Annotated in this window: 94 protein-coding genes and 1 riboswitch (1 of these 95 running past the window's edge); of the genes, 51 read left to right on the forward strand and 43 right to left on the reverse strand. The window is 55.2% G+C overall.

Going from position 1 to position 115,343, the window contains the following annotated elements:
• Positions 1–269: 269 nt before the first annotated feature.
• The 4 genes from dnaA (at position 270) to gyrB (ending at position 6,418) form a co-directional block, all read left to right on the forward strand.
• Positions 270–1,658, forward strand: a complete 1,389-nt coding sequence (dnaA, locus tag DD586_RS00005; protein WP_012882753.1) for a chromosomal replication initiator protein DnaA — start codon at positions 270–272, stop codon at positions 1,656–1,658.
• Between the two features lie 4 nt (positions 1,659–1,662).
• The gene (gene dnaN / locus DD586_RS00010) at positions 1,663–2,763 is read left to right on the forward strand and encodes a DNA polymerase III subunit beta (RefSeq protein WP_012882754.1); all 1,101 of its coding nucleotides are present in this window, start codon (positions 1,663–1,665) and stop codon (positions 2,761–2,763) included.
• 140 nt (positions 2,764–2,903) lie between these two features.
• On the forward strand, positions 2,904–3,989 hold the full coding sequence (recF, locus tag DD586_RS00015) for a DNA replication/repair protein RecF (protein WP_012882755.1): 1,086 nt from the start codon (positions 2,904–2,906) through the stop codon (positions 3,987–3,989).
• 17 nt (positions 3,990–4,006) lie between these two features.
• Complete coding sequence (gene gyrB, locus DD586_RS00020) at positions 4,007–6,418, forward strand: DNA topoisomerase (ATP-hydrolyzing) subunit B (protein ID WP_012882756.1); 2,412 nt, start codon at positions 4,007–4,009, stop codon at positions 6,416–6,418.
• Positions 6,419–6,494: 76 nt separating this feature from the next.
• Here gyrB and DD586_RS00025 read toward each other — a convergent pair whose 3' ends face one another.
• From DD586_RS00025 to DD586_RS00040, 4 genes are all read right to left on the reverse strand, one after another.
• Positions 6,495–7,679 (reverse strand): MFS transporter, encoded by a 1,185-nt coding sequence (locus tag DD586_RS00025; RefSeq protein WP_012882757.1) that lies wholly within the window; start codon positions 7,677–7,679, stop codon positions 6,495–6,497.
• Between the two features lie 189 nt (positions 7,680–7,868).
• The gene (gene rsmJ / locus DD586_RS00030; RefSeq protein WP_012882758.1) at positions 7,869–8,621 is read right to left on the reverse strand and encodes a 16S rRNA (guanine(1516)-N(2))-methyltransferase RsmJ; all 753 of its coding nucleotides are present in this window, start codon (positions 8,619–8,621) and stop codon (positions 7,869–7,871) included.
• Complete coding sequence (prlC, locus tag DD586_RS00035) at positions 8,618–10,660, reverse strand: oligopeptidase A (RefSeq protein ID WP_012882759.1); 2,043 nt, start codon at positions 10,658–10,660, stop codon at positions 8,618–8,620. Before prlC ends, rsmJ begins: the two co-directional genes overlap by 4 nt.
• 124 nt (positions 10,661–10,784) lie before the next feature.
• On the reverse strand, positions 10,785–11,069 hold the full coding sequence (locus DD586_RS00040; RefSeq protein ID WP_012767792.1) for a DUF2623 family protein: 285 nt from the start codon (positions 11,067–11,069) through the stop codon (positions 10,785–10,787).
• A gap of 188 nt (positions 11,070–11,257) precedes the next feature.
• Here DD586_RS00040 and DD586_RS00045 point away from each other — a divergent pair, with 188 nt between their 5' ends.
• A complete protein-coding gene (locus tag DD586_RS00045) occupies positions 11,258–12,100 on the forward strand; it encodes a 23S rRNA (adenine(2030)-N(6))-methyltransferase RlmJ (protein WP_012882760.1) in 843 nt (280 codons plus the stop codon).
• Between the two features lie 35 nt (positions 12,101–12,135).
• Here the strand turns inward: DD586_RS00045 and rnz are convergent, their stop codons facing one another.
• Entirely contained in the window at positions 12,136–13,050 is a 915-nt protein-coding gene (gene rnz / locus DD586_RS00050; RefSeq protein WP_012882761.1) for a ribonuclease Z, read from the reverse strand.
• 10 nt (positions 13,051–13,060) lie between these two features.
• Positions 13,061–14,650 (reverse strand): RNA repair transcriptional activator RtcR, encoded by a 1,590-nt coding sequence (gene rtcR / locus DD586_RS00055; RefSeq protein ID WP_012882762.1) that lies wholly within the window; start codon positions 14,648–14,650, stop codon positions 13,061–13,063.
• A 231-nt stretch (positions 14,651–14,881) separates the two neighbouring features.
• On the opposite strand from rtcR, the gene DD586_RS00060 reads away from it, so the two are divergent.
• The 3 genes from DD586_RS00060 (at position 14,882) to gorA (ending at position 18,822) form a co-directional block, all read left to right on the forward strand.
• Positions 14,882–15,796 (forward strand): SPFH domain-containing protein, encoded by a 915-nt coding sequence (locus tag DD586_RS00060; protein ID WP_012882763.1) that lies wholly within the window; start codon positions 14,882–14,884, stop codon positions 15,794–15,796.
• 67 nt (positions 15,797–15,863) lie between these two features.
• The gene (locus DD586_RS00065; protein ID WP_012882764.1) at positions 15,864–17,087 is read left to right on the forward strand and encodes an RtcB family protein; all 1,224 of its coding nucleotides are present in this window, start codon (positions 15,864–15,866) and stop codon (positions 17,085–17,087) included.
• A gap of 382 nt (positions 17,088–17,469) precedes the next feature.
• Positions 17,470–18,822: a glutathione-disulfide reductase gene (gorA, locus tag DD586_RS00070; RefSeq protein ID WP_012882765.1), complete on the forward strand. Its 1,353-nt coding sequence runs from the start codon at positions 17,470–17,472 to the stop codon at positions 18,820–18,822.
• A 75-nt stretch (positions 18,823–18,897) separates the two neighbouring features.
• On the opposite strand, the gene DD586_RS00075 is transcribed toward gorA, so the two are convergent.
• A complete protein-coding gene (locus DD586_RS00075) occupies positions 18,898–20,319 on the reverse strand; it encodes a DASS family sodium-coupled anion symporter (protein WP_012882766.1) in 1,422 nt (473 codons plus the stop codon).
• A gap of 38 nt (positions 20,320–20,357) precedes the next feature.
• Entirely contained in the window at positions 20,358–21,710 is a 1,353-nt protein-coding gene (locus DD586_RS00080; RefSeq protein WP_012882767.1) for a class-II fumarase/aspartase family protein, read from the reverse strand.
• Between the two features lie 207 nt (positions 21,711–21,917).
• Between DD586_RS00080 and DD586_RS00085 the strand changes: the two genes are divergently transcribed.
• Positions 21,918–22,652, forward strand: coding sequence for a GntR family transcriptional regulator (locus DD586_RS00085; protein ID WP_012882768.1), 735 nt, complete (start codon positions 21,918–21,920; stop codon positions 22,650–22,652).
• A 156-nt stretch (positions 22,653–22,808) separates the two neighbouring features.
• On the opposite strand, the gene DD586_RS00090 is transcribed toward DD586_RS00085, so the two are convergent.
• Positions 22,809–23,843, reverse strand: coding sequence for an alpha/beta hydrolase (locus DD586_RS00090; protein ID WP_012882769.1), 1,035 nt, complete (start codon positions 23,841–23,843; stop codon positions 22,809–22,811).
• Positions 23,844–24,322: 479 nt separating this feature from the next.
• Here DD586_RS00090 and DD586_RS21905 point away from each other — a divergent pair, with 479 nt between their 5' ends.
• Complete coding sequence (locus DD586_RS21905; RefSeq protein ID WP_157668878.1) at positions 24,323–24,511, forward strand: hypothetical protein; 189 nt, start codon at positions 24,323–24,325, stop codon at positions 24,509–24,511.
• A gap of 155 nt (positions 24,512–24,666) precedes the next feature.
• On the opposite strand, the gene DD586_RS00095 is transcribed toward DD586_RS21905, so the two are convergent.
• Positions 24,667–25,314: a YitT family protein gene (locus tag DD586_RS00095; protein WP_012882770.1), complete on the reverse strand. Its 648-nt coding sequence runs from the start codon at positions 25,312–25,314 to the stop codon at positions 24,667–24,669.
• A 200-nt stretch (positions 25,315–25,514) separates the two neighbouring features.
• Between DD586_RS00095 and DD586_RS00100 the strand changes: the two genes are divergently transcribed.
• Complete coding sequence (locus DD586_RS00100; RefSeq protein WP_012882771.1) at positions 25,515–25,985, forward strand: Lrp/AsnC family transcriptional regulator; 471 nt, start codon at positions 25,515–25,517, stop codon at positions 25,983–25,985.
• A gap of 2 nt (positions 25,986–25,987) precedes the next feature.
• On the opposite strand, the gene DD586_RS00105 is transcribed toward DD586_RS00100, so the two are convergent.
• Complete coding sequence (locus tag DD586_RS00105; RefSeq protein WP_012882772.1) at positions 25,988–27,109, reverse strand: aminotransferase class V-fold PLP-dependent enzyme; 1,122 nt, start codon at positions 27,107–27,109, stop codon at positions 25,988–25,990.
• Between the two features lie 654 nt (positions 27,110–27,763).
• On the opposite strand from DD586_RS00105, the gene DD586_RS00110 reads away from it, so the two are divergent.
• From DD586_RS00110 to DD586_RS00130, 5 genes are all read left to right on the forward strand, one after another.
• A complete protein-coding gene (locus tag DD586_RS00110; RefSeq protein ID WP_012882773.1) occupies positions 27,764–28,924 on the forward strand; it encodes a KamA family radical SAM protein in 1,161 nt (386 codons plus the stop codon).
• 34 nt (positions 28,925–28,958) lie between these two features.
• Positions 28,959–30,365 (forward strand): ATP-grasp domain-containing protein, encoded by a 1,407-nt coding sequence (locus tag DD586_RS00115; RefSeq protein WP_012882774.1) that lies wholly within the window; start codon positions 28,959–28,961, stop codon positions 30,363–30,365.
• Positions 30,366–30,380: 15 nt separating this feature from the next.
• Positions 30,381–31,109: a 2OG-Fe dioxygenase family protein gene (locus tag DD586_RS00120; protein ID WP_012882775.1), complete on the forward strand. Its 729-nt coding sequence runs from the start codon at positions 30,381–30,383 to the stop codon at positions 31,107–31,109.
• A 97-nt stretch (positions 31,110–31,206) separates the two neighbouring features.
• Positions 31,207–32,481 (forward strand): MFS transporter, encoded by a 1,275-nt coding sequence (locus DD586_RS00125; protein ID WP_012882776.1) that lies wholly within the window; start codon positions 31,207–31,209, stop codon positions 32,479–32,481.
• 3 nt (positions 32,482–32,484) lie between these two features.
• Entirely contained in the window at positions 32,485–32,931 is a 447-nt protein-coding gene (locus tag DD586_RS00130; RefSeq protein ID WP_012882777.1) for a GNAT family N-acetyltransferase, read from the forward strand.
• A gap of 43 nt (positions 32,932–32,974) precedes the next feature.
• On the opposite strand, the gene DD586_RS00135 is transcribed toward DD586_RS00130, so the two are convergent.
• Complete coding sequence (locus DD586_RS00135) at positions 32,975–33,415, reverse strand: MarR family winged helix-turn-helix transcriptional regulator (RefSeq protein ID WP_012882778.1); 441 nt, start codon at positions 33,413–33,415, stop codon at positions 32,975–32,977.
• Positions 33,416–33,522: 107 nt separating this feature from the next.
• On the opposite strand from DD586_RS00135, the gene DD586_RS00140 reads away from it, so the two are divergent.
• Entirely contained in the window at positions 33,523–33,813 is a 291-nt protein-coding gene (locus DD586_RS00140) for a DUF3861 domain-containing protein (RefSeq protein WP_012882779.1), read from the forward strand.
• A gap of 161 nt (positions 33,814–33,974) precedes the next feature.
• Positions 33,975–34,943: a glucokinase gene (gene glk, locus DD586_RS00145; RefSeq protein WP_012882780.1), complete on the forward strand. Its 969-nt coding sequence runs from the start codon at positions 33,975–33,977 to the stop codon at positions 34,941–34,943.
• 99 nt (positions 34,944–35,042) lie between these two features.
• On the opposite strand, the gene DD586_RS00150 is transcribed toward glk, so the two are convergent.
• From DD586_RS00150 to DD586_RS00180, 7 genes are all read right to left on the reverse strand, one after another.
• A complete protein-coding gene (locus DD586_RS00150; RefSeq protein ID WP_012882781.1) occupies positions 35,043–35,360 on the reverse strand; it encodes an NIPSNAP family protein in 318 nt (105 codons plus the stop codon).
• A gap of 212 nt (positions 35,361–35,572) precedes the next feature.
• On the reverse strand, positions 35,573–36,697 hold the full coding sequence (locus DD586_RS00155; RefSeq protein ID WP_012882782.1) for an alkylhydroperoxidase domain protein: 1,125 nt from the start codon (positions 36,695–36,697) through the stop codon (positions 35,573–35,575).
• Entirely contained in the window at positions 36,694–37,734 is a 1,041-nt protein-coding gene (locus DD586_RS00160) for a putative FMN-dependent luciferase-like monooxygenase (protein WP_012882783.1), read from the reverse strand. Before DD586_RS00160 ends, DD586_RS00155 begins: the two co-directional genes overlap by 4 nt.
• Before the next feature lie 27 nt (positions 37,735–37,761).
• A complete protein-coding gene (locus DD586_RS00165) occupies positions 37,762–39,405 on the reverse strand; it encodes a dipeptide ABC transporter ATP-binding protein (RefSeq protein ID WP_012882784.1) in 1,644 nt (547 codons plus the stop codon).
• Positions 39,402–40,262, reverse strand: coding sequence for an ABC transporter permease (locus DD586_RS00170; protein ID WP_012882785.1), 861 nt, complete (start codon positions 40,260–40,262; stop codon positions 39,402–39,404). Before DD586_RS00170 ends, DD586_RS00165 begins: the two co-directional genes overlap by 4 nt.
• Before the next feature lies 1 nt (position 40,263).
• Positions 40,264–41,205, reverse strand: a complete 942-nt coding sequence (locus tag DD586_RS00175; protein ID WP_012882786.1) for an ABC transporter permease — start codon at positions 41,203–41,205, stop codon at positions 40,264–40,266.
• Positions 41,206–41,232: 27 nt separating this feature from the next.
• The gene (locus tag DD586_RS00180) at positions 41,233–42,792 is read right to left on the reverse strand and encodes a TIGR04028 family ABC transporter substrate-binding protein (RefSeq protein WP_228669803.1); all 1,560 of its coding nucleotides are present in this window, start codon (positions 42,790–42,792) and stop codon (positions 41,233–41,235) included.
• 413 nt (positions 42,793–43,205) lie between these two features.
• Here DD586_RS00180 and DD586_RS00185 point away from each other — a divergent pair, with 413 nt between their 5' ends.
• The gene (locus DD586_RS00185; RefSeq protein WP_012882788.1) at positions 43,206–43,457 is read left to right on the forward strand and encodes a YdgH/BhsA/McbA family protein; all 252 of its coding nucleotides are present in this window, start codon (positions 43,206–43,208) and stop codon (positions 43,455–43,457) included.
• Between the two features lie 200 nt (positions 43,458–43,657).
• On the opposite strand, the gene DD586_RS00190 is transcribed toward DD586_RS00185, so the two are convergent.
• Positions 43,658–44,914, reverse strand: coding sequence for a valine--pyruvate transaminase (locus tag DD586_RS00190; RefSeq protein ID WP_012882789.1), 1,257 nt, complete (start codon positions 44,912–44,914; stop codon positions 43,658–43,660).
• Positions 44,915–45,307: 393 nt separating this feature from the next.
• Between DD586_RS00190 and DD586_RS00195 the strand changes: the two genes are divergently transcribed.
• A complete protein-coding gene (locus DD586_RS00195) occupies positions 45,308–46,516 on the forward strand; it encodes an aldose 1-epimerase family protein (RefSeq protein ID WP_012882790.1) in 1,209 nt (402 codons plus the stop codon).
• A gap of 67 nt (positions 46,517–46,583) precedes the next feature.
• Here DD586_RS00195 and ghrB read toward each other — a convergent pair whose 3' ends face one another.
• The 3 genes from ghrB to DD586_RS00210 all read right to left on the reverse strand — a co-directional run bounded on the left by ghrB (position 46,584) and on the right by DD586_RS00210 (position 49,058).
• Positions 46,584–47,546, reverse strand: a complete 963-nt coding sequence (gene ghrB / locus DD586_RS00200; RefSeq protein WP_012882791.1) for a glyoxylate/hydroxypyruvate reductase GhrB — start codon at positions 47,544–47,546, stop codon at positions 46,584–46,586.
• 499 nt (positions 47,547–48,045) lie between these two features.
• Positions 48,046–48,501: an N-acetyltransferase gene (locus tag DD586_RS00205; protein WP_012882792.1), complete on the reverse strand. Its 456-nt coding sequence runs from the start codon at positions 48,499–48,501 to the stop codon at positions 48,046–48,048.
• Complete coding sequence (locus DD586_RS00210; RefSeq protein ID WP_012882793.1) at positions 48,498–49,058, reverse strand: DNA-3-methyladenine glycosylase I; 561 nt, start codon at positions 49,056–49,058, stop codon at positions 48,498–48,500. Before DD586_RS00210 ends, DD586_RS00205 begins: the two co-directional genes overlap by 4 nt.
• A 279-nt stretch (positions 49,059–49,337) precedes the next feature.
• On the opposite strand from DD586_RS00210, the gene DD586_RS00215 reads away from it, so the two are divergent.
• The 3 genes from DD586_RS00215 (at position 49,338) to glyS (ending at position 53,305) form a co-directional block, all read left to right on the forward strand.
• Positions 49,338–50,144, forward strand: coding sequence for a sulfite exporter TauE/SafE family protein (locus tag DD586_RS00215; RefSeq protein WP_012882794.1), 807 nt, complete (start codon positions 49,338–49,340; stop codon positions 50,142–50,144).
• Between the two features lie 167 nt (positions 50,145–50,311).
• Positions 50,312–51,226, forward strand: a complete 915-nt coding sequence (glyQ, locus tag DD586_RS00220; RefSeq protein ID WP_012882795.1) for a glycine--tRNA ligase subunit alpha — start codon at positions 50,312–50,314, stop codon at positions 51,224–51,226.
• A gap of 9 nt (positions 51,227–51,235) precedes the next feature.
• On the forward strand, positions 51,236–53,305 hold the full coding sequence (gene glyS / locus DD586_RS00225) for a glycine--tRNA ligase subunit beta (protein WP_012882796.1): 2,070 nt from the start codon (positions 51,236–51,238) through the stop codon (positions 53,303–53,305).
• 78 nt (positions 53,306–53,383) lie between these two features.
• On the opposite strand, the gene DD586_RS00230 is transcribed toward glyS, so the two are convergent.
• From DD586_RS00230 to DD586_RS00240, 3 genes are all read right to left on the reverse strand, one after another.
• Positions 53,384–54,379, reverse strand: coding sequence for a hypothetical protein (locus DD586_RS00230; RefSeq protein ID WP_012882797.1), 996 nt, complete (start codon positions 54,377–54,379; stop codon positions 53,384–53,386).
• 311 nt (positions 54,380–54,690) lie between these two features.
• Positions 54,691–55,800 (reverse strand): ABC transporter ATP-binding protein, encoded by a 1,110-nt coding sequence (locus tag DD586_RS00235; protein ID WP_012882798.1) that lies wholly within the window; start codon positions 55,798–55,800, stop codon positions 54,691–54,693.
• Positions 55,801–56,135: 335 nt separating this feature from the next.
• Entirely contained in the window at positions 56,136–57,335 is a 1,200-nt protein-coding gene (locus DD586_RS00240) for an ROK family transcriptional regulator (protein ID WP_012882799.1), read from the reverse strand.
• 249 nt (positions 57,336–57,584) lie between these two features.
• Between DD586_RS00240 and DD586_RS00245 the strand changes: the two genes are divergently transcribed.
• The 5 genes from DD586_RS00245 to DD586_RS00265 are packed head-to-tail and all read left to right on the forward strand — an operon-like array spanning position 57,585 to position 63,516.
• Positions 57,585–58,706, forward strand: coding sequence for an ROK family protein (locus DD586_RS00245; RefSeq protein ID WP_012882800.1), 1,122 nt, complete (start codon positions 57,585–57,587; stop codon positions 58,704–58,706).
• Positions 58,703–60,460 carry a glucosidase family protein gene (locus tag DD586_RS00250; protein WP_012882801.1) on the forward strand — a complete coding sequence of 586 codons (1,758 nt, stop codon included), beginning with the start codon at positions 58,703–58,705 and terminating at the stop codon, positions 60,458–60,460. Before DD586_RS00245 ends, DD586_RS00250 begins: the two co-directional genes overlap by 4 nt.
• A 52-nt stretch (positions 60,461–60,512) precedes the next feature.
• Positions 60,513–61,757, forward strand: coding sequence for an ABC transporter substrate-binding protein (locus tag DD586_RS00255; protein ID WP_012882802.1), 1,245 nt, complete (start codon positions 60,513–60,515; stop codon positions 61,755–61,757).
• On the forward strand, positions 61,754–62,701 hold the full coding sequence (locus DD586_RS00260) for a carbohydrate ABC transporter permease (protein ID WP_012882803.1): 948 nt from the start codon (positions 61,754–61,756) through the stop codon (positions 62,699–62,701). The genes DD586_RS00255 and DD586_RS00260 overlap by 4 nt, the downstream gene beginning before the upstream one ends.
• On the forward strand, positions 62,698–63,516 hold the full coding sequence (locus DD586_RS00265; protein ID WP_012882804.1) for a carbohydrate ABC transporter permease: 819 nt from the start codon (positions 62,698–62,700) through the stop codon (positions 63,514–63,516). Before DD586_RS00260 ends, DD586_RS00265 begins: the two co-directional genes overlap by 4 nt.
• Positions 63,517–63,706: 190 nt before the next feature.
• Here DD586_RS00265 and uca read toward each other — a convergent pair whose 3' ends face one another.
• From uca to DD586_RS00295, 6 genes are all read right to left on the reverse strand, one after another.
• On the reverse strand, positions 63,707–67,300 hold the full coding sequence (gene uca, locus DD586_RS00270) for an urea carboxylase (protein WP_012882805.1): 3,594 nt from the start codon (positions 67,298–67,300) through the stop codon (positions 63,707–63,709).
• 100 nt (positions 67,301–67,400) lie between these two features.
• Entirely contained in the window at positions 67,401–68,036 is a 636-nt protein-coding gene (locus DD586_RS00275; protein WP_012882806.1) for an urea amidolyase associated protein UAAP2, read from the reverse strand.
• A gap of 2 nt (positions 68,037–68,038) precedes the next feature.
• Entirely contained in the window at positions 68,039–68,779 is a 741-nt protein-coding gene (locus DD586_RS00280) for an urea amidolyase associated protein UAAP1 (RefSeq protein ID WP_012882807.1), read from the reverse strand.
• A gap of 16 nt (positions 68,780–68,795) precedes the next feature.
• Positions 68,796–69,575, reverse strand: coding sequence for an ABC transporter ATP-binding protein (locus tag DD586_RS00285; protein ID WP_012882808.1), 780 nt, complete (start codon positions 69,573–69,575; stop codon positions 68,796–68,798).
• A gap of 27 nt (positions 69,576–69,602) precedes the next feature.
• On the reverse strand, positions 69,603–70,415 hold the full coding sequence (locus DD586_RS00290; RefSeq protein ID WP_012882809.1) for an ABC transporter permease: 813 nt from the start codon (positions 70,413–70,415) through the stop codon (positions 69,603–69,605).
• 16 nt (positions 70,416–70,431) lie between these two features.
• The gene (locus DD586_RS00295; RefSeq protein ID WP_012882810.1) at positions 70,432–71,487 is read right to left on the reverse strand and encodes a putative urea ABC transporter substrate-binding protein; all 1,056 of its coding nucleotides are present in this window, start codon (positions 71,485–71,487) and stop codon (positions 70,432–70,434) included.
• A 78-nt stretch (positions 71,488–71,565) separates the two neighbouring features.
• Positions 71,566–71,660, reverse strand: a riboswitch (guanidine-I (ykkC/yxkD leader).
• 534 nt (positions 71,661–72,194) lie between these two features.
• Between DD586_RS00295 and DD586_RS00300 the strand changes: the two genes are divergently transcribed.
• The 4 genes from DD586_RS00300 (at position 72,195) to DD586_RS00315 (ending at position 77,229) form a co-directional block, all read left to right on the forward strand.
• A complete protein-coding gene (locus DD586_RS00300) occupies positions 72,195–72,905 on the forward strand; it encodes a DUF3053 domain-containing protein (RefSeq protein ID WP_028085539.1) in 711 nt (236 codons plus the stop codon).
• A 485-nt stretch (positions 72,906–73,390) separates the two neighbouring features.
• Entirely contained in the window at positions 73,391–75,298 is a 1,908-nt protein-coding gene (locus DD586_RS00305) for a PTS mannitol transporter subunit IICBA (protein ID WP_012882812.1), read from the forward strand.
• A gap of 93 nt (positions 75,299–75,391) precedes the next feature.
• Entirely contained in the window at positions 75,392–76,540 is a 1,149-nt protein-coding gene (locus tag DD586_RS00310; RefSeq protein ID WP_041164217.1) for a mannitol-1-phosphate 5-dehydrogenase, read from the forward strand.
• Between the two features lie 77 nt (positions 76,541–76,617).
• Positions 76,618–77,229, forward strand: a complete 612-nt coding sequence (locus DD586_RS00315; protein WP_012882814.1) for an MltR family transcriptional regulator — start codon at positions 76,618–76,620, stop codon at positions 77,227–77,229.
• 158 nt (positions 77,230–77,387) lie between these two features.
• Here DD586_RS00315 and DD586_RS00320 read toward each other — a convergent pair whose 3' ends face one another.
• The 3 genes from DD586_RS00320 to fdhD all read right to left on the reverse strand — a co-directional run bounded on the left by DD586_RS00320 (position 77,388) and on the right by fdhD (position 81,623).
• The gene (locus DD586_RS00320) at positions 77,388–79,274 is read right to left on the reverse strand and encodes a methyl-accepting chemotaxis protein (protein WP_012882815.1); all 1,887 of its coding nucleotides are present in this window, start codon (positions 79,272–79,274) and stop codon (positions 77,388–77,390) included.
• A gap of 631 nt (positions 79,275–79,905) precedes the next feature.
• Complete coding sequence (gene sodA / locus DD586_RS00325) at positions 79,906–80,532, reverse strand: superoxide dismutase [Mn] (RefSeq protein ID WP_012882816.1); 627 nt, start codon at positions 80,530–80,532, stop codon at positions 79,906–79,908.
• A 272-nt stretch (positions 80,533–80,804) separates the two neighbouring features.
• Positions 80,805–81,623 carry a formate dehydrogenase accessory sulfurtransferase FdhD gene (gene fdhD / locus DD586_RS00330; RefSeq protein ID WP_012882817.1) on the reverse strand — a complete coding sequence of 273 codons (819 nt, stop codon included), beginning with the start codon at positions 81,621–81,623 and terminating at the stop codon, positions 80,805–80,807.
• 362 nt (positions 81,624–81,985) lie between these two features.
• On the opposite strand from fdhD, the gene exaC reads away from it, so the two are divergent.
• On the forward strand, positions 81,986–83,521 hold the full coding sequence (gene exaC / locus DD586_RS00335; protein ID WP_012882818.1) for an acetaldehyde dehydrogenase ExaC: 1,536 nt from the start codon (positions 81,986–81,988) through the stop codon (positions 83,519–83,521).
• Positions 83,522–83,692: 171 nt separating this feature from the next.
• Here exaC and DD586_RS00340 read toward each other — a convergent pair whose 3' ends face one another.
• From DD586_RS00340 to xylA, 4 genes are all read right to left on the reverse strand, one after another.
• The gene (locus DD586_RS00340) at positions 83,693–84,610 is read right to left on the reverse strand and encodes a GlxA family transcriptional regulator (protein WP_012882819.1); all 918 of its coding nucleotides are present in this window, start codon (positions 84,608–84,610) and stop codon (positions 83,693–83,695) included.
• Positions 84,611–84,681: 71 nt separating this feature from the next.
• On the reverse strand, positions 84,682–85,242 hold the full coding sequence (locus tag DD586_RS00345) for an isochorismatase family protein (RefSeq protein ID WP_012882820.1): 561 nt from the start codon (positions 85,240–85,242) through the stop codon (positions 84,682–84,684).
• A gap of 134 nt (positions 85,243–85,376) precedes the next feature.
• On the reverse strand, positions 85,377–86,837 hold the full coding sequence (xylB, locus tag DD586_RS00350; RefSeq protein ID WP_012882821.1) for a xylulokinase: 1,461 nt from the start codon (positions 86,835–86,837) through the stop codon (positions 85,377–85,379).
• Between the two features lie 154 nt (positions 86,838–86,991).
• Positions 86,992–88,311: a xylose isomerase gene (gene xylA / locus DD586_RS00355; RefSeq protein WP_012882822.1), complete on the reverse strand. Its 1,320-nt coding sequence runs from the start codon at positions 88,309–88,311 to the stop codon at positions 86,992–86,994.
• A 366-nt stretch (positions 88,312–88,677) separates the two neighbouring features.
• Between xylA and xylF the strand changes: the two genes are divergently transcribed.
• From xylF to xylR, 4 genes are all read left to right on the forward strand, one after another.
• The gene (xylF, locus tag DD586_RS00360; RefSeq protein ID WP_012882823.1) at positions 88,678–89,673 is read left to right on the forward strand and encodes a D-xylose ABC transporter substrate-binding protein; all 996 of its coding nucleotides are present in this window, start codon (positions 88,678–88,680) and stop codon (positions 89,671–89,673) included.
• Between the two features lie 78 nt (positions 89,674–89,751).
• Positions 89,752–91,293, forward strand: a complete 1,542-nt coding sequence (locus tag DD586_RS00365; RefSeq protein ID WP_012882824.1) for a xylose ABC transporter ATP-binding protein — start codon at positions 89,752–89,754, stop codon at positions 91,291–91,293.
• The gene (gene xylH / locus DD586_RS00370) at positions 91,271–92,455 is read left to right on the forward strand and encodes a xylose ABC transporter permease XylH (RefSeq protein ID WP_012882825.1); all 1,185 of its coding nucleotides are present in this window, start codon (positions 91,271–91,273) and stop codon (positions 92,453–92,455) included. Before DD586_RS00365 ends, xylH begins: the two co-directional genes overlap by 23 nt.
• A 219-nt stretch (positions 92,456–92,674) precedes the next feature.
• Positions 92,675–93,949, forward strand: coding sequence for a D-xylose utilization transcriptional activator XylR (gene xylR, locus DD586_RS00375; protein WP_012882826.1), 1,275 nt, complete (start codon positions 92,675–92,677; stop codon positions 93,947–93,949).
• A gap of 37 nt (positions 93,950–93,986) precedes the next feature.
• Here the strand turns inward: xylR and DD586_RS00380 are convergent, their stop codons facing one another.
• Positions 93,987–94,559 (reverse strand): DJ-1/PfpI family protein, encoded by a 573-nt coding sequence (locus tag DD586_RS00380; RefSeq protein WP_012882827.1) that lies wholly within the window; start codon positions 94,557–94,559, stop codon positions 93,987–93,989.
• Between the two features lie 269 nt (positions 94,560–94,828).
• On the reverse strand, positions 94,829–95,107 hold the full coding sequence (locus tag DD586_RS00385; protein ID WP_012882828.1) for a metal/formaldehyde-sensitive transcriptional repressor: 279 nt from the start codon (positions 95,105–95,107) through the stop codon (positions 94,829–94,831).
• 99 nt (positions 95,108–95,206) lie between these two features.
• Here DD586_RS00385 and DD586_RS00390 point away from each other — a divergent pair, with 99 nt between their 5' ends.
• Together DD586_RS00390 and argG are read left to right on the forward strand one after the other, a co-directional pair.
• Positions 95,207–96,187 carry a nickel/cobalt efflux protein RcnA gene (locus tag DD586_RS00390; RefSeq protein ID WP_012882829.1) on the forward strand — a complete coding sequence of 327 codons (981 nt, stop codon included), beginning with the start codon at positions 95,207–95,209 and terminating at the stop codon, positions 96,185–96,187.
• 326 nt (positions 96,188–96,513) lie between these two features.
• Positions 96,514–97,863 carry an argininosuccinate synthase gene (argG, locus tag DD586_RS00395; RefSeq protein ID WP_012882830.1) on the forward strand — a complete coding sequence of 450 codons (1,350 nt, stop codon included), beginning with the start codon at positions 96,514–96,516 and terminating at the stop codon, positions 97,861–97,863.
• A 151-nt stretch (positions 97,864–98,014) separates the two neighbouring features.
• Here argG and DD586_RS00400 read toward each other — a convergent pair whose 3' ends face one another.
• A complete protein-coding gene (locus tag DD586_RS00400) occupies positions 98,015–98,515 on the reverse strand; it encodes a MarR family winged helix-turn-helix transcriptional regulator (RefSeq protein ID WP_012882831.1) in 501 nt (166 codons plus the stop codon).
• 353 nt (positions 98,516–98,868) lie between these two features.
• Between DD586_RS00400 and DD586_RS00405 the strand changes: the two genes are divergently transcribed.
• The 9 genes from DD586_RS00405 (at position 98,869) to DD586_RS00445 (ending at position 110,982) form a co-directional block, all read left to right on the forward strand.
• Entirely contained in the window at positions 98,869–99,762 is an 894-nt protein-coding gene (locus DD586_RS00405; RefSeq protein WP_012882832.1) for a carboxylate/amino acid/amine transporter, read from the forward strand.
• A 392-nt stretch (positions 99,763–100,154) separates the two neighbouring features.
• Entirely contained in the window at positions 100,155–101,105 is a 951-nt protein-coding gene (locus tag DD586_RS00410) for a pseudouridine-5'-phosphate glycosidase (protein ID WP_012882833.1), read from the forward strand.
• 11 nt (positions 101,106–101,116) lie between these two features.
• Positions 101,117–101,809 (forward strand): HAD family hydrolase, encoded by a 693-nt coding sequence (locus tag DD586_RS00415; protein WP_012882834.1) that lies wholly within the window; start codon positions 101,117–101,119, stop codon positions 101,807–101,809.
• Between the two features lie 148 nt (positions 101,810–101,957).
• Positions 101,958–106,424, forward strand: a complete 4,467-nt coding sequence (locus DD586_RS00420) for an amino acid adenylation domain-containing protein (RefSeq protein ID WP_012882835.1) — start codon at positions 101,958–101,960, stop codon at positions 106,422–106,424.
• A 348-nt stretch (positions 106,425–106,772) separates the two neighbouring features.
• Entirely contained in the window at positions 106,773–107,705 is a 933-nt protein-coding gene (locus DD586_RS00425) for a 3-oxoacyl-[acyl-carrier-protein] synthase III C-terminal domain-containing protein (protein WP_041164218.1), read from the forward strand.
• Between the two features lie 13 nt (positions 107,706–107,718).
• Complete coding sequence (locus DD586_RS00430) at positions 107,719–107,985, forward strand: acyl carrier protein (protein ID WP_012882837.1); 267 nt, start codon at positions 107,719–107,721, stop codon at positions 107,983–107,985.
• A complete protein-coding gene (locus DD586_RS00435; RefSeq protein WP_012882838.1) occupies positions 107,975–108,586 on the forward strand; it encodes a hypothetical protein in 612 nt (203 codons plus the stop codon). The genes DD586_RS00430 and DD586_RS00435 overlap by 11 nt, the downstream gene beginning before the upstream one ends.
• Before the next feature lie 22 nt (positions 108,587–108,608).
• Entirely contained in the window at positions 108,609–109,964 is a 1,356-nt protein-coding gene (locus DD586_RS00440) for an MATE family efflux transporter (protein ID WP_012882839.1), read from the forward strand.
• Positions 109,951–110,982: an alpha/beta hydrolase gene (locus DD586_RS00445; RefSeq protein ID WP_012882840.1), complete on the forward strand. Its 1,032-nt coding sequence runs from the start codon at positions 109,951–109,953 to the stop codon at positions 110,980–110,982. The genes DD586_RS00440 and DD586_RS00445 overlap by 14 nt, the downstream gene beginning before the upstream one ends.
• Positions 110,983–111,091: 109 nt before the next feature.
• Here the strand turns inward: DD586_RS00445 and vfmE are convergent, their stop codons facing one another.
• Entirely contained in the window at positions 111,092–111,655 is a 564-nt protein-coding gene (gene vfmE / locus DD586_RS00450) for an AraC family transcriptional regulator VfmE (protein ID WP_012882841.1), read from the reverse strand.
• A gap of 287 nt (positions 111,656–111,942) precedes the next feature.
• On the opposite strand from vfmE, the gene DD586_RS22345 reads away from it, so the two are divergent.
• From DD586_RS22345 to DD586_RS00460, 3 genes are all read left to right on the forward strand, one after another.
• Positions 111,943–112,074: a hypothetical protein gene (locus tag DD586_RS22345; protein ID WP_264183318.1), complete on the forward strand. Its 132-nt coding sequence runs from the start codon at positions 111,943–111,945 to the stop codon at positions 112,072–112,074.
• 147 nt (positions 112,075–112,221) lie between these two features.
• Entirely contained in the window at positions 112,222–112,929 is a 708-nt protein-coding gene (locus DD586_RS00455) for an ABC transporter ATP-binding protein (RefSeq protein ID WP_012882842.1), read from the forward strand.
• 4 nt (positions 112,930–112,933) lie between these two features.
• Positions 112,934–115,343, forward strand: partial view of an ABC transporter permease gene (locus DD586_RS00460; protein WP_012882843.1) — the 5' portion only. It continues 32 nt past the right edge of the window; 2,410 of the gene's 2,442 nt are visible here — the first part of the coding sequence; the start codon lies at positions 112,934–112,936; its stop codon lies beyond the right edge, outside the window.

The raw sequence follows: 115,343 nt of genomic DNA on the forward strand, positions 1-115,343 counted from the left end.
AAGCGGAATTTGACACAGACTATAAGAAGAGCCTGTGGATAAAAAGGATCGAAACTGTGTAGAAAGGGGAGATCTCTTTCGTGGTTTAGGTTATGATCCGCCGTCCCGCTAGCGATCTCTGGATCGGGATCGTCACGGTAAAGCCGCCTTATGCGCGGCGCACCCCGGCGTAGTCGTGTCCATGCGCAGCCGGGTGCCTGAAAAATCATGAGTTACATAACTAACGTCTGTTCCTTTTCTTGATTGACCTTGTTCGAGTGGAGTCCGCCGTGTCACTTTCGCTTTGGCAGCAGTGTCTTGCCCGTTTGCAGGATGAGTTACCTGCCACAGAATTCAGTATGTGGATACGCCCGTTGCAGGCGGAACTGAGTGACAACACTCTGGCGCTTTACGCCCCGAATCGCTTTGTGCTGGATTGGGTGCGCGATAAATACATCAATAATATCAATGGACTGTTGAATGATTTCTGCGGCATGGATGCGCCGTTGCTACGTTTTGAAGTCGGCAGTAAGCCGGCAACGCCAGTTGTCGCCCCAGTCGGCAACCATAATGCTACCGTAGCCGCTCCTCAGACGCGTGTGGCGTCACCGGTGCGCCCGAGTTGGGAAACCCCGTCGGCACCGGCTGAACACACCTATCGTTCCAACGTGAACCCCAAGCACACCTTCGACAATTTCGTGGAAGGTAAATCCAACCAGTTGGCCCGCGCGGCGGCGCGTCAGGTGGCGGATAACCCGGGTGGTGCGTATAACCCACTGTTTTTGTACGGCGGTACCGGTCTGGGTAAAACCCATCTGCTGCATGCGGTAGGTAATGGCATCATAGCCCGCAAGCCGAATGCCAAGGTGGTGTACATGCATTCCGAGCGTTTCGTGCAGGATATGGTTAAAGCGTTGCAGAATAATGCCATCGAAGAATTCAAACGCTATTACCGCTCTGTGGACGCGCTGCTGATCGATGACATTCAGTTTTTTGCCAATAAAGAGCGCTCGCAGGAAGAATTTTTCCACACATTTAATGCGTTGCTGGAAGGCAATCAACAGATCATCCTGACGTCGGATCGTTATCCCAAAGAGATCAACGGCGTGGAAGATCGCCTCAAGTCCCGCTTCGGCTGGGGGTTGACCGTGGCTATTGAACCGCCGGAGCTGGAAACCCGTGTGGCGATCCTGATGAAGAAAGCGGACGAGAATGATATCCGTCTGCCCGGTGAAGTGGCGTTTTTTATCGCCAAACGCCTGCGTTCTAATGTGCGTGAACTGGAAGGTGCACTGAATCGTGTCATCGCCAACGCCAATTTTACCGGTCGCTCGATCACCATCGATTTTGTACGCGAGGCGCTGCGCGACCTGCTGGCGTTGCAGGAAAAACTGGTCACCATCGACAATATTCAGAAGACGGTGGCGGAGTACTATAAGATTAAAGTGGCCGACCTGTTGTCTAAACGGCGTTCACGTTCGGTGGCCCGCCCGCGTCAGATGGCGATGGCGCTGGCCAAGGAACTGACCAACCATAGCCTGCCGGAGATCGGCGACGCGTTCGGTGGCCGTGACCATACTACTGTGCTGCATGCCTGCCGCAAAATAGAGCAGCTGCGGGAAGAAAGTCACGACATCAAAGAAGATTTTTCCAATTTAATCCGAACCTTATCGTCATAACATCATGAAATTTATCGTTGAGCGTGAGCATCTGTTAAAACCGTTGCAACAGGTCAGCAGCCCGCTGGGCGGGCGACCGACGTTGCCGATTCTGGGCAACCTGTTGTTGCAGGTCAGCGAAGGCCGGTTATCGTTGACCGGTACCGATCTGGAAATGGAGATGGTGGCGCATCTGGCGCTGACGCAGCCCCATGAACCGGGCGCTACCACCGTACCGGCGCGCAAGTTATTCGATATTTGCCGTGGCCTGCCGGATGGGGCGGAGATTTCCGTCACGCTGGAAGGCGATCGGATGTTGGTGCGTTCCGGGCGTAGCCGTTTCTCGTTGTCCACACTGCCAGCGGCGGATTTCCCCAACCTGGACGACTGGCAGAGCGAGGTGGAGTTTACCTTGCCGCAGGCGACGCTGAAACGCCTGATTGAAGCCACTCAGTTCTCGATGGCGCATCAGGATGTCCGTTACTACCTCAACGGTATGTTGTTTGAAACCGGCGGCGAGGAGTTGCGTACTGTTGCCACCGATGGTCACCGTCTGGCGGTTTGCGCCATGCCGGTCGGTCAGTCTCTGCCGTCGCATTCGGTCATCGTGCCGCGTAAAGGCGTGATGGAACTGGTGCGCCTGCTGGATGGCGGCGACACGCCGTTACAGTTACAGATTGGCAGCAATAATATTCGCGCCCATGTCGGCGATTTTATCTTTACCTCCAAGCTGGTGGATGGCCGCTTCCCGGATTATCGCCGCGTGTTGCCGAAAAACCCGGACAAAACGCTGGAAGCCAGTTGCGATCTACTGCGTCAGGCGTTTTCCCGTGCGGCCATTCTGTCGAACGAGAAATTCCGTGGTGTACGCTTGTACCTCAACCAGAACCAGTTGCGCATCACCGCCAATAACCCGGAACAGGAAGAGGCGGAAGAAATTCTGGATGTGGAATACGGTGGTACGGAGATGGAAATCGGCTTTAACGTCAGCTACGTGCTGGATGTGCTCAATGCGCTGAAGTGCGAAGAGGTGCGCATGTTGCTGACCGATTCGGTATCCAGCGTCCAGCTTGAGGATGCAGCCAGCCAGGCGGCGGCTTACGTGGTCATGCCGATGCGTCTGTAAATTATCTGTGCGTCTGCCTACCGCCACACGCCGCGCCATTGGGTGCGGCGTGTTGTTATCGGCGTTGTGGTGGGTTTTGTTATCGGTAAGGGCGCGACACGGTCTGGTATGGGCAACAAATCTGGCAAAATGGTTGTGATATGGCGCTGACCCGTCTTCTTATTCGCGATTTCCGCAATATCGAATCGGCCGATCTGGCACTGATTCCTGGCTTTAATTTTCTGGTGGGTGCTAACGGCAGCGGCAAGACCAGCGTACTGGAAGCCATTTACACACTGGGGCATGGCCGGGCGTTTCGCAGCATTCAGGCCGCGAGGGTGATTCGTCATGAGCAGGCGGAATTCATTTTGCATGGCCGCATTGAAGGGCTGGAGCGTGAGCGCGCTGTCGGGTTGAGCAAAAACCGCGACGGCGACAGCACGGTGCGTATCGACGGCAGCGACGGCCACAAAGTGGCTGAGCTGGCGCAACTGCTGCCTATCCAACTGATCACCCCGGAAGGTTTCACCCTGCTTAACGGCGGCCCTAAATACCGCCGCGCGTTTCTGGACTGGGGCTGTTTTCACAACGAACCTGGTTTTTTCAGCGCCTGGAGTAATCTGAAAAGGCTGTTGCGCCAGCGTAACGCCGCTTTGCGTCAGGTCAGCCACTACGGGCAACTGCGTGCCTGGGATCGGGAACTGGTGCCGTTAGCTGAGGGTATCAGCCGGTGGCGCGCCGAGTACAGCGCCGCTATCGCTGCGGATATCGCGTCCACCTGCGCCCAGTTTTTGCCGGAGTTTTCCTTAAGTTTTTCTTTTCAGCGCGGCTGGGATAAAGAGAGTGATTATGCCGACCTGCTGGAGCGCCATTTCGAGCGCGACAGGCAGTTGGGCTACACCGCGCTGGGGCCGCACAAGGCCGATTTTCGTATCCGCGCCGGCGGCGTGGCGGTGGAGGATATGCTATCCCGCGGCCAGCTCAAGCTGCTGATGTGCGCGCTTCGGCTGGCTCAGGGCGAGTTCCTGACCCGGCAAAACGGACTGAAGTGCCTGTACCTGATCGACGACTTCGCCTCCGAGCTGGACAGCACCCGCCGTCGGCTGTTGGCCGAGCGGCTGAAGGCGACGCAGGCGCAGGTGTTCGTCAGCGCCATCACCGCTGAGCAGATTAGCGACATGGTGGGCGAAAATGGCAAGATGTTCCGCGTGGAACAGGGTAAAATAACCGTTCAATCACAGGACTAAATGAGCGAGAAACGTTGATGTCGAATTCTTATGACTCCTCAAGTATCAAGGTATTAAAAGGGCTGGATGCGGTCCGTAAACGCCCGGGGATGTATATCGGTGATACGGATGACGGAACCGGTCTGCATCACATGGTATTCGAGGTGGTGGACAACGCTATCGACGAAGCGCTCGCAGGCTATTGTAAAGATATTGTCGTTACTATTCATGCGGATAACTCGGTATCGGTGCAGGATGACGGCCGTGGTATTCCCACCGGCATCCACGAAGAAGAGGGCGTATCCGCCGCCGAAGTGATCATGACCGTGCTGCATGCTGGCGGTAAGTTCGACGACAACTCCTACAAGGTATCCGGCGGTCTGCACGGGGTGGGGGTATCGGTCGTGAACGCCCTGTCCGAGAAGCTGGAACTGGTTATTCGCCGTGAAGGCAAACTTCATCGTCAGGAATATAAACATGGCGAACCGCAGGCGCCGCTGGGCGTGATCGGCGACGCTGACGCCACCGGCACCACGGTGCGTTTCTGGCCGAGTCTGGAAACTTTCACCAATGTGGTCGAATTTGAATACGACATTCTGGCTAAGCGCCTGCGCGAGTTGTCGTTCCTCAACTCCGGCGTATCGATTCGTCTGCGTGACGAGCGCGAAGCAAACAAAGCCGACCATTTCCACTACGAAGGCGGCATCAAGGCGTTTGTTGAATATCTGAACCGCAACAAGACGCCGATTCACCCGCAGGTGTTCTATTTCAGCGCCGAAAAAGACGACATCGGCGTGGAAATCGCGATGCAATGGAACGATGGTTTCCAGGAAAATATCTACTGCTTTACCAACAACATTCCGCAGCGTGACGGCGGTACCCATCTGGCGGGCTTCCGCGCCGCCATGACCCGTACGCTGAATAACTACATGGACAAGGAAGGCTACAGCAAGAAAGCCAAAGTCAGCGCCACCGGCGATGACGCGCGCGAAGGGCTGATTGCGGTGGTATCGGTGAAGGTGCCGGACCCGAAATTCTCTTCCCAGACCAAAGATAAGCTGGTGTCTTCAGAGGTGAAATCGGCGGTGGAATCGCTGATGAACGACCGTCTGGTGGACTACCTGATGGAAAACCCCAACGACGCTAAAATCGTGGTCGGTAAGATCATCGACGCCGCCCGCGCCCGTGAAGCTGCGCGCAAAGCGCGTGAGATGACCCGCCGCAAAGGCGCGCTGGATCTGGCCGGCCTGCCGGGCAAGCTGGCAGATTGTCAGGAGCGCGACCCGGCACTGTCCGAACTGTACCTGGTGGAGGGTGATTCCGCGGGCGGTTCCGCCAAGCAGGGCCGCAACCGTAAGAATCAGGCCATTCTGCCGTTGAAAGGTAAGATTCTGAACGTGGAAAAAGCGCGTTTCGACAAGATGCTGTCTTCGCAGGAAGTGGCGACGCTAATCACCGCGCTGGGTTGCGGTATCGGTCGCGACGAGTACAACCCGGACAAACTGCGTTACCACAACATCATCATCATGACCGATGCCGACGTCGACGGTTCTCATATTCGTACTCTGTTGCTGACCTTCTTCTATCGCCAGATGCCGGAAATCGTCGAACGTGGCCATGTGTTCATCGCCCAGCCGCCGTTGTACAAGGTGAAGAAAGGCAAACAGGAACAGTACATCAAAGACGACGAGGCGATGGATCAGTACCAGATCGCGCTGGCACTGGATGGGGCCACGCTGCACACCAACGCCCATGCGCCGGCACTGGCCGGTGAGCCGCTGGAGAAACTGGTGGCCGGGCACTACGGCGTACAGAAGCTGATCGATCGTATGGAGCGTCGTTACCCGCGTGCGCTGCTTAATGCATTGATTTATCAACCGTCTCTGACGGAAGCGATGCTGAACTCGCAGGCAGAGGCTCAGTCGTGGATGGAAGCACTGATTCAGTACCTCAGTGAAAAAGAACAGCACGGCAGCACGTACAGCTTCATCCTGCGTCATGTCAATGAGCGCCACGAGCCGGTATTACGTATACGCACTCACGGCGTAGACACCGACTATGCGCTGGACCTGATGTTTGCTCAGGGCAATGAATACCGCAAAATCAACCAGTTGGGTGAGAAACTGCGTGGTTTGATCGAAGACGGCGCGTTTGTTGAGCGTGGCGAGCGTAAACAGCCGGTCGCCAGCTTCGAGCAGGCGCTGGACTGGCTGGTGAAAGAGTCGCGCCGTGGTCTGGCGATTCAGCGCTATAAAGGTCTGGGTGAGATGAACCCGGAACAGCTGTGGGAAACCACTATGGACCCGGAAAGCCGCCGTATGCTGCGCGTGACGGTAAAAGACGCCATCGCCGCCGACGAGCTGTTTACCACTCTGATGGGGGACGCCGTTGAACCGCGCCGCGCCTTTATCGAAGAAAACGCCCTGAAAGCGGCGAATATTGATATTTGATCGGTATTTTTCTGATTTAGGGCTCACAGAAACCCGCGTTCGACGCGGGTTTCTGCTTTTTAAATCCTGATATATTTTATGCGGTTAGCGCCTGCTGCCGGTTGCTGTACCACTCCTGCGCCAACGCCATCACGGCGGTAATCACCATAAAGATAACCGCCGACCAGAAAATGGCGGAGGGATGCCCCTGATCCAACAACCAGCCAAACACCACCGGGCCGCCGGCACCACCGATATTAAAGCCGGTGGTGACCACGCCGAAGACCCGCCCTTCAGCGCCTGCTGGCGACGCGTTACGCACCAGCATATCCCGCGATGGGGCGATAATGCCGGAGAGAAAGCCGGCCACACCCAGAATCAGCGTGGTTGCCAGCGACGGCAGGGTAGATATCGCCACAATCGCGACCAGCACCGCCGTGACCACCAGCGAACCGGTGGCGACCAGCCCGTGATGCCGGGTTTTATCCGCCAGTGAGCCGCCCGCCAGCACGCCGAAGGCGCTGGTAAACAAAAACGCCGTCAGCGCCAGGTTGGCTTCGGTCAACGGCATGCCGTAACCGTTCACCAGCGCGGTCACCGAGAAGTTTTGAATCGAGTTGGTGCTCAGGTTGAGCAGCATAAACAGCACCAGCAGCGACAGGATGGGCAGGGTAAATACCGCCACCTTTGGCGCAGCGGCTTTCTTGTCGTGCGTGGCGGCGGCAGGCAATGCCTCTTGTTTGCCGAGCAACATCGGTACGGTCAGCAGTCCGAGCAGGCCGGATAAGATCAGCGCGAACTCGATGCTGGTGAAGGCGGCGGCCGTCAGCAGTATCGCCGGTGCGACGGCGGTGCCGAGAAAACCGGAAAAAGTATGCACCGAAAAGGCACGGCCCATGCGATTTTCGGCAATGCCGCGTGACAACAGGGCGTAGTCCGACGGGTGATATACCGCGTTGGCAAGCCCAGCCAGCGCCATGGCCGTCAGCATCCAACTGTAGCTGGTAAAGAAGCCGAGCGACAGAAAACACAGGCTACCTAGCGTCAGCCCGGCTATCAGCGTACGGCGTGGGCCGATGCGGTCAACCGCAAAGCCGATCGGCGTTTGCACCAGTGCCGAAACCACGTTGAATACGCCGAGTGCCACCCCGATTTCCACGTAACTGATGCCACGTTGTGCGGAGATGAGCGGCATCAACGCCGGTAGCACCATCATGTGAAAATGGCTCACCCAGTGAGCGGCGGAGACTTGTGCCAGCAGTGATAACTTATTTATTTTCATCATTATTTTAATAGATTAGCTGCGCGGGCGCGCAAGAGCGGATTCAGCAATAAGGTTAACATATCGCCATAGCAGTTAGCCGTCTATCTTTTGCGGGCACGATCTTAACCGAGCGGCGGGGGAATTGAGGGGCGATGGCGGAAACAGGATCTGACTGCTGCTGGTAAAGCCTGCAGTCAGAACAGCGGATTATTGTGGCATCGGCAGGTAAAAATCGAACCGGTGGCTTTTGGTTTCCAGCGCCGACTGGGCCGGTATGCCCGCCAGCGGCGGCGCGTAATCCGGGCGTTTGACCACGACCCGTTTTTTTGCCAGACGGCGGGCCGGTTCCAGCAAGGCGTCAGCGTCGTTGTCAGCACCCACCAGCGACTGAAACACCCGCATCTCCTTTTTCACCAGCGCGCTTTTCTGGCGGTGGGGAAACATCGGATCAAGGTAGACCACGTCCGGCGGTGGGGTAATGGCAGATAACGCAGCAATGCTGGAGGCGTGTAGTAGCGTCAGGCGCTGTTGCAGCCAATCACCGATCTCCGGGTCCTGATAGCCGCGTTGCAGGCCGTTGTCCAGCAACGCCGCCACTACCGGGTGGCGCTCCACCATCCGTACCCGGCAACCAAGTGCGGCCAGCACGAAGGCGTCACGACCGAGGCCGGCGGTGGCGTCCACCACATCCGGCAAATAGTCCTTTTTGATGCCGACCGCTTTGGCGACCGCTTCACCGCGCCCACCGCCGAAGCGGCGGCGATGCGCCATTGCGCCGGAAACGAAATCCACACAGATGGCGCCGAGCTTCGGCTCATCGCATTTGCGCAGTTCCAGCCGCTCGGGGGTGAGTACCAACGCCAGCATGGCGTCGGCGTCGTTTTCCAGCCCCCAGCGTTGGGCCAGTACCGCCAGCGCCTCGGGGTCGGCGCTGGCTTCGGTCAGTAACGCAATTTTCATCCCTGAATGCCGTAGTGTTTCAGCATCGCATCCAGTTGGGGTTCACGGCCACGGAAGCGTTTGAACAGTTCCATCGGTGCTTCAGAGCCGCCGCGGGACAGGATGTTTTCCAGGAATGACTGGCCGGTGTCGCGGTTGAAGATGCCTTCTTCTTCAAAACGGGAGAACGCGTCTGCCGCCAGCACATCGGCCCACAGGTAGCTGTAGTACCCGGCGGCGTAACCACCGGCGAAGATGTGGCTGAATGAGTGCGGGAAGCGGTTCCATTCCGGGCTTTTCACTACGGAAACCTGCGCTTTTATCTCCGCCAGCGTTTCCAGCACACGTGCGCCGGTAGCCGGGTTGTAACCGGAGTGCAGCCGGAAATCGAACAGGCCGAACTCCAACTGACGCAGGATGAACAGCGCTGCCTGATAGTTTTTCGCCGCCAGCATCTTGTCCAGCATGTCTTGCGGCAGCGGTTCGCCGGTTTCGTAGTGACCGGAAATGAACGCCAGCGCATCCGGCTCCCAGCACCAGTTTTCCATAAACTGACTCGGCAGTTCGACCGCATCCCACGGCACGCCGTTGATGCCGGAAACCCCGGCGGTGTCGATACGGGTCAGCATGTGGTGCAACCCGTGGCCGAATTCGTGGAACAGCGTGGTGACTTCATCGTGGGTAAACAGCGCGGGTTTGCCGTTAACCGGGCGGTTGAAGTTACAGGTCAGGTATGCCACCGGTTTTTGCAGCTCGCCGTTGGCTTTGCGCAGACGGCCGACGCAATCGTCCATCCAGGCACCGCCGCGTTTGTGTTCGCGGGCGTACAGATCAAGGTAGAAGCTCCCCAGCAGTTCGCCGCTTTCGTCAAACAGGTCGAAGAAACGCACTTCCGGATGCCAGACGTCAACGCCCTGACGCTCTTTGGCGGTGATGCCGTAAATACGTTTTACAACTTCGAACAACCCTTCCAGCACGCGCGGTTCGGGGAAGTACGGGCGTAGCTGTTCGTCGCTGATGGAATACAGGTGTTGTTTTTGCTGTTCGGCGTAGTAGGTAATGTCCCACGGGTTCAGTTCATCGACGCCAAACTGTGCTTTGGCGAAGGCGCGCAGTTGCGCCAGTTCCTGCTCTCCTTGCGGGCGAGCGCGTTTAGCCAGATCGGTCAGAAAATCCAGCACCTGCTGCGGGTTTTCCGCCATTTTGGTGGCCAGCGATTTGTCGGCGAAGCTCGCGAAGCCTAGCAGTTGCGCCAGTTCATGACGCAGCGCCAGCGTTTCGGCCATCACCTCGCCGTTATCCCACTTACCGGCGTTCGGGCCCTGTTCTGACGCACGGGTCACATAGGCGCGGTACATCTCTTCACGCAGCGCCTGATTGGCGCAGTATGTCATCACCGGCAGGTAGCTTGGGATATCCAGCGTCAGCAACCAGCCCTGTTGTTCCTTCGCCTCCGCCAGGGCTTTGGCCGCGGCCAGCGCGCTTTCCGGCAGACCTTCCAGCTCACTGACGTCGGTTATCAGTTTGGTCCAGCCCATGGTGGCGTCCAGCACGTTGTTGCTGAACTGCGAACCCAGTTCAGACAAGCGGGAAGCGATGTCGCCGTAGCGTTTTTGCTGTTCCGGCGGCAATGCAATCCCGGACAGTTCGAAGTCGCGCAGGGCGTTATCCACCGCTTTTTTCTGCGCGATGCTCAGGTTTGTGTAGTGCTCGCCGTCACGCAGCTCGCGGTAGGCGCGGTACAACCCGGCATGTTGGCCCACCCAGGTGCCGTATTCAGACAGCAGCGGCAGGCATTGTTCATAGGCGCTACGCAATTCCGGACTGTTTTTAACCGAATTCAGGTGGCTGATTGGGGAGAAAATTCGCCCCAGCCTGTCATCACTTTCCGCCAGCGGCTGACACAGGTTATCCCAGGTGAACGGCCCCGGCTGCGCCACCACACGTTCGACCGTCTGGCGACAATCGTTCAGTGCGGCTTGTACGGCGGGGAGGATGTGTTCAATCTGGATCTGGGAGAACGGCGGCAGAGTATAGGAGGAAAGCAATGGATTGGTCATGGCACAGTCCTGAATCTATTAATGATGACTTAACATGAGGGGTAATGAGGGGAAAATCAATGGCAGGGGGCACAACAGGCGAAGGCCGACGGTGAAAAGCGATGATCAGCGGTGATTCTGACGTTCAGGATGGTTGATCGTAACCGGCGTAAAACCACGCTATCAGCGACGGGTTGCTGACGTCGGAAAAGAACTCCGCCACGATATCGCGCATCAGCCCGTAACGGCGGCATAATTGCCCGGCTTCAAATGCGGCCTGTTGCCTTCCCCGCAGTGACGCGCGCTGGTGTGCGTAACCGCAGACGTAGCCGCGGCGGTAATCGTCGCAGTAATGACGGATGTCGCTCATCGATTGCGGCGTACTGGCGTGTAGCCCCGCCAGGATACCGTCGCCAAAGTGGTTTTTCATAAGCGTCGTTTCCGAATATTCGATGTATAAATTATTATATAACGAAAAAGGTCGGTTATTGTACTATTCCATGAGAGACAACGTCCGTGGTGGATTGCGGCGATTGTTGGGGTATTTTGCGGCGCTAACCGTTTATACTATGGCGATTAGCGGCAAACGCGCCCTCATTGACCGGAAATCCATTCGTTATGCTGAGTTATCGCCACAGTTTTCATGCCGGCAATCATGCCGACGTGCTGAAGCACACTGTCCAGAGCCTGATCATTAACGCGCTGAAAGAGAAGGACAAACCGTTCCTGTATCTGGATACGCATTCCGGCGCGGGTCGTTATCAGTTACAGAGCGAACACGCCGAGCGCACCGGTGAATACCTCGACGGCATTGGCCGCATCTGGCAGCGGGACGATATTCCGGCGGAGCTGGAACCGTATATGCAGGTGGTGCGCTCCTATAATTCCGGCGACAAGCTGCGTTATTACCCCGGTTCGCCGCTGATTGCCCGTCAGTTGTTGCGCGATCAGGACAAAATGCATCTGACCGAGCTGCACCCCAGTGATTTTCCGTTGTTGCGTCAGGAGTTTCTGCGTGACGACCGGGCGCGGGTGGTGCGTGAAGACGGCTACCAGCAGTTGAAGGCGCAGTTGCCGCCGCTGTCGCGTCGCGGATTGATTCTGATCGACCCGCCCTATGAACTGAAAACCGATTATCAGGCGGTGGTGAAAGGCATTCAGGAAGGGTATCGCCGCTTTGCCACCGGCGTGTATGCGCTGTGGTATCCGGTGGTGCTGCGTCAGCACATCAAACGTCTGCTGAAAGATCTGGAAGACACCGGCATTCGCCGTATTCTGCAAATTGAACTGGCGGTGCTGCCGGACAGCGATCGCCACGGTATGACCGCCTCCGGCATGATTGTCATCAACCCGCCGTGGAAACTGGAATCCCAGATGAAAAGCGTGCTGCCGTGGCTGCATCAGGCGCTGGTGCCGGCTGGCACCGGCCACGCGTTGGTTGAGTGGGTGGTGCCGGAGTAAGCGTGCGGCTTAACTGAGCGAGGCGCTGCCCGTCGTTATACCCGAAAGGTAGCCAAATCGGTGGCGACTTCGGTTGCCGGAAACAGCGTCTGACATTCCTGACGCAGCCGTTCCAGATCTTCCCGGCCATAGCGGGCGCTGAAGTGGGTGATGATCAACCGCTTCGCGCCAGCGTCTCGTGCGGTGGCGGCGGTTTGCAGGGTGGTGGAGTGCCCGCGTTCGTTGGCGCGCTCCGCCATTGCCCCTTCCACCGTGGCTTCATGCACCATGACGTCGACCCCCGCAGCCAGCTTGAGTGCTTCCGGCGTTGGGCGGGTATCGCCGAAAATCGCCAGCGATTTGCCCGGCAAGCCAGGGCCGAGGTAATCCCAGCCGTTGAGTACCCGCCCGTCATCGAGGGTGACTGTTTCCCCGCGTTTTAACTGCTGGAAATAAGCACCGGGTTTGACGCCCTGCGCCGCCAGTTTTTCCACATCCAGCGCGCCCGGTTTGGGGAGCTCCTCAATGCGGTATCCCACGCAATACAGGGTGTGCGACAGTTCATGCGCGGTCACCCTAAATTGATGATCCTCAAACACGGTGCCGGGAACGATTTCCACCACTTCCAGCGGATAGGTCAGCCAGGAGCCGCTCAGCGTCAGCGCGGTTTCGACGAAGGTTTTCAGCCCGGTCGGGCCGTAGAGCGTCAGCGGTGTTTCGACGCCGGCCATGGAGCGTGAACACAGTAAACCGGGCAGCCCGAACAGATGGTCACCGTGCAGATGGGTGATGAAAATCTTCTCCAGCTTGCCGGGTTTGATTGGGGTGCGCAAAATCTGGTGCTGAGTGCCTTCACCACAGTCAAACAGCCAGAACGCCGGGCGAATACCGTGCAAGTCGAGCGCGATGCCGGTGACGTTACGCTCTTTAGTGGGCACACCCGCGTTGGTGCCGAGAAAAATCAGTTCCATGTGACTCCCTTTATATCGATGCGGTGTTTTTCACGTCATCCCAGCTCAACCCAAAGCGAGCCAGATACTTACGTAGCCTGTCGGCGTCGTTGGGCTGTTTTTTTTGTCGGCGCGAAACGGCAAATAGTGTACGTCCGGCTTCCGACAAGCTGTGGGCTTGTCGGCATACCTCTAACACTCGCTCAAGCTGGCACTGCTCGAAGATATCCAGCTCACCGAGGTGGGCCGGCAATATCGTATTGGCGGTTGTGCTGCGCCATTGCTGTTTAAGACGTTGAATTTCTTCATCTACCAGCGCGGTATTAATGCGCCCTTGCTCGGATAGCGTCGCCATACGGTGTACGCTGGCACCCAGCTCGCGAAAGTTGCCCCGCCAACTGGCGTGCTCCGAACAGGCAAAGGCCAGAAAACGCTGGCGCGCTTCTTTATCGAACCGCACCTGGATTTGTTGCTGTTGGGCAAAACGGTGTAACTCGAAGTCCAGATTAGGTTCGATATCTTCACAACGTTGCGCCAGACCCGGTAGCGGAAAAGTCCACATATTGATGCGAGCGTACAGGTCTTCACGAAAATACCCGGCCTCCACCCAATGCGGCATATCCCGGTGAGTGCCGGCAATCAACTGAAAATCGCTGCTGACTTCTTTATCGGAACCAAACGGCAGAAAGCGTTTTTCTTCTATCGCTTTCAGCAGCATCGCCTGTTCGTCCGGCCCCAACTCACCGATTTCATCAAGAAACAGGATTCCACCGTCGGCTTCCCGCAACAGCCCTGCCCGTGATTGTTGTGCCCCGGTGAATGCGCCGCGAACGTGACCAAACAACGTCGACATCGCGTTATCGCCGCGCAGTGTGGCGCAATTGACGGCGACAAACTTTCCATTGACCTGATGGCGCGATGCCTTGAGCTGATAAATACGGTTGGCCAGAAAAGATTTGCCTGCGCCGGTGGGGCCGGTTAACAAAATGGGCGCGGAAGAACGCAGGGCAACCCGTTCAATTTGGTCGATGATGCGGTTAAACGTTGCATTACGGGTGGCGATACCCGCTTTCAGAAATGAGACGGATGCTTGTTGTTCCCGCAGGAATCGGCTGGTAATGGCGGTGTAACGGCTAAGATCGAGGTCAATAACGGTGTACTGCCCGGCGGGAGACGGTGTTGCGTCGTCATGGTCCGACGGGCTGGTTTGCAGCAGCCGGGCCGGCAGGTATCGCGCTTCCGTCAGCAGGAACCAGCAAATCTGTACCACATGCGTGCCGGTCGTAATATGTACCAGATATTCTTCGTTTTCCGTATCGAACGGGTAGTGCGCCGCGAAGTCGAGAAACGTGGTGTAGACCTCTTCGAAGTCCCAGGGGTCGGTCAGTTCAACCTCATGCAGATTCACCGTGGTGGCAGGCGATATCTGGCTTATATCTTCCTGAACCTGTTGTGCCAGCCCGAAACTGCGTGGCTGATAGAGCAATTCCAGTCGGTCAATCGGCAGATCCGGCTGCTGGCAGGCGGCGATGGTCGGCCGCCATCGATTCCAGCGATTTTGCCGTTTCCCGCGTTTATCCAACGCCGTGCCCAGCACGCCGATCATCACTCTGCGCTTCATGCTTATCCTTTTTTATAAGTCCTTATCTTTTCGGATATTACTTTACCGGGTTAATGATTAACAGGATAGAAGGGTTTTGAATAAAATCATTATAAATCATTGTCTTAAATTTATATTGTCAAATAAGAAAAGACTGGCACGGTTTTGGCAAAAATACCGGGGCTATACACAGGGAGGGAAGCATACCCGGTTACGGCTGGGGGAGCCGGTGATGTTGTTCCCGGATATTTTATGAAAGGGATTAAAAAGAAGATGTTCAAGAAAATAACAATAAGAAAAGGGCAACTCGGTTTACTCAGCCAAAACGGCAACGTGCGGCGAGTCCTGGAAACGGGTGCTCATATCGTATTGGGTTGGCCACGGAAACGGACGGTGGCGTTCATCGAGCAGGATGGTTCCAGGGTTGAAACCGCGCTTGCCGAACATCTACGTCGGTTTCATCCGGAGTGGGTTGCGCGCTACTGCCTGCCGGCGGATATGGCGGATGATGAAATTGGCTTGCGCTATGACCGCGAACACCTGTGTGAGATTTTGCCGCCGGGGACACGGCGTTTGTACTGGCGTCGGGATGAACGGCAGGCTATCGAGCGTATTTCCGTCAATGAGACTCAGGTGCCGGCAAGGCTGTTGCCGGCATTCATGCAGCCCGACTTACGTGGGCAGGTGGTCGCCGGTGATGCCGGCGTATTGGTCGCTGCGGTACCGACATGGCATGTTGGGATTTTGCATCTTAATGGGCAGCCTTCGGTACTGTTGCCGCCGGGTAATCATGGCTACTGGCGTTTCAATCGTAGTGTGAGTGTGACGATGGTGGACACGCGCTTACAGGCGCTGGATGTTGAAGATATCGAGGTGCTGACGGCAGATCGGATCAGCGTGCGTCTGACGTTATTGGCGAACTGGCGCTACAGCGATGTTCTGGCCGCGTTTACGCAGTTGGCGCAACCAGAAGCGCATCTATGCCGGGCTTTACAGGTTGTGCTGCGGGATGTGGTGGGAAGGCATACTTTTGATGAACTGCTGACCCGGAAACATACCGTTGGGGCGCAGGTCAGTGAGCAACTGGAGCAGCAATTGACGGGTTACGGAATAGCGCTGGTTTCGCTGGCCGTGATGGACACCGAAGGCTATAACGCCGCCTGGTAACCGGCACGGCGTTAACGTTAAATAAAAATAACTATTTGAATTAAAAATAAATTAAGGGATTTGCACCATGCATAACGATTATCAGGTGCTGGATGCGCCGCATGGCGTACCGGTAAAAATGTGGACGCACGGTGTTCCGGTCGAGCCTGAGGCCCGCGAACAATTACTGAATACGGCGAAGATGCCGTTTATTTTCAGTCATCTGGCGGTGATGCCGGATGTCCATCTCGGCAAGGGGTCTACGATCGGCAGTGTGATACCCACTCGCGGCGCCATTATTCCGGCCGCGGTGGGGGTGGATATCGGTTGCGGCATGATGGCGGTACGAACTTCGCTGGTTGCCGCCGATTTACCGGACACTCTGTTGGGTATTCGCAACGCCATTGAGCAGGCGGTTCCTCATGGGCGTAGCGTGAATCGTGGTGGACGGGATAAAGGTGCATGGCATCAACCGCCGCCGCGCGTTGATGCCCACTGGCGGCAACTGGATGCCGGGTTCAAACGTATTACCGAACACTATCCGTCGTTGCTGAAAACCAACAATTACCACCACCTGGGTACGCTCGGAACCGGTAACCATTTTATCGAATTGTGTCTCGATGAAGCGGATCGGGTGTGGGTGATGCTGCACAGCGGTTCCCGTGGTATCGGCAATGCCATCGGCAATGTGTTTATCACGTTGGCGCAGCAAGACATGCGGCAGCATATTGCGAATCTACCGGACCGTAATTTGGCGTATTTCGCCGAAGGTAGCCGTCATTTCGATGACTATATGCATGCGGTTGGCTGGGCACAGGGTTATGCGCGCCATAATCGCGAGGTGATGATGGAACAGGTGCTGCAGGCATTGGCACAGGTGGTTCCCAAGCCGTTTACCGCCCGGCAGGCGGCGGTGGATTGCCACCACAATTATGTACAACAGGAAACACATTTTGGCGAGCCGGTGCTGGTCACGCGTAAGGGCGCGGTATCGGCCCACCGTGGGCAGATGGGGATTATTCCCGGCTCGATGGGAGCAAAAAGTTTCATTGTGCGTGGTTTGGGCAATCAAGAGAGCTTTTGTTCCTGTAGCCATGGCGCCGGGCGCACCATGAGCCGAACGGCGGCAAAAAAGCAGTTTACGGTTGAAGACCACGTTCGGGCGACAGCCCACGTCGAATGTCGAAAGGACCATGACGTGATTGATGAAATTCCCATGGCGTACAAAGACATTGATGCCGTGATGGCGGCGCAGGCGTCGCTGGTCGAGATTGTTCACACGCTGCGGCAGGTGGTGTGTGTAAAAGGATAATGAGAGAAAAATATGGAAGATGAATCTGGTGTGAGTGCGCGAACGGCACGTACTGGATGCGACGCTGGCGGGCATGGACCAGACGTTGAACCGGTTGCTGTTTGACACGGTGATGGGGGGATGATTGACCTGTAAAGCCGACGATAGCCGGTTTTACCTATCGCACCGATTTTCAAAACCGTTGCGAACCGCTACGCATTTCTTCATACAATCCCGCTTTCTGTCTTTGCCGGATACCGATTGCTGGCGTTACACTTTTCGCCGGCGTAACGTTTTGCGCCCAGCCAGAGCATGAACTGTAAGGCGCCCGTCGCAGAGATGGCGGCGGGTACGGCCTATTTACTTTTATCGAACGTTTATCGAAAGCAAGCGTGGAGCCCTGATGACCAGACATTATGACTATCTCGCCATTGGTGGCGGCAGCGGCGGTATTGCCTCCATCAACCGTGCGGCCATGTACGGCAAGAAATGTGCGCTGATTGAAGCCAAACATCTGGGCGGCACCTGCGTCAACGTCGGGTGCGTGCCGAAGAAAGTGATGTGGCATGCGGCGCAGATCGCCGAAGCCATTCACCACTACGGGCCGGATTATGGCTTTGATGTCACCGTCAATCAGTTCAATTGGGATACGTTGCTGAAAAACCGCAGCGCTTACATCGACCGTATCCACCAGTCCTACAATAATGTGCTGGGGAAAAATCAGGTCGATGTGATTCAGGGCTTTGCCCGTTTTGTGGATGCGAAAACCGTGGAAGTGAACGGTGAGCGCATCACCGCCGACCATATTCTGATCGCCACCGGCGGCCGCCCGACGCGCCCGGACATTCCCGGTGCGGAATACGGCATTGATTCCGATGGCTTCTTTGAGCTGACCGCGCTGCCGCCGAGGGTTGCCGTCGTGGGCGCCGGTTACATCGCGGTGGAAATCGCCGGCGTGTTGAATGCGCTCGGCTCTGACGTTCACCTGTTCGTGCGCAAACACGCGCCGCTGCGCCAGTTCGACCCGCTGATTGTGGAAACGTTGGTGGAAGTGATGACCACCGAAGGCCCGGCGCTGCATACTGAGTCCATCCCGAAAGCGGTGGTGAAAAATGCCGACGGTAGCCTGACGCTGCAACTGGAAAGCGGGCATGAACACACCGTGGATTGCCTGATCTGGGCGATTGGTCGTGAACCGGCGAACGATAAGGTAAACCTGGAAGCGGCAGGTGTCGTACTGAACAACAAGGGCTACATCGTGGTGGATAAATTCCAGAACACCACTGTGCCGGGTATCTACGCGGTGGGTGACAATACCGGTGCCGTTGAGCTGACGCCGGTCGCCGTGGCGGCGGGTCGCCGTTTGTCTGAGCGCTTGTTTAACAACAAGCCGGACGAGCATCTGGATTACAGCAATATCCCGACTGTCGTATTCAGCCACCCGCCGATCGGCACTATCGGATTAACCGAACCGCAGGCGCGTGAGCAGTACGGCGACGATCAGGTGAAAGTCTACAAATCTGCCTTTACGGCTATGTATACCGCAGTGACGCAGCATCGTCAGCCATGCCGGATGAAACTGGTGTGTGTGGGGCCGGAAGAGAAAATTGTCGGCGTGCACGGTATTGGCTTCGGGATGGATGAAATCCTGCAAGGCTTCGCGGTGGCGGTGAAGATGGGCGCGACCAAACAAGACTTCGATAACACCGTAGCGATTCACCCAACGGCAGCGGAAGAGTTTGTGACTATGCGTTAATGCCAAAGCCGTGATGTACCCACATCATGGTGACCACAGGGTGAGGACATTATTCCTCACCCTGATTCAGTCAAGTCAGTAATACCCCAGTAGATTCCACCACATCAGCCCGACGGCAAAGGTCACGATGACATTGACCGTTACCACGCATAAATTGATTTTGTAAAACCGCGGCCGTTCAAAATAGCCTTGAGCGAAATAAATCGGCCCCGGCCCGCCGCCGTATTCGGTATTTCCCCACATCAGGTTGCTGAAAATGCCAAAGCATATTGCCACCATCACCGGAGGTGCGCCGGCAGCAATCGCGGTGGCGGCAAAAGGTGCGTACAGCGCGGCGACATGGCCGGTCGCGGTAGCGAACAGGTAATGGACGTAAATATAGAGCAGCCCAAGTAAGATAAACGTGCCCATCGCGCCGAAGCCGTGAATGGCACCGCCCATTTTAATCGTCATCCATTTGATGAAGCCCAAATCGGACAAACCGCCAGCCAGGCTAATGATTACGCTAAACCAAATGACGGTATCCCAGGCAGCGTGGTCTTTGAGCAGGGCTTTCCAGTCAACTGCGTGTGATGCAAACAGATAGGCGGCAAGGCCCAGCCCAACGGCAGTGGCTGATAGTCCGGTAATCAGGCTGGTTCCCCAACCAATCAGCGCCAGCAGAAATCCCAGCGCGACTTTTTTCTCGGCGTGCGTCATCGTTCCCAGTTCAGCGAGTGCCTGTTTCCCCATTTGTCTGGCTTCCGGGGTGCGCTTGAGTGCGGGGTTTAGCAACTTGTAGACCAGCAGCGGCATCAGGCAGAAACACACCATGGCTGGTACTACAGCAGCGATAAACCAACTTCCCCAAGTGATTTCGACGTTCAGCGAGGATTTCGCCAGGCTGCCAACCAGCGGATTCGCCGCCATCCCCGTCAGAAAAATGGCACCGGTTATCGGGGTGAACTGGAAACAAACCATGATCAGGAAATCACCGATTTTTTTCCCTGACTCACCCGGTGTGGAACCCAAGACTTCGTTGATGGAGCGCACGATGGGGAAAATAATGCCTCCAGAGCGTGCGGTGACCGACGGCATGGCCGGTGCCATAATCAGGTCGGAAACCCCTAATGAATAGGCAATGCCCAAGCTACTGCCACCGAATAACGACAGCATTTTATAGGCGATTCTTTTGCCAAGACCGGAGGTGACGAATCCCAGAGACAGAATATACGCGCAGAAGATTAACCAAACGGTTCCACTGGAAAAGCCTGCCAGCGCTTTCGCTTCTGGCAGCGTCTGCGTAAAAATAACGACACATAGCGCAATAATCATGACCGCGCCGGAGGGCAGCGGCTGGGTTAATATGGCGGCGATAGTGGCGAGAAAAATGGCAAACATATGCCATGCCTGCGGTGTTAATCCTTCGGGCACAGGGGAAAACCAGATTATGGTTCCCAATAATAGGGGAACCATAAAGGCGATAATTGATTTTCCCTTAGATGAATCAGATGACATGATCATCTCCTCAATCTTACGGGTTATTGGCTGGGGAGTTATTGCCGTTTGGCTGATTTTTCCAGCACCTGATCAACCATTTCCGGCGCGATGCCGAGGTAATTGACCGGGTCCGTCAACTGCTCGATTAATTCCGGTTTGAGGCGGCTGGATACCTGTGGCATGGCGTTCAACACGTCGGCCAGGCGACCGCCCTGCGTATTGACGATACGGCAGGCGTCATAAACGATGTCGTGCGCGTCCTGCCGCCCGATGTAAGGCGCCAGTCCCATCATTACGGCTTCCGCCACGATCAACCCTTTGGTCATATCGAGGTTTTTCGCCATCGCCTGTTCGTCGACAATCAGGCCACCGAGCATGAATTTAGCCTGATTGAGCGCACCGGCGGCCAGCACAAAACTTTCCGGAATCGCGATCCATTCGGCGTGCCACGGACCGGTGGCGCGTTCCAGATCCTGCACCATCGCATCCAGCATTAAGCCGGCGTGTTGGCGTACCCCTTTGGCGCAGGCCAGCATCAGTTCGCTGGAGATCGGGTTACGTTTTTGCGGCATGGTGCTGCTGGCACCGCGGCCTTTGACGAAGGGTTCATACAGTTCGCCAAATTCGTTGGAGGCCAGCAGCATGACGTCATAGGCGATTTTCCCCAGCGATCCGGTGATGACGGCCAGCAAATTCACCGCTTCAGCGAAACCGTCGCGTGCCACATGCCAGGTCGAGGTCGGCACGCCCAGTTTCAGCTCTTCCATCATTGCTTTCTGCACTGCCAAACCGTTGTCACCCAGCGAGGCCAGTGTGCCGGCGGCACCGGCAAACTCACCGACCAGAATGCGCGGGCGTGCCTGTTCGAGGCGTTCAGCGTGGCGGTCAAACATATCCAGCCAGATGGCAGCTTTATAACCGAAGGTGATGGGCAATGCCTGTTGCAGATGGGTTCTGCCCGCCATTGGGGTATTGCGGTAGCGCCGTGCCAGATCGGCGAGCGTGCTACGCAGCGACCGGATATCCGCCTCGATCAGATCGAAGGCGTCGCGGATCTGCAACACCACCGCCGTATCCATAATGTCTTGTGTGGTCGCGCCCCAGTGTACGTAGCCGCCAGATGCTCCGGCCTGTTTCGAGATCTGATGGACCAGCGGTAAAATCGGGTAGCCGACGATTTCGGTTTCATGTCGCAGAAGGTCAAAATCCAGTGTGTCGGCGTTGCAGGTGTTGGCGATCTCGTCGGCGGCCTGCTGCGGGATAACGCCGCAGCGGGCTTCGGCTTTCGCCAACGCGATCTCTACCTCAACGTATTTTCGAATTAATTCGTGGTCGTCAAAGATGGCGCGCATTTCCGGCGTGCCGAACGAGTCTCTGAACAGAATAGAATCAAGAACATTCGATGCCATAGTGACCCCTCCCGGGTGTGATTTAGTGATAGACTGACCGATAGCAACGGTCTCGGTACGGTATGTCCGTGACGACCGATAAGGGTGATGAAAATGTCCGGACATATTTAAATGTACGGACATTTATAGCGAGCGCGCATAGCCAGCGGAAGTGTTTACTCACCGCTTTGTGATGGCGATCATTAATTTTTCGAAGAATCTATCTTTATGAAAGAGTCCCTCTATAAGCGGATTGCCCGCGAGCTGGCGCAGGATATTGTTTCCGGCAAGTACCCGGCAGGTTCGCTTTTCCCGACCGAAAAGGCGCTCTGTGAGGTGTATCAGGCCAGCCGACACACCGTGCGGGAAGCCCTGCGCGAGCTTACCGAGCAAGGGCTGATTTCAAGGCGTAAGGGGGCCGGGACCCACGTCACCGATGCCAGAGACGGGAACACAAACCACCCACTGGCAAACCTGGAAGATTTGCTGGCGCTGGCCCGGAATAATTTGCGGGTGGTGAAAAAGATTGATGAGATCGTCGCCGATTATGAATTGTCGCAAATCATCGGTTGCTCACCGGGGTCACGTTGGCTGCATATCGCGAGTATTCGGGAGGACAGCATCAAGCCGGATGCGCCGATTTGCTGGACGGACAGCTATGCCAGCGCGGCCTACGACAAGGTCAGGCGCCTCGTTCGTAGCGATCCGTTTTCGCTGATCAGCGATTTGATCGAAAATCACTATGGCGTGCAAAGCAAGGAAGTACACCAGACCATTACGGCGGTTGGCGTGCCGGCCAAAATTGCGAAACAACTGGGAGTGGAGGCCGGGTCGCCGGCGTTGAAAATCATACGGCGCTATCTGGATCGTAACGGCGAAACCTTTGAAACGACCATCTCGATTCATCCTGCCGGGCGATATACTTGTTCGATTGTTCTGAAACACCACGATGGTAATGGTTAGCGTCGGCTAATGGTGCTTTTCACAGGGTGAGGACATTATTCCTCACCCTGATTCAGTAAAGTCAGTAATACCCCAGCGTTTCCCCATCCAATAGGCTTAGCGATCGGCATTCGCCGATGCCGGTTCTGTTTTATTCCTCAATAAGACGCGCCGGTGTTACAGATTCGCGTTGGCACTGGCTTTAGTGCTGCTGGCGGCGGATTTTGTGGGTTCGCCCAGCGTCTGTTTAAACCAGTTGACGACGCGTTCAATAATCGGTTTTTGGAACCAGGTGATATCGCCATGGTTGGCTCCTTCGACCAGCACATAGTCGACGCGGTTACCTTCAGCCTTCAGGGCCTTGAATAACTGGGCGCTTTGCAGCGGTGATACCAGGGTGTCCTTGCTGCCATGCATAATCAGGAAGGGCGGTTTTTTGCCTTTGATATGCCCCATTGGGCTGGCGTTCAGCGCTTTTTTCGGATCGCTGCTGATAGTTGCGCCCGGCCAGTCACGGAAGGCGGTGCCGTTAACTAATAGCGCTTCGGTGACGGCTGGCGATTGATGAACTTTCTGGACATTTTCTGGGAAACCTTCGCCGATATTCAGCAGATTAGAGAGACCGTACAAGGTGACGACCGCCTGAACGTCGGAAGATTGATTCAGGAACTGTCCCTGTTCAAACTGTTTGTCGCCATTGGTCGTGCCTAGCATCTGGGCCAGATATCCACCCGCTGAATCGCCCAGCACGCCAATGCGGTTCGGATCAATACCATACTCGGCCGCGTGTTCCCTCAGAAAACGCACGGCGGATTTGCCATCCTGCACGGGGGCTGGGAAGGTGTCGGGCACGACGCGGTACTCCGCCGCGGCGACGACAAAACCGGCTTCAGCCAGCGCCATACGCATTTCGGAGAATTTTTCATAGTCGGCTGAAGTAAAGCCCCCACCGGGGAAATACACAATCGCTGGTTTCAGATCCTGTGTGCGGGGAATTAATAACGACATCCGTAGTTGCCGTATCGCACGCGTGCTTTTTACCTGGGAATAAATAATACCGCTCATGGCATCAATCTGCTCGCTGGTCTTCTTTACCTGAATAACCAGAGCACCGTCGGCGTAACCAGGTAAATCGGGGGTTGCAGCATTAACTACACTGGTGGTCATCCCCATTATGATTCCGCCTGCCAGTACGATTTTTTTGAATAACATGGTTGTCCCTTTTTATTTTTCATATGAAATATCTGGTTTTACTTTTTCACAAAGACGCCTCTATGAGTATAGGGTGAGTGTAAATAGATGTGATCAACCAGATTTATTGGTAATTAATAACAAATAACAATAACAGTAATAGTTGTTTTTTCTATTATCTGGTGTGGTTAATACGGCTGTTTTGATAACCGATGATATACCTAAGGAATGTGAGTGGCAGGGTAATACGCTCGGGTTGAATGACGCTATTCCACGACCCGCAAACCCCTGGCACCCATCAATTCTGTGATGAGCAGCATTAAAAACGGTTTGCTGTGGCCCGCAAGGGACAAGGCGTTGGATGAACTGGATAATAAAATCAGCACACCTGCAATTTGCAGTATGACAGGTATATTTTTATCTGATTCTGTATGCCATTAATATAAATAATGTATTGATTCCGTGAGGTAGAAATAAAAGTCATCAGTAAGATATTTACGGTGTTTTCAATTATTGGCTTTTTCAGTTCTTCGGTAATGGCTGACGAAAAGGTCAACGTGGAAAAAGAAGCGCCACCAAAAACTGAACTGGTGATGGAAATTACCGCGGATATTGCTCCTCCCGTCGCTTTGGGAAAAGGCCGATTGGGTGAGCGAGCGCAGCCAACACACCTGCAACTTGAAGTATGACGGGTATTATCGGCACGCTGACCAGCCTTAAGCCCCAGCGAGCCGCCGTACTGATCCGGGTTTATAAATTGATACCGTAGTTATGTCGCGCCGTGATGCATAATAGCTTTGCGCCTGCCGTGAAATACGCGGGGAGCAGGCTGGGGATGTTATGTTTACCCACCCTGATAACGCCCCGGTTTATGCCAGTTCATCAGCATGGCGTTCATTGCCAGCGCGCTGAGCGCAGACCACAGCAGCAAAGGAATGGGCATGGTGAGCGAGGATATCGCGAACACCAGCAGATCCAGTAGCATCTGGCTTTTACCGGCATTGATATTGAAGCGTTTATAAAGCCAGAGCGTGACCACGCCAGTACCGCCGACCGAGGCGTTGTGGCGAGCCAGCGACAGAATCCCCATACCGAGGAAGGTACCGCCCACCAGTGCGGAAAACAGCGGATGCACATAGTTGATGGTCAGCAGGTTGGGTACCGCCTGAGTGGCGAGGCTCAGGGCAATGTTGACTGCCAACGTCTTCAACGTGAACGCGCGGCCCATACTGAAGTAGCAGAAAATCATGAACGGGATGTTGGTCAGGATAAACAACGTGCCGATCGACAACGGAACCAGGTAGGAAATCAGTAGGGTAATACCGGCAATCCCACCGGTGATCATGCCTGAAAGTTTCAGTAAATTCAGACCGATCGCAATAAACATCACCCCCAGAATCAGGCCGTACACATCGTCTTTCAGGGTATGAGCCAGCCCCGGTGCCTGTCCGGTATCCGCTGTCTTGGGTAGCGCAACAGAGTCTTTCAGCACGGTATCACCCTCATCAACATCATGTCGTCCAATTTAGCCATAAGAAATGCATATATCTGCGTATTTCATGACTGAAAATTCAGTATTGGCGCTCAAATTAACATTGATCGTGGAGTGACTTTTAACTAAAAGAAAAGTCATTTATCGATTAGATTAGGGATTATCACTCATAAGCACGGCAGGAAGAGAGATTATCACTCATGAAGATCGACCGTATCGATGCGCAGATATTGAATGAGCTACAGCAGGATGCCCGGCTAAAAACCACGGAGTTAGCTGAACGGGTATGTCTGTCGGCTACACCCTGTACCCGGCGACTCAAACAGCTGGAAGACGCCGGTATGATCGACCGGTATGTCACGCTGCTGGATCAGGAGAAAGCCGGGTTTCCGGTGAATGCGTACATTTCATTGACGCTGGAGCCCAAAGCGGAAGCGACCTTTCGCAAGTTTGAGCAACAAATCGCCACCTTTGACGAGGTGATGGAGTGTCATTTGATGTCCGGCAGTCATGATTTTATGCTGCGGGTAGTGGCCGCCAGCTTGTCAGATTTTGAGAAATTCCTGCAAAAGAAACTGATCAAAATCGAAGGACTGCGTGATGTGCAGTCCTCGTTTTCGTTGCGGCGGTTGATTCACAAAACCGCGTTACCGGTTAAAGCGACGGTATGATATCAGGCGGCGAATTCGCCGCTGGCAACCAGAAAATCGATCAGTGCGGTCAGCGTTTTCAGGTCGTCATAGGCGATGTTGTGGAATAACGCGATGCGTAACTGGTTACGCCCCAGCGCCCGATAACCTTCGATACCGTGCGCCAGCCCTTGCTCGTCCAGATAACGGGTCAGCTTGTCTGCTGAAATCGTATCGGCCAGGTCGATGGTCGCAACGGTGGTGGAGCGGGCTGCCGGGTCGGCCACATAGGCGGACAGATAATCCCGTTCGGCGGCCCACTGGTACAGCAGTTCGGCTTTCTCCGCCGCCTGACGCTCTACTTCGGCAAAGCCCAGCGTGTTCATGCGCTTCACCTGTTCAGCGAACAGGAACAAGGTCACCACCGCCGGCGTGTTGTAAGTCTGCTGCTGCTCGCTGTTGCTCAGCGCCAGCCGCCAGTCGGCGAACGCCGGGATATAACGGCTGGGATCAGCGGCGATCTCGGCGATCCGCGCTTTGGCTTTCGGCGACAGAATTGCCACGAATAGCCCGCCTTCGCTGGCGAATACTTTTTGCGGCGAGAAGAAAAAGACATCCACACGGGAGAGATCACAGGCGATTTGCCCGGCACCACTGGTCGCGTCTATCGCCAGCAGACAGTCTTCCCCTACCTCGGGTAACACGGTATTCATCACCCCGGTGGAGGTTTCATTCAGCGTACAGGCCACCACATCAGCACCTTGTGTCACGAAGGTGGAATTCGCCTGACCGTATGCCACCGCGACGTTGTCCGCCTCAATCCACGGGATGCGGCGCGAGGCTTTAAACCACTTCTCCGAGAATTCACCACAGGTGTGGTGGACGATGCGTTTTCTGACCAGCCCGAGGCCCACCATATCGAATAGCGCGGTGGCCCCACCGTTACCCAGTACGATGCTGTAGTCATCCGGTACCGACAGGTAATCCCGCAAGCCTTGCTGAATCTCGCGGCACAGTGCGCGCACCGGTTCTTTGCGATGGCTGGTGCCCAGCAAATGTGGCCCTTTATCTTTCAGGCGCGTCAGGTCATCAAGCTGGATCAGTGATGGGCCGCAGCCAAAACGGGGATCCACCGGAATCAGGGCTTCAGGAAGGGTTATCGCCACGCGTTTCTCCTCAGGTTTTATCAGGTTCTCATGATGCTGTTTTCATCAGAATACGCGGGATGGGGAGAAAAGCGGTATGACTATTTTAGCCTGATGGTGTTGTCGTCCTCGCCGCCATGCCAGCGGTGAAAACCGTGGCGATAGGGAAAAATGATATTAAAATGTTAATTAACGGTTTGCAAAAAACGCATTTTGTTATAAGAATAATAACAATAGGATTATTTCAGAGAAAAGGTCGCGATGATGGTGTTTATCACCCGTCATGGCATTGGTTTTTTCAAAATAAATTTCCCAAAAAAATAAATTATTTCAAACTGAATTAATTCCAGATAATGATTTTCGTGAGGCGGTGACGCTTCTGTTTGTGCATTTATCTCTGGAAAGGTTTTTTATTTATTACTGCCTGTAACGTCAGGTGTTTTCTTCGGTAACGAGTGCAACAGGGAGCAGGGATATCAAGGTGATGTGTCATCTGTCTGATATCGTTATTTCTTTTTATGAGAAGAGGCGTTTATCTTTTCATGTTAGTCGAATGTTTATTGCTGGCTGACATGATGCAGTTATTCCCAGGTTAGTCTTCTCTGTGATGGAAATAATGGTTCGCAGCCTGATGTGGTGTTGTATCTCTATAAATACGGTAAGCACGGAGGCAATATGGATATATCGGTAACCGAACTGGCGTTATTCCCGGCAGAAGGGCGTTCCGGGTGGACAGACTGGCGTTGGCAGCAGAAAAATGCCATTCGTGATGAACCCGCATTACGGGCAGCGTGTGGCGGCTGGAGTGATGAGATCGCGCAGCGTATTACCCATAATCTTGCCAGCCGGAAGATGCAGATCACGCCGTATTATGCCAACCTGATAAAAGATGCTGGGTATAAGAATATTGTCGACAATCCGCTGTGGCGCCAGGTGGTGCCGTTCTGGCTCGATGATGGCGCGACCGGTTACGACGGTGAATCAGAAAACTGGGAGCTGTCTCATGAAATGAAAACGCCGATTTGTCAGCATAAATATGACAATCGGGTCATTCTGCGGATGGTGAATACCTGTAATTCCTACTGCCAGTTCTGCTTTGAAGCACTGCGGACGTTAAAGGTCGATTCGGAAAAAGAAAATGCCGGAAGAAAAGCCTTTCAGGATTCGTTGAATTATATCCGTAATACTCCAGGCGTAGAGGAGGTCATTCTCAGTGGCGGCGATCCGATGATGCTGACGGACGTGAAACTGGATGAATGTCTGGGGGCAATCCGTAATATCCGTGATTCCCTGTTAATCCGGATTCATTCCCGCTCGTTGACCTTTAATCCTTATCGTATTACCGACACGTTACTGGATATTCTGCGTCGTCATCGCGTCAATGCCTTTGGAGTACATGTGTGCCATCCGCTGGAATTAAGCGATGCCTTTCGTGATGCGGTAAAACGTATTCAGCAGGTCGTGCCGATTGTGTTTTCCAATATGCCGCTACTGCGTGGTGTCAATGACAATGAAGACACGCTCAGGCAGTTGTTTATTGAATTATATCGTATGGGGGTGAAGCCCTATTATTTATATCATTTCATGCCTTTTTCTCCGGGTGCCTCGGAATATAAAGCATCGATCCGCGATGCGATTGCCATCATGAACCGGTTGAAACGTCGGGTATCCAATATTGCCTTGCCGGAATATGTGCTGCCCCATGCGAAAGGGAAGTTCACTGTTCCGTTGCTGAGCAGTGTGCAAGACATGCCGCAGTTTGAAGACATCGATGGCGAGCGCTTTTACCGTTTCACCAACTGGCAGGGCGATGTCTGCCGCTGGCAGGACAGTTAAACGGTATCACGTGGCGACACAAGGAGAAAAAGGTATGAAACCCGAAGCCATCTTATTTGTGGACGTGAATGATACCGCGGTGCCGGTCTATACCTACCGTGAGCCGCACTTTGCGGCAGCGCGCCGTCGGGGGCTGTTGTGCCTGACGGCGGCATGGACCGGTCACCGGCAGCGACAGCGGCTGGAAGCAGACAGCGATGACGTGTTCTGGCTGCCGACGCTGTCGGTGGCTTCGCTGGATGCGCTGCTGCAACAACTGGCGGAGCGTTATCAGGTACGGGCAGTCTTGTGCCATGCCGGGCATGCCTCGCCGCTTGGGCAGATGGGGTGTCTGGTGGCGGAGCTGTGCCAGCGTCATGGCCTGGTTTACAGCACGGCACAGGCGGTGGAGCGGTGTAATAACAAGTTCCTGATGCGACAGGCGCTGGAGCGGGCGGGTGTCCGGTCGGTGGCGTACGCGTTGTGTCATGATGAAGCGGAATTACAGCGTGAAGCCGAGCGGGTGGGCTACCCGCTGATTGCGAAACCGCCCTACGGGGCGGCTTCCGCATTTATTCGTCAATGCGTCGACTGGCGGCAGTTGCAGGCGTATTACCACCAGTTTATCGAACAGTATGATCGGGCTTCAGTAGCCAGTTTTTACGGTGAATCGTGCCGTTTTACCGACCTTGACGGACATTCACACCACTATGTGCCAGGCCGTTCCGTGCTGCTGGAGTCCTATATTGACGGCATTGAAGGGAGTGTGGAGTGCGTGGCGACGTCGCAGGCGGTTTTCCCGGTGCTGATCAACGAAAAACTGCTACTGACCACGCAGGGCACGACCGTGCTGGAAAATCTACTGATTACACCGCCGGTGGCTTTCTCTGCGCGTCAGCAACAGCTGATTCGGGACTATGCCGTTGCCTGTTTGCAGGCGTTGGGGCTGACCTACGCGGTGGCGCACGTCGAATTCCGGATGACGGCGTCAGGGCCGGTGGTTATCGAGGTCAACCCGCGTCTGGGTGGGCTGTACGTGAACGCGGCGTTTCAGGATATCGCCGGGCTGGACCCGTACGATCTGTATCTGTCTTTATTACTGGCGGATAACGGGGTAGAGATATCGCTACAGATGGCTTGTGAGCGGGTTTCCAGCAACGCACAGCACTATTCCATGTTTGCGATTTATCCTCCCACCAGCGGCTATTTCAACGGTTTTCACGGCCTGTCGTGGGTGGAGCGTCACCCGGCGGTGCTGGCGTTTGGCCATTATCCGGTGGGGCATTACGTGGATGCGGATATCGAAGAACATTACCTGTTCAAAGGGTGGGCTCGGGTTGCATCAGCACAGGATGCGCAGGCGTTGTACGAGACGCTGCAACACTATCTTCGTCCGATGATAGGCCCAACACCGAGTGACATCGACAGCGGCGTGTCCTCTGCCATCGCCGCTGTGCGCTAAATCAGGAAACCCACCATGAATACAAACAGGTTTAATGCAGACGGCATTACCGAGCAACTCAAGCTGCAGGGGTATTGCCATCTTCACGCCAGCCAGGAGTGGATTGCCGTAGATCCGGAGGAAGAGCAGAGCTTCAAAGCCTACTGGGATAATTTGGTCGAGGATGAAAATTTTAAAAGTTATACCCGCCGCGAACGACGGATCCTGCGGTTTTTCTGCCATCCTGACCGCTCGCTGCAACTGAACGCCGATGCGGATTATTGCTCTACGGTGACCTACAACATTGATTACAAACCGGGGCCAAACCGCCTGCGGTATGCCGAAGAAGGGTTTATCCGCCATCCGTTACTACAACGCATCGTGGTGACGGATATGGCGATGATACGCCCGTGGATGGCTGCCGAACGGTCGTATGCTATCGACATCCATCAGTTCCGGGTCAGGGCGGAAAAAGGCAACAGCAGCCCGACCACATCCGGCATCCATCAGGATGGGATGGCGTGGATCTGTATGCACTTTATCCAGAGTGAAGGGACGCAGCCGGTGGTGTCCGAAATATTCACCTCCGCCGAGGAGCATGATCCGCCATTGCTGGCAACGGCAATGAGCCGGTTCCTGGAGACCCTGATTGTGGATGATAAAAAGTTATATCACCGTGCCGGACCGGTTTGCCCGGTCGCAGAGGCGACGTCCGCTTACCGGGATTTATTGTTGGTGACGTTCCGGCCGATGCAGGAGCGCTAGCAGACGATACAGCGGGTAATACAGCAGGCAATAAAACAGGCAGTACAACAGACAGTACAACAGGGAACATCACAGGGAAAACAAAGGGTAATCCGTCATGGCTGAGCATCATGAGAGTGACATCGGACAATCCCGGCGGAACGCCGGGTTGATCATCGCGGCGCGTTTTATTTCCGACTTTGGCGCCTTTCTGAACATGGTGGCGCTATCCACTTACGTTTATCTGCTGAGCAACAGTGTGGTAAACGTCAGTATTTTTCTGGCTTGTCGGGTGGCTGGCGGATTGTTGGCAAGTCTTGTGGGTACGCCGTTTTTCCGGCGTTTTCAGGGGCGTTCGTCGCTGGTGGGGTTTGACCTGCTGCGAGCGGCGTTGCTTTCGCTATTGCTGGTGTTGCCGCCTGCGTGGCAATTGCCGTTATTACCGGTGATCGCGCTCGGGGTCGGGGTGGGGAATGCCATGTTTGCGATTGGGCTGAACAGCCAGTTGCCCTACTGGGTGGAGCCCAGCCTGCGGCTGACCACCAATGCCTGGCTGACCTCGGTGGCAGCCAGTGGCGCGGTATTAGGCAGTCTGGTGTCAGGCCTGTTGGTCGCCGGTTTTGGTTACCCGGTGGTCTTTATGCTGAATGTCGCCACTTATCTGACCGCCGCGCTGTTGATTCTGCCGTTGCGCATGGTTGAAAAACCACAGCCCCGGGCGAGCCAGCGCGATCGGTTCAGCGAATGGCGGCAACTGCGCGAAGGGTTGCGTGGCGCGCCGATGCTGGCAGGTATGCTGATCGTCAGTATGGCGGATACGCTTGGCAGTGCGGCGCATAACGTGGGCTTTCCTGTCTTGTCCGCATTGATCTCGCCCGACAGCGCCAGTAAGACCATGGGCCTGATGCTGGCGTTATGGGCGGTGGGTAAATTCGCAGGGGCGCGGGGGAGCGGCTTTTTGCTCCGGCAAGGGCAGCAGCGGACAATGGAACGGGCTTTTTTTATCGGGGTGGCGTTGATGTCCACCGGTTTTATTCTGACCTTCCAGCAAACCGGGCTGGCGTGGCTGCTGGTGTTTGTGGTGTGGGCGGGTATTGGCGACGGCGTGGCGGAAGTCAGCCTGATTTCCCGTGCGCAAAGTGAGCCGGAATCCCTGCGATTACCTATCTTCAGCCTGCTGACGTTGATGCAGATGACCGGGTTCGGTATCGGCATGCTGCTGGTGGCACCATTCTATGTCTGGTGGACGCCTGCGGCGGTGATTGTGCTGTTCCACGGTTTGCCGCTGACCATGCTGCTGGTAGTGCAAGTCTGGGTCTACCGCTATGGTCAGCGTTGTGCAGCAAGACGCTCTGGTGAGATGATGAATTCTCATTACAGCCAGAAGGAATAAGCAGTGTCAGCACAATGGGAACAAGAGAGCTATCAGGTTTCGACGGATCCGCGGCGGCTTGACCTGGACATCATTCATGGTTACCTCACCACCTCCAGTTGGGCCGCGGGTATCGACCGGGAAACCGTCGCGCTGTCTGTCGCCAATAGCCTGTGTTTCGGGCTGTACCATCAGGCGCGTCAGATTGGTTTTGCCCGCATGGTGACGGACTTCGCCACGTTCGGTTATCTGTGCGATGTCTTTGTCTTACCTGCGCATCAGGGGGCTGGGTTAGGGCGTTTTCTGGTGGAGTGCACCATCAGACACCCGCGGCTGCAACGCCTGCGTCGTCAGTTGCTGCTGACCTCCACCGCGCCGTGGCTGTATCAGAAAATCGGATACGAGCCTATCAATCGTCAGGATTATGCCTGGACGTTTGTTCGCAAGGATATCTACCAGCCGGGTGCGTAACGTTCGGATACCCTGAATTCCGGGGCGCGATCGGGTTTCGGTATTAGTCCGGCGCGACCAGATTCGCCTTCATCTTCTGCAATACCTGTGCGAACTGGCGGCGTTCTTCCGCTGTTACGTCGACAAAGGCACGTTGCAGCAGTTCGGTGCGCGCCTGCGCAAAAAGACGATGGGTGTCTTCACCTTTTTTCGTGAGTGATACCACCTGTGCCCGGCGATCGGTGGGGGAAGGCTCTCGGGTGATCAACTCCAGCGTTTCCAGCTCTTTTAGCAGGCGGGCAATCTGCGCCTTATCCCGGCCCATGTACTGCGCCAGAAAATGCTGGCTTTGACCTGGGTGGCGGGCAATCAATCCTAATGTACGCGCCTGAAACGGGGCGAGTCCCGTTTGTGTGAGTGCGTCGCTCTCCTGTAGCCGCTGTTTAACCCCGTGGATCACTTCGCCCAGCAACTCAAACGTCTGGGTATCAAGAGTGTCATGCATTAATTTATTGACCTTATCAACTATTCGGTTATATGGTTGACATTGTCAACCATATGGCGGAGACCGCCGCTCATTCCATCACATCATGTAGCCGCAAGGATAAAACCATGCCTTATCACTATCGTATCACGCTGGAAAATCTCACCGATAATCGCGACGATAAGCCGCAAAATCGTTCACTGACGTTTGACGCCACCAATCATGACGATATTCTGGAAATTATTGAGAAAGTTCGGTCAAAAGGGATCTTACCGGACTCGGACGTCGCCGCGTTTTGCACAGGTCTAAAGCTATTTGGTGAAGTGATGATGGTCCACCGCAAAGAGGCGCTGTTTCGTGACCTGATCCCCGCTTTTCGGGATTTTATGCTGCGGCTGAAACGGGGGGAAACGGCCTGATTTATCGTGTTACGTTTCCCCGATGACAGGGATGACCAGTGAAGATGAGCGAGATTCGGTGTGCTGGCTATTCGCGTAGCCTTGCTATTCGCGTAGCGGCGCACAGCTTTCTCTGTGTGCCCGGGCACGCATGGTGACATTTCAATGGGAGAACGTAATTTATGCATCAGTATGCGCTGGTAGGCGATGTCGGCGGCACCAACGCCCGTCTCGCCTTGTGTGAACTGGCAAATGGGCATCTGTCGCACAGCAAACAATACGCGGTTCAGGAACACGACAGTCTGGAAGCGGCGATTCGTTTGTTTTTGACCGAACACGCGGATCTCACCATCAAAGCGGCCTGTATCGCCATCGCCTGTCCGGTGACCGGCGACTGGGTGTCGATGACCAATCACCATTGGGCGTTTTCCATCTCGGCGATGCAGCAGAACCTGGGGTTTTATCGCCTGGCCGTGATCAACGATTTCACCGCCGTCAGCATGGCGGTGCCGGTGCTGACGCCAGAAGATGTGATTCAACTGGGGGGCGAAGCGCCCGTGGCAGGCAAGCCGGTGGCGGTGTACGGTGCCGGGACCGGGCTGGGTGTGGCGCATCTGTTACCGGTTGACGGGAAATGGCTGAGCCTGCCGGGTGAAGGTGGTCACGTCGATTTCGCGCCAAATAGCGAAGAAGAGGACATCCTGTTGCAGGTGCTGCGTCAGGAATTAGGGCATGTTTCCGCTGAGCGTGTGCTGTCCGGGCCGGGCCTGATGAATATTTACCGCGCGATCGTTAAAGCGGATGATCGGGTGCCGGAAGCGCTGACACCGCAGATAGTGTCTGAACGCGCGCTGGCGCACAGCGATGTCGACTGTTTGCGGGCGTTGTCGTTATTTTGCGTGCTGATGGGGCGTTTTGGCGGCAATCTGGCGCTGAATCTTGGCACGTTTGGCGGTGTCTATATCGCAGGCGGGATTGTGCCGCGTTTTCTTGAGTTCTTCCGTAACTCCGGTTTTCGCGGCGCTTTTGAAGACAAAGGCCGTTTTCGCGATTATCTGGCCGATATCCCGGTGTTTATGATAACGCACCCGCAGCCGGGGCTACTGGGTGCCGGTGCCTACCTGCGTCAGGCGCTGGGGCAGACGCTGTAACCCGCATTATCCACCTCTGCCACCTTCCGTCTGGTGGTCAGTCCGTCAGGTAACCCACAGGTTGCCTGACGGCAGGTATTCCCCAGAATGGGGGTAGCGTTATTGCAGCGGTGAGGCGGGTAAGGCAATGAGTTGCGTTTCCTCTACATTTTCGATCATCGCCATCTCAAATCCCGCCATATCGGCATGAAATGCATCGCTGGACATGTAAGCAAGCGTCGTTGCCTGAATATCCACGCCGTCGGCATAACTCACCAGTGCCACCACCTGGCGGTCATTCTCCTGCGGGCGAAAAACACCGTGCGTTTCGATGTGAAACAGTTTCAGGCTCTCAATGTGGCGATACCAGATTTCAGCGTACTGGCTGGCCGCCGCCGCCGTTTTCAATGTGTAGGTTCTTAACTGAAAGACAGACATCGTGACCTCTCCTGATTGTGTGGTGAGTACGGAGTATTGATGATCCGATGCGCGAGGAATGACGCCATTTGTGCGGGAGGGATGAGCCGAAAGTGAAAAACGCACGCAATGCGCCTTGTTTACTCTTAGGGATAATTCGGAGCAAACAAGGCCAGGCATGGTGAACGGTATTCTTGTGAACGGTATTGCTGTGGACGGTACGGCTGATGTCGTCAGCCCTGGTTTCCCGGCCAGAACGGCTCGCCCAGCGTCAGCATCAACCGGTTGGCCCAGGCAAAAAACGCGGTGGACTGAATCAGGTCGAGAATCTCCAGCGTGTCCAGCCCTTGTTCACGCAGGTGCGCCAAATCTTGTGCGTTAGCCTGCGATGGCGTGGTGGAGAGCCGGGCGGCGAAGGTGATGATCGCCTGCCAGCGGGGGTTCTGCTCGGCGGCAAGATCTTCCCCCGGTGGTACGTCAAGCAGGCGTTGTACGGCGTCATGCTGCTTCGACAGTTGGCTGGCCTTGCGGGCGTGTACCGAGGCGCAATAAATACAGCCGTTTACCTTGCTGACGACGGCGGCCGCCAGTTCCCGGTCCTGGCGCGGCAGTCCACCGGACGTATAGAAGATGCCCTTGTCGGTGAGGGTGCGTTGCTCCAGTACCGGCAGGTTGCGGCCCAGCAAGCGGAAGTAATCGGAATCGGTATGGCCGAAACGCGCCAGAATCGCTTGTTCATCCGGGGTGAATTCCGCCAGCGGTTTGGCCGGGAGCCACGGTTCCCAGCCGAGCTCACCCTGTGTAAACGCGTTCGGGGCGGTTTTGCCGCTGTTGGTCAGCGCTTGGGTATGCCAGTGACCGGCGACGGCAGCGGGCGCCACCGGCGCCACCTCCTCGGTGTGACCGGCCAGTAGCCGGTAGCCGTACAGCAAGCGGCTTTGAAAACTGACAAAAGCGACCAGTTGCGACAGGGTGACGATGTCGTCTGCCGCCCAACCCGCTTGTTGCAGCGCCTGCAAGAATTCCGGTTGTGCGGCGATGGGCTGTAATGCCAGACGTTTGGCATGCTCCAGTGCCAGGTCCAGCGCTACGCCGGACGTCGGGGCCGGAAAATCCGCCAGCCGTTGGGCATAAAAGTGCTGTAAACGGGTGTTCTGATGCCAGCCGCTAACCTTTTCAGCGATAAAAAAGCGCAGCGCCAGCGGTAACGCGTCGCCTGTCGTCTGGCTGAATAGCGCATCGTAGCTGCCTTGCGTATGTCGGGTGGCGGCATCACGCGTCGCTCTGGCCTGCGCCAGCGGCGAATCCGGGGCAATTTCCGAAAGCGTATCCACTATATCGAATGTTGACTGTGTCATGCGACCTCCTGCCCGACCGGGCGGGTGTGTTTGTCTTTTACCGGCGACCAGCCCAGTGCGGGGGCAACCCGGGTGGCAATCAACTCCAGCGAGCGCAGAATATGGGCGTGTGGCGGGTCGATAGAATGCACCTGAAACGCCAAATCAGTGGTCCGCGCCAGCGAGCTGTCCGCCTGTAGTGAGGCGATGACGTCTTGCGGTGTGCCAACGTGGCTGTCGAATGAGGCGATCAGTTCCTCTACCGAGCCGTTACGTGCCGGACGGCCCAACTGAGCCAGCCGGGCGGCGGAACGTTGCAGCCCGGTTTGCGCCAGTTGCAGCGCCAGCGCCCGGTCATCGGCGACGAACACACTGCGCGAACCCATGATGCGCGGTGTGACACCGGACGGCAGCGCCTCCAGATAGGCGTCGATCATCGGGTTTTGCAGGTCGGCCAACGTGGCATCCGGGAAAGCCTCCGGGCGCGGCTGGGTGCGGGACAGCATCAGCCCATCGCCTGCCCGACCGGCACGGATAGCGCCTTCCACGGAAAACGTGGCCTGCCATACGCGGCGATTGAGATGCGCAGCGGCCGGATAAAGCTGATTGCCGTCAGCGCTCAGCGGTTCGCCCGCCCAGGCGGCGCGTACCTGTGCCAGATAGCGGCCCAGAATCTCGCCGCGCTGTTCGCTGTTATGGCCGAACGCCGCGAACGATGACGGCGTGCCGCCGGAGCCGATACCAACTTCCAGCCGACCGTTGCTGAGCAGGTCAAGTACGGCAGTATCTTCTGCCACCCGCAACGGGTGCTCCATCGGCAGGGTAATCACTCCGGTACCAAGCCGAATACGTTGGGTTTGCGCGGCGACTTGTGCCAGAAACACCAACGGTGACGGCAGGCCGCCTTCGTCGGCGTGAAAGTGATGCTGTGCCACCCAGGCACTGTCGAAGCCCAGTTGCTCAGCTTTGATGATTTGCTCGGCGGCTAAGCGGTAACGTTGCCCGGCGGGCACGTCATCCAGCAAGCGGGTGAAAAACCCCAGACGTTTTTGAGTCATGATTAAATCCTTGGTGTAGTGTGTCCCTTAAGAGACGCGGTGCTGACCGGGAATCGCATCGATCAGTTCCTGGGTATAACGTTCAGCCGGTTGGGCAAAAATGCGCTCGACCGGCCCGGACTCCACCTGTTTGCCGTGGTACAGCACGGAAACGGTATCGGCTATCTGCCGTACCACGGCGAGATCGTGGGAAATAAACAGGTAGGTCAGCCCCAGCGAGGCTTGTAACTCGTCCAACAGGCGCAGGATTTGCGCTTGTACGGTGACATCCAGCGCGGAGACCGCTTCGTCCAGCACCAGCACTTTCGGCTCCAGTACCAGCGCACGAGCGATGGCGACCCGCTGACGCTGGCCGCCGGACAGTTCTGCCGGACGGCGTTGCAGTAACGAGGCAGGCAGCGCCACCCGTTCGAACATCTCATGAACCCGGCTGGCCCGTTCTGTGCGAGTGTGGCGGTTAAAGTTGCGCAGCGGTTCTTCCACGATATCGAACAACCGCTGTGACGGGTCGAGTGAGCTAAACGGATTTTGATAAACCAACTGAATGGTCTGGCGGAACTGACGTAGCGCTTCGCCGCGCAGTTGCGTCATGTCGGTACCGTCGATCAGAATGCGGCCGGCCGTTGGGCGCTGGAAGCCAAGAATCAGGCGCGCGGTAGTGGTCTTGCCGGAGCCGGACTCGCCGACAATGGCGTGCGTAGTGCCGGGGGCTACGCTAAACGACACCGTATCCACCGCCCTAAATCGCTGCTTATGGTCGCCCGCCAGCGGGAATTCTTGTACCAACTGCTCCACCTGTACCATCGGCTGACCGGTGGCAGGCCGGTTCACCGCCACACGTGATGGACGGTGAGTCAGCGAGGGGATGTTGGCCAGCAGGGTGCGGGCGTACTGGCTTTGCGGCGCACTCAGCACCTGTCGGGCGGGCCCCTGCTCCTGAATATAACCTTTCTGGAACACCAGCAGGCGGTCGGCACGCTCGGCCGCCACCCGGAGATCGTGGGTGACGAACAAAATGGCGGTATTGTTCTCCCGGCGCAGTTCGTCCAGCAGGTCGAGAATGCGTTTTTGCACCGTGACATCCAGCGCGCTGGTGGGTTCGTCGGCGATGATCAATGCCGGTTTCAAGGCGATGGCGATAGCGATCAGCACCCGCTGTTTCATGCCACCGGAGAGCTCGTGCGGGTACTGGCTGGCGCGCAGCTCCGGCCTGCTCAGCCCGACGCGCGTTAACAGTGTCAGCGTTTGCTGGCGCAGGCGACGACGATCGTTTTTTTGGTGTAGCCGTAAAATCTCCTCCACCTGCTCGCCGATGGTTTTCACCGGGTTGAGCGAACTGCCAGGGTCTTGCGGCACCAGACTGACCACCCGGCCACGAATGCTGTCCAGTCGTGACGGCGACCATCGGCTAATCTCGGTGCCGTTAAGGCGGATGGCTCCACGCGTCAGGCGGCCGTTGTGCGCCAGCAGGCCGATCACCGCCTGTGCGGTGGTGGTTTTGCCGGAACCGGACTCTCCTACCAGCGCCACCACTTCGCCGGGCTGAATGACGAAGGAGACCCCTTCCACCACCGTGCGCTCACCGTCGTCGTCGCGATAAGCGATGGCGACATCTTCCAGCTCCAGCACCGGTGTGGCCGGGCTATGTTGTAAACTCAGCGGCAGACTCATCGCGTTGGCCTCCGAATAGACTGGCTGATGCGATTGGTCGCCAGCACCACCGCGACCACCAGCAGGCCGGGGAAGGTGGTCAGCCACCAGGCGGTGGCCAGATAATTACGGCCTTCGGCGATGAGCAACCCCCATTCCGGCGTTGGCGGTGGTGCGCCGTAGCCGAGAAAACTCAGCGTGGCGAGTGCCAGAATCGCGCTGCCGAATTGCAATGCGGCGAATGCCAGTACGCTGGTGAGCGAGTTAGGCAGAATGTGGCGCCACAGCACGCCAAAGAAGGTGCCGCCGCTGCCAAACGCCGCTTCAACATAATCGCTGCGGCGTACGCGCAGCACTTCCGCACGTACCAGCCGGGTAAAATTCGCCACCGACGTCACGCCCACCGCGATAGCCGCATTCAGATTGCCGAACCCCAGCAGGATGATGACGCTCAGCGCCAGCAGCAAGCCGGGAATAGCCAGTAGTACATCGACGCTGCGCATCACCACCGTATCCAGCTTTCCACCCACTGCGCCTGCCAGCAGCCCCAGCAGGCTACCGAGTACCAAACCCAGCGAGACGGCCACCACCGCGCCGGAGAGTGAGTGCGCCGCTCCATAGACGATGCGGGTGTAGAGGTCTCGCCCCAGTTGGTCGGTGCCTAGCAGGTACGCCCCACCCGGTGGTAACCGTTGTGCGCCCGGCACACCCTCAATCGGTGATGCATGGGTAAACAAGCCGGGGAACAGCGCCCACAGCGCCACCGTCAGCAGTACCAGCCAGGCGAGCACCAGACCAGGTTGCGCGGCATAACGGCGCAGACGCGGTGTTTTGCGCAGTAGCGGAAAGGTGATTTTTTCCAGTTGAATGCTCGCCATCTCACACCTCCAATGCGGTTTTCAGCCGCGGATCAAGCAACGGGTAGAGCAGGTCGACCAGCAGGTTGACGAGGACAAAGGCGGTGGCGGAAATCAGCACGATGGCCTGCAACACGCTGGCGTCCTGCGTGTTGACGGCTTCCTGCGTTAACTGCCCCAGTCCGCTGCGGCCAAATACGGTTTCAGTGATGAGTGCACCGGCGATTAACTCACCCAGTAGCAGGCCTGCCAGCGTCAGCGCAGGCAGCACAGCGTTGCGCGCCACATGCCGCCATAACACACTGTGGCGGCTCAGGCCTTTGGCGCGCGCCACCGCCACGAACGGTTGTGCCAGTACCTGATCGATGCTGCGCATCAATACCTGAGCAATCGGGGCGGCAATCGGTACGGAGAGTGTCAGGACTGGCAGAATCAGTCCTTCCCATTCGCCGGGGTTGATCACCGAAATCCAGCCCAGCCGGAAGGAAAACACCTGAATCAATACGATGCCGAGCCAAAACGTGGGGATGGATATCAGTAGCGACGGTACGGACTGAAAGAGCTGGCGCAGCCAGGCGAATGGGGCCAGCGCCGAGAGAATCGCCAGCGCGATCGCCAGCAGCAACGCCGCGCCGAACCCCAGCACCGCCAGCAGCAGGGTGGAGGGCAGGTTGGTTGCCAGTAAGTCGCTAACCGGCAACCCAGCTTGCAATGACAGCCCGAAGTCGCCGTGCAGCAGGCGCGATAGTGACGCCGCATACTGGGTCAGCAACGGCACGTCGGCACCGTAGGCCAGCCGCAATTGTGCGATTTGGCTGGCGCTGAGCCCCAGCTCCGGGTTCATGAATTTGATCAACACCGCGTCACCCGGCAGTGCCTGTAGCAGCATGAACGACAAGGTAAATGCCGCCCACAGCACCAGCAGCGCGTGTCCGAGGCGTGCCGCCAGATAGGCTATGCGCATGTTTTTCCCTCCGTCACCGATGCCCGATTACTTATCCAACCAGGTGTTGTAGAAGCTGGGGCGGCCCACCGCCTCAAAGCCTATGCCTTTCGTGCTGGCGCGACCGGCGAACACCTGCGGCTCTTCAAAAATCGGAATCACGTATGCCTTATCGATCAGGTAGTTCTGTACTTCGCCGACCAGCTCCAGCCGTTTATTGCGGTCGGTCGCGGAGGCGATGCCATCCAACAGGGTATTAAGGTGGGTGTCTTCAAAGGTTTGTACCTTGTCGCTGGCACCACCTTTTTGCAGCAGCACATTGCGCAAGGTCGGGTAATACTGGCTTTTCAGCACATCCGGGTCCGCTCGGCCCACCATGCCCGGCGATACGCCGGTTTTCAGCGGGTCGAGACTGTCGACGGTTTTGGTGCCAGCATCACCTGCCAGTACGTTCAATTTCACGCCCACTTTGGCCCACTGCTGCGCTACCAGTTGCAACATCTCTTTGTTCTGCGGCTGTGGCGGCGATTCGTAGGCGGTCAACACCAGCGATTGGCCGTCTTTCTGTCGAACGCCCTGCGCACCGATTTTCCAGCCCGCGTCGTCCAGCAGACGGGCGGCGGCGGCTGGGTCGAACGTCAGCTTATCGGACAGGTTGATGTAACCGGCGGCGGTTTTCGCCAGTACCGACGTGGCTTGTGGGTAGTGATTGGAATACAGCGTCTGGATGATTTCTTTCGGGTTGGTGGCGTCACTCAGTGCCTGACGCACGCGGATATCCGCCACCAGCGGGTTATCCGGGCGGAAGTTGATACTGTTATTCACCCCGCGGGTCGGGGCGGCGTAGATCCGAATACCCTCACTCTGCACCCGTTGTTCGTCATAGGCCTGGATTTGACGGATAAAATCCGCCTGACCGGACACCAGTGCACCAATGCGCACACTGTCTTCCGGCGTCACCAGATAGGTGATGCCATCCAGATAAGGGCGGCCCTGATGTGCAAAATTCACCGGTGCCCAGTGGTAATCCTTACGTGCCACCAGTTTCAGTTCACGCCCCGGTTTTTCGCTGCTGACCACAAATGGGCCGGAGCCGATGATGTGAGTCGCATCGCCTAACTGGTTGAAATTACGGGCCAGCGTACTCAGTGACACCAGACCGGAACCGATAGCGGAGGTGCCTTGCAGGAAACCGGGCGACGGTTTTTTGAAGTAGAACTTCACCGTCAGCGGGTCGATCACTTCGCTGCGCTGGTAGTTGTTGATGACTTCGGAAATCGGCTGGTTGAGTTCTTTGTTGCCCAGCCCATAGGTGTCGAAATTTTTAGCGACGGCGTTGGCATCCAGCGGTGTGCCGTCAGAGAAAGTGACGCCGGGGCGTAACCGGAATGTGTATTCGGTGCTGTCGGCGTTAATGGTCCAGGATTCTGCAATCCAGGGTTCGATGTCCAACGTTTCCGGGTTCTGATACGTCAGCTTATCGGTGATTTGGTTGAGGATACCGCCATTAGGATAAAAACCGCCTGCGGGCGGATACAAATTGGTGTGCGGTTGTTGTTCCAGATAGATCAAGGTACCGCCGGTTTTTGGCGCAACGTCGGCCGCCATCGCCTGTACGCCATTTCCCAGTAGTGCGAATGAAACAAGCAGACCCATTCCCCGCTTCTGTTGAGCGTTCAAGAAACCAGACATGGTTTTTTCCTTTTAGTTATCAGAGTGATGCCAGCCACTGTGCAGGTGGTGTCAGGGCTGGAAAAAGGCTGTCATATGAAAGGGATACTTCCACAGGCATGGCAAAACCACAAAGTACAAAACCGGCAATGAATATCTGCTTTTGGGGTAAGTAAAGGCGGGCAGGCGAAGGGCGAACGCGATGCTTTTTTATTTCATAAAATTTGAATGATATCTACAAATAAACCCGTTTTTAACGAGCTGATAACAGGTCTATTATCACTTTCATCGAAGGCGATAACGCCTCCAGTAAAGAACACTAACCGAATACACTGTGAAGGATATCAACCATGAACGCTATCAAAAATATTGCTGTAGTTATCGCACTGGCTACCGTTTCTTTCGGCTCTTTCGCCGCGACTGAAGTACAGCAGTCTGCCAGCCAGTCTGTCGGTTCTGTCAGCGCCACGGCGAATACGCTGGACGGCCTGCAGGCTAAGCTGTCTGAAAAAGCGGATGCCGCCGGTGCCAAATCGTTCCGCATCATCTCTGCCACCAGCAGCGATAACCAGTTGCAAGGCGTAGCTGAGCTGTACAACTAATAACGAGAGATATCACACCGATATCACGCGTAACGAGAGCCGCCTTTGTGAACTGCACCCCAAAAGTTGGATACCCAACTCAGTAAGGTGCGGTTTTTTTACGTGCGTGATACCGCTTGTGCGTGCAGTCATACTCCAGGTATGGGGGTATGGCTGCATGCACGGCACGTCCGTTTTTCGGGGATCAGATTTTTTGCGTGTCAGACGCGGCCTTCTTGTCGCGCCCGCTCCACCTCTTCGGCCAGAATAGCGACGCCTTGCTCGATTTTTTCCGGCTCCGGCACGTAGTTCATGCGCAGGCACTGGTGAGCATGCGGCCATTCCTGTTCCAGACCGGGGAAGAAATAATGACCCGGCACCATCAGTACGCCGCGTTGCTTCAGCCGCTGGTACAGCACCTCGGTGGTAATGGGCAAGTCTTTGAACCACAACCACAGGAAAATCGCGCCTTCTGGTTTGTGGATCAGACACACTTCTGGCGGCAGGTAACGGCGAATAATGGCGATGGTCTGCTCCACCCGCTGGCGGTAGAACGGCCTGACCACATCGTTGGACAGCCGCAGCAGGTCGCCCCGCTGGATCATCTCATGTGCCAGCGCCGGGCCGATGGAGCCGGGTGCCAGACTGACGATACCGTTCATGTTGCCGAGTGCTTCGATCACCTGCTCAGAACCGATAACGATACCGCAGCGGGAACCGGGCAAGCCGAGCTTGGACAGGCTCATACACAGAATAATGTTTGGATTCCACAGCGGAGTGGCATCGCTGAAGATAATGCCGGGGAACGGCACACCGTAAGCGTTATCGATCACCAGCGGAATCTGGTGCTCACGGGCTAGCGCATCCAGATGCTGCACTTCGTCGTCGGTCAGCACATTGCCGGTGGGGTTGGTTGGTCGGGAAACGCAAATCATGCCGATGTCATCGGTGATATGCAGTTGCTCGAAATCGACGTGGTATTTGAATTGCCCTTCCGGTAACAGCTCAATCTGCGGGCGAACAGAGACAAACATGTCCTCATCCAGCCCGGAATCAGCGTAACCGATGTACTCCGGAGCCAGCGGAAACAGCACCCGGCGACGTTGCCCCTCATCAGTACGACCGGCAAACAGATTGAACAGGTAGAAAAATGCGCTCTGACTGCCATTAGTCAGTGCAATATTCTGTGGTCCAATCTCCCAGCCAAACTGTTCACGCAGCAGGCTGGAGAGCGAATGCAGCAACACATCTTTGCCCTGCGGGCCATCGTAGTTGCACAGCGCATCGGTCAATTTTCCTTGATCCAACAGATCGCGACACAATTGCTGAAAATAGTCGTCCATTGCCGGGATATGGGCCGGATTGCCGCCGCCGAGCATGATGGCACCTGGGGTGCGTAACCCCTCGTTGAGGTCATCCATCAGTTGGGTAATACCAGCATGGCGGGTAAATTTGTTGCCGAAACGGGAAAAGTTCATAATTTGTCAATAAAGGGTGAAGCACAGGTAAACCGACACCTTAGCGCGTGCCTCGGGGTGGTGCAATCATGGTGGAAATATCATCACCCTGTTTTTATCCATATATTTTTGTTATGGCAGTGCATTCATCTGCTGAACATGTTTTCTGCTTCAGCCTACTCACACCGGTTGGACACTAAATGCTGAACGCGCGTCAGCTTTTAGCTGATCGTGATCTCGTTTTTCATGCAATTTAATTAGATATTCTTAATTAAAGTGTGATTTATTTTGCAAATATGTTGTGAAAAAAGAGCAGTTAATCATCTGGTGATAGCAATCACATTCTCCTGTCAGCTGGATTTGTAGTCTTTTAGCTTCACGGGCTTAATCAATTCAGCTAAAAGGATGTATAGAATGAAAAATGTACTGGCAATGAGTATCGCTTTGGCGCTGGTTTCCTGGCAGGCATCGGCTCAAACCTTTGTGCTGACAGACGTTGAAAGCAGCACCGAAAAGGGAAACTGGCAGATCAGCAGCGATGCGCTGAAGATTAAGGATCAGCACTTCAGCATCGAGCAAAAGGTACTGCACGGCGGACGTCAGGAAGGCAGCAAAATTCTGACTATCACCAGTCCCAACGGGCTGCAAATTACTCTGAGTCCGACCCGCGGCATGGATTTACTGCATGTCACTGGTAAAAACATCCGGCTGGGCTGGGATTCCCCGGTGGATGAAGTGGTCAACCCGAATACGATTACCCTGGAAAGCCGCAATGGACTGGGCTGGCTGGAAGGTTTCAATGAGATGATGGTGCGCTGTGGCTATGAGTGGACCGGGCATCCGGTCACCAGTGACGGCATGATTTACACCCTGCACGGCCGTGCCGGTAATACACCCGCATCGAAAGTGCTGGTGGATGTCAGCGACAAAGCGCCTTACACCATCACGGTGCGTGGCTTGCTCAAGGAAAACAGCTTTAAGAAATCCAACCTCGAAACCTGGACTGAACTGCGCTACGTGCCGGGGAGCGAGTCGTTTACCATTCATGACGTGCTGACCAATAAGTCAGATTACGCGCGTGATTACCAGATTATCTATCACAGCAATTTCGGTACCCCGATTCTGGAAGAAGGGGCACGTTTCCTGGCACCAGTGAAAGAGATTTCGCCGTTTAATGACTACGCCAAGGCTGGTCTGAAAAGCTGGCAGACGTATAAAGGCCCGACTAAAGGCTTCGACGAAATGGTGTTCAACATGACGCCTTATGCGGATAAAGAGGGCAAAACACTGGCTGCACTGGTCAATCGTGCAGGTGATAAAGGGGTGTCCATCGCGTTTGATACCCATCAGTTGCCGTTGCTGACGATGTGGAAAAACACTGACACCCTGAAACAAGGCTATGTCACCGGTATTGAGCCCGGCACCAGCTACGCGTATCCGGTCACTATTGAACGCCAGCAAGGGCGGGTGAAGAAACTGCAACCCGGCCAAAGCACCACCTTCGAGCTGACTTACAGCTTGTTGAGCAGCCCGGCGGCAGTACAACAAACCGAACAGAAAGTGAAAGCCATTCAGGGCGACCGTGCCACAACCTTGACTGAGAAACCGATCGCGGTGGAGTAATCGCTCTTCGCGTGAAAATCCTCCTTCCTGACGTCGGGAAGGAGGGATCCTCAATCGGCGTGCTGAACTACTTCAGCACGTCCGGATTGACGCAGTTTTCTTTAACGTCGCCACTGAGCGCGGCGATCAGGTTATCTACCGCGCAGGCCGCCATGTTGTAGCGGGTTTCATGGGTGGCGGAGCCGATGTGCGGCAGCGCCACCACATTAGGCAGCTTCAGCAGTGGTGAATCTACCGATAGCGGCTCTTTCTCGAACACATCCAGACCGGCGGCGTGCAGGGTGCCGTCGGTCAATGCCTCAATCAGCGCCTGCTCATCCACCACCGGGCCGCGGCCAATGTTGATCAGAATGGCGCTGGACTTCATTTTCGCCAGCTGTGCCTTGCCAATCAGATGGTGGGTTTCCGGCGTCAGCGGCAGGGTAATACACAGAAAATCGGATTCTGCCAGCAGAGTGTCGAGGTCGCAGTGACGGGCGTTGAAGCGGGTTTCTGCCGCATCATGACGGCGACGGGCGTTGTAGAGCACCGGCATGCTAAAACCGAAGTGCGCCCGCTGAGCCACCGCCAGACCGATACGCCCCATGCCCAGAATACCAATGGTTTTGTGGTGAACATCAATACCGTACCAATCTTCACCGATGTTGCGCGTCCATTCACCGGCTTTCACGCGCTCGGCGGATTCCAACGCCCGACGAGCTGTCATCAGTATCAAGGTCATGACGGTATCCGCCACCGTTTCTGTCAGGACAGTCGGCGTATGCATCAGCAACGCTTTTTTGTCATTTAACGCGGCGACGTCAATGTTGTCGTAACCCACCGACACGGTAGACACCGCCCGTAGTTTTGGCAGGTGGGACAGGTATTCCCGGCTGACGGTGTGTCCGGCCCCAATCAACCCTTCAGCACGCGCCAGTAACGGGTGGTCGATGGGAGGCAGGCCATCAAAAACCGAAACACTAGCGTGTTGCTCCAGTTTTTGGCGTAAATCGTCAGGGATCTTTTTGTAGAGGATGACTTCAGGTTTCATCAGTTCACTCCGGCTGATTGAGGCGATTGTCTGACTAAAACGACAGTTACTTTTGAACGCAGGTCAGCCTGTTAGCTTCGCATATCAAGGGCAGGCCTTTGCCGTACTCATGCCTAAAAACGTTTGGGCGATTTAATGAAATATCATGATAAACAATCAGATGGTACTTGTTATTTCTTCCCGGAGGCACACGACCTGCTGCAGGCATGATGGAGGACAGGGTGGGAGACTGCAAGTCAGGCGGCGCGCCCTCTGATAAGTCAGAAGGCGCGCTCCCGCTAAAACCCTGGTATTGGCTGAAATCAGCAGCATGGCAATTCAATTGCATTGCAAACAAAGATGAAAGGATTGGCAGTCACCCATGCTTTCGGCATGAATGATATGTTATAAAGTATCATTTTATGGAGGTAATGCAACTGTACAATAATGCAGCGACAACGAATGCAGCTATAGCGGGCGTGTTTATGCAGGGTTGGTTTCCTGGCGACCTGATACGGCGTCAGGGTGTGACGGCGGCGAGCAACGCCTGATCCTGCCAGTGCATAACCAGCAAGTGTGACTGGGTTTCATGCTGATAACTTTCCTGCACGGTCGTAAACCCTTGTTTGCGATAAAAGGCGCAGGCACGGTGGTTCTGCTGATACACCTCCAGACTGAGCACCGGGAAGCGATGCTGAATATGCTGCATCAGTGCCGCGCCCACGCCCTGACCATACAGGCTGTGGTGAACAAACAGCGCACCGACAAAGCGTTGATCCATCACGCTGATAAAACCGCCGATGCCCTGAGCATGCTCATAAATCCAGGTTTGTGAGTGGGGGATATAATGCCCGCGAACCAGCTCTTCACTTTCCTGCCAATAGTGCGCCGAGATAAACGGGTGCGCCAGCGTGGTACTTTCCCGCCATAGCGCGACCAGCGCGTCCAGGTCTTGTGGCCGATAAGGTCGAATCACAACGCCTCCGGATGACAGCAACAGTCGGTGGTATGGTCGTTTACCAGCCCGGCAGCCTGCATAAAGGCGTAGCAGATGGTGGAGCCGATGAATGTGAAGCCGCGTTTTTTCAACGCTTTCGACATCGCATCCGACACGGCGGTTTTTGCCGGTACATCAGCCAGCGATGTCGGGTTATTGATGACCGGCTGATGGTTAACGAAGGACCAGATAAACGTCGCAAAGTCGTCCCCTTGTTGCTGCATCGCCAGCCAGGCGCGGGCATTGCGGATAATGGCTTCAATTTTTCCGCGATGGCGGATGATGCCAGGGTCCAGTACCAGCCGGTTCACATCGTCATCAGTCATGGTTGCTACCCGGTGTGGATCAAATCCGTGGAAACAACGGCGGTAGTGCTCGCGTTTTTTGAGCACGGTTATCCACGACAACCCGGCTTGCTGGCCTTCCAGACACAGCAGTTCAAACAGCGCGCGGCTATCGGTACAGGGGGTTCCCCACTCGTTATCGTGATAATCCTGATACAGCGTATCCTGCGTAACCCAGCCACAGCGTGTCATCCTCTTCTCCTTAACTCCCAGTGGTTATTCGCCGACGATTGTTATTTAGCAACATTGTTATTTAGCAACACGGTTATTTAGCAACATTGTTATTCACCCGCGTTGTTGGTATTGATGATGGTCGATTTCGGCGCACCAACCGCGTGGTGTGGCGATCATCAGCCTAAGCGTGATGTGATGCAACCCTGACCTGACAGGACAATATGTGACACGGCGCTGAAATCACACCAAAAAAACGACAAGCGCAAAACGATAATCAGTAAGCGACAGGGGGCGATAATGGGGATTGAGTGGATGCTGGCCTATCTGGCGCTGGGAGCCGTGGTGGGATTTATGGCCGGATTACTGGGGATAGGCGGTGGCGGCATCATGGTGCCGGTGCTGACAGCGTTGTTCGCCGCACAAGGTGTGGAGAAAACGCATTTGGTGCATCTGGCGTTGGGGACCTCGATGGCGGCGATTGTGATCACCGCTATCTCCAGCCTGCGCACCCACCATCAACATCAGGCGGTGATGTGGCCGGTGGTATGGCGCATCACACCAGCGATTTTACTGGGAACCTTCGCCGCTACCTGGCTGGCGGCGTTATTGCCGACCCGTGCGCTGGCAATATTCTTTTCCTGTTTTATGGCGTATGTCTCGCTGCAAATGGTGTTGAACATCAAGCCAAAACCTCACCGCCAGTTACCGGGCGTGACAGGCATGTCGCTGGCCGGGCTGACTATCGGCGGTATTTCCGCACTGGTCGCGATTGGCGGTGGTTCGCTCACCGTGCCGTTTCTGACCTGGTGTAATGTGCGCATCCAGCAGGCAATTGGCACCTCGGCCGCGGTGGGTTTGCCGATCGCGCTCTCTGGCGCGCTGGGTTACATGATAAACGGCTGGTCAGCGACCGGCTTGCCTGCGTTGAGCGTCGGTTATGTTTCTCTGCCTGCGGTGGCACTGATCTCGGCGGTCAGTTTCTTCACCGCGCCGGTGGGGGCGCGTTTAGCGCATCGTTTACCGGTCGCGACGCTAAAAAAAGCGTTTGCCGGGCTGCTGTTGCTGTTGAGCCTGAAAATGCTGCATACCGTATTTACCGGTTGATCGTTACCCGAAACGGGAAGGAAAAGGCGGCGATGGCGATAATGCTATGTCACTGAAAATGTCGCTGTCACTGAAGTTGTTGCCGCATTCTGGCTGTATATCTTGCACTCAGAGGGTATACTGGCGGCTTCATTGTAAAAACCACTTGTATCGCGTGCGAATCCAACATGCAAAAGTTTGATACCAAGACCTTTCAGGGCCTGATCCTGACATTACAGGATTACTGGTCGCGTCAGGGCTGCACCATTGTCCAACCGTTGGACATGGAAGTCGGTGCCGGCACTTCTCACCCTATGACCTGCCTGCGTGCGCTTGGCCCGGAGCCTATCGCCGCCGCTTATGTGCAGCCGTCCCGCCGTCCTACCGACGGCCGCTACGGTGAGAACCCCAACCGTCTGCAACACTACTACCAGTTTCAGGTGATCATTAAGCCGTCGCCGGACAACATTCAGGAACTGTACCTCGGTTCGCTCAAAGAACTGGGGATGGACCCGACTATCCACGACATCCGTTTCGTGGAAGATAACTGGGAAAACCCGACGCTGGGTGCCTGGGGTCTGGGCTGGGAAGTGTGGCTGAACGGGATGGAAGTGACCCAGTTCACCTATTTCCAGCAGGTAGGGGGTCTGGAGTGCAAACCGGTAACCGGCGAGATTACTTACGGCCTAGAACGTCTGGCGATGTACATTCAGGGCGTGGACAGCGTCTACGATCTGGTGTGGAGCGATGGTCCGCTGGGTAAAACCACCTACGGCGACGTGTTCCATCAAAACGAAGTGGAGCAATCGACCTATAACTTCGAATACGCCGATGTGGATTTCCTGTTTACCTGCTTCGAGCAGTATGAAAAAGAGGCCCAGCAGTTGCTGGCGCTGGAAAAACCGCTGCCGCTGCCTGCTTACGAGCGCATTCTGAAAGCCGCCCACAGCTTCAACCTGCTGGACGCGCGCAAAGCCATTTCCGTGACCGAACGTCAGCGTTACATCCTGCGGATCCGTACCCTGACCAAAGCGGTAGCGGAAGCCTATTATGCCTCTCGTGAGGCACTGGGCTTCCCGATGTGCAATCGTAAACAGAGCTGAGAGGCAGCGATGACAGATAAGACATTTTTGGTGGAAATCGGCACCGAAGAGCTGCCACCGAAGGCTTTGCGTACTCTGGCGGAATCTTTTGCCGCCCATTTTACCGCTGAACTGGATGCCGCCGGGCTGGGTTACCAGTCGGTCGATTGGTTCGCGGCCCCGCGCCGTCTGGCACTGAAAGTGGTCGGTTTAAGCGCGTCCCAGCCGGACAGGGAAGTAGAAAAACGCGGACCGGCCATTGCGCAGGCGTTTGACGCCGCGGGTAACCCGACCAAAGCGGCAGAAGGCTGGGCACGCGGTTGCGGCATCACCGTCTCCCAGGCCGAGCGCCTGACCACCGACAAAGGCGAGTGGCTGTTATTCCGCGCACACGTGAAGGGCGAAGCGGCACAAACGCTGCTGCCGGGCATGGTCAGCACCGCACTGGCGAAGCTGCCGATCCCGAAACTGATGCGCTGGGGCGATAACGACACCCAGTTTGTGCGTCCGGTGCATACCGTGACCCTGTTGCTGGGTGATGAACTGATCCCCGGTACTGTGCTGGGTATTGATTCCGGGCGTACCCTTCGCGGTCACCGCTTTATGGGTGAGCCGGAATTCACGATTGATAACGCCGACCAGTACCCGCAGATTCTGCTGGAGCGCGGCAAGGTACTTGCTGATTACGACGCGCGTAAAGCCAAAATCAAAGCCGACGCCGAAGAGGCGGCGCGCAAGATTGGCGGTAATGCCGATCTGAGCGACAGCCTGCTGGAAGAAGTCACCTCGCTGGTGGAATGGCCGGTGGTGCTGACGGCGAAATTTGAAGAGAAATTCCTGGCGGTGCCGGCAGAAGCGCTGGTGTATACCATGAAAGGCGACCAGAAATACTTCCCGGTTTACGACAATGCCGACAAGCTGCTGCCGAATTTCATCTTCGTCGCCAACATTGAATCGAAAGACCCGCAGCAGATCATCGCCGGTAACGAGAAGGTGGTGCGCCCGCGTCTGGCCGACGCCGAATTCTTCTTCAATACCGACCGTAAAAAACGCCTGGAAGATCATCTGCCGCGTCTGGCAACCGTGCTGTTTCAGCAGCAACTGGGCACGCTGCGCGATAAGACCGATCGCATCGCGGCACTGACCGGTTGGGTAGCCGGGCAGATCGGTGCCGATGTGGAGCACGCCAAACGCGCGGGTCTGCTGTCTAAATGCGACCTGATGACCAACATGGTGTTTGAATTCACCGACACCCAGGGTGTGATGGGGATGCACTACGCTCGTCACGACGGCGAAGCCGAAGACGTGGCGGTGGCGCTGAACGAGCAGTATCAGCCGCGCTTTGCCGGCGATGAACTGCCGTCTTCCGCGGTAGCCTGTGCGCTGGCGATCGCCGACAAGATGGATACGCTGGCAGGGATTTTCGGCATCGGTCAGCACCCGAAAGGCGATAAAGACCCGTTCGCATTGCGCCGTGCCGCATTGGGTGTGTTGCGCATCATCGTGGAAAAACGCCTGCCGCTGGACTTGCAAACCCTGACCGAAGAAGCGGTGCGTTTGTATGGCGACAAGCTGACTAACGCCAACGTGGTCGACGATGTGATTGAATTCATGCTGGGCCGCTTCCGTGCCTGGTATCAGGAGGAAGGTCACAGTGTCGACACCATCCAGGCGGTGCTGGCGCGTCGTCCGACTCGCCCGGCAGATTTCGATGCCCGTGTGAAAGCGGTGAGTCATTTCCGCACACTGGAGCAAGCCGAAGCGCTGGCGGCAGCCAACAAGCGTGTCTCCAATATTTTGGCGAAGTCTACCGAAACGCTGAACGACAGCGTGCAGGCAGCGTTGCTCAAAGAGAAGGAAGAAATTCAGCTGGCGACCTATGTTACCGCGCTGACCAGCAAGCTGGCGCCGTGGTTTGCCGAAGGGCGTTATCAGGAAGCGCTGGCGGAACTGGCGCAGTTGCGTGAGTCAGTCGATAACTTCTTCGATAAGGTGATGGTCAACGCTGATGACGCGCAGGTGCGTATCAACCGCCTGACGCTGCTCAACGAACTGCGTAACCTGTTCCTGAAAGTGGCGGATATTTCGGTGTTGCAGTAAACGCCCGGATAATCAGCGCAGAGCGCGCTGTGTATGCAAAAGCCTCCTCTGTGGAGGCTTTTTTGTCATTGGAGATCGCTAAACTGGGCTGGTCTTATCTGATATTTCCTGAATAACTTTTTCTACCCACGAACACAGTGTGTACTGATGGTAGACAGGTTCCGGTACGGGTTGGTAAGGGGTATGGATAAAACCTGATGGGATATATCCGTCCTGACTCAGAACACATATATTCTGCGGATTATAAAAATCATAACTGGTGATGTGAGGATTCGTCGTAATCAACTTACGCTGATAAGCCATCGACTCATAGGCTCGAAACGATAGCCCTGTCTGTTGGCCTTGCAGGATATCCAGAATTGCTCGGGAATGACTAATTTCATGGGCTAGCTCAGCACCCAGCAGTAATTTCTCTGATATTTTTATTCTGTTATCTTTTATATATTTCGACTTTCCTGGATCCCCGATATAAAAAATAATATTGGAGTTGAGGTCAGGATTTTTATCAAGGAAATGGATGACTTGCTGGTATCTCTCCGGTGTGAAACTCATAATGGAGAAAATATCGTACTCGCATGCCTGATAAGGTATCGTGCTTTTCCAGACAGGATCAATGTAATTGGTGATTTTGGTGAAGTGGAATTGTTCACAATCTTCACTGTCGAAACTGAGTACATGATCGAATTGATTAAGGTACAAGCCATTGCCGGGGGCTTTTTTCAATCCATCCCACAATGTGGCGACGAGCTTTCTCCCATGCTGACGCAATATTGCCAGGTGCTGTTCATTAAACAGCTTGGGTTCCGTCATAATAATGGCATCAAACGGTTCTCTGCCAATAAAGAAATTATGCAAACCCAATTTAATTTGGTTATCAAGCACAAGGCGTTTGTAGTTTTTCCCCGTTATCGTTTTATAGATCTTCGAGACGATGCGGTGGGGCGAGTCAAAGTAGTGAAACGTTGACAGATCACAATGATCAATATGGGTAACGTCGTGGCCCTGGCGTTTCATCTCCGCCACGATAGGTGTAGCCAAATTAGCCCAATCCGGGCAAATAAATAACAAACGCATAACGCGGTTATCCTCGGGATAATTATTTATTTCTCATTATGATGCAACGATCCTGAGCGCTATGGCTCATACCGAATGGAAACAGTGTGTATAAACGTTAGGAAATATAACACCAAGTGTTGGTCTGTGTCCCACGATTATGTCAGCTTATGGTCGCCTCTTGTCAGGCTGCTGCGAGCTGGAACAAAAGGGAATGGGAGCGTGGGGCTGTACCTGTGAGGGGCTCGTTGTAATAAAGAAGAAGAACGGCCAGTAATGCTGGCCGTTCTTTGTTGGAATCAGTGCGTCATGACGTCGATGGGCTGGCGTGGTCAGGCCGGGTCGTGCTTTTTGGCCGCCAGCGACAGGCCATCACTGAGCCGGAACAGGTGCAGGCGTTCAGCCGGTAACGTCAGCATCAGCAAATCCCCTTCGGCGACATGGAGGTTGTCCGGCAGGTGTAAGGTGGTTTTGCTGTCGTTGCCTTCAATATGCCCATACATATAGGTTTCTGTGCCAATCATTTCCGCGTAATCCACCCGGAAAGGCAGCGCCTGTTTATGCGTGGGGTCTAATTGCAGGTGACTTGGGCGGATGCCAAGTTCGATGGCCATGCCAGGCTCTGCCAGCTCCGGATTGACTGTTAACGTCAGCGGGGGAAAGGCATCGATAGCAATCGACGCCTGATTGCCTTGTAATGCGGTAATGGTTCCCGCGTAAAAATTCATTTTTGGCGAGCCGATAAAACCGGCGACAAAACGGTTTCTGGGGTGATGGAAGAGCTCCAGCGGCTTATCGAACTGCTCCACTTTACCTGCATTAAGGATCGCGATGCGATCCGCCATCGTCATGGCTTCTATCTGATCATGGGTAACGTAAACGATGGTACTTTTGAGTCGTTTGTGTAGCTTGATGATTTCCGAACGGGTATCCACCCGCAAAGCGGCATCCAGATTGGATAACGGTTCATCGAACAGAAACACACTGGGGTTGCGTACAATGGCACGACCGATGGCCACGCGCTGGCGCTGACCGCCGGAAAGCGCGCGCGGTTTTCTGGTCAGATAGGGTTCTATCTGTAGCATGCGGGCGGCTTCCTGCACGCGGGCCTGGATATCGGCTTTGGACATACGGGTGTTTTCCAGGCCGAAAGAGAGATTCTGCGCGACCGTCATGTGCGGGTAGAGGGCGTAGGACTGGAACACCATCGCGATACCGCGATCGCTTGACGAAACCTGCGTGACGTCATGGCCGCCAATAGCAATGCTACCGGACGTGCAGTCTTCAAGACCGGCTATCAACCTGAGCAACGTCGATTTTCCGCAACCGGAGGGGCCGACGAAAACCACAAACTCGCCGTCTTTAACATCAAGGTCGACACCCTTGATGATTTGCGTGTTACCGAAGGATTTCGTGATATTTTTTAGCGTAAGTTGTGCCATCAGATCGTTCCGTCCACCGCTCATTGTTGAGAGACGCGGTAACCGATGTAAACCCGATCGGCTACCGGAGTGGATGACATCATGACGGAGCTCTATTTAGTTCGTCAATATGTCGAACTAAATAATTAAAAAAATGTGACATCAGGCAGGAATGAAGAAAATCACTTATAATTTAGTTGGTTACGATAGTTTTTTCTTATTGCTACGTTGAGGGCCGCCGTCAGCCAGCGGTTAGATTGGGGGATATCGGGCAAGCAAAGCAAATTTTCCCGCGTGACCTGGCGGTTGCCTCAACTCTGCCATGCCGGAGTGATTCTCCGACATGGCAGGTCGAATCAGAGGTGCTTTGGCAAGGAGATCTGCCGCGATAACTCGGGTAAGCCAAAAAGCGAATTATGTAATTTATTCAATGAGATGGCTACAGATCCAGTGAGCACCGACTGTGACCCGAGGGTACTGGACTTGAGCTGGATTGGGTGAGGCGAGCAGTTGTTCAGGTAAAAACGAATGCGCTCGGTCAGTTCCGGGCGGATGCCAATATTACCGCCAATGATAATGCTTTCAGGGTCAAACATCAGTGACACCGACAGGACCAGTAAGGCGGCGGTACGGGCGGTTTCTTCGATGGTCACGATGGCGGCGGGCTCTTTGTCGGCGTAACGGCTTAGAATCTCCCGTACCGGTGTATTGGCACAACCGCCTGCAAAATGGTAGCGCTTGCTGATGCCTGCAGCTCCCAGTACCGATTCCAGCGTCCCCTGACGGAGACTCTCTGACGTATAGGCATCGCCGCCCAGCGGCAGATAAGAGATCTCGCCGGCCGCCCCCATCGCACCGCGCAGCAGAATCCCTTCCAGTATCAGCCCCAGACCAATCCCGGTACCCAGCGAAATGAAGGCCAGTGAGTGATCATCCTGCCCACATCCCCGCCAGTATTCGCCGATGGCGGCGGCATTGATGTCGTTTTCGATCAGCACTTCACAGCCAAAAGCCTGCTGCATGCTGTCTCGTAGCGCGAAGCCGCTCATATTTTTCAGGTTGGGTGCCATATCCAGCGTGCCGGTTTTCTGATTGATAACGCCGGGAATAGCGACACTGACGCTGTGCAACTTGCGTTCGTCTATCTGCTGCTGAGCCAGCAAATTCTTTTTCAACTGGCACAGGCGATTGACCAGGTTGATGCCGCCCGAGTTATCGTTTTCCTCTTCGTAATGCGCTATTTCGTTGCCGCGGAGGTTAACCAGACTCAGCCGGATGCTGGTGGCGCCGACGTCCATACCCAGCACGTAAGCCAGATCATCGGCGATTTCATAATTCATGGCGGCGCGCCCGACCTTACCTGATTCGAGCCCACAAGGGCGAACCCACCCCCGCTCTTCCAGGATCAGAATCACTTCAGACATGGTCTGCTTGGATAGCCTGGTCGCTTTCGCCATCGCCGCGCGGGATGCCGGTCCCGCATGCAGCAGGTACTCCATCACGGCACGGACGGATATCTGGCGAAGAACTGGAACATCATTTTCTATTTCAATCACTTATTTGTTCTCAATCATTCATCGGGACGGTATTGAATCAGGAAGCGTGATCACCAGAGATGCCTGCATATTATGCAATAAAAGTGTTATCCCGCTCTCGTTTCTGTTCATCTGCCAGAGAAAATTATTATTTGACTCATGGTTCATGTTGACGGTATTCACCGGAAAGGATATTAATTCGTAAGGTTGATGAACTAATTATAGCAGTTATTGATGGCAGTAATCCACGTCGGAGAAAAAGGACGTTATATGGCGAACTCGCAGCCACTTGGTAAAACTCTTGCAAACGCGCTTTCTCAGTTGGAGCGTCTGTCGCTGGAAACGACTTCCGGCTGGGCTGCCGCCCTCGATATTGCGCCGGGGAGTGTGCAGAATTTAATGAATTTTCTGGAAAAACAGCACATTATCCAGCAGAAATCACCGGGTGTTGAATTGCACCCGCAGTCGCCTGTGGTGATTGGTTTTGATCTGGGCGGCACTAAAGTCAATGGGCGGCTGACAACGTTGAGCGGCGAGGTATTGGCGCACACGTCACAGCCTACCGCTAAAGGTGATGAACAGGCGGCGCTGCAACACATGTCATCGCTGGCGCAGGCACTACTGCAACAGGCACATATCGCACCGAACCGCTTGAAACAAGTCGCTATCGGTATTCCCGGTTCAATCGATAAGCAACGCAATGTACAGCTTTCCCCTAACCTGCGTCTTCCTGCCCGCTTACCCAACCTGTTTTCTCTGCCTGATGGGCAGTCGTGCCCGGTGGTATTCGAAAATGACGTTAACCTGGCGGCATTGGGGGAATACCACTATGGGCATGGCAAAGGCAGCGACTCGCTGGTGTTTATCGCCTTCGGTACCGGTGTCGGCATGGGGATTATCACACAAGGCAGCATCATCAGTGGGCACAACGGTATGGCGGGGGAAATCGCCCTATTACCGTTGAGCGCAACACCTTACGACGACGCCAAAATTTCCGTCGGCGGGGTGTTTGAAGATCGAGTCAGCAGCAGCGCGATTCGCCAGCGCTATCAGGGTGGCGAGACTGAGGTTATCGATATTTTCCGCCGTGCAGAACAAGGGGATGAGCAGGCGCGTACCGTGCTGGAAAACACCGCACAGATTGCCGCGTTGGGCGTGGCTTCAGCCGTGAGTTTGCTGAATCCTGAATGGCTGGTGCTGGGCGGCGGAATTGGTGCGAGACCCGCGTTTCATGAGCGTGTCCGTCAGCATGTACAAACATTGCTGCCGGTGCCGGTTCAGTTGGTCGGCAGCGCCTTGCTGGATGAGGCGGGTGTGGTCGGTGCCGTGCATCTGGCCAGAGAACACTGCCTGGCCGCATTAGCCTGGCATGATGTGAGGGAAGCGGTATGAATAGCAATAACATTTCGGTGTCGCCATCAGAATGGGTATTGAAACCCCAGTCGGACGGACAACTGCTCAGCACTGCCGCGCCGTTACTGCCTTTTATGGCACGGCGCGTACAAGGGTCATTCTCTGGCGAAGAAGGCATCGTGCAACTGGCACTGTGGGGCAGCGGCACGCTGGGACGCATTCATGTCGCGCCGTTTAGCGGGCCTTGTACCTTCGCACCCAATCGTCTGCTGAGCGAAACACAAGGCTTTTATGTGGCGCAATCCCAGCCTGTAGTGCTGCTCACTCAGACTTCGTTTTTGCGCTTTTATCCGGCGAAAAGACGTGCCTGGTGGGATCAGCAGGCTGGGCGGGCGTTGCGTGAGAAGCAAGGGACGCAGCAGCGTTGGGTACTGCCCTGGGGGGTGGTGATTGTCGAGCAACGCGATAACGATGTACTGATCGCCGCCGGTAACGATGACGCGGAAGCGCTGCGCGGTCTGTCGCTCAGCACAGAGCAGATCAGGCTGGAAGCGCAGCGTTATATCGATGACTGCGACCAGTTGCCACAGGCGCAACCGCTACTGCGTAGCATGGTGCAACAGAGTTTGCATGCCGCGTTGTCGAGCATCCGTTACGACCATACCGGGAAGTTCGCCGGGCTGGCGGCAGGAATGGACTACAGCGCCCCAGCCCGCACGTATTATCGCGACGGTTACTGGACGTTGCAGGCGTTGCTGCCGTTACAGCCGCAGATTGTGCTGGAGGAAATCCACCTGATGGCGGCAGGGTTGCAGCCGACCGGTGAAGCGCCGAGCGGGGTTATCCTCAATGGCCCCGGTTTGTCAGCCGCCTGGGAAGACGCGCGACGCCATAACCCCGCTGTCAAAGAAAACCACAGCCGCCCGCAAGACTGGTGGAGTGACCATTTTGACAGTCCCTTGTTCTTTATTCTGACGATTGCCGACTACGTGCGGGTCACGGGGGATACGTCTCCCTGCGAGCAGTACTGGCCGCAGATCGCCACCATCATTACACGTTACGAAGGCTTTATTCTCCATGAGGATGGCCTGCCGCAGAAACCGTCGCACAACGACCGGGACTGGGCGGATAACGTCTACCGTTTTGGCTATGTTGCCTACGATCTTGGCCTGTGGTTTGGCGCGGTTAACGCGGTGGCGCAATGGGCGGCAGCGCGCGATCCGGCGCTGGCACAGCGTTGCGCACGTCTGGCGTTTCAGGCGTCCCGCCACCTTGATGCCGCGTTATTACAGCCGGATGGCCATTACGCGGATTATGGTCGTCCGGGGGAATTTATTGAAGACCACCTCACGCTCGATAGCCTGACGTTGCTGCGCTACGGCGCGGTGGATGCCGGGCGTGCCGAGGCAGTGTTACGTCGGGTTCAGGCCCGGTTGGAGAGCCGTCATAACAGTGAACAGCGTTATGGCGACTGGGGGGTGTTGTGCGCGTGGCCGCCGTTCAAACGCCGCAGCGATACACGTGCCAAGTCGGCCTTTGCCCTGCGTTATCACAATGGCTCTGACTGGCCTTATCTGGATGGGTTGTACGCCGATACGTTGTTGCAGTACGGCATACCGGGCAGTGAATACCCGCTGACACGTTGGTGGATGACCTGCCTGGAACAGGGATGGGCCGGTGCGGTGGAGTACTTCTCACCGCCGTTTGGCCGGGGATCGTTATTACAGGGGTGGAGCAGTATGCCGGCTGCGGTGGTGATGAAGTATCGTCATCACTTTGACGGCGGACAGTAATCGCAGCGTAGTTTGACTGTGTGATGCAATAACATTGATCAGGAAACACATCATGAAGAAAAAGACTGTTATCGCAGTACTGGCTGGTGCTATGACGCTTGCATGTTCATCATTGCAGGCGGCCGAGTTGACGATCATGTGGTACGAGACGGATAAAAATGAATCCACCGTACTCAAGCAGCTACTGAATGAATATACGCAGCAGCATCCGCAGACCACCTTTAATCTACAACTGGTTCCTTATGACAATGTGATCCAGAAATTCCGCCAATACGCGGCATCGGGTTCCGGTATGCCGGACATCTCCAAAACGTCGTCGATGGAAGCAGTCATTCGCCCCTATCTGGTCGATTTCAATCAATATTTTGGCAAAGACTACCTGAATCACTACATCAAAGGATGGGCGGACGGTGCCAGACTCGGCGATAAAGCGATAGCGGCTCCGCTGTATGTGACCTCCACCGGGCTGTTGCTGAATGCCGATGCCTTCAAGAAAGCGGGCGTGGCCCTGCCGGATGTACAGACCGGTTGGACGTGGGAAGAATTCCTGCCGAAGATTAAAGAGGTCGCACAGAAAGCCCATGTCCGCTATCCGCTGGTGTGGGATGTTTCCGCCAGCCGTTGGATCATCCACGAATACCATTATGGCAACCATGTTTTTTCCACCGAGCCGCCGTATAAAGTGGTGATGGATAAACAGAAAGCGGCCAAAACGCTGGCAGATTTCGTGAAAATCGCCGATGACTACATGCCGCGTGGGCAGTGGTCAGGCTCCAGTTCGGATAACCCGAAAGAGCTGTTTATCGGTGGGCAGGCAGTGGCCTGGATGACCGGTAGCTGGCAGTTAAGCTCGCTGGCGCAACGCGCCAAATTCGACTGGCGTGCTGGCTATACCCCACGGGGTACGGTGAAATCCAGCGTGTACGGCGGTGAATACGTGGTGGCGTTCAACACCAGTAAACACCTTGATGAGTCTACCAGTGTGATCAAATGGCTGACCTCGCCGGATGTCCTGAAACGTCTTTCCGTACCGATTGGCATGATCCCGGCCACCTCGTCCGACGAGCCGGTGAAATATGAAGATCCGAAAATCAGCCAGGCGATGGCGCTGATGCAGCATGAACTGGTGGAAAGCCCGGCTTATGCAGCGGCGGATCAGGCCAATGAAGCGATGCAGTTCGTCTGGGCACCAATGAAAGACGCGGTTATGCAGGCGGTGACTCATCAGATAACGCCGGAGCAGGCCATCGAGAAAATCATGAAGGCCGCCCAGGATGGATTAGGGGCCTCTCAATGAAAGTGATGAATCCGGAGTCGGCCAGTCTGGCAGTCATGTCACAAGGTTCGGGAGTGTTTACTCGTCGTCTCAGGAAGTACTGGCCTTATTTGTTGATATTGCCGTCGTTTGGGTTGTTGCTGTTGTTCACCTTCTATCCATTGCTGCAAGGGTTTTGGATGTCGGTATTTCAACGCGGCGTGGTGGTGTTGCCTCAGGTCGCCAGCACGCAGCCTAAATTCGTCGGGATCGATAACTTTATCCAGGTATTTACTGACCCCGAATTTCAGCACGTGCTGCTGCGCACGGTGGTGTTTGTGGTATTTGCCGTGCCGCTTAATCTGGTCATCGCTCTGTGTATGGCGCTGTTGCTGGCGCCCCAGATGCGGGGATTTGGACTGGCGCGAACCATCGTCTTTTTCCCGTCGATGATAAGCCTGCTGACCATCGGCATCATGTGGAAATGGCTGTTTGGTTATAACTCTGGATTAATCAACTATGTACTGAGCCTGGTGGATATCAGCCCGGTTCCCTGGCTACAACAGGAAACCATGGCGCAGATTGCGGTGGTGATTGTGTGGGTGTGGGCCAGCGCGGGTTTCAATATGATGATCCTGCTGGCGGGTTTAACGGCCATTCCGGAGGATTTGTATGAGGCCTCCCGCATGGACGGAACCAGCCGCTGGCGCACCTTCTGGCGCATTACCCTGCCACTGCTGCAACCCAGCGTAGTGGTGGTAGTGGTGCTGTCATCGATAGAAGCCTTCAAGGTCTACGAACTGGTGATTTCGCTGACGGGCGGTGGGCCGGGACGCGCCACCGTCTATCTGATTCAGACCATTTATGAGAACGCCTTCATGCAACCGGCGACAGCAGGGGTTGCAGCGGCACAATCGGTGGTGCTGTTCGTGATTTTGTTCGCGCTGTCGGTCATCCAACTTCGTCTGTCGAGGAGTTTCAAATGAAGGGGTCATCTCTGCTGACGCGCTGGATAATCATTGGTTTCATGCTGCTGTTTTTCCTGTTGCCGCCAATCTGGATTTTTTCCAACGCGCTGAAGTCGGTCGATGAGATTTTCGCCTGGCCGCCGTCGCTGTGGCCGGAAAACGCGACGCTGGAGAATTTTGTCGATGTGTTCGTCAACACCAACTTTGTTCATACGCTCGGCAACTCCTTTTTCGTTTCCGTCCTGTCATCACTGCTGTCGGTCACGATCAGCGTCATGGCGGGCTATGCGCTGGCGAAATTCCGGTTTCGGGGGGATACGTTGGTTTTCATGGTCATCATGTGTGCGCTGATGATCCCGCTGCAGATTATCCTGATTCCGATTTTCCTGCTGCTGCGTGACCTGCATCTGCTCAATACGCTGTGGGGGGTGATTATCGCGCCGGCGGCGACGCCTACCGGGGTGTTCCTGATGCGGCAGTATATCCGCAACATTCCTGACAGCCTGCTGGAAGCGGCGCGTCTGGAAGGCACCGGAGAGTGGCGAATCCTGTGGCGTATCGTGGTACCGCTGTCGTTACCGGCCATCGCCACACTGGCGGCTTTTACCTTCGTCTGGCGTTGGAATGATTTTCTGTGGCCGTTTCTGGTGATCAGCGACCAGAGCCAATGGACGGTGCAACTGGCGCTGGCCAGTAACGTCGGTCAGTTTGATATCAACTGGCCACGGCTGTTGGCGATGTCGGCGATGGCGGTATTGCCGATGCTGGCGATTTTCCTGGCGCTACAACGCTATTTCATGAACGGATTGATGGCGGGTGCGACCAAGGAGTAAGTGGCGTCCGCTTGATGTCTTGATGCAGTGAAAACAATCACCACCTTCCGAGGCGGTGGTTTAACGCTGACAATGAAATAAACCCGCACGCTAGCAACGTACGGGTTTATTGTATTCATGTCTTAGTGGATGGCAGTTTTACTGCTGAATGTTTTACTACTGAATGTTTTACCGATTAATGTTTTACCGGTTAATGCTCTGCCGGTTCGATCACCATCAGTAACTGCCCGGCCTGCACCTGATGTCCTGCCTGACGGTGCAACGTATGAATAATACCGGCGACCGGTGCGATAATGGGGATTTCCATTTTCATCGACTCCAGAATACCGACGATTTGCCCGGCGCTGACGCTATCGCCGGGGGCGGCAAGCCATTGCCACACACTCCCTGCCACCTGACTTTCCACACCGTAACCGTTAGCCGGAATCACCTCATCGTCGCTGGCCGTCTCTTGCAGGCTGCTATCGAAGGTGAACTGGCCGTCAGCCCGCCAGCGTGCCAGCTCTTCGTCGAAGGCCTGCTGGCGCTGTTGCTGGAAGGTATCGATAGCGGGTTGCTGTTCAGCCAGCATGTGCTGGTAGTCGGCGAGGCGAAATTCGCCCTCTTCGATACACAACGGATAATCTCCCCACGGGAAGCGTTCGCGGATAGCCAGCAGCTCCTGCGCGCTGACCGGATAAAAGCGAATCTGATCGAAAAAGCGCAGTAACCATGGCTGACGAAAGACATCGGTTTGCCGATCGCGATTCCACATCTGTAACGTGCGGCCCACGAACTGATAGCCGCCGGGGCCTTCCATACCGTATACACACAGATACGCGCCGCCGATGCCGACCGAGTTTTCCGCCGTCCAGGTGCGAGCAGGGTTGTACTTGGTGGTGACCAGCCGATGGCGTGGGTCGAGTGGGGTGGCGACGGGGGCACCGAGGTAGACATCGCCCAGCCCCATCACCAGATAATGGGCGTTGAAGACGATCTCTTTGACCTGATCCACAGACGCCAGCCCGTTGATACGGCGAATGAATTCGATGTTGCTGGGGCACCAGGGCGCACCGGGTCTGACCGATTGGGTATAGCGGGTGATGGCTTCGCGGCAGGCGTCGTCATCCCAACTGAGCGGCAACCAAACGGTACGGGAGGGCACGGCAGCGTGCCGCAGGTCGCCGAGGGCGTCGTCCGCCTGTTGCAGGTGCGCGAGCAGCGTGCTGCGCGGGCAGCGCAGGCTGTCGAAATGGATTTGCAGCGAACGAATGCCCGGTGTCAGTTCCTGCATACCCGGCAGCGGGTGCTGTTCCAGCCACTGCATCAGCGCGTGTACGCGAAAACGCAACGCGATATCCAGCCGGTGCTCGCCGTATTCCAGCAACAGGAAACGATCGCCTGCGGCGAGGCAGGTCACCGAAGGTCGCTCGTCCTGTGCCGTTTGGTGGTACAGCACCGGTGACGGGCAACACGGCGCGAGAGCGGGCTCGGCGGCAGGGCGACCGGCGGCGATGGCGCATTCCGCGGCGCGCGCCAGCTCGTCCGCCTGTTCCGGCGTGACCGGAATAAAACGGATGCTGTCGCCTGCTTTGAGCTGGCCTAGTTTCCACAAGTCAGCGTGGATCACCGTAGCCGGGCAGACGAAGCCGCCCAGTGACGGCCCATCCGGCCCCAGAATCACCGGCATATCGCCGGTAAAGTCGACGGTGCCGAAAGCGTAGGCGTTGTCGTGAATATTGGACGGGTGCATACCGGCTTCGCCGCCGTCGGTTCGCGCCCACTGGGGTTTGGGGCCAATCAGCCGGATACCGGTGCGGCTGGAGTTGTAATGCACCTGCCAGTCAGCGGCGAAAAAGGTGTCGATGTCTTGCGCGGTAAAATAGTCCGGTGCGCCGTGTGGGCCATAAATCACCCGCAGTGACCAGTGGGTATTCCAGTCAGGCACGGGCAATACGGCGTCTGACGTGGGCAGCGCCGGCGCGGCCAGATGCAGTACGTCGCCTGCGCGCAAGGCCCGTCCGGCATGGCCGCCGAACTTGCCGAGCGTGAAGGTGCTACGGCTACCCAGATAGGTCGGACAGGCCAGGCCGCCGGCCAGCAACAGATAGCTGCGGCAACCGGCACCCTGAATATCGCCGAGCGTGAGCGTTTGTCCGGCGCGGGCGTGATGAACGCGTCCGCCGTCGAGGGCGGTGTTATCTAACCGGATGTCGATGACAGCGCCGGTCACCACGAACGCGCAGTCATGGTTGAAACGCAGGGTTGGCCCACGTAGGGTGATCTCCAGCCCGGCGGTATCGGCCGCGTTGCCCAGCAACTGATTGCCGAGCCGGAATGAGTGGGTATCGAAGGGGCCGGAAGGCGGTACACCAACGTGCCAATAGCCGATGCGGCCGGGCGCATCCTGCACGGTCGTCAGCGTGCCGCCGCTGAGCACATCCAGCGTCGCGGGCTGCCAGACGACGTCGCCCAGTGTTGCGGTGATGATTTCTCCGCGTCTGACCGTCGGCAGAGTCAGCAGGTGACGAAGCCAGTCGAGGTTGGTTTCGATGCCGTACAGCGATGTGGCCGTCAGCGCTTGCGCCATGCCGTCGAGGGCGGCGTCCCGGCTGTCGCCGTGTACGATGATTTTTGCCAGCATCGGGTCATAGAACGGTGATACCTCGCTGCCGCTGTCCAGCCAGTGGTCGATGCGCAGGGTAAGCCCGGGCAAGGCGTCTGGAAAATCAACGTGACTAAGCAAGCCCGCACAGGGCTGGAACTGTTTGGCCGGGTCTTCGGCGTACAACCGCACCTGAATGGCGTGACCGCGAGGCGTGGTGATGAGCGTATCAAGCGGCGGCAGGCAACCCGCGCCCAGTTCCACCATCCACTGCACGATGTCGACGCCGTACACCAGTTCGGTGACGCCGTGCTCGACTTGCAGGCGGGTGTTGACCTCCAGAAACCAGAACTGCTTGCTGCTCTCGTCATACACATATTCGACCGTGCCTGCACTGCGGTAATTGACCGCCTGACACAGCCGAATGGCGGTAGCCTGCAGTTCAGCGCGCACGCTGTCACTCAGGTGGGGAGCCGGGGTTTCTTCAATCACTTTCTGGTTGCGGCGCTGGGCGGAGCAATCGCGCTCGCCAAGGGCTATCACGTTGCCCTGGCCGTCGCCAAAGACCTGCACTTCGATGTGGCGGGCCTGGGCGATAAATTTTTCCAGAAATACGCCGTCGTCGGCGAAGTTGTTACCCGCCAGTCGTTTGACGCGGGTAAACGCATCAACCAGTTGGTCGTGGTCGTTGCAGCGCTGCATGCCGATGCCGCCGCCTCCCGCGGTGCTCTTTAACATCACCGGATAACCGATGCGTTGTGCCTGTTCACAGGCGCTGTCCAGCGAGGTGAGCAAGCCGCTGCCGGGCAGCAGGGGGACGTCGTTCTGTTGTGCCAGCGCCCGTGCCTGATGCTTGAGACCGAACGCGGTCATCTGTGCCACGGTCGGGCCGAGGAATACCAGGCCTGCTTGTTCGCAGCGGGTCACAAAACCGGCGTTTTCACTCAGAAAACCGTAGCCGGGGTGGATCGCCTGCGCGCCACATTGGGCGGCGATATGCAGTAATTTGTCCTGATTCAGGTAGGTATCGCGCACCGGGCCGTCGCCCAGCGACCAGGCTTCATCGGCCTGACGCACATGCTGCGAATGGCGGTCCGCTTCGGCGTAAACCGCGATGGCTTTTACGCCCATTTTTTTCAGGGTGCGGATAATACGCACCGCAATAGCGCCACGGTTGGCAATCAATACACGCTCAAACATGACCGAGTCTCTTACGGGCAGGTCGTCCTGCGCTGTTCTGGACGCGTGTTGCGGGTCGTCCCGCGCGTCACTGTTCCCGATGTGTGCCGTGTCGCTCTGTTTACCAGATAGCGATATCGACAGGTGTGGGGTTGTAGCCGTTGCAGGGGTTGTTCAACTGCGGACAATTGGAGATCAGCACCAGTACGTTCATTTTGGCCACCATTTCCACGTATTTCCCCGGTGCGGAGATACCGTCGGCAAAGGTCAGCCCGCCGTCCGGCGTGACCGGTACGTTCATAAAGAAATTGATGTTGTGGGTGATGTCGCGTTTGGTCAGGTGATACTCCGGGTGTTGCGCTACCGCCAGCATCCAGCTGTCGCGGCAGGCATGCATGTGGCGTTTTTCCAGATCGTAGCGCACCGTGTTGCTCTCGGTGGCGCAAGCGCCACCGAGCGTGTCATGACGGCCGCAGGTATCCGCCACGATTTCCAGCATCGGGCGGTCTTCATTGGAACGCAGCACGCTGCCGGTAGTGAGGAAGACATTACCCTGGCCGCGCAGGGTGTCGCTCATGCTGTAGCGTTCAGCGGTATCGTCAGCATTGTAGAACAGGGTATCGGCGGCCTGATTGCCTTCGAGGTCGGTAATACGCAGCGTCTGACCGGCTTCGAGGCGGTGTAACCAGTAGTCGCCAGCCTGAACGGTGGCGCGGTAAACCGCCGTGGCGGGGTCGCGTTGACTGGTCTTTATCATGTTCAGACTCCTTGTGGCTGTTCAGCCAGATAATAAAGTGTGTTGTTGCGAAGCCCGCGCTGGTTTTCCGGGCGCTCCAGACAGATAGCCGGTAGCGGTGCGCGCTGATAATCCAGCGTCAGACGCACCGGATGACGCGGATAATCGGTGGCGGTGCTAAGCGGGTGCGGGCAGGTGTGCAGAATGACCAGCGTGTCCATGGCGAAGCGCAGCGTGACGCTGGCACCGGCTTTACCCTGTTGCTCAAGCCGCAGGTTTCCGTTGTCATCGCTACCAACGTGGGCGAAAAAGTTGACGCACGCCGCCATGTCGCGCTTGCCGAGACCGTATTTGGCCAGTTCCACCAGAAAGCTGTCGTAGCCGTTTTGGTGACGTTCATTGCGGGCTTGCTGGTAGTTCAGCTCGCCAAACTGACGCGCCACCTGCTGGGCATTGGCGGTGCCGCATACGGTGTCATGCCAGCCGAAGCCGTCGGCTTCGATACCGCAGAAAATGCGCCCCATATCCGAATACAGGCAGTGCCCGGTTGTCAGGCGAAACGTGTGCTGGCATTTGAGCGTATCCGGTGCGTTGTAGCGCTCCAGCGTATTTTCCGGGTTGTAGAACAGCATACCGACGTTGGCTCCGCCTTCGATGTCGGTCAGACGCAGCGCAGTACCGCGGCGCATCAGCAGCGACCAGTGCGACCCGGCGGGCAACTCGGTGAGATAATGTTCATTCATGGTGTGTGGGGTGTTTTGCATAGTGTGTTCCTCCTGGTCAGGCGACGTGCCGCTGCCTGTCAATCAGTTCTCCCACCGAAGCCCGCACACCGGCTGGTGCGCGCTCCAATGGCAGGTCATAGGTGATGCTGGCGCCAAAGGCGTCTGGTGCTTGTGGGTCCTGACGGAGCTTGTCGAACACCCACAGGCGTGACCCGAGTGAAAATCCCTCTTTAAGGTCATGGGTGATCATGAAAATGGTCAGACGGTGCTCCTGCCATAACTGGCTGATCAATTGGTGCATTTCGGCACGGATGCCGGGGTCGAGCGCACCGAACGGTTCATCCAGCAGCAGGATGCGCGGGCGCTTAATCAACGCCTGCGCCAGCGCCAGCCGTTGTTGCATGCCACCGGATAACTGATGCGGATATTTCTGGGCGGATTGCTCCAGCCCGACCTGACGCAGCATTGCCATTGCCTGATCACGAAGCGCCTGGCGGCGCTTGCCCCATACCCGGCCGAGCCAACGCGCTTCGGCAAACTCCGCGCCAATCATGACGTTTTCCACCACCCGCAGATGGGGGAACACCGAGTAGCGCTGGAATACCACGCCGCGATGTTCATCCGGCTCTTGCGGCATCGGCGCGCCGTCGAGTAGCAACTGGCCGCTACTGGGGCTTTCGGTGCCGAGCAGCATCTTGAGAAACGTGGTTTTGCCGCAGCCGGAGGCACCGACAATAGAAATGAACTCGCCCTCTTCAACGGAGATGTTGAGCCGTTCCAGCACCACCTGACCGTCGTACTCTTTTCTGAGATTTTTTAGCGTTAATAACGACATAGGTTCTCCTGCATTCTGGCCAGTGGCTTATTTCGCGTAATACCAGGGCCAGCCGCGACGGCTGATGACCCGCAGCAGGACATCAAGCAAAAACGCCAGCACGGTTATCCAGGCGACGTAGGGCAGAATGACGTCCATCGCCAGATAGCGGCGCATCAGGAAGATGCGGTAGCCCAACCCTTCGGTGGCGGCGATAGCTTCGGCGGCGATCAGAAACAGCCAGGCGGAGCTGAGCGACAGACGCACGGCGTCCAGCAAACGCGGCATCAGCTGTGGCAGGATCACCCGCCACAGGATTTGGCCGCTGTGGCCGCCGAGGGTTTGCGCTTTCACCAGTTGTTCCTGCGGCAGGCTCTGGATGTAGAGTTGCAGGTCCCGCACGATAAATGGCGTGATGCCCACCATGATCAGCACCACCTTGGAGACCTCGCCCAGCCCGAAAACGATGAACAGGATCGGTAGCACCGCCAGTGGTGGGATCAGTGCAAACAGGGTGATCAGCGGCGACAGGGTGGCGCGCACCGCCGGTAGTGCGCCGCATAGCAGCCCGAATACCAACGCCAGCACGGCGCTTAAGCCTACGCCGGTCAACAGCCGCAGCAGGCTGGCAGCGGTGTCGACCCACAGTAGGTATTCGCCGGTGCGCTCGTTGGGTTCAAACGCCATACGGTGCATGGCTTGCGCCATCGCACCCAGGCCTGGCAGCAGTTTGTCAGCGGCGTTCACCGCCAGCCGGGCGTCAGACGCCATCAGGTAGACCAGCAGCAGCGCCAGTAGCGGCAGAAACCCCATCATCCCGCGCGTCAGCGGTAACGGCTGGTAGTTAATCAATTTGCGCATCCGGCGTTCTCCTGTATTACAGCTTGTTGTCGACGGCCAGTTTCAGGAACTCGTCGCTAAAACGCAGTTTGACGTTGCCGGTATTGCCCCACATGCCAGCCGGGGTAGAGACACCGACCACGTCTGCGCTGGGGGCGTTGTCACCCAGCAAGCCGTGACGGAAGGAGAACTCCGCGACTGACTGCATGGTGGTTTTCAACTGCGGGTTCTGAACGAACTCCAGCGTCTGTTTCGGGGTGGTGAACAGGTGGGTAGCGGCCAGTTGCGCGTCAAACCCGGCTAGGTCGGTACCCGAGGCTTGCCCCATGGCGGTGCGGGCTTCACGGGCGGTGGCGCTGTCGCCTGACATGGTTTGCAGGGTTTCATACCATGCGCCGGTCAGTGCTTTACCCAACTCCGGGTGTTTTTTCAGGGTGGCGGTGTTGACCACCAGCAGATCGAGGATTTCGCCGGGGATTTGCGCGGAAGAAAACGCCAACTGGCTACCCGGCTGTTTTTTGGCTTCCGCCAGCAGCGGGTTCCAGGTGACGATGGCCTGTACGTCAGGCGTACCAAAGGCGGCGACGAGATCAGCATCGGCGGTGTTCACCACCTTGATGTCTTTTTCGCTCATACCGTTCTTTTCCAGCGCTCGTGCCAGCAGGTAGTGAGAGACCGACAGTTGCACCAGATTAATCGGTTTGCCTTTGAGCGACGCCAGACTGTTGGTCCCTTTGATCAGAATGCCGTCGTTGCCGTTTGAGTAGTCGCCGACGATAAGTGCGGTGCTGTCCACGCCGCCTGCGGCAGGGATAGTCAGCGCATCCATGTTGGTCATGGCGCAGCCGTCAAAACCACCAGAGGTGTATTGATTAACGGATTCAATGTAATCGTTGACCTGTACAAACTGGATATCAATGCCGTACTTGTCGGCCCATTTTTTGATAATGCCGTGCTGTTGGGCGTAATCCCAAGGCATCCAGCCGGCATAAATAGACCAGCAGAGTTTAAACGCGGGTTTGTCAGCGGCCTGTACGCCGAGGCTGCACAGTGCCAGTGCGCAAACAAGTAGTAATCGTTGAATCGTTTTCATGGTGAATTTCCTCTGACGTTGGGCGCAATCATTAAAGAAAGAAAAAGCAGGAGGGCGGCGAGCATGCATCTCGCTGTATCCTCCCGGGCTTTTTTCCCGCCGTGTAACCGCCAGAGGGCGGTCGGTAACTCTCGGACCTGCGCAGTAAAGCCGGAACCCTAGTCACCCATTTCCAAATTGTCTGGCGACACCGGTTGCCCGCTATCGCTCCTGCTGTCGATGATATAAAGCAAAATGCTTGCCAGCTTGTGCGGCAATTAGCGCACCCTCGAAGGGCAATAGCCATGTTTTGATTATCTTTCAAGCTATTAACGGGTGATGTCATCGGGCCAGATAACAAGCCTGTAAGGGGAGGACGGAGCGATGAGGGTCAGTGTGCCTTGTCGGGTTGCACTGTTTATGTGCAAGATGGCACGGTGTTGACGTGAAAGGAGCCAGTTGTGTGCAATCACGCAAGCACATTGCCCGTTGCGCGAGCGTGCCTGGGTAACAGAACAGACAATTCTGCAGGTGGCATGGTGCTGTTCCGGCGTAGAATAGCGATTCTTAACGGCTGAACTGGCGGCTGGGTGAAAAAAACAGGCGTGGCATGTGCCATGCGGCGGCTGGTTCGGTTACGCTTAGGGCGATATGACTGTCGGGTGACGGCTCGTTGGTGAGCCAACAAGGTTGCCGGGTCACGGTAGTGAAAATAAACAGGAGTAGTAATGATGTTGGCGGATTACCGTTCGCGCTGGCTGCTGCCAGTGGTTATGTTGGTTGTGGCATTGCAACTGTCGGCCTGCGGCGACAAGGATAAGGATGCTCGTCAGGCGTTCATCACTTTCCTGCAGGGAATTTCACAACAGGAAGGGCGTCAGTTGCCAGCGTTGACCGAACAGCAGAAACAGAGCTTCGGGCGCTTTACCCAGGATTACGCTGTGATGACCGATTTCAACCAGCAGTTGGATCAGGCATTAGCGGGCAGCCTGACACCGGTACTGGATGTGATATCCCACATTCGTGTACCGCAGGATTATATGACGCAACGCGATAACCTGCGTCAGACGCTTGGTGGCCTGAATATGCTAAGCCCGCAGGTGCAGAACGCCAAAACACTGGCGGATAACGCCCGCCGTGCGCTCAAACAGACGGAAGAATTGCAGTCGGTGTATGACAAGGTCTACAACCGCGCGGTTTCTTTGCCCGCCAACGCGATGGTGACCGTGGTGCCAGCCAGCACGTCATTTGCGCAGAGCGTTGTGCAGGTAGGGGAATATCTCCAGGCACAGGGCAACCAGGTGGTATTCGGTAACAACGGCGTACAGTTCCACACCCAGCAGCAGGTGGATCAGTACAACAGCCTGATGACGGACATTGCTAACCAACAGCAAAAACTGTTCACCACCCTCAAGTCTCAGAATTTCCTGCCCCACTAAGGTGGTTCGCGATATGGGCCGGTTTTCGCGAAAAGGCCGGCCCACGCTGAAATTTATTGTGATTTAAATCACATTTCCCATACAAAACCGATATGCAAAATTGTGATTGAAATCACTATTTTTCACGGCCAAATTGTTTTTTTTCTAACCATTTCCCCATTTTTATTATTTTTTTGTGAATTATGTCACTCATTTGTGGCTGATTGTCGGGTGTTGTGTGTGATTTTGATCACGTTTTTGTCGTGAGTTGCGGTCTGAAAACCACGTGCTAGAGTCCGCTGTGATAACGGAGTTTTTTGGGGCCACGCTATTGCGATTTTTCACCGTCACGCGGGTCGTCATGGTGAAGCGCTGTAAGCGGCAATAGCAGTATGCACACAGTGCGGTACACGACCTCATGATACCGACGGAAGTCATCACGCTGTCTAACAATCAATAATTACCGCGCACGCTTTCCGCCGCGCGTTTCAAAGGGGTGTATCTCTATGCTCTCACCAGATACCAAGGTCAAAGTGCAGAATTTTGGCCGTTTCCTGAGCAATATGGTGATGCCGAATATCGGCGCCTTTATTGCCTGGGGGATTATCACAGCACTGTTTATTCCTACCGGATGGATCCCTAACGCGACGCTGGCCAAACTGGTCGGCCCGATGATCACCTACCTGCTGCCGCTGCTGATTGGTTTTACCGGCGGACGCCTGGTCGGGGGAGAGCGTGGCGGCGTGGTCGGCGCGATTACCACCATGGGTGTGGTGGTTGGTTCCGATATTCCCATGTTCCTCGGTGCCATGATTGCCGGTCCGCTGGGCGGCTGGGCTATCAAACACTTTGACGCTGCCGTTGACGGCAAAATCAAAAGCGGCTTTGAGATGCTGGTTAACAACTTCTCCGCCGGTATCATCGGCATGCTGCTGGCGATTCTGTCTTTCCTGGCGATTGGTCCGCTGGTTGAGGCGTTGTCGCACGTTCTGGCTGCCGGTGTGCACCTGATGGTGCAAAACAATCTGTTGCCGCTGGCGTCGATTTTCGTTGAACCGGCGAAGATCCTGTTCCTGAATAACGCAATTAACCACGGTATCTTCTCGCCGCTGGGCATCCAGCAGGCGACAGAAGCCGGGAAATCTATCTTCTTCCTGATTGAAGCCAACCCAGGGCCGGGCATGGGCGTGCTGGTGGCCTACATGCTGTTTGGACGTGGCAACGCCAAACAGTCTGCGCCGGGCGCGGCTATTATCCACTTCCTCGGCGGGATCCATGAAATCTACTTCCCGTATGTACTGATGAACCCGCGTTTGATCCTCGCTGTGATTCTCGGCGGGATGACCGGTGTGTTCACGCTGGGCGTGCTGAACGGCGGTCTGGTTTCTCCGGCATCACCGGGTTCTATCCTGGCGGTGCTGGCGATGACGCCGAAAGGCGCGTACTTCGCCAATATTACGGCGATCGCCGCCGCGTTTGCGGTCTCGTTTGTGGTGTCGTCTATCCTGCTGAAAAGCAGCAAAGTGAAGGATGATGAAGAACTGGAGCAGGCGACCCGTCGCATGCAGGAGATGAAATCGGCGTCCAAAGGTCAGGCTGTCGGCGGTGTGAGCGGCGATCTGGGCACTGTGCGTAAAATCATCGTCGCCTGTGACGCCGGTATGGGTTCCAGCGCAATGGGGGCCGGGGTGCTGCGCAAGAAAGTGCAGGATGCGGGTTTGCAAGCTATTTCGGTGACCAACTGCGCTATCAATAACTTGCCGGATGATGTGGATCTGGTGATCACACACCGTGATCTGACCGAGCGCGCCATGCGCCATGCACCGCAGGCACAGCATATTTCGCTGACCAACTTCCTCGATAGCCATCTGTACAGCGACCTGGTCGCTCGTTTACAGGCAGCGCAGGCGGGCAATGTTAAGCCTGCTCAGGCGGCTCCTGCTGCTGTGCAGGCGGCGGCCCCGCAGACACTGTTTCAACTGACGGAGAAAAACGTCTTTCTGAACCTGCAGGCGGCAGATAAAGAACAGGCTATCCGGTTTGCTGGTGAACAACTGGTAAAAGGGGGTTACGTTGAGCCTGCGTATGTCGATGCGATGCTGGAACGTGAGAAACTGACCTCGACGTATTTGGGTGAGTCTATCGCCGTACCGCACGGGACGATTGAAGCCAAAGACCGGGTACTGAAAACTGGCGTGGTGTTCTGCCAGTACCCGCAAGGGGTGCGTTTTGGCGACGATGAAGACGATGTGGCCCGTCTGGTGATTGGTATTGCCGCACGTAATAACGAACATGTGCAGGTTATCACTAACCTCACCAGTGCGTTGGATGACGAGTCGGTGATAGAACGGCTGGCTCAAACGCAGAGCGTGCAGGATGTCCTTGACCTGCTCGGTGGCAAGTCCCCTGCCTGATAGATAAAAAAGTAAGTGCCGCCTTCGGGCGGCGCTTTCTTTCACAGATAGTCTTTCACAGATTGTTAAATCTCAGTAGTAAGGTCATGCATGATGAAAGCATTACATTTTGGGGCCGGTAACATTGGCCGTGGTTTTATCGGCAAGCTGTTGGCGGATGCAGGCGTTGGCCTGACGTTTGCGGATGTGAACCAGCCGTTGCTGGATGCCATCAATCAGTACGGTAGTTATCCGGTGCGTATCGTCGGTGAACAGCAGCGTGTGGAAACGGTCAGCCAGGTTAGCGCGGTACACAGCGGTGGGACGCAGGCGGTCGCGCTGATTGCTGAGGTCGATCTGGTGACAACGGCGGTGGGGCCGCAGATCCTGGCGAAGATTGCCGGTACCATTGCTCAGGGGTTGATAAAGCGTCAGGAAAACGGCAATACCGCGCCGCTGAATATCATCGCCTGTGAGAACATGGTGCGTGGTACCAGCCAGCTCAAACAGCATGTGCTGGCGCAACTGCCGCAAGAGACGCAGGCGTGGGTGTCACAGCACGTCGGTTTTGTGGATTCGGCGGTAGACCGTATTGTCCCTCCCGCCGATGCGGGCGAATCCAACCCGCTGGCGGTGACGGTGGAAACCTTCAGTGAATGGATCGTGGATAAAACCCAGTTCAACGGTGAGCCGCCGGCGATAACCGGTATGGAACTGACCGATAACCTGATGGCTTTTGTTGAGCGTAAGCTGTTCACCCTGAATACCGGCCACGCGATTACCGCCTACCTTGGCCAGCGCGCCGGGCACGGCACTATTCGTGACGCCATTCTGGACCCGGCTATCCGCCGTGTGGTGCAAGGGGCGATGGAAGAGAGCGGCGCGGTATTGATTCGTCGCTATGGTTTTGATGCCGAGAAACATCAGGCATATATCCGCAAAATTCTCACCCGGTTTGAAAACCCGTGGTTGCACGATGAAGTCGAGCGTGTCGGTCGTCAGCCGCTGCGTAAACTCAGCGCCGGTGATCGCCTGATCAAGCCGTTGCTGGGTACGCTGGAATATGGCTTGCCCCATGACAACCTGATCCAGGGGATTGCTGCTGCGATGCATTACCGTAGCGAGCAGGATCCGCAGGCGCAGGAACTGGCGACGTTGATAGCCACACAAGGGCCACAGGTTGCGCTGGCGCAGATTTCTGGTCTGGATGCTGATAGCGAGGTTGTCGGAAAAGCGGTGAGTGTGTATAACGCCATGCAGTAATCGGCGCGTCTCGGCACAGGTCAGGCTGTGTCCCTGCTTTTCAATCGAGTGCGTTGGATAGGACGGGAGCGTTGACGATGAGAAGCCATGCTCCCGTGGAGTCAGCCGCTCCACCGCGCAGGGGCAGTACTGTGCGCAGAATTAATGTACGAGAAGCGACGATGGACGATACGCAGGCATTTGAAAACCGGGTACTGGAATCCCTGAATGCATCGAAAACGGTCAGAAGTTTTATGCTGATGGCCGTCGAGTTATTGGCGGAAGCGGTCAGCCTGTTGATGTTGCAGGTATTCCGCAAGGACGACTATGCCGTAAAGTACGCCGTCGAACCTTTGTTATCCGGCAGCGGGCCGTTGGGTGAATTGTCCGTACGGCTGAAGCTGATTTACGGGCTGGGCATGATTAGCCGTAAAGAGTATGAAGACACCGAACTGTTGATGGCGTTGGGTGAGGAATTGACTCACGATGAGCATGAGTACCGGTTTACGGATGATGAAATCCTGGGGCCGGTTAGTGAGTTGCACTGCGTGAGTAGCTTACCCCAACCGATGCCATCGCCGGGTGTTGAACCTGATGATGCATTACTGGCGGCGATGCAGCAGCAGCGGTACCAGCAGATGGTGCGCTCCACACTGGTGCTATCGCTGACGGAACTTATCGCGGGCATCAGCCTGAAAAAAGCCTTCTGATTGCCGTGTGCTGTTGGCGTCGGCCATCACCATCCGCCATAACCACCAGTTATAAAAAAGGGCAACCCAGTCGGGTTGCCCTTTTTTGTGCTGCTTTATCGCTTCCCCTTTTTACCGGTTTTGCTGTGGTAAAAAGGGGGCGGTCATTTGATGACTGATTAACGCTTATAAGACAGCTGTTGCTGGTGACTGGCGAATGGCAAACCGTGACTCGCGGGTGCCAACTCATGTGTGGATGAGAGGCGGAAAACCGATACGGCGTTGGAGAGCACCATAGCCTGCTCTTCCAGCGAGCTGGCGGCAGCGGATGATTGCTGCACCAGTGCGGCGTTTTGTTGAGTGGTGCTGTCCATCTCGACAATGGCCTGATTCACTTGCGCGATGCCACGACTTTGCTCATCGGACGCGACCGTGATTTCCCCCATGATGTCGTGTACATGCGTTACCGCTGTCACGATCTCCTGCATGGTTTTACCCGCCGAGTGCACCAGATGCGCCCCTTTCGATACCTGCTCGACCGAGGTGGAAATCAAGCCTTCAATCTCTTTGGCTGCCTGCGAACTACGCTGTGCCAGATTACGCACTTCATTGGCGACCACGGCGAAACCACGGCCCTGTTCACCCGCACGGGCCGCCTCTACCGCGGCGTTAAGCGCCAGAATATTGGTCTGGAACGCAATGCCGTTGATAACAGAGGTGATTTCCGCGATGCGTTTGGAACTGCCTTCGATATCGGACATGGTTTGCACCACATCGGCCACCAGTTTGCCGCCTTCCTGCGCGGTGTGCGTGGCGTCCAGCACCAGTTTGTTGGCCTGGTGGGCGTTAGCGGCGTTCTGTTTCACGGTAGAGGTGAGCTGTTCCATGCTGGCGGCGGTTTCTTCTACCGATGCTGCCTGGGATTCGGTGCGGGCGGCCAGATCGTTATTGCCGGTGACGATCTCGCTGGCGGCGGTGGTTATCTGAGTGACCCCCATCCGAATATCATCGATCATGTTATGCAGGTTGGCTTTCATTTTTGCCATCGCGCCAAACAGCATACCCAGTTCGTCGCGGCGTGTGGTTTCAATCGCAACGGTCAGATCGCCGGTGGCGATACTTTCAGCAATAGCCACGGTACTGTTTAATGGACGGGTAATCAGGTGCGAGATATACCAGGCAATCAGCGCGCCGAGTATCAGGGTAATGACTGAGGTAATGGCAATCTGCCATTCGGCACTGGTGATATCGCTCTGGGTAGCAGCGGTTTCCTCTGCGACCATCTTATCGACCGTGTCGAGCAATTGATTAGCCGTTTCACCCAGTTGTTTGGCCTGTTCTACCTCCACCGTATAAGCCGGGAGGTACGCCAGAATCTGCGTTTTATAGGTCGACAGGGTAGAGACAACCGGTGCCATGATTTCTTGCTGTTCCGGCGTCAGCGCCTGAATAAATTGGCTGAGGCCTTTTTGTGCATCGTCCAGCGCAGCAATCAGCGGTTTTTCCGAATCGCTATTTAACGATAACAGCAGACCACGCACCAGATAGCGCACGTTCACCAGCTTTTGATGCAATGAGGTGAGCTGTAACTGCAGCGGTATGTTACCAGCGACCTGTTGTTCTATTTGTTTGAGCGGCTTTTCAGAGTCGGACAGGTTCCAGCTTTTTCTGACGGCATCTTTTTTGGCTACGGCGTCAGTGTAATTTTTCTGACGCTCTTTATATAGGGCAATCAACTTGCTGATATTATCCAGACGCTCATTATAATCACCGCGCCAGGGTTTATCCTGAATAGAAGAAATTAATTTAACAATATTATCAATGTGTTTACTATTTTCTTTAATACTATCTGGACTATAGCTGGCACTATACAGTGCGCGATAATAACGGGCTTCAGTAACTTCATCATTGATTTGGTTGCTGAAGATAACTTTTTCAAAACGCCCTTTCAGTGTTTCAATATAGCGGACACTCACGGCCGCAATAATGACAGTCAGTAATAGGATCAAGGAGAAACCTAATCCTAACTTCCTGCCTACTTTGATATTTTCGAATTTTATAGCCATTGGTTTTCTTCCATCATTTATAGGCTGGGTGATTAAGTCAGGGCTTAGAGCTTATCCCAATAGGCTATTTTGTGTGCCATTTGGGACCAGGGTAGTGCTCAAAATCCTCACAAACTGTGTGCTCGTTCTGGTTTTTCCACGCCGTCCGCTCCAAGCTGCCTGCGTTCATTGCGCCTGGTGGGATAGGCCATTAATCACCGGGTATTATAGCTGTTATCTCTCTGGTTACCGTACATCACCTGGTTTTTCCCGACACGGGGTGCAGGGTTATTAGTGGTCCTGATTGCGTACCCCAGCCGATATCTGGAGCGCTACCCGGTTGTTGCTTTTTTTGCTGTGCTTTTAAATCTATTGGGTAATCGTGTGAATATAAAATTGCTATGCTGGCGGCCATATACCGACTATGACGAGAGCACGCTGAGTCTATCGGCGTACCCTACTAAAACTTTATACCCGCCATACTTCAAGTTGCCGGTGTGTTAGGCTTTCCCGCGACTCGAATATTTAAGGTATACACCGTTTTCCCGTTTACGATTCGAAAAATACAATAAAAAAAACCCGGTATAACGAAGGTTATTCCGGGTTTGTCGGGTTTAATTTCCTTCACGGAAATTAATTGTTACTTTCTGTATTACTTTTTCGCTTCAGCGAAACGCTTAGCCGCTTCGTCCCAGTTTACAACGCTCCAGAAGGCTTTGATGTAATCCGGGCGACGGTTCTGATATTTCAGGTAGTAGGCGTGTTCCCACACGTCCAGCGCGATGAGCGGGTAGCCGGATGCACCGGAAATCGCTTCACCCATCAGCGGGCTGTCCTGGTTGGCGGTAGAAACCACAGCCAGCTTGCCGTCATCTTTCAGTACCAGCCACGCCCAGCCTGAACCGAAACGGGTTGCGGCAGCCTGCTCGAATTTTGTTTTGAACTCGTCAACGCTGCCGAAATCACGCTCAATCGCCGCTTTCAGTTCGCCTTCCAGCGTGGTGCCCAGTTTCAGCCCTTTCCAGAACAGGCTGTGGTTGGCATGGCCACCGGCGTTATTACGCAGCGGGCCTTTCTTGTCGGCAGGCAGTTGATCCAGTTTGGTGATCAACTCTTCGGCAGACAGGCTGGCGAATTCAGGCAGGGACTCCAGCGCTGCGTTAGCGTTATTGACGTAAGCCTGGTGGTGTTTGGAGTGATGGATTTCCATCGTCTGCGCGTCGAAGTGCGGCTCCAGTGCGTCATAAGCATAAGGCAGGGATGGCAGTGAATAACTCATGTTTAGCATCTCCATTGTTGTGGTGCGCAAATTCTTGTCATGTACAAATCGTTATCATGCACAAGGTGTTTGTGTAACCGGTCTGTGCGGCACCGCTGTTTGTTAGCACCGCGTAAGCATTAAGTTCATTATAGTTAATTAAATGATCTTGAAAACGATTATTCGCGGTGAAAGTCAGAGTAATGTGGGGTTTTATCCTATTATTACAATTGGTTATGCCGTAATTAGACTAGCTAACAACAAATCGATCTAAGCTATACCCGGTGCAGCCGTTATGGCTGCAACCGTTGCGGATGGGTGTAGATGGTGGCGCGGCCAGGGCGACAGAAGCCAACCAGCGTCAGATTGCAGCGTTCGGCGACCTCGACGGCCAGTGAGGTGGCGGCAGAGACCGCAAACAGGATTTCTACGCCGCACATCGCGGATTTCTGCACCATTTCATAGCTGGCGCGACTGGAGACCAGTGCGGCACCTTGTTGCCAGGGCTGGCGTGCTCGTGTTCCCAAGAGTTTATCCAGTGCTACGTGGCGACCGACGTCTTCACAACCGCCCAGTAACTCCCCTTGCGGCGATAGCCAGGCCGCCGCATGGGTCGCACCGGTCAGCGCGCCAGCTTGTTGCACGTTTTTTAATGCCTGTAATGCGCCTTCCAGACAAGACAGTGAGAAGTGCTGTGTAAATGGCAGCGGCGCTACCGGTTTGCCGATTTCCGCCAGTTGCTCCACGCCACACACGCCGCAACCGGTACGCCCGTCCATGGCTCGCCGACGTGCTTTTAGTCCGGTAAAACGGCGGCTGGACAGCTCTATTTGCACTTCGATGCCGTTACACACCGGCACCACATCCATGCCGTAGATATCCTGCGTTGACTCAATGATGCCTTCCGACAAAGAAAAGCCGAGCGCAAACGGCTCCAGGTCTTTTGGCGACGCCATCATCACGACGTGAGAAATACCGTTGTAAACTAGCGCCACCGGCACTTCTTCCGCCAGCCAATCCTGCTGCGGCGAATCCAGCGCACCCTGACGCCAGACGCTACGCTGGCAGGCGCCAGAACGCGCTGCAACGTCCTGAGAATCATCACTGTTCACTGTGTTGTGCCTGTTGTTGTTGAATCTATTCCGACATTATTTCACCGCCGTGGCGACGATGCGAATTTTTATCCTGCCACAGTGCGGCTATCCCATTGAGTGTAAAAGCACTGGCATCAATGCGGGGATAACAAACTGTGCGCTGTGTCGAAGAGTGATATTTTTTACTGCTACAGGGCTTTTACAACCCGGCAACACTGTATACGATTTAATCATTACTTTCTGTGAGGACTAATCAGCCAGATTAGGGTCTATCCTTGCCGACGTTTGCGCCGACGAGGTCTGGCTGCCGCGCGCAGGGGCACCGGCATGAGGCCGCGTATCTTCTGCAATGACACGTTGTGTTACCAAAGGAGAAAGGAATGGACATCGATAACGCAAGCCGGGTGAAACCTGGTGAATACGGCCCTGCCCTTACGCTGAAAAAGCGTTATGACAACTTTATCGGCGGCGCGTGGGTCCCGCCCTCCGGTGGAGAATATTATGTCAACCTGACGCCGGTGACCGGGCAACCGCTGTGCGAAGTCGCCAGCTCCAGTAGCCGTGATGTTGATCATGCACTGGATGCCGCTCACAAGGCCAGCGCGGAGTGGGGTGCCCTCTCTACCCGCGAGCGTGCGCAAATCCTCAACCGGATAGCCGATCGTATGGAGGCGAATCTGGAACTGTTGGCCAGTGCAGAAACCTGGGATAACGGAAAGCCGATCCGCGAAACCATGAATGCCGATGTGCCGTTGGGCATCGATCATTTCCGTTATTTTGCCGCCTGCATCCGCGCGCAGGAAGGGTCGATAAGTGAAATCGATCATGACACTGTCGCCTACCATTTCCATGAACCGCTGGGCGTTGTCGGGCAGATTATTCCCTGGAACTTCCCGCTGCTGATGGCGTGCTGGAAGTTGGCACCGGCGCTGGCTGCTGGTAACTGCATCGTGCTGAAACCCGCCAAACTGACCCCGCTGTCGGTGTTGCTGTTGATGGAATTGATCCAGGATATTCTGCCGCCGGGCGTACTGAACGTGGTGAACGGTGCCGGTGGGCAGATCGGCGAATATCTGGCGACATCGCCGCGTATCGCTAAAGTCGCCTTTACCGGTTCGACTGAAGTGGGCCAGCAGATCATGGGGTATGCGGCGCAGAACGTTATCCCGGTTACGCTGGAGCTGGGCGGTAAATCACCGAACATCTTCTTTGCCGATGTGATGGACCAGGAAGACAGTTTCTTTGACAAAGTGCTCGAAGGGTTCGCGCTGTTTGCCTTCAACCAGGGCGAAGTTTGTACCTGCCCGAGCCGGGCATTGATTCAGGAGTCTATCTACGAGCGGTTTATGGAACGCGCCATCAAACGCGTCGAGTCTATTCGGGTGGGTAACCCGCTCGATAGCCAGACCATGATGGGTGCGCAGGTCTCAGCCGGTCAGCTGGACACCATCCTCAACTACATTGATATCGGTAAGAAAGAAGGGGCGGAAGTGCTGACGGGGGGGCACCGTAAAGTGCTGCCGGGAGAACTGGCTCAAGGCTACTATCTGGAGCCGACTATCCTGTTCGGCCAGAACAGCATGCGCGTATTCCAGGAAGAGATCTTTGGGCCGGTACTGGCGGTCACCACCTTCAAAACGCCGGAAGAAGCGCTGGCGATTGCCAACGATACGCCTTACGGTCTGGGGGCGGGTGTGTGGAGCCGTAATACCAACATTGCTTACCGTATGGGGCGCGGCATTCAGGCAGGCCGTGTCTGGACCAACTGTTACCATGCTTACCCGGCGCATGCCGCGTTCGGTGGCTATAAACAGTCCGGTATCGGGCGTGAAACCCACAAGATGATGCTGGAACACTACCAGCAGACCAAATGCTTGCTGGTGAGCTACTCCGAAAAACCGCTCGGTCTGTTCTAACCCGACAACCGTGCGTTGTCGCCTGACAGACGATACAGGGGCTGCATCTGCAGCCCCTTTCTTCTACTTTCTTCTATATAACGGCATAACGGCATAACGGCATAACGGCATAACGGCATAACGGCATAACGGCATGTCATGCCCGTAACCGGGTGAATGCAATGCAGGTCATCAGGGATGCTGGCGTAGCTGGGCACGTCGCAGCTGACGACCGGAGGAGAAGCCAGCCATCAACGCCGCTTTTTCTACCCCCAGGCCTTGCTGAAGGCGTTGTTGCGCGACGGTAACGCGTAACTGCTCATGGAATTCGCGCACGCTGATGCCAGCCTGCTCGCGAAACAGACGACTGAGGTGGCGACTGCTGACGTGAACGCGTTCGGCCAGCGCGGCTAACGACCAGTTTGCTTCCGGCTCCGCCGACATTAAATCCTGTGCCCGGTGGACAACCGGGTGGATATGGTTGCGGTATTGCAACCAGGGTGACAACTGCGGGTCACTCCCTGTTCGTCGGAAATACACCACCATCTCCCGTGCTACCCGTAATGAACTGGCGGTATCCAGCCGGCGGGCGATGAGGTGCAGGGCCAGGTCGATACCGGCGGTGATGCCTGCACTGGTGTAAATTCCCCGGTCTTCCACAAAGATGCGGTTTTCTTTTACCTGCGCCAGCGGTGCCTGCTGCATCAGGTGGTCGAGCACATCATGGTGTGTGGTGCATTGATAGCCATCGAGTAAACCGGCCTGTGCCGCCAGCAGGCTACCGGAGCAGATGCAGGCTAGTGTTAATTGCTGTGCCCGTAACGCCGGTTGTAATCGAGACAACCAACGCTGAGCCTGTTGGGCAAGGGGGGTTGCAAACCCGTGCTGTGAATTCACCACACCGGGAAGAATCAGGAGACTGTCTTGCGGCAGGCTCTCTGGCAAGGCCTCCAGGTGGCTTAAGGTCATGCCGGTTGAACAGGGCACTTCGGTTTGAGGGCTGATGTAATGCAGTGAAAACCGGCCGCTCAGGCGCAAGGCTTCCGCGGGGCCTGCGACATCAAGCAACAATACGCCGGGAAGCATTAAGAAATAGGCTGACTGGCTCATGATTGTCGCACTCCTGGGTGGCAGGTCGCTGTCAGGCGTCAGGTTAGGTGTTCCGGGCGACCCACACGCGATTATTGCGCCTCTGAGGCGGCGTTTCTGAGGTCTGCCAGACAGTCCTCGACACTTCGGATCGCCGCAAAACGATGAGTAAGCACGGTTTCTGTCCGGTGTTTTAATTCAGCGCTGCTCAGCGTGATCCCGTTGTGCGTCATGGGGAACGTCAGGGTCGCTTCTGTAACAAACGTTACCTGATAGCCAAGATCGCTGGCAACCCGCGCGGTGGTTTCACAGCACTGTTCGGTGCGAATGCCCGAAATAATCAGGTGATCAATCCCTTGCTGCTGTAGCCAGTCCTGCAAACCCGATTCCGTTAACGCATTGTGTACGTGTTTGGCGAACTGAATGTCCGGCTGATGCGTCAGGAATGTCTGACGAGTGACATAACCGGACTCCAATGCAAATGCCCCTTGGGAGACATGAAAAATATCCACAATCGCGACGCCCTGTTGCCGACAGCCTTCAATCAACTGTAAGAGGGCACATTGAAAGGCTGGCACATCCGTTTCCTGCCAGAAGGGACGGTGCAAAAAAGAGTTTTGTACATCGATAACTAACAGGGCTGTTTTTGTCATGGCTGACTCCGATAAGTGGGTGTGACACCATCATGAAACAGCGCTCAGTGCCAAAGAAGGCCAAATCGGGACATGATAGGGCGATATCTGGACGAGTTGCGTTAACACCCCCGTCCAGCGGGAAAGAGAAAAGATTAGGACATCAGCGGCAACAGAGACTGGTAAAGCTGGCGGAATACGGTGCGTTGTTGCGCGTACTGCGCATGGCGCGTGGCGTTAGGCTGGTGAACCTGCTCCAGTGGTAAGGCGGGCAGTAACTGCGCCAGTGGTATGGTCGGATTCAGCGCGATTTGTGCCAGCCTTGCTGCACCCAGTGCCGGGCCTACATCGCCGCCGGTGCGGTATTCCAGCGTTTTACCGCTGATATCTGCCAGCATTTGCCGCCAGTACGCGCTGCGCGCACCGCCGCCAATCAGCGTTATCCGCTGAGGTTCCAGCCCGGTTGCGTGCAGGGCGTCCATTCCGTCCGCCAGGGCAAATCCCACCCCTTCCAGCACCGCGCGTGCCAGCGCTGCACGCCCGTGCGAGTGCGTCAGCCCCCAGAATGCGCCTTTGGCCTGTGGGTTGTTGTGTGGCGTGCGTTCACCAGACAGATAAGGCAGAAACCACACGGGCGTCGTGGTTTCTTCGGCGCTGGCCTGCTCCGCTTCATTAAGCAGCGCTGCTACGCTGTCGGCATGGGTCAGTCGGGTGGCCCAGTCGAGGCAGGATGCCGCGCTCAGCATTACGGACATCAGATGCCAACTGTTGGGCAACGCATGGCAAAAGCTGTGAACCGCGCGTTGAGGATTGCTAAGAAAGCCGTCGCTAACCGCGAAATAGACCCCGGATGTACCGAGCGACAACATGGCCTGACCCGCCTGATAGAGGCCGACACCGATGGCACCGGCAGCGTTGTCGCCGCCGCCAGCCACGACCGGCACCGACGGCATGCCCCAGCGCTCGGCGAGGTCGGCGCGCAACTGTCCGGTAATCTGGTTACCTTCGAACAGTGCAGGCATCTGGTCGCGGTTAAGCCCGCAGGCGGCGAGCAAGGGGTCGTTCCAGTCGCGCCGGGCGACATCCATCCACAGTGTACCGGCTGCATCGGACATGTCGCTGGCGAAATCCCCCGTCAGCCGCCAGCGTAGGTAGTCTTTTGGCAACAGCACCTTGTCGATGCGTTGAAAAATATCCGGTTCGTGTTGCTGTACCCATTTCAGCTTCGGTGCGGTAAAGCCTGGCATCATCAGATTACCGGTAATGCGGCGGGCATCTGGCACCAACTGTTCCAACTCCTGGCATTGCGATGCGCTGCGCCCGTCATTCCACAAGATGGCCGGTCGCAGTACCCGTTGCTGTGCATCCAGCAGCGTTGCACCGTGCATCTGGCCGGTTAGCCCGATGGCACGCACCGCTTTTAGCGTCTGCTGTGCCGCCAGAGCGCTCAAGGCGGCGTCGGTAGCCTGCCACCACATTTCTGGATCCTGTTCCGACCAGAGCGGATGAGGGCGCGAGACACTCAACGGTGCGCTATGACTGGCGGCGACCTCGCCGTTTTCCCGTAATAAAATGGCTTTCACGCCGGATGTGCCAAGATCGATGCCGATGTACATAATGCCTCACTGTGACTCACGTGCGGTTATCAGGTTGCACCCTGATGCGGTGCACCCTGTGGTGATATCCGTACTGCTGGCGCAGAACCCAAAAACCGTGTGGGGTGATGGGGTGTGCGCCAGCTTACATCAATTCAACCGAGCAGATAGCGATTCAACCGAACAGATAACGATTCACCAGATTTTCCAGCCGTTCCTGTTGCCCGCTGTGGTGCTGCGGATTCAACTGGTGGCGGGTGGCGTAGCTTGCCAGCATATCCAGCGAAGCGTTGCCTTGCAGGATTTGCTGGCCCAGCTCGCTATTCCAGCCTGCGTAGCGGTTGGCGACATGCTGATTGAGTTCGCCGTCTTCCACCATGCGGGCCGCCACTTTGAGCGACAGCGCCATCGTATCCATCGCGCCGATGTGGGCGTGGAACAGGTCGTAGCGATCGGTGCTTTGGCGGCGGACTTTTGCATCGAAATTGAGGCCACCGGTGGTGAAACCGCCTGCTTTGAGGATTTCATAAAGCACCAGCGCGTTTTCCTCTACGCTGTTGGGAAACTGGTCGGTATCCCAACCGAGTTGCGCATCGCCACGGTTGGTGTCTACCGAGCCAAAGATACCGAGGGCAATCGCGGTGGCTATCTCATGATGGAAGGTATGCCCGGCCAGTGTGGCGTGATTGGCTTCGATATTGACCTTAATTTCCTTTTCCAGCCCAAATTGTTTGAGGAAGCCATAAACCGTGGCGACATCATAATCGTACTGATGTTTGGTTGGCTCCTGGGGTTTGGGTTCGATCAGTAATGTACCGTTGAAGCCAATTTTGTGTTTGTGTTCCACCACCATTTGCATGAAGCGGCCAATTTGTTCGCGTTCCTGACGCAAGTCGGTGTTCAACAGGGTTTCATAACCTTCACGGCCACCCCATAACACGTAGTTTTCACCGCCCAGCGTTTTGGTGGCATTCATCGCGCTAAACACTTGTGTCGCCGCCCAGGCGAACACGTCCGGGTCGGGGTTGGTGGCGGCACCGGCGGCATAACGCGGGTTGGTAAAGCAGTTGGCGGTACCCCAGAGTAACTTCACCCCGGTTTCTTGCTGTTTGGCGGCCAGAATCTCGGTCATGGCGGCAAAATTGTTCAGATACTCCTGAAGAGAACCCCCTTCCGGTGCGACATCGATATCATGGAAGCAGTAGTAGGGCGCCCCCAGTTTATGCAGGAATTCAAAAGCGATATCGGCTTTACGTTTTGCCAGCGCCAGTGCGTCACCGGACTGCTGCCAGGGACGGGCAAAGGCACCCGCACCAAACATATCGGAACCGTTCCAGCAGAAGGTATGCCAATAGCAGACCGCAAAACGCAAGTGGTCAGCCATACGCTTGCCGAGGACGAGCTCGTCAGGGTTGTAATGGCGGAAGGCAAACGGATTGCGGCTGCCCTGACCTTCAAAGCGAACTTTTTCTATCTGATCAAAATAAGCGTGCATTGTTATCTCCTTGCAAACCACCGAAATAGCGGTATTCAGCCTTGTTTCAATATTCCGTTCGCCTTGCGATTTCCTCAATTACGTTATTTCACACTGAAATTCAGATAATTATTAAATGTGCGTTTGATCGCAAAAAATAACCGGAATAATCTGCAAAACCGCTCGCAGGCCGATGTGTGAAGAAAGGGATTAACAAGATGAAAATATGACCGCTATCATAAAATAACAATTAAACCAAAAAACGTAATTCAGAGATAAAAATCAGCAATTGCTGAGCCTGACTTTTCTTGTCAACAATTCCATGCAACGTAGCCGTAAGTGAAGTGACGTTTTTATCCCGCCTTCCTATAACAAAGGTACTCTACGATGAAAATGAAACACGTATTACTGTCAGTCTGTGCTGCACTGGCCATGCTAGGCCAGCCGGGGTTTGCCAAAGAAGTAAAAATCGGTATGGCTATCGATGACTTACGCCTTGAACGCTGGCAGAAAGACAGGGATATTTTTGTGAAAAATGCCGAAGAAAAAGGGGCGAAAGTGTTTGTGCAGTCCGCCAACGGCAATGAAGAAACACAGATTTCCCAGATAGAAAATATGATTAATCGCGGTGTCGATGTACTGGTGATTATCCCTTATAACGGTCAGGTTTTAAGTAACGTGATTGCTGAAGCGAAACGGGAGGGAATAAAGGTACTGGCCTATGACCGTATGATTAATAATGCAGATATTGATTTTTACATTTCTTTTGATAATGAAAAGGTCGGAGAGCTTCAGGCACAATATCTGATTAATAAGGTGCCACAAGGAAATTATTTTTTGATGGGTGGTTCACCGGTTGATAATAATGCCAAACTGTTCCGTCAGGGGCAGATGAAAGTGTTAAAACCCTTGATTGATAGCGGCAAAATTAAGGTTGTCGGTGACCAGTGGGTGGATGCCTGGTTACCGGAAAATGCGCTGAAAATCATGGAGAACGCGCTGACCGCCAATAACAACAAAATTGATGCGGTCGTGGCCTCGAACGATGCTACGGCCGGTGGTGCGATTCAGGCGCTTTCCGCTCAAGGGCTGGCGGGTAAGGTCGCTATCTCCGGCCAGGATGCCGACCTGGCGGCCATCAAACGGATTGTGGCAGGAACCCAGACCATGACCGTTTACAAACCTATCAGCAAACTGGCGCAAGAGGCGGCGACTATCGCGGTATCGCTGGGACAGGGGAAAAAACCGGAGTCCAACGCCACGCTCAATAACGGCAAGAAAGACGTTCCTGCCTTCCTGCTGACGCCGATTCCGGTCGACAAGATGAACATCGACAGTACGGTCGTTGCCGACGGGTTCCACAAGAAAGCGGATATCTATTGATTGACGCGTTCGCCTGCCGTCCGGTCAGCCGCCACCGCGGCCGTGCCGGGCGAGCGGCATCGGCCAGGTGGAGGGGGTATGCCGTATCTGTTGGAAATGAAAAACATCACCAAGGCGTTTGGGGCGGTGAAGGCCGTAGACAATGTCAGTCTGCAACTGGAGGCAGGGCAGGTGTTGTCGCTGTGCGGTGAGAACGGCTCCGGCAAGTCGACGTTGATGAAAGTGCTGTGTGCGGTTTATCCGTACGGCAGTTATGAGGGCAGCATCAGCTTTGCGGGCGATGAGCTGCGGGCCGGACATATCCGCGACACCGAGCAAAAAGGGATCGCCATCATTCATCAGGAGCTGGCGCTGGTCAAAAACATGACGGTGCTGGAAAACATCTTTCTTGGCAATGAGTGGACGCGCGGCGGCGTCATGGATTACGACGCCATGTACCTGCGCTGTCAGACCATGCTGGAACAGGTGCGTTTGAGCATTGACCCGCATACCCGCGTCGGTGAACTGGGGTTAGGTCAACAGCAACTGGTGGAGATAGCCAAGGCGCTGAACAAGCAGGTCAGGCTGCTGATTCTCGATGAGCCGACAGCATCGCTGACAGAAAAAGAAACCGCGGTGTTGCTGGATATCGTGCGTGACCTGCGTCATCACGGTATCGCTTGTATCTACATCTCCCACAAGCTCAACGAGGTCAAAGCGATTTCTGATGTGATCTGTGTTATCCGTGACGGCAGGCACATTGGCACCTGCCCGGCGGACTCGCTCAGCGAAGATCAGATTATCGCCATGATGGTGGGGCGTGAACTGACGGAGCTGTATCCAAACGAACCACATGAGATAGGCGAAGAGGTACTACGGGTCGAGCACCTGACCGCCTGGCATCCGGTTAATCGTCATATTCGTCGGGTGGATGATGTCTCGTTTAGCCTGCGTCGGGGGGAAGTGTTGGGGATTGCCGGGCTGGTGGGGGCGGGTCGTACCGAGACGGTTCAATGCGTGTTCGGCGCGTATCCGGGGCGCTGGCAAGGGGATATCCGGGTGGAAGGCAAACCGGTGACTATCCGCCATTGTCGACAGGCTATGGCGTTGGGGATTGCCATGGTGCCGGAAGACCGCAAAAAAGACGGCATTATTCCGGTGATGAGCGTGGCGCAGAACATCACACTGGCGGCGCTCGATCAGTTCACCGGTGCATTGTCGGTCCTGCGGGATGCTGACGAGCAGCACAGCCTGCGGGAGTCGATAGCGCATCTGAAAGTCAAAACCGCCTCGCCGGAACTGGCGATTGCCCGTCTTAGCGGCGGCAATCAGCAAAAAGCCATTCTGGCGAAGTGCCTGCTGTTGCGCCCGAAAATCCTGATTCTGGATGAACCGACTCGAGGGATAGATATCGGTGCAAAATACGAAATCTATAAATTGATCAATCAGTTGGTGAAGCAACAGATCGCCGTCATCGTGATTTCTTCTGAACTGCCTGAGGTCTTGGGCTTGAGTGACCGGGTGCTGGTGATGCATCAGGGGCGGCTCAAGGCGGATTTACCCAACCGTGGGCTAACGCAGGAGCAGGTGATGGAAGCTGCATTAAGGAGTGAGCATCATGCTGAAAACCTGGCTGTCTGACCGTGCGCCTGTACCGGCGGCGTCTTCCGGTGACGCCACGCGTCGCCGTTCGTTCAACTTACAGGTGTTGGTGATGATCGCGGCGATCATCGCGATCATGCTGTTTTTCACTGTTATGACCGAGGGGGCCTATCTTAGCGCCCGTAACATTTCCAACCTGCTGCGCCAGACTGCGATTACCGGCATTCTGGCGGTGGGTATGGTGTTTGTGATTATCTCCGCTGAAATTGACCTGTCGGTGGGTTCCATGATGGGGCTACTGGGTGGCGTGGCGGCGATTCTGGATGTCTGGTACGGCTGGCCGTTACCCCTGACGGTGGCGGTGACCTTGCTATTGGGGTTACTGCTTGGGGCCTGGAATGGCTGGTGGGTGGCGTATCGGCGCGTGCCGTCGTTCATTGTCACCCTGGCGGGCATGCTGGCGTTTCGCGGTGTACTGATTGGTATCACCAACGGTACCACGGTATCACCCACCAGCCCGGCGATGTCGCAGATTGGTCAGAGTTATTTGCCGGACGGGGTGGGATTCTTATTCGGCGTTGTTGGGTTGATGCTGTTTGTGGCGTGGCGCTGGCGTCAGCGGTGGCGTCGTCAGCACCTGGGGTTGCCGGTGGCGTCGGCGTCAGGCGATGTGACCCGCCAGTCGCTCATGGCCGTACTGGTGTTGGGCGCTATCTACCTGCTCAATGACTATCGCGGCGTGCCCACACCGGTGCTGTTGCTGACGCTCATCATGCTGGGCGGCATGTTTATGGCATTGCGCACCGCCTTTGGCCGACGTATTTATGCGGTGGGCGGCAATATCGATGCAGCCCGGCTGTCAGGGGTGAATGTTGAACGCACCAAACTGGTGGTGTTTGCCATCAACGGCCTGATGGTGGCGGTGGCAGGGCTGGTGCTGAGCTCCCGACTGGGTGCCGGGTCGCCGTCTGCGGGGAATATCGCGGAACTGGATGCTATCGCCGCCTGTGTTATTGGCGGTACCAGTCTGGCTGGTGGGGTCGGTAGTGTGGCCGGTGCGGTGATGGGGGCGTTTATTATGGCATCGCTGGATAACGGTATGAGCATGCTTGATGTGCCGACCTTCTGGCAGTACATCGTCAAGGGCGGCATTTTGCTGCTGGCGGTGTGGATGGATACCGCTACTAAACACAAGTCCTGAAAAACACAAATCCTGAACAACATAAGCTCTGAACACTGTGGATAGCCGGGATGACGGCACCTCTGTGCAAAATGAGCGAGACAGTTCGCAAAGTCAGTAAACGGGTTTGGGGTTGTCGGCCGACCGTGCTATGTAGGCGGAAGGTCGGCTTTCCGCGCCGGATGTTGCCCAGAGAGCCATGATGCTGCCGTCGCACGTCTCCGAAGAGAACATATCGCCATGTTTGAGAAACGCTACCGTATTACGTTGCTGTTTAATGCCAACAAAGTATACGACCGACAGGTGGTTGAAGGCGTCGGAGAATACCTGCAGGCGTCTCAGTGTGACTGGGATATTTTCATCGAAGAGGATTTCCGTTGCCGTATCGAGAATATTCGCGACTGGCTGGGGGATGGGGTTATCGCGGATTTTGATGACCCGGCGATTATCGCCTTGCTGGCCGGGGTGCGGGTGCCGTTGGTGGGGGTCGGCGGCTCTTATCACAATCCACAGGATTACCCGCCGGTGCACTACATTGCCACCGATAATTACGCACTGGTGGAAAGTGCGTTTTTGCATCTGAAGAACAAGGGGTTGAACCGGTTTGCGTTTTACGGCCTGCCAACATCGGTGGGCAAAGGGTGGGCGCAGGAGCGGGAGTACGCTTTTCGCCAGTTGGTGGCGGCCGAGCAGTATCAGGGCGTGGTGTATCAGGGCATGGAGACATCACCGGACAACTGGCAGTATGCCCAGAATCGGCTGGCGGACTGGATTCAGACGCTGCCGCCCCAAACCGGCATTATCGCGGTGACGGATGCCCGCGCCCGCCATTTATTGCAGGTCTGCGAGCACCTCAACATCGCGGTACCGGAAAAGCTGTGTGTGATTGGTATCGACAATGAAGAACTGACCCGTTATCTGTCACGTGTCGCGTTATCATCGGTGGCGCAGGGCACACGACAAATGGGGTATCGGGCCGCCAAACTGTTGCATCAGTTGCTGTTGACGCCCAATGCGCTGCCGTTGCAGCGTATTTTGGTGCCGCCGCTTCGGGTCGTGGAACGCAGCTCGACGGATTACCGTTCAGTGCGCGACCCGGCGGTGATTCAGGCAATGCATTTTATTCGCCATCACGCCTGCAAAGGCATCAAGGTGGAGCAGGTGCTGGATGCGGTGGGGCTGTCACGTTCCAACCTTGAAAAGCGCTTCAAGGATGAAACCGGGCAGACGATTCATGGCATGATCCATGCCGAGAAGCTGGAGCGGGCAAGAAATCTGCTGGTGTCTACCTCGTTGTCGATTAACGAGATTTCATCCATGTGCGGTTATCCCTCGTTACCGTATTTTTATTCGGTATTTCGCAAAGATTATAACCTGACGCCGCGTGAGTACCGCGAACGCTATGGTGAAGGGGGCTACGACGACAATCGTTACGGCAATCATCTCTGTGACAATCATCTCTGTGACAATCACCTCTACGACCATCATCAGGCGGTATTTTATCGTTACCGATGACGGCACTGGTGCGCCGTCATCGTCGTCATGGTGTGATTCAGGCGGGTACGCGCCAGTAGTCGTAATAGATATGTTCGACCTGGAAATTCACATCGTCTTTGTCGTCGCTCAGCAGACTGGCAAGGGTAAAGGCGAAGTCAAATGCGACGCCCAGCCCTTTGCCACTAATAAGGTTACCGTCTACCACGACTTTTTGGTCGACATACACACCGTCGGTGACATCTTTCCAGAGGTCGCCGGAGCAGACGTAATGGCGTCCTTTGAGCAAATGGTTACCGCCCAGCACTCTGGCTGCCGCTGAACATAACGGGCAAATTAGCTTGCCAGCGTCATCATGGCGGCGAATAAATTCTGTCACCAGCGGGTTGGCGGCCAGGTTCACCGTGCCTTGTGGCCCGCCTGGGATCACCACGGCGTCAAATAGCCGGTCCATGTTTCTTTCCAACAGGGCATCGGCAAACATGCGGATATTGTGGTAGCTATGCAGCTCCAGCCGGTCGTGACAGGAAAGCAGGGTGACGTTGATTTTTGTACGATGCAGCACATCGATCACCATAATTGCTTCCGCTTCTTCGAATCCGGGAGCCAACAGAATGGCGACGTTCTTCATGGTATCTCCAGCAGTCATCAAGGGGAGTAACATCTGTGCCGCCGAGAATAGCAAAGAAATAGATTTCAATTGAAACATCGTTTCAATATTGAGCGGTGGGTCGCGTAATCGAGGTTTACTCATCCGTGCAGATGGTAATTAGCGTTATACTCGCTCCCTTCATGCCGTAATCACCACCCGACAAGACAGGAACGTGATTCAGTGACGATATGGCTTCATACGACCGATTTCCGGGGCCGTTTTTCTTGATCGCTACTGCATCTTGATCGCTACTTCATATAGGAGCGAATCACCGCCACGATCGCTTCCAAATCGGTGGACCGTTCTGCCGGGTCTGCGTCTTCATTCATCAGGTGGTCACGGATGTGGCCTTCCAGCACTTCACCCATCAGCCCGTTCACTGCGCCCCGAATAGCGGCAATTTGCTGCAGAATTTCCAGACAGGAGCGTCCTCCGCCATCCAGCGCTTTTTCCAGTGCTTCTGCCTGACCTTTGATGCGTCTGACGCGTGTCAGCAGTTTCTTTTTTTCATGAATAGTATGCGGCATGGCGACTCCCGTCTTGTCTGACCCTATACTGGGGTATAGTATGATTATACCATTTTACCTTCAGGCTTACCCCTCGATCGCCTGATTCGGACGCTAACTATGACGGATTTTTCCTTACTTTTGCAGCAGGGCGTGACCAATGCCTGGTTGTTTATCCCCAGCGCCGTATTGTTGGGTGCACTGCATGGCCTGGAGCCGGGGCATTCCAAAACGATGATGGCAGCATTTATCGTCGCGATCCGGGGTACGGTGAAGCAGGCTGTCATGCTGGGGATTGCCGCTACCTTGTCTCATACCGCTGTAGTCTGGTTGATTGCATTAGGGGGGATGTATTTGAGCCAGCAGTTTACCGCTGACTCCGCCGAACCCTGGTTGCAGTTTGTTTCCGGTGTGATCATCCTTGGGACGGCGAGCTGGATGTTTTGGCGCACCTGGCGTGATGAGCGGGCGTGGAAACAACATCAGCATCACCATGATCATCCGCATCATGACCATGACCATGACCATGACCACCATGACCACCATGACCACCATGACCACCATGACCACCATGACCACCATGACCACCATGACCACCATGACCATGATGACCATGATGAGCATGCCCATCCTCACCATCATCACCGCAGCCATCATGACGTTGCTCATGCGGTTTCTGGTTCTGGTCATTTGCATGACCATGAACAGGAGCAGGGTGAATATCAGGATGCGCATGAACGGGCGCATGCTAACGAGATACGTCAGCGATTCGCCAACCGGGAAGCGACCAATGGGCAAATTCTGCTGTTTGGGCTGACTGGCGGGTTGATTCCCTGTCCTGCCGCGATTACGGTATTACTGCTGTGTATTCAGGTAAAAGCGTTTACGCTGGGTGCCGCGCTGGTGGTGTGTTTCAGTATCGGGCTGGCGTTAACGCTGGTGGCGGTGGGCGTGGGTGCAGCGCTGAGCGTGCAGCATGCCAGTCGTCGCTGGCCAGGGTTTGCGGCGCTGGCGCGTCGGGCTCCTTATTTTTCCAGCCTACTGATCGCGGTGGTGGGGGGATATATGCTGCTGCATGGCTGGGTACGTTTGCCGCTATAACCCCTATTCATACCGAAATTCATACCGACAGGATGCGCGGGTGAGGGTGAAAAATGGTGATTTTCTGGTCTTGTCTTGAGTCCGGCGGTTGCCGTAGTGAATTTTTTTCCTGAAAACCCGCCTCTTCTCTTCCGGTCTGCCAGAAAAGATGTTTAAATTATCAATCATAAATTTTGCATAAATATGCATTGATGCGCGGTGATTTAAGGTCATCGATTTTGATGGAGCCGTGTCGTGCGCGTCTCAATGCATAACCAGGTATTGCGTAACCCGGCGGCAGGGCTGCTAAGCTTAACGCCATCGAAATCAAGCAGGGACTAATAGTTATGACGACGATTTTGAAACATCTTCCGGTGGGCCAGCGGATTGGGATTGCTTTCTCCGGTGGTCTGGATACCAGCGCCGCCTTATTGTGGATGCGTCAGAAAGGCGCGGTACCGTATGCCTATACCGCGAATCTGGGGCAGCCGGATGAAGACGACTACGACGCGATTCCGCGTCGCGCCAAAGAGTATGGTGCGGAGAATGCCCGTCTGATCGACTGCCGTAAGCAACTGGTGGCAGAAGGGATTGCCGCGATTCAGTGTGGTGCGTTCCACAACACCACCGGCGGTATGACCTATTTCAACACCACCCCGCTGGGTCGTGCGGTGACCGGTACGATGCTGGTTGCAGCAATGAAAGAAGATGGCGTGAATATCTGGGGCGATGGCAGCACGTACAAAGGTAACGACATTGAGCGTTTCTATCGTTACGGTCTGCTGACCAATGCCGAGCTGAAAATCTACAAACCCTGGCTGGATACCGATTTTATCGACGAACTGGGCGGCCGTCAGGAGATGTCCGAGTTTATGACGACGTCGGGCTTTGACTACAAAATGTCGGCGGAAAAAGCCTACTCTACCGACTCCAACATGCTCGGTGCCACGCACGAAGCGAAGGATCTGGAGTTCCTGAATTCCAGCGTGAAAATCGTCAATCCGATCATGGGCGTGAAGTTTTGGGACGAAAACGTCCGCATTCCGGCAGAAGAAGTGACCGTGCGCTTTGAGCGCGGGCACCCGGTGGCGTTAAATGGTCAGACATTCTCTGATGACGTGGAACTGATGCTGGAAGCTAACCGTATCGGCGGTCGTCATGGTCTGGGCATGAGCGACCAGATCGAAAACCGTATCATTGAAGCGAAAAGCCGCGGTATTTATGAAGCACCGGGGATGGCGCTGTTGCATATCGCCTACGAGCGTCTGGTCACCGGTATTCATAACGAAGACACCATCGAGCAGTACCATGCCCATGGTCGCCAACTGGGACGTCTGTTGTATCAAGGCCGTTGGTTTGACCCGCAGGCGCTGATGCTGCGTGATGCGCTGCAGCGTTGGGTGGCCAGCGAAATCACCGGTGAGGTAACGCTTGAGCTGCGTCGTGGCAACGATTACTCAATTTTGAATACCGTTTCGGACAATCTGACGTACAAACCGGAACGTTTGACGATGGAAAAAGGCGAATCTGTGTTCTCGCCGGATGATCGTATCGGCCAGTTGACGATGCGTAATCTGGATATCACCGATACCCGCGAGAAACTGTTCAACTACGTTGAAAGCGGCCTGATTTCTTCCGGCAATGCCGGGTTGCCGCAAGTCGCGCCCCAGTCTCTGCCGGATAAGTCCGCGAAATAAGCGCGTCCTGAAGGCCATGTAATCTCTACAGCAATCATCTCTACAGTAATAATCTCTACAACAACAAGGGCATCCAGTCGGATGCCCTTTTTTGTGTGTGTTATTTTTCGCTATTTGTTCGTGATTGCATGTTCGTGATTGCATCAGAGCATTAGCGGTTGTTCACTAAGTGTTTTTCAACGCGCCCGAGTAACGTACGCAGCTGATTTTTTTCTTCTTCACTGAATGGGGAGAGGATATCCCGTTCGTTTTCCACGTGTTCTTCCACCACCCGATTGATGAGAGCGAGACCTTCGTCGGTCAGTTGGATGTTGACCGAACGGCGATCGCCTTCAATCGGCATCCGTCGCAACCAGCCTGCTTGTTCCAGCCTGTCCAGGCGGCTGGTCAGGGTGCTGTTGTTGATCATCAGCGCGCTGACAATTTGGGATGGGCTGATGGCATAAGGGGCACCGCGTCTACGCAGTGTCGCCAGAATGTCGAATTCGCGGGCGCTGAGTTTGTACTTACCAAAGACCTTATCCAGAGCGCGGTCAATCAACAGACTGGCACGAGAAAGGGTGCCAATAACCAACATCGGCTCAACGTCGAGGTCGGGGCGTTCGTTGCGCCATTGCTGAACAATATCTGAGACTTCCAGGTAGCGTGCCATAGAGTAAATATCCTTAATTAATATAAAACCTATTCCTTTATTGAAGCGTAGGCCAATACCGTTACGCGATCAACACTACTGTAATATTCCTTAAGGAAATGTTCAATCACATATGTTGTTGACACGTTATTTACGGTTATGTATATTACGAAATCGTAATATACAGTGTTGCTTATAAATATCACAGGATGTGATATGTCAGGATACAGGAAGATCGCAAGTAAGTAAGTCAGGAGAATTGCACATGGATGTGCGCCTTCTGTACGGCCAGGGAGGCGGTACATGCCTCAGGCTGAGCCGGTTCAAACCTAATCGTGCTTTTTGACAGGAACAGTTTGAGGAAGGTCCATTCCGTGAAATTAAAAGATTTCGCCTTTTATGCTCCCTGTGTCTGGGGAACCACCTATTTTGTTACCACCCAGTTTCTTCCTGCCGACAAACCGTTGTTGGCTGCATTGATTCGCGCGTTACCCGCCGGTCTTATTCTCATTTTTGGTAAAAAGCTGCCACCAGTCAGTTGGTTATGGCGCTTGTTCGTGTTAGGTGCGCTCAATATCGGTGTGTTTTTTGTGATGTTGTTTTTCGCGGCCTATCGTCTGCCCGGCGGTGTTGTCGCTCTGGTGGGGTCGCTTCAGCCGCTGATCGTCATCCTACTGTCTTTCCTGCTACTGATGCAGCCGGTGCTGAAGAAACAAATGGTGGCCGCCATTATCGGCGGCATTGGCATTGTGTTGCTGATTTCCTTACCGCAAGATCCGTTGGATCCGGCCGGGTTGGTGGCATCGGTGGTGGCGACGATAAGTATGGCGTCTGGTCTGGTGCTGACCAAGAAATGGGGTCGCCCGGCAGGGATGGCGATGCTGACGTTTACCGGCTGGCAGCTGTTTTGCGGCGGGTTAGTGATTCTGCCGGTACAGATGTTTCTGGAGCCGCTGCCGCATGCCTTCACCTTGACCAATCTCGTCGGCTATTTCTATCTGGCGATCCCCGGTTCCCTGTTGGCCTATTTCATGTGGTTCTCTGGTCTTGAGGCCAATTCCCCGGTGATCATGTCTATGCTGGGCTTCCTCAGCCCAATGGTTGCTCTGTTACTGGGTTTTTTATTCCTTCATCAGGGGCTGTCCAGCCCACAATTAATTGGCGTGATATTAATTTTCTCAGCAATTATTATCGTGCAGGATATTTCATTCTTTGGCAGAAGAAAAAAATCGACACAATTAAAACAATCCAAACTGATTTCTAAATGACATAATGTCATCAGCAGGTAAAAATAATTTGTGTTCATGACAATATGGCTGATGTGTTGAAAACGCAACACATCGGCCTTTTATAGCGTCTGCAACCTGCATAATGGAAAAATAGTGAGTTCATACATTTGAGTAATTGGATTAATCGTTTATATCTGGCAGACAAGAAAACATTTTTTTAATTTAATAAGTAGGTAATACGCCAATGGTTGAGCTTAACCACGGGTGATTAATATGAATCGATAGTAACTCAGGATGTATTATTATCGAAAATACCATGTAACTAATGATTGCTATGTCATTGATGCCAGACGTGAGTCATACCTGCGTCTGCGGGAAAGACATCGTCCGGATATAACCTGACATAATCACCCCCAGGATGAGAGAATATTATGTCTAAAACGGATTTTGAGCATGAATTGCTGCGGTTTAGCGACGAAGTAAAAGACGCGCTGCATACCGGGAAACCGGTCGTAGCGTTGGAGTCGACCGTGATTGCTCACGGTCTGCCTTACCCTGACAATGTCGCTACCGCCAGAAATATTGAAGCGGCTGTTCGCGCTGAAGGGGCGATTCCTGCGACGATTGGCATCGAAAACGGTCGGTTTTTGATTGGCATGTCGGATGCCGACCTCGAGCGTTTTGGGGCGACGAAAGGGATTGTGAAAACCAGTAGCCGTGATATCCCGGTGATTCTGGCGCAAGGCGGCAAAGGCGCGACCACCGTGGCGTCATCGCTGGTGGCAGCGGACCTGGCGGGGATTCCTTTCTTCGCGTCGGCAGGGATTGGCGGCGTGCACCGTGGGGCAGAAAAGTCGATGGATGTCTCCGCTGACTTGATCCAGTTCACCCGCTCCCGGGTGGCCGTGGTCTGCGCCGGTGCCAAGAGTATTCTCGATCTGGGTCTGACGCTCGAATATCTGGAAACCCAGTGCGTACCTATCATTTCCTATCAATCTGACGATTTCCCCGCGTTTTACTGCCGCTCCAGCGGCTTCCCCAGCCCTCACCGACTGGACGATCCGCACGTTGTTGCCCGCGCCATTGACATGCATTGGAAGCTGGGTAATCGCAGTTCAGTGCTGATTACCCACCCCATTCATGACAGCGACGCCATTGATAAGGACGAAGTCGAGTCGATTATCCGTGAAGCGTCGATTCAGGCGGAGCATGAAGGTATTCGCGGGCCAGGCGCCACGCCGTATCTGATGCGTGCCGTCGCCAAAGCGACGCAAGGACGAACAGTAAAAGCGAATATGTCGGTGTTGATCAGTACGGCGGCGCTGGCGGGCCGTCTGGCCTGCGCTCATATCGACTACCTGCGGCAGCAAAATCAGGCATAAGGATATGTCTCATGAAGCCTCTTATTATTTTTGATCTGGACGGTACGCTGGTTGATACACCGAGCGGCATTGTCAGTGCGTTTGTGACGGCATTACGTGACTTAGGTATGCCGGTTGAGGACCGCAGCGCCATTCGCGCCACTATTGGTTTGCCGCTGGAAAAGGCATTTAGCCAGCTCTTGTCGCTACCGATTGAGGATGAACGGATAGCTCAGGCCATCAGGCAATATCAGGCGGTTTTCCGTGAGCAGGTGTTGCCGCAGGCACCGGGGCTGGTCTTTCCCGGCGTGGTGGATGGCCTGTCTTTGCTCAAGCGTCAGGGGTATATGCTGGCGGTCGCTACCAGCAAGGTGTTTGCCAGCGCCAGCGCGTTGCTGGAGGCGGCAGGACTGGCACCGTTTTTCGATCTGGTGCTGGGTGCTGACATGGTGACGCATCCCAAACCCCATCCTGAAATGGGGCTGCTGGCGATGTCGCGTCTGGGGGCTGAGGCTGCTACCACCGCGATGGTTGGGGATACCACCCATGATTTGTTAATGGCGAAACAGGCGGGAATTGCCGCCATCGCGGTCACCTGGGGGATCCACCATGCCGGTCAGCTTAAATCGGCGGAGCCACAGGTCATTGTCGATACATTTGGTGAGGTAGTCGGGGCTGCCCACGCGTTATTAAAGTCGTCTTCTTCCCCGGTGTCGTATTGTTGATATTGTCTGATTTTTTTAGTCGTTAATGTGTTCCGAACATGCACTTGGCCTGAGAACAGGAATCTGGGCCAAGTGCTTCGTACGGCGTCTCACCCCTGCAATAAAACCGCTCAATATATTTTTTACTGATTCATGAATGAGGATTGTAATGGATAACATCTCGAATCACGCGCTCAATTATCCGGTGTTAGTATTAAATAAAGGATTATTACCGAATTATGACGATGTTTCTTTAGCTCGTTACCTCTTTTCTGCAATGACGTTAGCAATATCACGTATTAGCAGGAATGAAGAAATGGTGGTGGGTTTTCATTTGCATCCACAAGAAATAGCGGACTGGGAAAATGACCCGCGTATTTGTAAAAATATTATTGCATTAAATATTCAACTTAATAGTGCGACGCCGATTGCTGGTTTTATTCAGAATATGATGGATTGGATAAGACCGGATGCGATTCAGCAAGAAAATAACCGTGGTGTCAGATTGCTCACGCTGGGGGCACAACCAACGCTCCATGATGTCTTTGACCTGGAATTAACCTGGCAGCCGCCAACGGATAATGAGCCGGTGCGGTCGCTGGTTTGCCATATCGACAGCCGGGAAGAGACAGTGATGTTGACGCTGCGGTTTAACCCGGACCGTTTCAGCTCCGCTCTGGTTCAGAAGTTGCCTGCGGTATGGCGTCAGATAACAGACTATGCCGGGAGTGATGGGACCAAGACGTTGCGGGATATCAGCCTGATTGATGAAGCCGAGAGCGAGCACGTACTGCATGTTTTTAATCAGACCGAACATGTCTGGGCGGGAGAGAAAAACGTCGTCGAGCGGCTGAAAAGCCAGGTGCTGAATCAGCCGGCGCAGACTGCGGTGGTGTTTCGCGATCAGCGGTTGAGCTACCGCCAGCTCTATCATCAGGCAAGTACACTGGCGCGTTACCTGAATGCGCAAAGTGCGGAGCGTGAGCGTTGTGTGGGGGTGTTTGTCGAACCGTCGTTGACGCTGATGGTAGGGGTGTGGGGGATTTTGCTGTCTGGCAATGCCTACCTGCCGTTATCGCCGGAGTACCCGGAAGACCGGCTGGCTTATATGCTGGAAAATAGCCAGACACGTATTGTCGTTACCCAGCCCCATTTGCGCGAGCGGCTGTTGGCGCTGGCACCACCGGGTATACACGTGGTCACGCCGGATGACGTCGAGGCGTTTGTGCGTCAGCACCCCTCGGCGTTGTCTGACGCGCCCTCCATCGATATCGCACCGCATCACCTGGCTTATGTCATTTATACCTCCGGCAGCACCGGCAAGCCGAAAGGCGTGATGATAGAGCATCACAGCGTGCTAAATCAGATGAACTGGCTGGCGCACACGTTCGCATTAAATAACGAAACGGTGATTTTACAGAAAACGCCGATGAGCTTTGATGCGGCGCAGTGGGAGATTTTATCGCCCGCCTGCGGCTGCCAGGTGGTGATGGGGGAACCGGGCGTGTATCGGAATCCGGAACAACTGGTGGACATGCTGGCGGAGTATCAGGTAACCACGCTGCAGTGTGTCCCGACATTATTGCAGGCATTACTGGATACCGAGCGTCTGACCGCGTGTCCGTCGCTGCGACACGTGTTTAGCGGCGGCGAGGCATTGCAAAAGCATCTGGCACTGGAATGTCTGGAAACACTGCCTGATTGTGAACTCGTCAATTTGTATGGCCCGACCGAGTGCACGATCAACAGCTCCGCGTTTCGTGTCGACCCAGCGGTGACCCGCCAGGGTCCGGATACGCTGTCTATTGGCGCACCGGTGGCAAATACCCGCTATTACATTCTGGATAACTGCCTGACGCCGGTGGCGGTGGGTGAAATGGGGGAGCTGTACATTGGTGGTGATGGGGTGGCGCGAGGCTACCTGAATCGCGATGACCTGACCGCTGAGCGTTTTATTGCCGATCCGTTCGCGCCGACCGACGCGGGCCGACGTTTGTATAAAACCGGCGATATCGCCAGTTGGAATCCCGATGGTACGGTCCAGTATGTCGGCCGTGCTGACAATCAGGTGAAATTACGTGGTTACCGTGTTGAGCTGGATGAGATTCGTTCGGCTATCGAAACCCATGAATGGGTGAAAGCCGCTGCGGTGATCGTCAAGCATGATCCTTTCACCGGCTATCAGAACCTGATTTCGTTTATCGAACTGAATGCCCGCGAAGCGGCGCTGATGGATCAGGGTAACCACGGTTCGCATCATCAGTCCAAAGCCAATAAAGCGCAGGTGATGTTGCAACTGGCCAACAAAGGGTGCCGGGAGTTTCCGGAAGGCAGCCAACCCGATACCTTCGACCTGCCGGGCAAAGACGCCGATGAAAAACAGCGGCGTACGGCGTTTTCCCGCAAGACCTACCGGTTTTACGACGGGGGGGCTGTCGGTCGCGACGATGTGTTGTCGTTGCTGCGCGAGCCGGTATTGACGGCGGCTTCCCGGCAGCCAGGCGACCTGACGCTGGACGAACTGGGCCACGGGCTGCGTTATCTCGGCCAGTTCACCAGTGAAGAGCGGTTGTTGCCCAAATACACCTATGCCTCACCGGGGGCGTTGTACGCGACCCAGGTTTTTCTGGAGTTGAACGGCATAGCCGGATTAGCCGCGGGGTATTACTACTATCAGCCGGTTCACCACCAGTTGATCCGGGTCAGTGAGCAGACGTCGCTGCCGTCGGGTGGTTTGCGACTGCACTTTGTCGGCAAGCAAAGCGCGATCGAGCCGATTTACAAGAACAATATCCGGGAAGTGCTGCAAATCGAAATGGGGCACATCATCGGTATGCTGGATAACGTCCTGCCGGATTATGGCTTGGGCGTGGCGTTGTGTAACGCCGCCGTGCCGAACCCAACGCCGTTGGCGATTGACCCGGATGATGATTATCTGGGGGCGTGCGATGTGCTGTGCGGACCGCGTTTGCCTGCGGACGATGCTCTGGAGATTTACGTGCAGACGGCGGGTACTCGTATCGCCGATCTGCCCGTCGGGACCTACCGCTACATTCGCGGCGACCTGGAGCACATTGCCGATGAGGTGATTGATAAGAAACATGTTATCGCCATCAATCAGGCCGTTTATGAGCGTTCGTCGTTTGGCATCAGTATCGCCAGCCTGACCGAAGGCTGGGAAGGGTATGTGCATGTGGGGCGTAAACTGCAGCATTTGCAGATGAACGACATGAACATCGGGCTGATGTCTTCCGGCTATAGCTCGGAAACCGGCCATGACCTGCCTGCCGCTCGTCGTTTCTGGCAGATACTCGGTCGTCGGACTGGGCCGTACTATTTCTTCATTGGTGGACGCATCAGCGATGAGCAGAAATACAGCGAAGGCATGAAAGAAGACGCGGTACACATGAAAGGGCCGGCGGAGATGATTCGTGATGATCTGGCAGCGTTCATGCCGGATTACATGATGCCGAACAAGGTGCTGATTCTGGATGCGTTGCCGTTGACGGTAAACGGCAAAATCGACATGAAAGCGTTGGCGAACGTCGATGTTGAATTAAAGCATAAGACGATTGTGGCCCCGCGAACTCCGCTGGAGCAGCAAATTCTGGCTATCTGGCAGGCGAAGCTCAAGCGTGAGGAGATGTCGGTCGATGACAATTTCTTCGAATCGGGCGGTAATTCGCTTATCGCCGTCAGCCTGATTAATGAGTTGAACATGTCACTGAATGCCAGCCTGCCGCTTCAGGTATTGTTTCAGGCACCTACCGTTGAAAAACTGGCGGCATGGCTGAACCGTGCGCGTCAGGAGCCGGTATCCCGTCTCGTGCAGTTGCAGCCCAAAGGCCGTCAGGCGCCGATCTACTGCTGGCCTGGGCTGGGTGGTTACTGTATGAACCTGCGTTTACTGGCTCGTCAAATGGGGACGGCACGACCGTTTTTTGGCATTCAGGCGCACGGCATCAATCCAGGCGAAGTACCTTACGCCACCATCAGCGAGATGGCCGCTAAAGATATTGAGCTGATTCGTCAGCATCAGCCGCACGGCCCTTATACGCTGTGGGGGTATTCTTTCGGGGCGCGTGTCGCGTTCGAAACCGCCTGGCAACTGGAGCAGGCGGGCGAGGTGGTGGAAAGCCTGTATTTGCTGGCACCGGGGTCGCCGAAATTACGCGATGAACGGGTGGTTGCCATGCACCGGACAGCGGATTTTGATAACCCCGGTTATCTGACCATCTTGTTTTCGGTATTTATCGGCAGTATTACTGACCCGGCGCTGACGCGTTGTCTGGAAACGGTACGCGATGAAGAGGGGTTTGTGGCGTTTATTACTGCACTTAATCCGGCATTGGATGACGGTCTGGTCAGGCGGATTACCCGCATTGTGTCGCAGACCTTCGAGTTCAGCTACACCTTTAGCGAGCTACAGCAGCGGCAACTGCAAGCGCCTGTCACCATCATCAAGGCTCAGGGAGATGATTATTCATTCATTGAGGACCACGGTGGGTTCTCTGCCCTGCCGCCTACGGTCATGGATCTGACGGCAGATCACTACAGCATGCTGAAGGCGGCGGGGATAGCCGAGCTGGCAAGCGTTATCCAGTATCAACAATTACCTCCCGGCCAGGTAGGGTGAGGCGACGGCAGGCATAACACGCGCGGGAGGATCCCGCGCGTGTGTTTTCCGCCTTGTCCCGCTATTGAGCCGATTTTTTCGCTATTTCGCGATGAAAATCCCATATTTTGGCGTGTAAATCCCATTATTGAGACGAAAAGCGTGCTGAAAAGCGGGGGGTGGCAACTGCGGACAAAAACAAAACTTGTTTGTTGGCAAAGTGTTCCATGCTGACTGCGATTGCAAGCAAGTCATGAGCGGTGCTGCTGGGACACAGCTTCACTCTGTGCATCTGTCTATGACGGGTCTGTACTTGAGCCTCTGTTCGATATGGGGACGATAGCCGTGCGAATTTCATCAGAAACCGACATGTTTTGCCTTAATGCCATTCATCATGAAGCGCCAGAGCGCATTCGACGTTTTCCTCTGGCGGAACTGGGGGACTCACACCAACTGCGGGAAGGACAGCGCCGCATGATGGAAAAGCTATACCAGTTAAGGTCGGTACCGATGCGCCCGGACAGTCATCAGGCGATGCTGGAATCTGTGGTGGCTGGCGTGGTCGATGCGTGGCCGACCTTGCTCGCGCGCGAGGGGTTGCTGATCTATGCCAAGACGCAGACGCATAACACCTTCTTTGATAGCCACTGGCTGGATGACATTCTGCTGCGCCAGAGACTGAGGCACTGGGATGTCGCGACGTTGAGTCTGAATCACTGCGCCAGCGCGTTATCGGCTTTACACCTGGTGCGCCGTAGCGCAGTCCGCGACAACCGACCGGTGTTGTTGTTGACGGGAGAAAAAGCGTTTCACCCCGAAATCAACCGTTTTACGGTTGGTGTTCAAGGGGAATTACCGGTAGCGGCGCTCTTTAATGCCGCGGGCAGCCCATGGCAAGTGACGTTTACGGCCGTCAGGCACCTGAGCCGTTTTTATAACAACCCAGATAATATGACCCGGCAGGAAAAAGCTGCGCTTAATGGCTGCCTGCTGGATGAGTTATGCCGTTTCATTGTCGATGCCGTGAAGGATAGCGGCATGAGCATGGACGATATGGACTATTTTGTTCCCTGCAACCTGAATGTTCCGTTATTACGTCAAATGGCGCAGTGCCTGAATATGGGCGATCGCTTATTCAGCCAACAGGTTTCTGATTATGGGCATTTGTATTGTTCGGATGTGTTATTTAATTTTTCTTCACTCATGAAAACTACAACCGGCTGCGCGAAAAATTATTTTTGTTTTTCAATGGGAATGGGCGTCACCCTTTCCTGCGCGCTGATACAGCAAATTGATATGTAAACAGGAGACAGGCATGTCTGCGTTATTAATCACTATTCAACAGGCATTACGTGAAGTCATGGAGAATGACGACATCGAGATTAATGAAAAAACGGACTTTGATAACGATCTCGATCTGGACTCAGTGATGTTTGTGCAATTTTTGCTGACGCTTGAAGATAGTATCGATGGACTGTTATTCGATCCTGACCAAATCAATATGGATGCCTTCACCACAGTGGGTAGCCTGATTGGCTGGTTGAATACCCAGGTGTTGTCGGAGGTGCGGCATGTCAGTTGAACGCATAAAGCAAATCTGGGAAGCATTTCGCGAACAGCCGCTATCCGATGCGCTGATGGTGTTATTACAGTCGTCGTCAGAAGGGGCGCAATACGTCCATCCGATCCGATATCAGATTCAGGACATCAGCAGCCTACCCGACGAAAGCCAGTCACAGCGCCTGTTTGATCGGGTACTTAATCACCTTGGTCTGGATGCGGTACGCGGCACAGAGCCCCTCGCGCTGCCAGCCAGTTTCCCGATACTGGTCTGCGTCGCCCGCCTGGGCGTGCTGGCTCGCATACAAACCATGAGCTGGCAGCATTTATCCGGCCGTTACAGCTTTGGCGCCAAAACGACCCGCCATCAATTGATTAAAGCCAGTTTCGCCGATGTGGCGGGAAAGGCATCACTGTTGCTGGAACAGCAGTATCAACGCTTGCGGGAAGGCGACGTCGTTGGGCTGGAGGATGACCACTACCAGATTACCCAGCTTAATAATGAAGCGGAAAAGATGATGGGCGGACACGGTTTCCTGTTGGGCAATACCCATAGTCTGTCCTATTTCTCCATGATGCTTTATAGCATTTATGGCAAGGCGAGTAGCCTGGCGGCGGCCTGATTCGAAACGAGGGTGGGGAACGATGAGCCTGATCTCGCGTGTGATGTCCAGAGCTGCCCCAGCTGCGAGCGGGGATATACGGCAGATAGTGGCGTTAGCGTGGCCGATGATGGTGACCGCGGTGGTGGTGTCGTTATCTCAGAATATGCAGATTGCGATTTTGGGCAATGGCGCGGAAAGCCAGACGTTGCTGACGCTCTCTTTTTTACAGCCGTTCAACTTTCTGTTTATCGCTATTCTGGAATGTCTGGCGATCACTAATCAGGTGTTCAGCGCCCGCTCACGCCATGACTGGCCACGACAGCGCATCTGGCATAGTACGTTGTTGTTAGGGGCTCTAGGCTTAGTGGTGACGGCACTGGCGGCACTGGTATGCCGCGTGTTGGCGTTGCCGTTGTCAGACTGGATGAACAGCCCGGATCTGGCATTAATGCGAACCGCCGCACCGGAGTATCTGCTATCCATGACGCCGTTTCTGGCGCTGGAGATGTGTAACGCCGCGTTGCGTGGGCAGGGGCGCACTGTGTCGGCCATGACGCTGATGTGCAGCTATGTGCTGCTGAGCGCGGCGGGATGTTATCTGGGATTCCATGTCTACCAGCTTGGCTTTGAGGCGGTGTTGCTGGCCAATAGCCTTCCGGCACTGGTGTTGCTGCCTGCTGCGCTGTGGTCGTTGCGTCAGGCGGCCAAACCGGTACCGGATGAGCGGCCGCGGGCGTTTGCACCGCGTTTGCTGGCGTTGCTGGCTAACGCCGGGCTGCCGGTCGGTTTTTCCATGCTGGTGGTGTTCTTTAGCTCAATGGTTCTCTTTCCGCTAGTGGCCGCACTGGGGGCAGGTTTCCTGCCCGCTTTCCTGATCGTGATAAAACTGCGGGCTTTTTTCATCATTCCTGCGGTGGCGACTGGGTCCGCGATTGCGATTTTGCTCAATCAGCGCCGCCACACCCACCCGGCATCACAGCTGGTAGCGTTGCTGAATAATGGTGTCTGGCTGATTGTGTTGGCCTATCTGGCGCTGACCCTTGGCATATGCTGGGCGCGCAACGGCATTCTGGCCGGTTTTTCCAACGACGAGGTCATTCGGCAATCCAGCCAGATACTGTTGTGGTTGCTCTTGCCGACATTCTTTCTCACCTCGCTGGTGGCAGCGTTACAGACGTTGCTGGAGCAGGTGGATCGGGGAAGACGGGTATTGCTGTTCACGCTGGTGCTGGAGTTGCTGATGGTGGCGGTCGCGTTGGGCGCTCACCGCTATTTTAGCGATATACAGACGATTGCCGGTTTGATCGTCGCGTTCAGTCTGGCGTATGCGGTGGTATTCCTGCGTGAGTACCGGTTGCTGGCTTGCGCGCTGGGAGAACAGGATGCTGCTGTATAACCTGTGCTATCCGCTGATGTGGCTGGCGACGTTGGTGCAATACAATTATTACCGCGTGCTGGTGAAGCTAAAGCGTCGGCCGTCGCTGCTGCTTAAAGTGCACATCAAGCCGGAAACCCATTATGTCCGGCTATGCCGTGCATTGCGTCTGGCGGATTTGTGGCTGTTGGAGCGTTGTTCTCTGCATCTGGCGGCGCGCTATCTATTGTGTTTATTTGAGACCACACGTTATATCGCCTACAAGCAGGTCGATCATGAGTATCTGGCCAGTTTTCGGCAGGAAAAAATCTGCTTTCAGCATCAGACGGTGTATGTGTTTCGCTGGGTGCCGCCGCCTGTGGATACGCCGACAAAAACCGTGTTGCTGGTGCACGGCTGGGAAGGGCGCGGCATCATGCTCCGACCGTTGTGTGAGGCGCTAAAAGCGCAGGGATACGCGGTGATCATGCCGGATCTGCTGGCGCATGGGCTGTCTGACGGAAAGCGGGTGTCCAATTATGAACTGGCCAGTCTGCTTATCCAGATGGAGCGGCGTTATGGGCCGTTTTACGCGGTGGTTGGGCATTCCAGCGGTGGTTTGGTGTGTAGCTTGGCACTGGCACAAGGGCTGGCGGCGCAGCGCTTGGTGTTGCTGGCCAGCCCGGACAATTTTGGCAGCATGATCGACAGGTTTCTGGCGGGGGCATCGGTATCGGCATCGCTGGCCGTCCCCATGAAAGCCATTTATGCGCAGCGTTTTGGCTTTCATCCCGACTGGGTGGGTGAGGCGTTGTACCGCACGCTGGATTGCCCGACGCTGATTTGTCATGACTGGCAGGACGCACGGGTTTGCCCTGATGTGGCTGATGCTATCCATCAGGCGCTTGCCCGCAGCGAGCTTTTCTACACCCGTGGGCTGGGGCATTTGGGGATTTTACGCAGCCCACTGGTACACCGGCGTATTCTGGCGTTTTTAGCGGATGCGAATGCCGGAACCGACGCGCAGGTAAAGCCACTTATTGATCGTGTCGCGTCATAATGTGGTAACGCGCGGCATTGATGGTATCGAAGCCAGGGCAACAGTGTTTTGCTGGTGCGCAAACGCAAGCCCGCCATGCGTCATATCATGGCGGGCGTAAGGTAGGGCGTTAATTACAGAGATTATGAATGTTGTCCAGCAGCACATGGCGAGAAAACAGATGACGCTGTTTGCCGAAAATGATGTCAAAGCTCATGTTCTGCAGGGTGCGCGGTGAATCGTTTTCCCGCTCCAGCGACACGGTTTTACGGTACTTCAGCGGCGCGATATTGTACGTCTTGGTAAAGCAACGCGAGAAGTGTGGCAGCGATGAAAATCCGCAAGCGTAACAAATATCGGTGAGCGACCAATTGGGCGAAATATGAATAATCTCTTTGGCCAGTGTCAGCCTGACACGCCAAATCCAGCGCATCGGCGTAATGTTATACACCTGGTTGAAGAGACGACAGATATCGAATTTTGATTTACCGCTGACCGCTTCAAGATCTTCCAGCGTAATATTGTTGCCGATATTGTCGATGATATAGTCAATAATTCCCGCCAGGCTGGTCGCTTTATTGTTCGCTGCGAGTGTTTTGCGCAGGTTAGGGTGACGACGATACATGTCCTGAATCAGGTTATTGTTAAAAATATCGTTATCTACGGTATGGGCAAAGGTGTTCTGTAAGCTCATGGTGTCATCCCAAAAAAATAGATTCCCCGTGTCTGGTCCAGCTAAATCCAAAAATCCTTACAGCGGCGAATTCAGTGGTTGATTATTGTCCCTTGGTCAGACGTACGATCTGTCTAACGCAAATTGTGTGCCATGTTGTTATTGCTTGTTTTTAAAGGGAAATGCTTACGCCTACCTATAAGTGATCCCATTAATGGGACGAGAGCGTGCCGAACATGGGATTTTTCGTCTCGTAATTGGTCTGTGGATGCGGCTTACCTGCGGCGTGAGCAGTGTAGGGGCGTGGTATGGGCGAGAGCTCGGTTCCGGTAGCGGTGGACAGCTATCCGTTGATTCGCCTGCCCGCCGGGATAAAGCAGGATGGAAATGGTGTTCGGGAAGGGTGTCAGGGGAATAGTTGGTATGATTTGTGCTGCTAAATTAAGAAAAAGCGGAGCCCGTTTTGCGGATAACCTGTGTATTTTGGACGCATTTTTAAAACCAGAGATAAAAGTGAGTGGTCTACAGCCTGTAAGATACCCTCGGTCTCAGGAAGGCTGACTCTATTTATACACTGAGGATTTCCCATGACGGTGCTGGTTCAACTTGATAATGTGCATAAAATTTTTCTTACCGATGAAATTGAAACGCATGCCCTTAGCAAGATAAACCTTTCTATTCACTCGGGAGAGTACGTCTCCATCGCGGGGCCGTCCGGCTGCGGGAAATCGACACTGCTGTCCATCATGGGGCTGTTGGATACGCCCACAGAGGGGCAATACCGGTTGAATGGTACCGATGTTGAACGCATCAGCCGCCGGGAAATGGCCCGGCTGCGTAATCGGGAAATCGGCTTTATTTTTCAGTCGTTTAATCTGATCAGTGATTTAACCATCGCGGAAAACGTCGCGTTGCCGCTCACTTACCGTAATGACCTGTCGCGTGCGGAACAGAAAGCGCGGGTGATTCAGGCGCTGGAGAAAGTCAACATGTCGCATCGGGTGCGGCATTATCCCTCGCAACTTTCCGGTGGCCAGCAACAGCGGGTCGCTGTAGCGCGGGCGATTGTCGGCAAACCGTCACTACTGCTGGCGGATGAGCCGACCGGCAACCTGGATTCCGCCAACGCTGAGGCGGTGATGAATATTCTGGATGAATTGCATCAGGACGGCGCGACCATCTGCATTGTCACCCATGATCCCCGTTCCGCCATGCGCGCCCAGCGTACCATTGTCCTGTCCGACGGGCAGGTCGTGGCAGATGGTGAGAATGGACAATTGCGTCAGGCGGTATAGTACGATGAATTTCTGGTTCGATATCCGTTACGCCCTGCGACTGCTGCTTAAAAGCCCGGGATTTAGCGTGCTGACCATTACCGTTATGGCTTGCGGGTTGGGGCTGGCGCTCTATATGTATTCCGTCATCAATACCATCATGTACAAAACGCTGCCGTACCCGAAAGGGGAAGGTATGGTGATGGTGACGCCGACAATGGACGGTGAAAGCCTGAATGATTCGGGGCTAAATTTTCTGGATTATGAACTTATTCGGCAAAAAGCGACGAAACTGACAGATATAAGCTACTTCTATGCGGATTATGTTGATCTAAAAGATGAGGAAAAGGCGGTTCGATATATTGCAGTGTATAACACACCGGATATGTTTAGTTATACCGGTGTCACCCCTTTTATTGGGCGAGCTTTCACCCAGGATGACATGCAATCTGGCGCCGAGCCGGTGGCGGTGATCAGCTACCAGCTGTGGCAAAGTTACTTTAATAGCCGTAGCGATATTCTTAATCAGACCGTCAAAGTAAACGGTATCAATACCCGTGTAGTCGGTGTGATGCCCAAGGGATTTGCTTTTCCTTTCTATCATGATCTGTGGCTTCCTTCACGCCTTGAGCCCAAGCTTTTTCCTGACCGGGAACAGGCACCGGAGGTATTTGTCTATGGACGACTATCAACAGGTGTCAAGACGGCGGTTGCCCGCCACGAACTGCAGGGACTAATGCAGCAGGTTGCTTACCAGTACCCTAAGGCTGGAAAGAGTATTTCCGCTAATGTTTTGTCTTTTCAGGAGAGTTTTACCGGGGAAGAGACCGCTCAAACTTTCTTCGTTATGTTGTCGGCCGTAGGTTTTATCTTGTTGCTCGCCTGTTTCAACGTTGGCAACCTGTTGCTGGCGCGCTCAAACCAACGCACCCGAGAAATCGCTATTCGGATGGCGTTAGGTTCGCCAACGTCCCGGCTGGTGATGCAGATGCTGTGGGAGAGCCTGATTATCAGTTCCATCGCGGGCGTCATTGGTGTGCTGTTGGCTTCGTGGGGCCTGGATATTACCAATTATATCTTCCCTAAATTCGTACCGAATAAGGTGCCAGTGTGGTGGCATCTGTCACTGGATGGTGATGTCATTCTGGATGCTGTTGTTCTGATCTTGGCGACAGCGTTGATTACCAGCGCGTTACCAGCATGGAAAATTGCCAATGGTAAATTTGCCTATGCGTTGCGTGATGGTGCTAACAGTGATCAAGGACGCAAGATCGGGCGTTTTAGTCGGTCGTTGGTGGTCATTGAGGTAGCCCTGTCCTGTTCGATACTCTGTATTAGCGTATTACTATTATTTCTGGTGATGCGTGCGACTAAAGCTGATTATGGTGTGCCGCTCGATCATTTTTTGGTTTCTAAAATCGATGTCGATCAGGAAAGTTATCCAGATGATGATAGCCGCCGGAAACTGTATTCCAGTTTGATCGAGCAGATTAATGCTATCCCGGGTGTACAAGCCACCGCTATTACATCCAGCACGCCAGGCCAATTCACTTTTCCTCATCAGGTAGTCACAGAAAGTATGGAACAAGAGGGGCAGGAAGCCTTGTCCTATTCACTGGTGAATGATGTGCGCGTCATGCCCGGTAGCCTTGCCACCATGGGCGTAACATTGCTCAGTGGGCGTGAGTTTACTCGTCGTGATACTGATACTTCCCCTCCGGTTGCTGTTGTCAGTGATTCGTTTATCCAGAAATATTGGCCGCATGAAAAAACAGTGATTGGGAAGCGGCTACGTTTTCGGGATGGTAATGATTACCGCTGGTTTACCGTCGTGGGGGTGGTTTCACATATTATCCATGGGCGACCGTTTAGCGAATTCAAAACGCGTCCGACGGTTTATCGTTCCCTGATGCAGATTCAGCAGGTCAATTCGTCGCTGACCATAATGCTTAAAGCTCCGCAACCGCAACGGTTTTCAAAGCCGCTAATGAACGTACTTAATTCGTTAGGTCCGGTAATAGACAGTGCCCCGCCGCAGACGCTGAGTGAACAACTAACACGTAATACGGTAGGTGTGCAGTTTGTCACCAATTTGTTCCTGTTGTTTGGTGCCGCGGCTATGGTGCTTGCAGCCAGCGGTATTTATGGTGTGACGCAGCATGCTATAAACCAGCGTACCCAAGAAATCGGTATCCGGCAGGCGTTGGGGGCAACACCAACCCGATTACTTCGCATGCTCATGTTTTCCGGACTTCGGCAGTTATTTGCTGGGCTGGCACTAGGGCTTCCACTCGCGATATTTGCCGCGCCTAAAATTAACCGAGTGTATGGCGATGGTGGCGGTAACTTCATGCTGCTGTTTGGCGGTGTGGCCTTGTTTATCGTAATTATCGTCGCACTGGCCACCTGGATCCCATCCCGACGTGTCATCATGA

Origin of the sequence: Dickeya parazeae Ech586, from assembly GCF_000025065.1 — a bacterium.
In the GTDB taxonomy this organism is placed as follows: domain Bacteria; phylum Pseudomonadota; class Gammaproteobacteria; order Enterobacterales; family Enterobacteriaceae; genus Dickeya; species Dickeya zeae.

Coding starts and splice junctions, on each gene's coding strand:
- DD586_RS00065 (WP_012882764.1), top strand. CDS start 15,864: ATGCATAACGATTATCAGGTGCTGGATGCGCCGCATGGCGTACCGGTA.
- DD586_RS00195 (WP_012882790.1), top strand. CDS start 45,308: ATGAAAAATGTACTGGCAATGAGTATCGCTTTGGCGCTGGTTTCCTGG.
- vfmE (WP_012882841.1), bottom strand. CDS start 111,655: ATGAGCTTACAGAACACCTTTGCCCATACCGTAGATAACGATATTTTT.
- glyQ (WP_012882795.1), top strand. CDS start 50,312: ATGCAAAAGTTTGATACCAAGACCTTTCAGGGCCTGATCCTGACATTA.
- DD586_RS00210 (WP_012882793.1), bottom strand. CDS start 49,058: ATGACACGCTGTGGCTGGGTTACGCAGGATACGCTGTATCAGGATTAT.
- DD586_RS00080 (WP_012882767.1), bottom strand. CDS start 21,710: ATGGCATCGAATGTTCTTGATTCTATTCTGTTCAGAGACTCGTTCGGC.
- rsmJ (WP_012882758.1), bottom strand. CDS start 8,621: ATGAAAATTGCGTTACTGACCGAAGCCAGCGCCGACCCCGAGGCGCTG.
- exaC (WP_012882818.1), top strand. CDS start 81,986: ATGGACATCGATAACGCAAGCCGGGTGAAACCTGGTGAATACGGCCCT.
- xylH (WP_012882825.1), top strand. CDS start 91,271: ATGCTGAAAACCTGGCTGTCTGACCGTGCGCCTGTACCGGCGGCGTCT.
- DD586_RS00060 (WP_012882763.1), top strand. CDS start 14,882: ATGAAAGGGATTAAAAAGAAGATGTTCAAGAAAATAACAATAAGAAAA.
- DD586_RS00305 (WP_012882812.1), top strand. CDS start 73,391: ATGCTCTCACCAGATACCAAGGTCAAAGTGCAGAATTTTGGCCGTTTC.
- DD586_RS00155 (WP_012882782.1), bottom strand. CDS start 36,697: ATGACACAGTCAACATTCGATATAGTGGATACGCTTTCGGAAATTGCC.
- xylF (WP_012882823.1), top strand. CDS start 88,678: ATGAAAATGAAACACGTATTACTGTCAGTCTGTGCTGCACTGGCCATG.
- DD586_RS00265 (WP_012882804.1), top strand. CDS start 62,698: ATGAAGGGGTCATCTCTGCTGACGCGCTGGATAATCATTGGTTTCATG.
- DD586_RS00455 (WP_012882842.1), top strand. CDS start 112,222: ATGACGGTGCTGGTTCAACTTGATAATGTGCATAAAATTTTTCTTACC.
- DD586_RS00280 (WP_012882807.1), bottom strand. CDS start 68,779: ATGCAAAACACCCCACACACCATGAATGAACATTATCTCACCGAGTTG.
- DD586_RS00150 (WP_012882781.1), bottom strand. CDS start 35,360: ATGTCTGTCTTTCAGTTAAGAACCTACACATTGAAAACGGCGGCGGCG.
- DD586_RS00230 (WP_012882797.1), bottom strand. CDS start 54,379: ATGCGTTTGTTATTTATTTGCCCGGATTGGGCTAATTTGGCTACACCT.
- DD586_RS00250 (WP_012882801.1), top strand. CDS start 58,703: ATGAATAGCAATAACATTTCGGTGTCGCCATCAGAATGGGTATTGAAA.
- DD586_RS00140 (WP_012882779.1), top strand. CDS start 33,523: ATGCCTTATCACTATCGTATCACGCTGGAAAATCTCACCGATAATCGC.
- recF (WP_012882755.1), top strand. CDS start 2,904: ATGGCGCTGACCCGTCTTCTTATTCGCGATTTCCGCAATATCGAATCG.
- DD586_RS00170 (WP_012882785.1), bottom strand. CDS start 40,262: ATGGCGAGCATTCAACTGGAAAAAATCACCTTTCCGCTACTGCGCAAA.
- DD586_RS00215 (WP_012882794.1), top strand. CDS start 49,338: ATGGGGATTGAGTGGATGCTGGCCTATCTGGCGCTGGGAGCCGTGGTG.
- DD586_RS00185 (WP_012882788.1), top strand. CDS start 43,206: ATGAACGCTATCAAAAATATTGCTGTAGTTATCGCACTGGCTACCGTT.
- DD586_RS00315 (WP_012882814.1), top strand. CDS start 76,618: ATGAGAAGCCATGCTCCCGTGGAGTCAGCCGCTCCACCGCGCAGGGGC.
- DD586_RS00135 (WP_012882778.1), bottom strand. CDS start 33,415: ATGCATGACACTCTTGATACCCAGACGTTTGAGTTGCTGGGCGAAGTG.
- DD586_RS00045 (WP_012882760.1), top strand. CDS start 11,258: ATGCTGAGTTATCGCCACAGTTTTCATGCCGGCAATCATGCCGACGTG.
- DD586_RS00285 (WP_012882808.1), bottom strand. CDS start 69,575: ATGTCGTTATTAACGCTAAAAAATCTCAGAAAAGAGTACGACGGTCAG.
- DD586_RS00390 (WP_012882829.1), top strand. CDS start 95,207: ATGACGGATTTTTCCTTACTTTTGCAGCAGGGCGTGACCAATGCCTGG.
- dnaN (WP_012882754.1), top strand. CDS start 1,663: ATGAAATTTATCGTTGAGCGTGAGCATCTGTTAAAACCGTTGCAACAG.
- DD586_RS00025 (WP_012882757.1), bottom strand. CDS start 7,679: ATGAAAATAAATAAGTTATCACTGCTGGCACAAGTCTCCGCCGCTCAC.
- DD586_RS00420 (WP_012882835.1), top strand. CDS start 101,958: ATGGATAACATCTCGAATCACGCGCTCAATTATCCGGTGTTAGTATTA.
- xylB (WP_012882821.1), bottom strand. CDS start 86,837: ATGTACATCGGCATCGATCTTGGCACATCCGGCGTGAAAGCCATTTTA.
- DD586_RS00380 (WP_012882827.1), bottom strand. CDS start 94,559: ATGAAGAACGTCGCCATTCTGTTGGCTCCCGGATTCGAAGAAGCGGAA.
- DD586_RS00415 (WP_012882834.1), top strand. CDS start 101,117: ATGAAGCCTCTTATTATTTTTGATCTGGACGGTACGCTGGTTGATACA.
- DD586_RS00295 (WP_012882810.1), bottom strand. CDS start 71,487: ATGAAAACGATTCAACGATTACTACTTGTTTGCGCACTGGCACTGTGC.
- DD586_RS00085 (WP_012882768.1), top strand. CDS start 21,918: ATGAAAGAGTCCCTCTATAAGCGGATTGCCCGCGAGCTGGCGCAGGAT.
- DD586_RS00190 (WP_012882789.1), bottom strand. CDS start 44,914: ATGAACTTTTCCCGTTTCGGCAACAAATTTACCCGCCATGCTGGTATT.
- DD586_RS00235 (WP_012882798.1), bottom strand. CDS start 55,800: ATGGCACAACTTACGCTAAAAAATATCACGAAATCCTTCGGTAACACG.
- DD586_RS00425 (WP_041164218.1), top strand. CDS start 106,773: ATGTTTTGCCTTAATGCCATTCATCATGAAGCGCCAGAGCGCATTCGA.
- DD586_RS00245 (WP_012882800.1), top strand. CDS start 57,585: ATGGCGAACTCGCAGCCACTTGGTAAAACTCTTGCAAACGCGCTTTCT.
- xylR (WP_012882826.1), top strand. CDS start 92,675: ATGTTTGAGAAACGCTACCGTATTACGTTGCTGTTTAATGCCAACAAA.
- rtcR (WP_012882762.1), bottom strand. CDS start 14,650: ATGAAGCGCAGAGTGATGATCGGCGTGCTGGGCACGGCGTTGGATAAA.
- DD586_RS00365 (WP_012882824.1), top strand. CDS start 89,752: ATGCCGTATCTGTTGGAAATGAAAAACATCACCAAGGCGTTTGGGGCG.
- gorA (WP_012882765.1), top strand. CDS start 17,470: ATGACCAGACATTATGACTATCTCGCCATTGGTGGCGGCAGCGGCGGT.
- uca (WP_012882805.1), bottom strand. CDS start 67,300: ATGTTTGAGCGTGTATTGATTGCCAACCGTGGCGCTATTGCGGTGCGT.
- DD586_RS00100 (WP_012882771.1), top strand. CDS start 25,515: ATGAAGATCGACCGTATCGATGCGCAGATATTGAATGAGCTACAGCAG.
- DD586_RS00400 (WP_012882831.1), bottom strand. CDS start 98,515: ATGGCACGCTACCTGGAAGTCTCAGATATTGTTCAGCAATGGCGCAAC.
- DD586_RS00115 (WP_012882774.1), top strand. CDS start 28,959: ATGAAACCCGAAGCCATCTTATTTGTGGACGTGAATGATACCGCGGTG.
- DD586_RS00260 (WP_012882803.1), top strand. CDS start 61,754: ATGAAAGTGATGAATCCGGAGTCGGCCAGTCTGGCAGTCATGTCACAA.
- DD586_RS00180 (WP_228669803.1), bottom strand. CDS start 42,792: ATGGCGGCCGACGTTGCGCCAAAAACCGGCGGTACCTTGATCTATCTG.
- rnz (WP_012882761.1), bottom strand. CDS start 13,050: ATGGAACTGATTTTTCTCGGCACCAACGCGGGTGTGCCCACTAAAGAG.
- gyrB (WP_012882756.1), top strand. CDS start 4,007: ATGTCGAATTCTTATGACTCCTCAAGTATCAAGGTATTAAAAGGGCTG.
- DD586_RS00255 (WP_012882802.1), top strand. CDS start 60,513: ATGAAGAAAAAGACTGTTATCGCAGTACTGGCTGGTGCTATGACGCTT.
- DD586_RS00435 (WP_012882838.1), top strand. CDS start 107,975: ATGTCAGTTGAACGCATAAAGCAAATCTGGGAAGCATTTCGCGAACAG.
- DD586_RS00310 (WP_041164217.1), top strand. CDS start 75,392: ATGAAAGCATTACATTTTGGGGCCGGTAACATTGGCCGTGGTTTTATC.
- DD586_RS22345 (WP_264183318.1), top strand. CDS start 111,943: ATGGGCGAGAGCTCGGTTCCGGTAGCGGTGGACAGCTATCCGTTGATT.
- DD586_RS00385 (WP_012882828.1), bottom strand. CDS start 95,107: ATGCCGCATACTATTCATGAAAAAAAGAAACTGCTGACACGCGTCAGA.
- DD586_RS00290 (WP_012882809.1), bottom strand. CDS start 70,415: ATGCGCAAATTGATTAACTACCAGCCGTTACCGCTGACGCGCGGGATG.
- DD586_RS00175 (WP_012882786.1), bottom strand. CDS start 41,205: ATGCGCATAGCCTATCTGGCGGCACGCCTCGGACACGCGCTGCTGGTG.
- ghrB (WP_012882791.1), bottom strand. CDS start 47,546: ATGAAACCTGAAGTCATCCTCTACAAAAAGATCCCTGACGATTTACGC.
- DD586_RS00410 (WP_012882833.1), top strand. CDS start 100,155: ATGTCTAAAACGGATTTTGAGCATGAATTGCTGCGGTTTAGCGACGAA.
- DD586_RS00430 (WP_012882837.1), top strand. CDS start 107,719: ATGTCTGCGTTATTAATCACTATTCAACAGGCATTACGTGAAGTCATG.
- argG (WP_012882830.1), top strand. CDS start 96,514: ATGACGACGATTTTGAAACATCTTCCGGTGGGCCAGCGGATTGGGATT.
- DD586_RS00120 (WP_012882775.1), top strand. CDS start 30,381: ATGAATACAAACAGGTTTAATGCAGACGGCATTACCGAGCAACTCAAG.
- DD586_RS00165 (WP_012882784.1), bottom strand. CDS start 39,405: ATGAGTCTGCCGCTGAGTTTACAACATAGCCCGGCCACACCGGTGCTG.
- DD586_RS00345 (WP_012882820.1), bottom strand. CDS start 85,242: ATGACAAAAACAGCCCTGTTAGTTATCGATGTACAAAACTCTTTTTTG.
- sodA (WP_012882816.1), bottom strand. CDS start 80,532: ATGAGTTATTCACTGCCATCCCTGCCTTATGCTTATGACGCACTGGAG.
- DD586_RS00160 (WP_012882783.1), bottom strand. CDS start 37,734: ATGACTCAAAAACGTCTGGGGTTTTTCACCCGCTTGCTGGATGACGTG.
- DD586_RS00320 (WP_012882815.1), bottom strand. CDS start 79,274: ATGGCTATAAAATTCGAAAATATCAAAGTAGGCAGGAAGTTAGGATTA.
- DD586_RS00440 (WP_012882839.1), top strand. CDS start 108,609: ATGAGCCTGATCTCGCGTGTGATGTCCAGAGCTGCCCCAGCTGCGAGC.
- DD586_RS00075 (WP_012882766.1), bottom strand. CDS start 20,319: ATGTCATCTGATTCATCTAAGGGAAAATCAATTATCGCCTTTATGGTT.
- DD586_RS00300 (WP_028085539.1), top strand. CDS start 72,195: ATGATGTTGGCGGATTACCGTTCGCGCTGGCTGCTGCCAGTGGTTATG.
- DD586_RS00040 (WP_012767792.1), bottom strand. CDS start 11,069: ATGAAAAACCACTTTGGCGACGGTATCCTGGCGGGGCTACACGCCAGT.
- DD586_RS00445 (WP_012882840.1), top strand. CDS start 109,951: ATGCTGCTGTATAACCTGTGCTATCCGCTGATGTGGCTGGCGACGTTG.
- DD586_RS00090 (WP_012882769.1), bottom strand. CDS start 23,843: ATGTTATTCAAAAAAATCGTACTGGCAGGCGGAATCATAATGGGGATG.
- xylA (WP_012882822.1), bottom strand. CDS start 88,311: ATGCACGCTTATTTTGATCAGATAGAAAAAGTTCGCTTTGAAGGTCAG.
- glk (WP_012882780.1), top strand. CDS start 33,975: ATGCATCAGTATGCGCTGGTAGGCGATGTCGGCGGCACCAACGCCCGT.
- DD586_RS00125 (WP_012882776.1), top strand. CDS start 31,207: ATGGCTGAGCATCATGAGAGTGACATCGGACAATCCCGGCGGAACGCC.
- prlC (WP_012882759.1), bottom strand. CDS start 10,660: ATGACCAATCCATTGCTTTCCTCCTATACTCTGCCGCCGTTCTCCCAG.
- DD586_RS00340 (WP_012882819.1), bottom strand. CDS start 84,610: ATGAGCCAGTCAGCCTATTTCTTAATGCTTCCCGGCGTATTGTTGCTT.
- DD586_RS00110 (WP_012882773.1), top strand. CDS start 27,764: ATGGATATATCGGTAACCGAACTGGCGTTATTCCCGGCAGAAGGGCGT.
- glyS (WP_012882796.1), top strand. CDS start 51,236: ATGACAGATAAGACATTTTTGGTGGAAATCGGCACCGAAGAGCTGCCA.
- DD586_RS00275 (WP_012882806.1), bottom strand. CDS start 68,036: ATGATAAAGACCAGTCAACGCGACCCCGCCACGGCGGTTTACCGCGCC.